The organism is Streptomyces sp. NPDC014889 (genome assembly GCF_043081205.1).
In the GTDB taxonomy this organism is placed as follows: Bacteria; Actinomycetota; Actinomycetes; order Streptomycetales; family Streptomycetaceae; genus Streptomyces.
Map to the genome: position 1 here is coordinate 169,252 of NZ_JBIBWH010000001.1, position 114,689 is coordinate 283,940.

General features: G+C 72.1%; 97 protein-coding genes and 2 pseudogenes (2 of these 99 only partly in view). 39 read left to right on the forward strand and 60 right to left on the reverse strand.

Features of this window, described 5'->3' with window-relative positions; translation table 11 throughout:
• Positions 1-335 carry the 5' end (the start) of a hemin ABC transporter substrate-binding protein gene (locus tag ACF09J_RS00800; protein ID WP_392303212.1) on the reverse strand. The gene continues 682 nt to the left of window position 1, outside the view, so the window shows 335 of its 1,017 coding nt (coding positions 1-335); the start codon lies at positions 333-335; its stop codon lies beyond the left edge, outside the window.
• Positions 336-447: 112 nt separating this feature from the next.
• On the opposite strand from ACF09J_RS00800, the gene ACF09J_RS00805 reads away from it, so the two are divergent.
• The 3 genes from ACF09J_RS00805 (at position 448) to ACF09J_RS00815 (ending at position 4,410) form a co-directional block, all read left to right on the forward strand.
• Entirely contained in the window at positions 448-1,992 is a 1,545-nt protein-coding gene (locus tag ACF09J_RS00805) for an HtaA domain-containing protein (protein ID WP_392303213.1), read from the forward strand.
• Positions 1,993-2,143: 151 nt separating this feature from the next.
• Positions 2,144-3,700, forward strand: coding sequence for an HtaA domain-containing protein (locus ACF09J_RS00810; protein WP_392303214.1), 1,557 nt, complete (start codon positions 2,144-2,146; stop codon positions 3,698-3,700).
• 65 nt (positions 3,701-3,765) lie between these two features.
• Entirely contained in the window at positions 3,766-4,410 is a 645-nt protein-coding gene (locus ACF09J_RS00815) for a PhzF family phenazine biosynthesis protein (protein WP_392303215.1), read from the forward strand.
• Between the two features lie 96 nt (positions 4,411-4,506).
• On the opposite strand, the gene ACF09J_RS00820 is transcribed toward ACF09J_RS00815, so the two are convergent.
• The gene (locus ACF09J_RS00820) at positions 4,507-5,154 is read right to left on the reverse strand and encodes a heme oxygenase (biliverdin-producing) (protein WP_392303216.1); all 648 of its coding nucleotides are present in this window, start codon (positions 5,152-5,154) and stop codon (positions 4,507-4,509) included.
• Between the two features lie 159 nt (positions 5,155-5,313).
• On the reverse strand, positions 5,314-6,171 hold the full coding sequence (gene map / locus ACF09J_RS00825) for a type I methionyl aminopeptidase (RefSeq protein ID WP_392303217.1): 858 nt from the start codon (positions 6,169-6,171) through the stop codon (positions 5,314-5,316).
• A 58-nt stretch (positions 6,172-6,229) separates the two neighbouring features.
• On the opposite strand from map, the gene ACF09J_RS00830 reads away from it, so the two are divergent.
• Positions 6,230-6,460 (forward strand): hypothetical protein, encoded by a 231-nt coding sequence (locus ACF09J_RS00830; RefSeq protein ID WP_392303218.1) that lies wholly within the window; start codon positions 6,230-6,232, stop codon positions 6,458-6,460.
• A 28-nt stretch (positions 6,461-6,488) separates the two neighbouring features.
• Here ACF09J_RS00830 and ACF09J_RS00835 read toward each other — a convergent pair whose 3' ends face one another.
• Both ACF09J_RS00835 and ACF09J_RS00840 read right to left on the reverse strand, forming a co-directional pair.
• Positions 6,489-7,808, reverse strand: a complete 1,320-nt coding sequence (locus ACF09J_RS00835; RefSeq protein WP_392303219.1) for an MFS transporter — start codon at positions 7,806-7,808, stop codon at positions 6,489-6,491.
• Positions 7,809-7,890: 82 nt separating this feature from the next.
• Positions 7,891-8,490, reverse strand: a complete 600-nt coding sequence (locus tag ACF09J_RS00840; protein ID WP_392303220.1) for a hypothetical protein — start codon at positions 8,488-8,490, stop codon at positions 7,891-7,893.
• A gap of 106 nt (positions 8,491-8,596) precedes the next feature.
• Here ACF09J_RS00840 and npdG point away from each other — a divergent pair, with 106 nt between their 5' ends.
• Together npdG and ACF09J_RS00850 are read left to right on the forward strand one after the other, a co-directional pair.
• Positions 8,597-9,301: an NADPH-dependent F420 reductase gene (npdG, locus tag ACF09J_RS00845; protein WP_392303221.1), complete on the forward strand. Its 705-nt coding sequence runs from the start codon at positions 8,597-8,599 to the stop codon at positions 9,299-9,301.
• Positions 9,302-9,305: 4 nt separating this feature from the next.
• Positions 9,306-9,572: a hypothetical protein gene (locus ACF09J_RS00850; protein ID WP_392303222.1), complete on the forward strand. Its 267-nt coding sequence runs from the start codon at positions 9,306-9,308 to the stop codon at positions 9,570-9,572.
• Here the strand turns inward: ACF09J_RS00850 and ACF09J_RS00855 are convergent.
• Positions 9,562-10,371, reverse strand: coding sequence for a site-2 protease family protein (locus ACF09J_RS00855; protein ID WP_392303223.1), 810 nt, complete (start codon positions 10,369-10,371; stop codon positions 9,562-9,564). The two genes, ACF09J_RS00850 and ACF09J_RS00855, sit on opposite strands and share 11 nt — an antisense overlap.
• A 153-nt stretch (positions 10,372-10,524) precedes the next feature.
• Between ACF09J_RS00855 and ACF09J_RS00860 the strand changes: the two genes are divergently transcribed.
• Complete coding sequence (locus ACF09J_RS00860) at positions 10,525-14,175, forward strand: BTAD domain-containing putative transcriptional regulator (protein ID WP_392303630.1); 3,651 nt, start codon at positions 10,525-10,527, stop codon at positions 14,173-14,175.
• A 25-nt stretch (positions 14,176-14,200) separates the two neighbouring features.
• On the opposite strand, the gene ACF09J_RS00865 is transcribed toward ACF09J_RS00860, so the two are convergent.
• The 3 genes from ACF09J_RS00865 to panB form a co-directional block, all read right to left on the reverse strand.
• Entirely contained in the window at positions 14,201-15,085 is an 885-nt protein-coding gene (locus tag ACF09J_RS00865; RefSeq protein WP_392303224.1) for an ABC transporter permease, read from the reverse strand.
• The gene (locus ACF09J_RS00870; RefSeq protein ID WP_392303225.1) at positions 15,082-16,107 is read right to left on the reverse strand and encodes an ATP-binding cassette domain-containing protein; all 1,026 of its coding nucleotides are present in this window, start codon (positions 16,105-16,107) and stop codon (positions 15,082-15,084) included. The genes ACF09J_RS00865 and ACF09J_RS00870 overlap by 4 nt, the downstream gene beginning before the upstream one ends.
• 407 nt (positions 16,108-16,514) lie before the next feature.
• Complete coding sequence (gene panB, locus ACF09J_RS00875) at positions 16,515-17,381, reverse strand: 3-methyl-2-oxobutanoate hydroxymethyltransferase (protein WP_392303226.1); 867 nt, start codon at positions 17,379-17,381, stop codon at positions 16,515-16,517.
• 191 nt (positions 17,382-17,572) lie between these two features.
• Here panB and ACF09J_RS00880 point away from each other — a divergent pair, with 191 nt between their 5' ends.
• The 4 genes from ACF09J_RS00880 (at position 17,573) to ACF09J_RS00895 (ending at position 22,579) form a co-directional block, all read left to right on the forward strand.
• Entirely contained in the window at positions 17,573-19,171 is a 1,599-nt protein-coding gene (locus ACF09J_RS00880; protein WP_392303227.1) for an MFS transporter, read from the forward strand.
• A gap of 122 nt (positions 19,172-19,293) precedes the next feature.
• Positions 19,294-19,920, forward strand: a complete 627-nt coding sequence (locus ACF09J_RS00885; protein WP_392303228.1) for a TetR/AcrR family transcriptional regulator — start codon at positions 19,294-19,296, stop codon at positions 19,918-19,920.
• Positions 19,921-20,096: 176 nt separating this feature from the next.
• Positions 20,097-21,152 (forward strand): endonuclease/exonuclease/phosphatase family protein, encoded by a 1,056-nt coding sequence (locus ACF09J_RS00890; RefSeq protein WP_392303229.1) that lies wholly within the window; start codon positions 20,097-20,099, stop codon positions 21,150-21,152.
• A 110-nt stretch (positions 21,153-21,262) separates the two neighbouring features.
• The gene (locus tag ACF09J_RS00895; protein ID WP_392303230.1) at positions 21,263-22,579 is read left to right on the forward strand and encodes an MFS transporter; all 1,317 of its coding nucleotides are present in this window, start codon (positions 21,263-21,265) and stop codon (positions 22,577-22,579) included.
• A 25-nt stretch (positions 22,580-22,604) separates the two neighbouring features.
• On the opposite strand, the gene ACF09J_RS00900 is transcribed toward ACF09J_RS00895, so the two are convergent.
• The 4 genes from ACF09J_RS00900 to ACF09J_RS00915 all read right to left on the reverse strand — a co-directional run bounded on the left by ACF09J_RS00900 (position 22,605) and on the right by ACF09J_RS00915 (position 28,901).
• The gene (locus tag ACF09J_RS00900) at positions 22,605-24,359 is read right to left on the reverse strand and encodes an NAD+ synthase (RefSeq protein ID WP_392303231.1); all 1,755 of its coding nucleotides are present in this window, start codon (positions 24,357-24,359) and stop codon (positions 22,605-22,607) included.
• 917 nt (positions 24,360-25,276) lie between these two features.
• Positions 25,277-27,214, reverse strand: a complete 1,938-nt coding sequence (locus ACF09J_RS00905; RefSeq protein WP_392303232.1) for a protease pro-enzyme activation domain-containing protein — start codon at positions 27,212-27,214, stop codon at positions 25,277-25,279.
• 371 nt (positions 27,215-27,585) lie between these two features.
• Positions 27,586-28,218: a DUF305 domain-containing protein gene (locus tag ACF09J_RS00910; RefSeq protein ID WP_392303233.1), complete on the reverse strand. Its 633-nt coding sequence runs from the start codon at positions 28,216-28,218 to the stop codon at positions 27,586-27,588.
• Positions 28,215-28,901, reverse strand: a complete 687-nt coding sequence (locus ACF09J_RS00915; protein ID WP_392303234.1) for a DUF3105 domain-containing protein — start codon at positions 28,899-28,901, stop codon at positions 28,215-28,217. Before ACF09J_RS00915 ends, ACF09J_RS00910 begins: the two co-directional genes overlap by 4 nt.
• A gap of 177 nt (positions 28,902-29,078) precedes the next feature.
• On the opposite strand from ACF09J_RS00915, the gene ACF09J_RS00920 reads away from it, so the two are divergent.
• On the forward strand, positions 29,079-29,525 hold the full coding sequence (locus ACF09J_RS00920; RefSeq protein ID WP_392303235.1) for an RrF2 family transcriptional regulator: 447 nt from the start codon (positions 29,079-29,081) through the stop codon (positions 29,523-29,525).
• A gap of 122 nt (positions 29,526-29,647) precedes the next feature.
• On the opposite strand, the gene ACF09J_RS00925 is transcribed toward ACF09J_RS00920, so the two are convergent.
• Positions 29,648-30,838 carry a globin domain-containing protein gene (locus ACF09J_RS00925; protein WP_392303236.1) on the reverse strand — a complete coding sequence of 397 codons (1,191 nt, stop codon included), beginning with the start codon at positions 30,836-30,838 and terminating at the stop codon, positions 29,648-29,650.
• A gap of 329 nt (positions 30,839-31,167) precedes the next feature.
• Here ACF09J_RS00925 and glnA (ACF09J_RS00930) point away from each other — a divergent pair, with 329 nt between their 5' ends.
• Positions 31,168-32,529 carry a type I glutamate--ammonia ligase gene (gene glnA, locus ACF09J_RS00930; RefSeq protein WP_100567106.1) on the forward strand — a complete coding sequence of 454 codons (1,362 nt, stop codon included), beginning with the start codon at positions 31,168-31,170 and terminating at the stop codon, positions 32,527-32,529.
• A gap of 91 nt (positions 32,530-32,620) precedes the next feature.
• On the opposite strand, the gene ACF09J_RS00935 is transcribed toward glnA (ACF09J_RS00930), so the two are convergent.
• The 5 genes from ACF09J_RS00935 to ACF09J_RS00955 all read right to left on the reverse strand — a co-directional run bounded on the left by ACF09J_RS00935 (position 32,621) and on the right by ACF09J_RS00955 (position 34,684).
• Complete coding sequence (locus ACF09J_RS00935; RefSeq protein WP_392303237.1) at positions 32,621-33,067, reverse strand: PIN domain-containing protein; 447 nt, start codon at positions 33,065-33,067, stop codon at positions 32,621-32,623.
• The gene (locus tag ACF09J_RS00940) at positions 33,064-33,306 is read right to left on the reverse strand and encodes a type II toxin-antitoxin system Phd/YefM family antitoxin (protein WP_392303238.1); all 243 of its coding nucleotides are present in this window, start codon (positions 33,304-33,306) and stop codon (positions 33,064-33,066) included. Before ACF09J_RS00940 ends, ACF09J_RS00935 begins: the two co-directional genes overlap by 4 nt.
• Positions 33,307-33,335: 29 nt before the next feature.
• Positions 33,336-33,539 carry a hypothetical protein gene (locus tag ACF09J_RS00945; RefSeq protein ID WP_392303239.1) on the reverse strand — a complete coding sequence of 68 codons (204 nt, stop codon included), beginning with the start codon at positions 33,537-33,539 and terminating at the stop codon, positions 33,336-33,338.
• Entirely contained in the window at positions 33,540-33,689 is a 150-nt protein-coding gene (locus ACF09J_RS00950; RefSeq protein WP_392303240.1) for a hypothetical protein, read from the reverse strand.
• A 68-nt stretch (positions 33,690-33,757) separates the two neighbouring features.
• Positions 33,758-34,684: an SPFH domain-containing protein gene (locus ACF09J_RS00955; RefSeq protein ID WP_392303241.1), complete on the reverse strand. Its 927-nt coding sequence runs from the start codon at positions 34,682-34,684 to the stop codon at positions 33,758-33,760.
• A gap of 365 nt (positions 34,685-35,049) precedes the next feature.
• On the opposite strand from ACF09J_RS00955, the pseudogene ACF09J_RS00960 reads away from it, so the two are divergent.
• A pseudogene (locus tag ACF09J_RS00960) lies at positions 35,050-35,475 on the forward strand (VWA domain-containing protein); the annotation flags it as partial.
• 253 nt (positions 35,476-35,728) lie between these two features.
• A complete protein-coding gene (locus tag ACF09J_RS00965; RefSeq protein WP_365429824.1) occupies positions 35,729-36,337 on the forward strand; it encodes a hypothetical protein in 609 nt (202 codons plus the stop codon).
• Positions 36,338-36,923: 586 nt separating this feature from the next.
• On the opposite strand, the gene ACF09J_RS00970 is transcribed toward ACF09J_RS00965, so the two are convergent.
• Together ACF09J_RS00970 and ACF09J_RS00975 are read right to left on the reverse strand one after the other, a co-directional pair.
• Entirely contained in the window at positions 36,924-37,139 is a 216-nt protein-coding gene (locus ACF09J_RS00970; protein WP_392303242.1) for a DUF397 domain-containing protein, read from the reverse strand.
• Positions 37,136-38,011 (reverse strand): helix-turn-helix domain-containing protein, encoded by an 876-nt coding sequence (locus tag ACF09J_RS00975; protein WP_392303243.1) that lies wholly within the window; start codon positions 38,009-38,011, stop codon positions 37,136-37,138. Before ACF09J_RS00975 ends, ACF09J_RS00970 begins: the two co-directional genes overlap by 4 nt.
• A gap of 508 nt (positions 38,012-38,519) precedes the next feature.
• Between ACF09J_RS00975 and ACF09J_RS00980 the strand changes: the two genes are divergently transcribed.
• Positions 38,520-41,516 (forward strand): bifunctional [glutamine synthetase] adenylyltransferase/[glutamine synthetase]-adenylyl-L-tyrosine phosphorylase, encoded by a 2,997-nt coding sequence (locus ACF09J_RS00980; RefSeq protein ID WP_392303244.1) that lies wholly within the window; start codon positions 38,520-38,522, stop codon positions 41,514-41,516.
• 218 nt (positions 41,517-41,734) lie between these two features.
• Here ACF09J_RS00980 and ACF09J_RS00985 read toward each other — a convergent pair whose 3' ends face one another.
• Entirely contained in the window at positions 41,735-42,577 is an 843-nt protein-coding gene (locus ACF09J_RS00985; RefSeq protein WP_392303245.1) for a phosphatase PAP2 family protein, read from the reverse strand.
• 75 nt (positions 42,578-42,652) lie between these two features.
• On the reverse strand, positions 42,653-43,687 hold the full coding sequence (locus ACF09J_RS00990) for a LacI family DNA-binding transcriptional regulator (protein ID WP_392303246.1): 1,035 nt from the start codon (positions 43,685-43,687) through the stop codon (positions 42,653-42,655).
• A 445-nt stretch (positions 43,688-44,132) separates the two neighbouring features.
• Here ACF09J_RS00990 and ACF09J_RS00995 point away from each other — a divergent pair, with 445 nt between their 5' ends.
• The 7 genes from ACF09J_RS00995 to ACF09J_RS01025 all read left to right on the forward strand — a co-directional run bounded on the left by ACF09J_RS00995 (position 44,133) and on the right by ACF09J_RS01025 (position 56,832).
• Positions 44,133-45,404 carry an extracellular solute-binding protein gene (locus ACF09J_RS00995; RefSeq protein ID WP_392303247.1) on the forward strand — a complete coding sequence of 424 codons (1,272 nt, stop codon included), beginning with the start codon at positions 44,133-44,135 and terminating at the stop codon, positions 45,402-45,404.
• Positions 45,405-45,510: 106 nt separating this feature from the next.
• The gene (locus ACF09J_RS01000; RefSeq protein WP_392303248.1) at positions 45,511-46,515 is read left to right on the forward strand and encodes a carbohydrate ABC transporter permease; all 1,005 of its coding nucleotides are present in this window, start codon (positions 45,511-45,513) and stop codon (positions 46,513-46,515) included.
• Between the two features lie 19 nt (positions 46,516-46,534).
• Positions 46,535-47,440 (forward strand): sugar ABC transporter permease, encoded by a 906-nt coding sequence (locus ACF09J_RS01005; protein ID WP_392303249.1) that lies wholly within the window; start codon positions 46,535-46,537, stop codon positions 47,438-47,440.
• A 185-nt stretch (positions 47,441-47,625) separates the two neighbouring features.
• The gene (locus ACF09J_RS01010) at positions 47,626-49,314 is read left to right on the forward strand and encodes a glycoside hydrolase family 13 protein (RefSeq protein WP_392303631.1); all 1,689 of its coding nucleotides are present in this window, start codon (positions 47,626-47,628) and stop codon (positions 49,312-49,314) included.
• Positions 49,315-49,446: 132 nt separating this feature from the next.
• On the forward strand, positions 49,447-50,823 hold the full coding sequence (locus tag ACF09J_RS01015) for an alpha-amylase family protein (RefSeq protein WP_392303250.1): 1,377 nt from the start codon (positions 49,447-49,449) through the stop codon (positions 50,821-50,823).
• Positions 50,824-51,025: 202 nt separating this feature from the next.
• Entirely contained in the window at positions 51,026-56,440 is a 5,415-nt protein-coding gene (gene pulA / locus ACF09J_RS01020; RefSeq protein ID WP_392303251.1) for a pullulanase-type alpha-1,6-glucosidase, read from the forward strand.
• A gap of 35 nt (positions 56,441-56,475) precedes the next feature.
• Positions 56,476-56,832, forward strand: coding sequence for a 5-carboxymethyl-2-hydroxymuconate Delta-isomerase (locus ACF09J_RS01025; protein WP_392303252.1), 357 nt, complete (start codon positions 56,476-56,478; stop codon positions 56,830-56,832).
• Positions 56,833-56,850: 18 nt separating this feature from the next.
• Here the strand turns inward: ACF09J_RS01025 and ACF09J_RS01030 are convergent, their stop codons facing one another.
• From ACF09J_RS01030 to ACF09J_RS01040, 3 genes are all read right to left on the reverse strand, one after another.
• A complete protein-coding gene (locus ACF09J_RS01030) occupies positions 56,851-57,540 on the reverse strand; it encodes a TetR/AcrR family transcriptional regulator (protein ID WP_392303253.1) in 690 nt (229 codons plus the stop codon).
• A 97-nt stretch (positions 57,541-57,637) separates the two neighbouring features.
• A complete protein-coding gene (locus ACF09J_RS01035; protein ID WP_392303254.1) occupies positions 57,638-59,560 on the reverse strand; it encodes a hypothetical protein in 1,923 nt (640 codons plus the stop codon).
• A 50-nt stretch (positions 59,561-59,610) separates the two neighbouring features.
• Complete coding sequence (locus ACF09J_RS01040) at positions 59,611-60,111, reverse strand: tetratricopeptide repeat protein (RefSeq protein ID WP_392303255.1); 501 nt, start codon at positions 60,109-60,111, stop codon at positions 59,611-59,613.
• A gap of 158 nt (positions 60,112-60,269) precedes the next feature.
• Between ACF09J_RS01040 and ACF09J_RS01045 the strand changes: the two genes are divergently transcribed.
• A complete protein-coding gene (locus ACF09J_RS01045) occupies positions 60,270-60,674 on the forward strand; it encodes a hypothetical protein (RefSeq protein WP_392303256.1) in 405 nt (134 codons plus the stop codon).
• 95 nt (positions 60,675-60,769) lie between these two features.
• On the opposite strand, the gene ACF09J_RS01050 is transcribed toward ACF09J_RS01045, so the two are convergent.
• From ACF09J_RS01050 to ACF09J_RS01070, 5 genes are all read right to left on the reverse strand, one after another.
• Complete coding sequence (locus ACF09J_RS01050; protein WP_392303257.1) at positions 60,770-62,347, reverse strand: DUF1996 domain-containing protein; 1,578 nt, start codon at positions 62,345-62,347, stop codon at positions 60,770-60,772.
• Positions 62,348-62,566: 219 nt separating this feature from the next.
• Positions 62,567-63,559 carry an NAD-dependent epimerase/dehydratase family protein gene (locus ACF09J_RS01055; RefSeq protein ID WP_392303258.1) on the reverse strand — a complete coding sequence of 331 codons (993 nt, stop codon included), beginning with the start codon at positions 63,557-63,559 and terminating at the stop codon, positions 62,567-62,569.
• Positions 63,560-63,618: 59 nt separating this feature from the next.
• Positions 63,619-64,260, reverse strand: coding sequence for a winged helix-turn-helix domain-containing protein (locus ACF09J_RS01060; RefSeq protein WP_392303259.1), 642 nt, complete (start codon positions 64,258-64,260; stop codon positions 63,619-63,621).
• A gap of 449 nt (positions 64,261-64,709) precedes the next feature.
• A complete protein-coding gene (locus ACF09J_RS01065; RefSeq protein WP_392303260.1) occupies positions 64,710-65,402 on the reverse strand; it encodes a hypothetical protein in 693 nt (230 codons plus the stop codon).
• A 160-nt stretch (positions 65,403-65,562) separates the two neighbouring features.
• Entirely contained in the window at positions 65,563-65,925 is a 363-nt protein-coding gene (locus ACF09J_RS01070; RefSeq protein WP_392303261.1) for an arsenate reductase family protein, read from the reverse strand.
• A 235-nt stretch (positions 65,926-66,160) separates the two neighbouring features.
• Between ACF09J_RS01070 and ACF09J_RS01075 the strand changes: the two genes are divergently transcribed.
• Positions 66,161-66,475: a hypothetical protein gene (locus ACF09J_RS01075; protein WP_392303262.1), complete on the forward strand. Its 315-nt coding sequence runs from the start codon at positions 66,161-66,163 to the stop codon at positions 66,473-66,475.
• 44 nt (positions 66,476-66,519) lie between these two features.
• On the opposite strand, the gene ACF09J_RS01080 is transcribed toward ACF09J_RS01075, so the two are convergent.
• The 5 genes from ACF09J_RS01080 to ACF09J_RS01100 all read right to left on the reverse strand — a co-directional run bounded on the left by ACF09J_RS01080 (position 66,520) and on the right by ACF09J_RS01100 (position 70,332).
• On the reverse strand, positions 66,520-67,707 hold the full coding sequence (locus ACF09J_RS01080; protein WP_392303263.1) for a winged helix DNA-binding domain-containing protein: 1,188 nt from the start codon (positions 67,705-67,707) through the stop codon (positions 66,520-66,522).
• An 84-nt stretch (positions 67,708-67,791) separates the two neighbouring features.
• Positions 67,792-68,424: a phosphotransferase family protein gene (locus ACF09J_RS01085; RefSeq protein ID WP_392303264.1), complete on the reverse strand. Its 633-nt coding sequence runs from the start codon at positions 68,422-68,424 to the stop codon at positions 67,792-67,794.
• The gene (locus tag ACF09J_RS01090; protein ID WP_392303265.1) at positions 68,403-68,987 is read right to left on the reverse strand and encodes a hypothetical protein; all 585 of its coding nucleotides are present in this window, start codon (positions 68,985-68,987) and stop codon (positions 68,403-68,405) included. The genes ACF09J_RS01085 and ACF09J_RS01090 overlap by 22 nt, the downstream gene beginning before the upstream one ends.
• Before the next feature lie 2 nt (positions 68,988-68,989).
• Positions 68,990-69,913 carry a zinc metalloprotease HtpX gene (gene htpX, locus ACF09J_RS01095; protein WP_392303266.1) on the reverse strand — a complete coding sequence of 308 codons (924 nt, stop codon included), beginning with the start codon at positions 69,911-69,913 and terminating at the stop codon, positions 68,990-68,992.
• Positions 69,914-70,074: 161 nt separating this feature from the next.
• Complete coding sequence (locus ACF09J_RS01100) at positions 70,075-70,332, reverse strand: hypothetical protein (RefSeq protein ID WP_362347754.1); 258 nt, start codon at positions 70,330-70,332, stop codon at positions 70,075-70,077.
• Between the two features lie 397 nt (positions 70,333-70,729).
• Here ACF09J_RS01100 and ACF09J_RS01105 point away from each other — a divergent pair, with 397 nt between their 5' ends.
• Positions 70,730-70,993 carry a hypothetical protein gene (locus ACF09J_RS01105; RefSeq protein ID WP_392303267.1) on the forward strand — a complete coding sequence of 88 codons (264 nt, stop codon included), beginning with the start codon at positions 70,730-70,732 and terminating at the stop codon, positions 70,991-70,993.
• A gap of 107 nt (positions 70,994-71,100) precedes the next feature.
• On the opposite strand, the gene glnA (ACF09J_RS01110) is transcribed toward ACF09J_RS01105, so the two are convergent.
• Positions 71,101-72,510, reverse strand: coding sequence for a type I glutamate--ammonia ligase (gene glnA, locus ACF09J_RS01110; RefSeq protein WP_392303268.1), 1,410 nt, complete (start codon positions 72,508-72,510; stop codon positions 71,101-71,103).
• Positions 72,511-72,719: 209 nt separating this feature from the next.
• On the opposite strand from glnA (ACF09J_RS01110), the gene ACF09J_RS01115 reads away from it, so the two are divergent.
• On the forward strand, positions 72,720-73,187 hold the full coding sequence (locus ACF09J_RS01115) for an RDD family protein (protein ID WP_392303269.1): 468 nt from the start codon (positions 72,720-72,722) through the stop codon (positions 73,185-73,187).
• A gap of 269 nt (positions 73,188-73,456) precedes the next feature.
• Here ACF09J_RS01115 and ACF09J_RS01120 read toward each other — a convergent pair whose 3' ends face one another.
• The 4 genes from ACF09J_RS01120 to lipB all read right to left on the reverse strand — a co-directional run bounded on the left by ACF09J_RS01120 (position 73,457) and on the right by lipB (position 76,605).
• Complete coding sequence (locus tag ACF09J_RS01120; protein WP_392303270.1) at positions 73,457-74,158, reverse strand: DUF4191 domain-containing protein; 702 nt, start codon at positions 74,156-74,158, stop codon at positions 73,457-73,459.
• Positions 74,159-74,250: 92 nt separating this feature from the next.
• Positions 74,251-74,451 (reverse strand): hypothetical protein, encoded by a 201-nt coding sequence (locus ACF09J_RS01125; protein WP_392303271.1) that lies wholly within the window; start codon positions 74,449-74,451, stop codon positions 74,251-74,253.
• Between the two features lie 271 nt (positions 74,452-74,722).
• On the reverse strand, positions 74,723-75,688 hold the full coding sequence (gene lipA / locus ACF09J_RS01130; protein WP_376395133.1) for a lipoyl synthase: 966 nt from the start codon (positions 75,686-75,688) through the stop codon (positions 74,723-74,725).
• A gap of 119 nt (positions 75,689-75,807) precedes the next feature.
• Entirely contained in the window at positions 75,808-76,605 is a 798-nt protein-coding gene (gene lipB / locus ACF09J_RS01135; RefSeq protein ID WP_392303272.1) for a lipoyl(octanoyl) transferase LipB, read from the reverse strand.
• A 244-nt stretch (positions 76,606-76,849) separates the two neighbouring features.
• Here lipB and ACF09J_RS01140 point away from each other — a divergent pair, with 244 nt between their 5' ends.
• A complete protein-coding gene (locus tag ACF09J_RS01140) occupies positions 76,850-78,340 on the forward strand; it encodes a regulator (protein ID WP_392303273.1) in 1,491 nt (496 codons plus the stop codon).
• Between the two features lie 60 nt (positions 78,341-78,400).
• Here the strand turns inward: ACF09J_RS01140 and ACF09J_RS01145 are convergent, their stop codons facing one another.
• Both ACF09J_RS01145 and ACF09J_RS01150 read right to left on the reverse strand, forming a co-directional pair.
• Positions 78,401-79,798 (reverse strand): NAD(P)/FAD-dependent oxidoreductase, encoded by a 1,398-nt coding sequence (locus ACF09J_RS01145; protein WP_392303274.1) that lies wholly within the window; start codon positions 79,796-79,798, stop codon positions 78,401-78,403.
• Positions 79,799-79,979: 181 nt separating this feature from the next.
• Positions 79,980-80,876, reverse strand: a complete 897-nt coding sequence (locus tag ACF09J_RS01150; RefSeq protein ID WP_392303275.1) for a TIGR01777 family oxidoreductase — start codon at positions 80,874-80,876, stop codon at positions 79,980-79,982.
• 71 nt (positions 80,877-80,947) lie between these two features.
• Between ACF09J_RS01150 and ACF09J_RS01155 the strand changes: the two genes are divergently transcribed.
• Positions 80,948-81,436, forward strand: coding sequence for a GNAT family N-acetyltransferase (locus ACF09J_RS01155; protein ID WP_392303276.1), 489 nt, complete (start codon positions 80,948-80,950; stop codon positions 81,434-81,436).
• 34 nt (positions 81,437-81,470) lie between these two features.
• Here the strand turns inward: ACF09J_RS01155 and ACF09J_RS01160 are convergent, their stop codons facing one another.
• The 8 genes from ACF09J_RS01160 to ACF09J_RS01195 form a co-directional block, all read right to left on the reverse strand.
• Complete coding sequence (locus ACF09J_RS01160) at positions 81,471-82,655, reverse strand: MarP family serine protease (RefSeq protein WP_392303277.1); 1,185 nt, start codon at positions 82,653-82,655, stop codon at positions 81,471-81,473.
• A 257-nt stretch (positions 82,656-82,912) separates the two neighbouring features.
• The gene (locus tag ACF09J_RS01165) at positions 82,913-83,434 is read right to left on the reverse strand and encodes a DUF4240 domain-containing protein (protein WP_392303278.1); all 522 of its coding nucleotides are present in this window, start codon (positions 83,432-83,434) and stop codon (positions 82,913-82,915) included.
• Between the two features lie 54 nt (positions 83,435-83,488).
• Positions 83,489-84,475 carry a helix-turn-helix transcriptional regulator gene (locus ACF09J_RS01170; protein ID WP_392303279.1) on the reverse strand — a complete coding sequence of 329 codons (987 nt, stop codon included), beginning with the start codon at positions 84,473-84,475 and terminating at the stop codon, positions 83,489-83,491.
• 93 nt (positions 84,476-84,568) lie between these two features.
• Entirely contained in the window at positions 84,569-87,271 is a 2,703-nt protein-coding gene (gene aceE, locus ACF09J_RS01175) for a pyruvate dehydrogenase (acetyl-transferring), homodimeric type (protein WP_392303280.1), read from the reverse strand.
• Between the two features lie 259 nt (positions 87,272-87,530).
• Complete coding sequence (locus ACF09J_RS01180; RefSeq protein WP_100567158.1) at positions 87,531-88,154, reverse strand: GntR family transcriptional regulator; 624 nt, start codon at positions 88,152-88,154, stop codon at positions 87,531-87,533.
• A 217-nt stretch (positions 88,155-88,371) separates the two neighbouring features.
• Positions 88,372-90,141: a 2-oxoglutarate dehydrogenase, E2 component, dihydrolipoamide succinyltransferase gene (gene sucB, locus ACF09J_RS01185; protein WP_392303281.1), complete on the reverse strand. Its 1,770-nt coding sequence runs from the start codon at positions 90,139-90,141 to the stop codon at positions 88,372-88,374.
• 62 nt (positions 90,142-90,203) lie between these two features.
• On the reverse strand, positions 90,204-91,592 hold the full coding sequence (gene lpdA / locus ACF09J_RS01190) for a dihydrolipoyl dehydrogenase (protein ID WP_100572276.1): 1,389 nt from the start codon (positions 91,590-91,592) through the stop codon (positions 90,204-90,206).
• Between the two features lie 307 nt (positions 91,593-91,899).
• Positions 91,900-93,438 carry a leucyl aminopeptidase gene (locus ACF09J_RS01195; RefSeq protein WP_392303282.1) on the reverse strand — a complete coding sequence of 513 codons (1,539 nt, stop codon included), beginning with the start codon at positions 93,436-93,438 and terminating at the stop codon, positions 91,900-91,902.
• A 339-nt stretch (positions 93,439-93,777) separates the two neighbouring features.
• On the opposite strand from ACF09J_RS01195, the gene ACF09J_RS01200 reads away from it, so the two are divergent.
• On the forward strand, positions 93,778-94,587 hold the full coding sequence (locus tag ACF09J_RS01200) for an endo alpha-1,4 polygalactosaminidase (RefSeq protein WP_392303283.1): 810 nt from the start codon (positions 93,778-93,780) through the stop codon (positions 94,585-94,587).
• Positions 94,588-94,597: 10 nt separating this feature from the next.
• Here the strand turns inward: ACF09J_RS01200 and ACF09J_RS01205 are convergent, their stop codons facing one another.
• Positions 94,598-95,380, reverse strand: coding sequence for an adenosylcobinamide-GDP ribazoletransferase (locus ACF09J_RS01205; RefSeq protein WP_392303284.1), 783 nt, complete (start codon positions 95,378-95,380; stop codon positions 94,598-94,600).
• Positions 95,381-95,455: 75 nt separating this feature from the next.
• Between ACF09J_RS01205 and ACF09J_RS01210 the strand changes: the two genes are divergently transcribed.
• Positions 95,456-96,223 carry a hypothetical protein gene (locus ACF09J_RS01210; RefSeq protein WP_392303285.1) on the forward strand — a complete coding sequence of 256 codons (768 nt, stop codon included), beginning with the start codon at positions 95,456-95,458 and terminating at the stop codon, positions 96,221-96,223.
• Between the two features lie 15 nt (positions 96,224-96,238).
• Here ACF09J_RS01210 and ACF09J_RS01215 read toward each other — a convergent pair.
• The 3 genes and pseudogenes from ACF09J_RS01215 to cobT form a co-directional block, all read right to left on the reverse strand.
• Positions 96,239-96,928: pseudogene (locus tag ACF09J_RS01215) on the reverse strand (hypothetical protein); the annotation flags it as partial.
• Complete coding sequence (locus ACF09J_RS01220; protein ID WP_392303286.1) at positions 96,925-98,721, reverse strand: phosphatidylglycerol lysyltransferase domain-containing protein; 1,797 nt, start codon at positions 98,719-98,721, stop codon at positions 96,925-96,927. The pseudogene ACF09J_RS01215 and the gene ACF09J_RS01220, both read right to left, overlap by 4 nt.
• A gap of 389 nt (positions 98,722-99,110) precedes the next feature.
• Complete coding sequence (gene cobT / locus ACF09J_RS01225; protein WP_392303287.1) at positions 99,111-100,238, reverse strand: nicotinate-nucleotide--dimethylbenzimidazole phosphoribosyltransferase; 1,128 nt, start codon at positions 100,236-100,238, stop codon at positions 99,111-99,113.
• A 156-nt stretch (positions 100,239-100,394) separates the two neighbouring features.
• Between cobT and ACF09J_RS01230 the strand changes: the two genes are divergently transcribed.
• On the forward strand, positions 100,395-101,477 hold the full coding sequence (locus ACF09J_RS01230; protein ID WP_392303288.1) for a class I SAM-dependent methyltransferase: 1,083 nt from the start codon (positions 100,395-100,397) through the stop codon (positions 101,475-101,477).
• A gap of 21 nt (positions 101,478-101,498) precedes the next feature.
• On the opposite strand, the gene ACF09J_RS01235 is transcribed toward ACF09J_RS01230, so the two are convergent.
• Positions 101,499-102,710 (reverse strand): bifunctional adenosylcobinamide kinase/adenosylcobinamide-phosphate guanylyltransferase, encoded by a 1,212-nt coding sequence (locus tag ACF09J_RS01235; protein ID WP_392303289.1) that lies wholly within the window; start codon positions 102,708-102,710, stop codon positions 101,499-101,501.
• A 235-nt stretch (positions 102,711-102,945) separates the two neighbouring features.
• Between ACF09J_RS01235 and ACF09J_RS01240 the strand changes: the two genes are divergently transcribed.
• Positions 102,946-103,164 (forward strand): hypothetical protein, encoded by a 219-nt coding sequence (locus tag ACF09J_RS01240; RefSeq protein ID WP_100572282.1) that lies wholly within the window; start codon positions 102,946-102,948, stop codon positions 103,162-103,164.
• Positions 103,165-103,227: 63 nt separating this feature from the next.
• Here ACF09J_RS01240 and ACF09J_RS01245 read toward each other — a convergent pair whose 3' ends face one another.
• The 3 genes from ACF09J_RS01245 to ACF09J_RS01255 all read right to left on the reverse strand — a co-directional run bounded on the left by ACF09J_RS01245 (position 103,228) and on the right by ACF09J_RS01255 (position 105,832).
• A complete protein-coding gene (locus tag ACF09J_RS01245; protein WP_392303290.1) occupies positions 103,228-104,346 on the reverse strand; it encodes a S1C family serine protease in 1,119 nt (372 codons plus the stop codon).
• Positions 104,347-104,438: 92 nt separating this feature from the next.
• Positions 104,439-105,149 (reverse strand): class I SAM-dependent methyltransferase, encoded by a 711-nt coding sequence (locus tag ACF09J_RS01250; protein WP_392303291.1) that lies wholly within the window; start codon positions 105,147-105,149, stop codon positions 104,439-104,441.
• An 83-nt stretch (positions 105,150-105,232) separates the two neighbouring features.
• Entirely contained in the window at positions 105,233-105,832 is a 600-nt protein-coding gene (locus ACF09J_RS01255; protein ID WP_392303292.1) for a DUF3043 domain-containing protein, read from the reverse strand.
• Positions 105,833-106,116: 284 nt separating this feature from the next.
• On the opposite strand from ACF09J_RS01255, the gene ACF09J_RS01260 reads away from it, so the two are divergent.
• The 5 genes from ACF09J_RS01260 to ACF09J_RS01280 all read left to right on the forward strand — a co-directional run bounded on the left by ACF09J_RS01260 (position 106,117) and on the right by ACF09J_RS01280 (position 112,960).
• Positions 106,117-106,914, forward strand: coding sequence for a PspA/IM30 family protein (locus tag ACF09J_RS01260; RefSeq protein ID WP_392303293.1), 798 nt, complete (start codon positions 106,117-106,119; stop codon positions 106,912-106,914).
• A gap of 55 nt (positions 106,915-106,969) precedes the next feature.
• Positions 106,970-107,248 carry a hypothetical protein gene (locus ACF09J_RS01265; protein ID WP_392303294.1) on the forward strand — a complete coding sequence of 93 codons (279 nt, stop codon included), beginning with the start codon at positions 106,970-106,972 and terminating at the stop codon, positions 107,246-107,248.
• Positions 107,249-107,754: 506 nt separating this feature from the next.
• Positions 107,755-108,975, forward strand: coding sequence for a sensor histidine kinase (locus tag ACF09J_RS01270; protein ID WP_392303295.1), 1,221 nt, complete (start codon positions 107,755-107,757; stop codon positions 108,973-108,975).
• Positions 108,972-109,655, forward strand: a complete 684-nt coding sequence (locus tag ACF09J_RS01275; protein WP_392303296.1) for a response regulator — start codon at positions 108,972-108,974, stop codon at positions 109,653-109,655. Before ACF09J_RS01270 ends, ACF09J_RS01275 begins: the two co-directional genes overlap by 4 nt.
• Before the next feature lie 191 nt (positions 109,656-109,846).
• On the forward strand, positions 109,847-112,960 hold the full coding sequence (locus ACF09J_RS01280) for an efflux RND transporter permease subunit (protein WP_392303297.1): 3,114 nt from the start codon (positions 109,847-109,849) through the stop codon (positions 112,958-112,960).
• Between the two features lie 89 nt (positions 112,961-113,049).
• On the opposite strand, the gene nadA is transcribed toward ACF09J_RS01280, so the two are convergent.
• The gene (nadA, locus tag ACF09J_RS01285; RefSeq protein ID WP_392303298.1) at positions 113,050-114,243 is read right to left on the reverse strand and encodes a quinolinate synthase NadA; all 1,194 of its coding nucleotides are present in this window, start codon (positions 114,241-114,243) and stop codon (positions 113,050-113,052) included.
• 242 nt (positions 114,244-114,485) lie between these two features.
• On the opposite strand from nadA, the gene ACF09J_RS01290 reads away from it, so the two are divergent.
• Positions 114,486-114,689 carry the 5' portion of an iron-sulfur cluster assembly accessory protein gene (locus tag ACF09J_RS01290; RefSeq protein WP_006135694.1) on the forward strand. The gene runs 153 nt beyond the window's last position, so the window shows 204 of its 357 coding nt (coding positions 1-204); its start codon is at positions 114,486-114,488; its stop codon lies beyond the right edge, outside the window.

The window sequence follows — 114,689 nt, forward strand, 5'->3', positions numbered from 1 at the left end:
GCCGCCTGCTGGAAGGTGGCGGTGATGTCGCGGGCGACGACCCGGTCGCCGAGCCCCAGCGTGAACACGATCTCGCTGAGGCTTCCGGACAGCGGGACGATCCTGCGCGCGTTCTTCACGGTTACCTCCTTGCCGTCGGCGGAGCGGACCGTGACGGGCAGCCGGGGTGAGGGTGTGCCGGCGAGGGGTTCGACACGGGTGTCGACGACGGCGGCGGCCGCCGTCTTCGCGGCGGATCCCCGGTCCGTGCCGGAGGGTCCGGAGCCGGAACAACCGGCAGCGGTCAGGGTGAGGGCGAGCACGGACGCCAGTGCTCCCGCCAGTGTGGTGCGCAAGCGTCGCACGGTTCCGTCCGTTCCTTTTGGGGTGTACTGCCAGCATCCGACCGGCACATCTTAGGTTAGCCTTACCTTCGTTTGCTACCGGCTGTGGATCGGGAGGTTCCCCATGCCCGCGCGTCTTCGCGCTCTGGTCACCGCGTCGTTCACGGCTCTCGCCGTGCTCGCCGCGGCTGTTTCGGCGGTCCTGCTGCCGGCCACCGCCGCGCACGCCGAGAGCCGTACCGTCCAGGGCGGCCGGCTGGACTGGGGCATCAAGTCCTCCTTCCAGAGCTATGTCACCGGGCCCGTGGCCAAGGGGAGTTTCTTCCTGACCGGGGGTGCCGCGACCGTCGGCGGCAGCTCGTTCCGCTTCCACTCGGCGACCGGCTCCTACGACGGCGCCACGGGCGCGTTCCGCGCCTCCTTCTCCGGCGGTGTCCGCTTCGTCGGCCATCAGAAGGCGAACGGCGGGTACCAGTTGGACCTCACCCTCAGCCGGCCCACCGTGAGCGTCAACGGCTCCACCGGCACGCTCTACGTGGACGTCGTCAGCAAGGCGAAGGACACCGGGAGGGTCACGACCTCCGCGCAGGTGCCCTTCGCCACCCTCTCCCTCGGCGGGATCGACATGAGGGGCGGCGGTGACGCCGTCGTCCTCAACAACCTGCCCGCCACCCTCACCCCCCAGGGCGCGCGGTCCTTCGCCGGCTACTACACGGCCGGAACCCCGCTGGACGCGGTGAGCCTCGCGGCGGACGTACGCCCGGCCGCGAAGGCGGCGGCCCCCTCGCCCACGCCCACCCCGACCACGTCCGTGAAGAAGAAGGCGACTTCGCACCAGGCGCTCGTGGACGGCGCCGTCGACTGGGGCGTACGCCGCACCTTCCGCGAGTACGTCACCGGCGACATCGCCCGCGGCAAGTGGACCCTGACCGACGGGGCCCAGGACGGCGGCGCCCTCTTCCGCTTCCCCGCCGGCCGGGGCACGTACGACAAGGGCGCGCTCGACGCCACCTTCAAGGGCACCGTGCGCTTCACCGGCGCGCACGGCCTGGACCTGGAACTGAGCGCCGTCCGCGTCACCGTCGCCAAGGGCACGGGCACGCTCTACGCCGACGTGACGAGCGATCGCCTGACCGGCAGGAAGGTCCCGCTGGTCACCTTCGCGGCCAAGGACCTGACCGCCCGCGACGGCCTGGCGAAGGTGACCGATGCGCCGGCCGAGCTGACCGCCCGCGGCGCCCAGGCGTTCGGCGGGATGTACCCGGCGGGCACCGCGATGGACCCGGTGTCCCTGGCCGTCGCCCTCACCGCCGACGCCGAGTTGCCCGCCCTGCCGGACCTGGGCAGCGCGGTCGCCGACACCGCAGCGCCCGCCCCCACGACGGCCGCCCCCGCACCCTCGGCCGAGCCGGTCGCGGCCACCGCCGACGACGGCACGCCGGTCCTGCCGGTCGCGCTCGGCGCGGGAGGCGTGCTGGTGCTGGCACTCGGCGGGGCGGCGCTGTACCGCCGCAGGAACCGCACGGCCGCCGTCGTGCCGGCCGCGGCTTCCGGCGTCTCCGTGAACTCCGGTGCCGCCGACTCCGGTTCCGGCGCCGATTCCGGCTCGGCCTTCGGTCCCGCGGCTTCCGGCCCCGGCGCCGACGAGGAGCGGTCCGGCGGGTCCTGACCCTTTGCGGCCGTCCGGCCCGCTGAGCACGAGCCCCGCAGGACCCCGGCCGCCACGGCCCCCTGGACCTTCCCTCCCTCCCCAACCCCCACGTCTGATTCCCCTTTCCCGCGCCGCCCCACCGGCGGGCCCCGTAACGAGGAGAACCGTCATGCCCACCACCGCCCCCCGCGCCCGCAGACGGCCCGTGATGTTCGCCGCCGCCCTGGCCACGGCCACCGCGCTGAGCGCCGCCGCCCTGGCCGCGGCCCCCGGTGCCGCCGCGGCCTCCGTGCCCCTGACCGGCTACGAACTGAGCTGGGGCATCAAGGAGTCGTACCGCACCTACGTCACCGGCCCCTACACCAAGGGCACGTTCACCGTCACGGACGGCGCCTCGCAGGCCGACGGCAACGGCGTCTTCACCTTCACCGACGGCCAGGGCACCTACGACAGCACCAACCACACGCTGCACCTGGCCTTCAAGGGCACCCTCGTCTCCGAGTCGCCGGTGCACGGGTTCAAGCGGGTGCTGAGCGACTTCCAGTACGACAGCGCCACGGGCGTCCTCACCGCCGACCTGACCGCCGACGACGGCCCGACCCAGCAGGACGTGCCGTTCGCCACGGTCGCGGCACCGACCGGCGCGGACATGAGCGACCTCGCCACCACCCTCACCGCCGAGGCCGGCACCTTCCTCGGCGGCTCCAACTACGCGGGCGCGGCGGGCGATCCGCTGTCCGTGGTGAAGAAGCAGGGCACGACGTCGCCGAGCCCTTCGCCCAGCGAGTCGGAGACCACCTCGCCCGAACCGACGTCCTCGCCCACCTCGTCGGCCTCGCCGAGCGAGTCGGAGACCGGCAACCCGTCGTCCCCGAAGCCCGGCGACTCGGCATCCCCGAGCGCCAAGCCCACGGCGTCCACCTCGCCGACCGCCTCCACCGCTGCCGCCCCCTCCAGGGGCGACATAGCCGACGGCAGGCTGACCTGGGGTGTGAAGGACTCCTTCCGCAGCTATGTCGTGGGCCCGGTGGCCAAGGGCCGGATCACGGCGTCGGACGGCGCCTCCCAGGCGTCCGGCAACGGCGCGTTCACCTTCGCCGACGCCACCGGCAGCTACGACACCGAGGCCGGCACCCTCTCCGCCGCGTTCAAGGGCGCGGTGAACTTCAAGGGCCACCAGGGCGAGGGCGAGAGCGGCGGCTACGGGCTCGACCTCACCCTCAACCATGTCCGGGCCACCCTCGACGGCGGGTCCGGGAAGCTGACCGCCGATGTCGACAGCCTCGGCGAGAAGTCGGCGAACGTGGTCCTGGCCGACCTGAAGGCCGCCTCCACCAAGCTCACCGCCAAGAACGACGTCATCACCGTGAACGACGTGACGGCGACGCTGACCGAGGCCGGCGCCAAGGCCTTCGGCGGCTTCTACGCCAAGGGCACCGCGCTCGATCCGGTGAACCTGTCCGTCGCCCTCACCAAGGACGCCGAACTCCCCTCCGGCAACGGCACGTCGGGCGGCGGCTCCGGCACGGGCGGCACGGGCTCCTCCGGCGGCACCGATTCGACGACCGGGGGCATCGGCTCCACCACCGGCGGCATCGGCGGCAGCATGGCCGCCACCGGCGCCGGCGTCCCGGTGGGCGCCCTGGGCGCGGCCGCCGCGGCGACCGTGGCGGCGGGCGCGGGCGTGCTCTTCGCGCTGCGCAGGCGGCGCGACACGCAGGCCTGATCCGCGTCGGCGGCGGTACCGTCCCGTTCCGGACGGCACCGCCGCCGCGATGCTTCAATGCCCGGGTGACGGATTACGACGTGCTGCGCGTCTTCTGCGGGCCGCGCGGCGGCTACGGCAACGAACTCGGTGTCGTCCGCGACGGCTCGCGCGTTCCCGACCGGGACGACCGCCAGGAACTGGCCGCCAAACTCGGCTTCAGCGAGACGGTGTTCGTCGACGACCCCGAGCGCGGCCTCATCGACATCTTCACCCCGACCCTGCGCCTGCCGTTCGCGGGCCACCCGTGCGTCGGAGTCGCCTGGCTCCTGGACGTGCCGGAACTGATCACCCCCGCCGGCGTCGTGGGCACCCGCCTGGACGGCGAGTTCACCTGGATCGAGGCCCGCCCGGAGTGGGCCCCGCCCCGCACCCTGCGCCAGTACGCCACCGCGGCCGAGGTCGACGACCTGCCCGTCCCGCCGCCCGGCGACTGGCTCTACGCCTGGTCCTGGGAGGACGAGTCCGCCGGCCGCATCCGCGCCCGCGCCTTCCCCGGCCGCGACGACGGCATCGAGGAGGACGAGGCAACAGGCGCGGCGGCCCTGCTCCTGACGGCCCACCTGGACCGAGCCCTGAACATCACCCAGGGCACGGGCTCACAAATCCTCACGGCTCCCCAACCGGGCGGCTGGATCGAGGTCGGCGGCCGGGTGATCCTGGAACGCTGAGGGGGCGTGTCGAGCGCATTCTGGGGCACGCGGCACGGCCGTCGGCCGTGCGGGCGGGGGAGTGTTCCGGATGAGCCACGGCGACCGCACGGGTGGTCACGCCGACAGGGGGAACTCCTCGCCCAGGGCGTGGAAGACCGCCGTGTTCAGGGAGAACGCCTTCTTGCACTCGGTCACGATCCGCTGCCTCTCCAGGTCGTCCGCCCGGATCGTGTCCAGGAGTTCGCGGTAACCCCGCTTGAACGCGGCCGGGTTGGAGATCTCCTCGAAGACGTAGAAGCGGACTCCGTCGCCCTTCTTCGTGAAGCCCCATGTCCTCTCCGCCTTGTCGCGGATGATCTGGCCGCCGGAGAGGTCGCCGAGGTAGCGGGTGTAGTGGTGGGCGATGTAGCCCGCCGGCCACTGCTCGGCGCACTCGCGCACCCGCTCCGCGTACGCCTCGGTCGCGGGCAGCGCGCTCACCTCCGAGCGCCAGGAGGCGCCGCGCAGATGCTCGAGGTCCCGCTCCAGCGCGGCCAGCCGGAACAGCTCGGGCTGGATGAAGGGGCCCGCCACCGGATCCGACGCCAGCCGTTCGGCGCCGTCCTCCAGTGCCGCGTACACGAACCAGAGCTGCTCGGTGTATCGCGTGTACGCGTCCATGCCGAGCCGGCCGCCGAGCAGATCGCTCATGAAGGTGGAGGTCTCCGCCTCCGTGTGCTGCTCGTGGGAGGCGGTGCGGATGAGTGTCGAGAAGGAATCCATGAGGCCATCCTCTAAGGTAAGGCTTGCCTAAGTCAATGGCTTTACCGACACCATGTCGGGAAAACCTTACCCCGGATTCCGGCCAAACGGGCACGGGTGGACATAAGGGAAGGCCCGCCCCCGGAGGGAGCGGGCCACGTCGGGCGCGGTGCGGCCGTACTACGGCAGCGTCAGGATCTCCGCCCCCGAGTCCGTCACCACCAGCGTGTGCTCGAACTGGGCGGTGCGCCTGCGGTCCTTGGTGACGACCGTCCAGCCGTCGTCCCAGACGTCGTACTCGTAGGTGCCCAGCGTCAGCATCGGCTCGATCGTGAAGGTCATCCCGGTCTGGATGAGCGTCGTGGCGTGCGGGCTGTCGTAGTGCGGGACGATCAGCCCGGAGTGGAACGACGTGTTGATGCCGTGGCCGGTGAAGTCCCGGACCACGCCGTAGCCGAACCGCTTGGCGTACGACTCGATGACCCGGCCGATGATGTTGATCTGCCGCCCGGGGCGAACCGCCTTGATCGCGCGGTCGAGGGCCTCGCGGGTGCGCTCCACCAGCAGGCGGCTCTCCTCGTCCACGTCACCCACGAGGTACGTCGCGTTGTTGTCCCCGTGCACCCCGCCGATGTACGCCGTCACGTCCAGGTTGACGATGTCGCCGTCCCGCAGCACGGTCGAGTCCGGGATGCCGTGGCAGATGACCTCGTTGACCGAGGTGCACAGCGACTTGGGGAAGCCGCGGTAGCCGAGCGTGGACGGGTAGGCGCCGTGGTCGCACATGAACTCGTGCGCCACCCGGTCCAGCTCGTCCGTGGTGACGCCGGGCGCGATGTGCCGGGCCGCCTCCTCCATCGCCCGCGCGGCGATCCGCCCGGCGATCCGCATCGCCTCGACGGTCTCGGGCGTCTGCACCTCCCGACCGGTGTACGGCTTCGGCGCGGGCCTGCCGACGTACTCGGGACGGCGGATGTTTCCGGGCACGGAACGGGTCGGGGACAGCTCCCCGGGGACGAGCAACGACTGGCCAGACATGTCGGCGAGTCTATCCGGGGACGATGGGGGAACATGTCCGTGGCGAGAGGAGCTGGTCATGGCCCTGTTCAAAAAGCGGACCGCCGGTAAGCCGGGCGAGTGGTACTACTGCCTGGAGCACAAGAAGGTCGAGGAGGGGCCGGAGTGCCCCGCGAAGGACCGGTTCGGCCCGTACACCTCCCGCGAGGAGGCCCAGCACGCGATGGACACCGCCCGCGAACGCAACCTCGAGTGGGAGAACGACCCCCGCTGGCACGACGCCCCGACGGGCGGCACCGAGGAGAGCTGACCAGCCCGGTGGGCACCGGTCACGCCGATCACGCGGCCGCGCGCACGGCGCCGGCCGCGCGATCCTCCCGCAGCCGCACCGCGTGCTCGTTCGTCCGCGCGTCGTACCGCATCAGCCCCGGCAGGCACAGCGCGAGCAGCCCCACCGCACCCGCGCACAGCACCCCGCCCGACCACACCGACGCCCGTACGCCCCACCACGCGGCGAACGAGCCCGAGCGGACCTGTCCGAGCTGCGGGCCCACCGAATAGGACAGCAGCTCGATCCCGGCGAGCCGGCCGCGCAGCGCGTCCGGGATCGTCTGGTTCCACATGGCGCCCCGGAAGACCCCGCTGACCATGTCGCAGCCGCCGGCCACGGTCAGGAACACCAGCACCAGCCACACATGGTCCACGGCACCGGCGGCGGCCACCGCAACGCCCCACAGCAGCGCCGCCAGCACCACCATCCGCCCGTGCCGCTGCACCCGTGAGGTCCAGCCGCTGGTCAGGCTCACCAGCAGCGACCCGAGCGGCACGGCGGCGTACATCAGCCCCAGCGCCCAGCGCGCGTCCAACTCGTCCGCGAGGAACGGCAGAACGGCCAGCGGCATCGCCAGGAACATCGCGACCAGGTCGACCACGTACGTCCCCAGGAGTTCCTTGCGGCCCCAGGCGTACCGGGCGCCCTCGGCGATGGCCCGCAGGGACGGCTTCGCGGCCTCGCGGGTGGCCGGCTGGGCGGCGATGCGCACCACCAGGAGCACCGAGACCGCGAACGTCACCGCGTCCGCGGCGTACGCCCAGGACAGGCCCGCGTACGCCACCACCACGCCCGCCGCTGCCGGGCCAGCCACCCCGCCGACCGTCCAGCGCAGGGAGTTGAGCGCGGTCGCCGCCGTGAGGTGCCCGTGGGCCACGATCCGCGGCCACAGCGAGTCCAGCGCGGGCCGCTGAACCGAGGTCAGGGTGGCGCTGAGGGCGGCGATCACGTACAGCGGCCACACGGCGGGGTGCGGCAGCAGCGCGCCGGCCAGCAGTGCCACGCTGAGCAGCCCCTGCCCGACCTCGGTCCACACGATCAGCCGGCGTTTGTCCAGCGCGTCCGCGAGTGCCCCGCCGTACAGCCCGAACACGATCAGCGGGACCAGCTCCACGGCCCCGAGCGCGCCCACCGCCGCGGCCGAACCGGTCAGCTCCTTCATCTGCACCGGCAGCGCGACGAAGGTGAGGAAGCTGCCGAAGTTCGAGATCAGACCCGACACCCACAGCCGCCGGAAGTCGCGCGAGGCGTGCCAGGGGGCGAGGTCGGGGAGCAGGGCCCGCAGGCCGGAGGGCGGAGAGGGAGGAGCGGGGGAGTCGTCGGTCACGAGGGGCCATCGTCGGCAGGCGCGAGGTCGGCGGCAACCGGTTTTCCGTACGTCCCCGCCGCCGGTTTCAGTACGCCCCTTGCTACCAGCGCGGCGGCGGGGGCGCCGTCAGGAGGTCCGTCAGCCGCGCCAGGCGGTCCCGGAAGCGGCCGCGGCCGCGCTGGGCCGGCAGCGCGTTCTCCCCGGCCGCCGCGCTCACCAGGTGCTGCACGGTGTCCAGGTCCAGTTCCGACCCGGGCGGCACCGCCAGCGTCTCGTGCGCCATCGCCTCCAGCTCGCCCCCGCCGGAGCCCAGGGCCAGCACCGTCGCCCCGGCCCGCCGGGCCTCGTGCACGCGCTCCAGGAGCGGGGCGGGCTCCTCGGGTGCCACCACGAGCAGCGTCTCGCCGCGCCGGGCCGCCGCCAGCCGCCCGAGCCCCACGGCCAGATGCGCCCGGTCCGAGGGGCGCGGGGCGTGCCGTACGAGCGTCGGGGCCAGCTCCGGGGTGCCCGACCAGGCGGCCTCGTCCACCAGGTGGGCCGCCAGGTGCCAGGGCTCGTCCTCCGGGGTGCCCACGAGCAGCAGTCCGCCCCCGTGCGACACCACCGACCCCCGCAGCACCCCCGCGAACCGCCGGGTGGCCCCCAGCCACTCGGTCCCGGCGAGCACCTCGCGCAGCAGCGTGACCCGTACGGCGTCCATACGCGCGCATCCTGCCGCAAACGGTCACGGGTGGGGCGGACTTCGGTCCGCGTTCGCCCTCCCGGGGGACCCGGCGGCGGAGGGGCCGCGGACGTAGAGTCGGCGCATGACCTCTAGCGACAGTGCACACAACGCCCCCGCCAAGGACCCCTGGGACCTCCCCGACGTCTCCGGGCTGGTCGTGGGCGTGCTCGGGGGAACCGGCCCGCAGGGCAAGGGCCTGGCCTACCGGCTCGCCCGCGCCGGGCAGAAGGTGATCATCGGCTCGCGCGCGGCCGAACGCGCCCGGGCGGCGGCCGAGGAGACCGGGCACGGCGTCGAGGGCGCCGACAACGCCGAGACCGCGCGCCGCAGCGACATCGTGATCGTCGCCGTTCCGTGGGAGGGCCACGGCAAGACCCTGGAGGCCCTGCGCGGGGAACTGGCCGGCAAGCTCGTCGTGGACTGCGTCAACCCGCTCGGCTTCGACAAGAAGGGCGCCTACGCGCTCAGGCCCGACGAGGGCAGCGCCGCCGAGCAGGCCGCGGCCCTGCTGCCGGACTCACGGGTGACGGCGGCCTTCCACCACCTGTCGGCCGTCCTCCTCCAGGACCCCGGGATCGAGCGGATCGACACCGACGTGATGGTCCTCGGCGAGGAGCGCGCCGACGTGGAGACCGTCCAGGCGCTGGCCGGCCGCATCCCCGGCATGCGGGGCGTCTTCGCGGGCCGGCTGCGCAACGCCCACCAGGTGGAGTCGCTGGTCGCCAACCTGATCTCGGTCAACCGCCGCTACAAGGCGCACGCGGGGCTCCGGATCACGGACGTATGAGCCGATGGGGGACACTGGTGGCCGTAGCAGTGTCCCCCGACAGGAGCCGACCACCATGCAGTCATCGCCCCCGCCCCAGCCGGCCCGGCGACTCGCCCTCTACACCCTGATCGTCTGCCTGCTGTCCGCGGCCGCGGCCGTCGTCTCGTTCGTCCGGGGCAGCTGGCCCCTCGGGGTCGTGTGGGTGCTGCTGGCAGGGCTGTCGTCCAACATGACCTGGTACTACGCCCGCCGCGGCCGGATGCGGCAGGACGGCTCCGTCACCGGCTGACCGCGCAGAACCCGCTGGTGCCCTGCCAGAAGCGGTACAGCTCGTGGCCGCAGTACTGGTCGAGGGGGCCGACGCCGAGGTGACGCAGCAGCGTGTGGATCACGTCGAAGAACGCGATGTTGAGCGAGGGCACCCACAGCAGCGCGAAGACGAAGATCAGGCCGAACGGTGCGAACGGCGCCACCTGGCGCTTGACGTTGTGCGACAGCCAGGGTTCGATCACCCCGTAGCCGTCCAGGCCCGGGACCGGCAGGAAGTTCAGGATCGCGGCCGTCACCTGCAGCAGCGCGAGGAAGGCCAGGGCGAACCGGAACTCGCCGGGCACGCCGTCCAGCGCGTGCAGCCAGAACGGTGCCGTGCACACCACCGCGAACAGCACGTTCGTCAGCGGTCCCGCCGCCGAGACCAGGCTGTGCCGCCAGCGGCCCCGGATCCGGCCGCGCTCGATGAACACCGCGCCGCCGGGCAGCCCGATCCCGCCCATGACCAGGAACAGCAGCGGAAGCAGGATGCTCAGCACGGCATGCGTGTACTTCAGCGGGTTCAGTGTCAGATAGCCCTTGGCGCCGACCGTCACGTCACCGCTGTGCAGCGCGGTGCGCGCGTGCGCGTACTCGTGCAGGCACAGCGAGACGACCCAGGCCGCGGTCACGAACAGGAACACCGCCAGACCCGGGCGGGCCGGAATCGGGCGGAAGCCGGTCCAGGCGGCCCAGCCCCCGACCGCGGTGACGGCCAGGATGCCGAGGAAGACGGGGCTGACCCGGCGGTCGCCGCGGCGGGTGGTGACGGACGTCATGAGGGACGGCTCCTGTGCTCGTACGGTTCGTCCGGGGAGCCCGACCGTACCGGGCACACGGACGGAACGTCCCGCCCGGGACCACGGGTTCCCGGGCCGGCCGCGCGCCGCGCCGCCGAAATCCCGTGACTGTCCGTGAGACCACCGGAGACAATGGACCCCGTGCGCTATCGCATCCTCGGCACCACCCAGGCGCTTCGCCCCGACGGCACCGCCGTTCCGCTCGGCGGGGCGCGGCTGCGTGCCCTGCTGACCGTGCTCGCCCTGCGTCCCGGCCGTACGGTCCCGGTGCGCGCCCTCGTCGACGAGGTGTGGGACGGCGAGCCGCCCGCCGACGCCACGGGCGCGCTCCAGGCCCTGGTCGGGCGGCTGCGCCGGACGCTCGGCGCGGACGCGGTGGCCTCCGCGGAGGGCGGCTACCGGCTCGCCGCCACGACCGACGACGTCGACCTGCACCGCTTCGAGCGGCTGGCCGGGGAGGGCCTGCGCGCGCTGGGCGACGGCGACCCCGCGAAGGCGGCCGCCGTCCTCGACGACGCCCTCGCGCTGTGGCGCGGCCCCGCCCTGGCCGACCTGCCCGACCGCACCGCCGAGGCGGCCCGCTGGGACACCCGCCACCTGGACGCTCGGCGCGCCCGCCTCACCGCGGCCCTCGCCCTCGGGCACGCCGAGCGGAGCCTGCCCGAGCTGACCGCCCTGTGCGACACGCACCCCCTGGACGAACCCCTCCAGACCCTCCGCCTGCGGGCCCTGCGCGACGCGGGCCGCACCGCCGAGGCCCTGGCCGCCTACGAGGACGTACGCCGGCTGCTGGCCGACCGCCTCGGCTCCGACCCCGGCCCGGAACTGCGTGCGCTGCACGCGGAGCTGCTGCGGCCCACCGGCGCGGCGCGGCCGGCGCCCGGCCGGGTCGCGGGCGTCGGGGTCCGGCCCCCGGCGCCCGGTTCCGGCACGGCGCCCGGCCCGGTCGCAGGCGGTGGGGGCTGGGCCGCTGAGCCCGGTTCCGGCGCGGCGTCCGGCCCGGGCGTGGCCCGGACCGCCGAGCCTGGTCCCGGCGCGGTGTCCGGTTCCGGTGCGGCGTCCGGCCCTGCCACGGGCGGCGGGGCCCGGACCGCCGAGGCCGGTTCCGGTGCGGTGGCCGGGCCGCGTGCCGCCGGTCAGGGCGCCGTCCCCTCGGCGGTGCCCTCCCGCGGTGTTCCCTCGGCAGTACCCCACGCCGGGCCCGCCGCCGGCGTCCCGGACGGCGCCGCGGGCGAGGAGGTGGGCCCCGGTACGCCCGATGCCCGCCCCCCGAGCAACCTCCGCGCCCGGATCACGTCCTTCGTGGGCCGCGAGGCCGACATCGGGACGATCCGGGCCGATCTCGGGGCCGCCCGTCTGGTGACGCTGCTCGGGCCGGGCGGGGCCGGGAAGACCCGGCTGTCGCAGGAGGCCGCCGAGGCCGTCCGGCCGGTCCCGCGGGACGGCGTGTGGCTGGCCGAGCTCGCCCCCGTCGACGACGCCGAGGCCGTGCCCGGGGCTGTGCTCACGGCCGTCGGCGCCCGCGAGACCGTGCTGTACGGGGCAGGCGCCGAGGAGATGCGGGCCGCGGTCGCCGACCGGCACAACGACCCCGTCGAGCGGCTGGTCGAGCACTGCGCCCGGCGCCGCATGCTGCTCCTGCTCGACAACTGCGAGCACGTCGTCGACGCGGCGGCCCGCCTCGTCGAGGAACTGCTCGCCCGCTGTCCGCACCTCACCGTCCTCGCCACCAGCCGGGAACCCCTCGGCATACCCGGCGAGGTGCTGCGACCGGTCGAGCCGCTGCCCGAGCCGGTGGCGCTGCGGCTGTTCGCCGAACGCGGGGCCGCCGTACGGCCCGGCTTCCGCACCGACGCAGACCAGGACACCTCGGACGCCTGCGCCGAGATCTGCCGGCGCCTGGACGGTCTGCCGCTGGCCATCGAACTCGCCGCCGCCCGGCTGCGGATGCTCACCCCGCGGCAGATCGCCGACCGGCTCGACGACCGCTTCCGCCTGCTCACCTCGGGCAGCCGAACCGTCCTGCCCCGCCAGCAGACCCTGCGCGCCGTCGTCGACTGGTCCTGGGACCTGCTCGACGCCGACGAACGGGACGTGCTGAGCCGGCTGTCCGTCTTCGCCGGCGGCTGCGACCTCGCCGCCGCCGAGGCCGTGTGCGGCCCCGCCGCGTTCGACGCGCTGGCCTCCCTCGTCGACAAGTCCCTCGTGGTGGCCGCCCCCGCCGCCGACGGCGGGATGCGCTACCGGCTCCTGGAGACCGTCGCCGAGTACGCGCGCGAGCGGCTCGACGAGACCGGTGACCGCACCGCGACCGAGCGCGCCCACCTGACGCATTACCGCGAACTGGCCCGCACTACCGAGCCGTTGCTGCGCGGCTCCAGCCAGCGGGAGGCGATGGCCAGGATCGAGCTGGAGTACGAGAACCTGCGCACGGCGCTGCGCCACGCCGTCGCCGCACGCGACGAGCAGGAGGGACTGTGCCTGATCCTCTCGCTCGCCAACTACTGGCAGATGCGCGACATGCGCATCGAGGCCCGCAACTGGTGCGGCGAGTTCATGGAGCTGGGCCCCGACCCCTTCACCGAGCCGGTCCGGCCCGCCGAATCCGTCTGGCAGCGGTGCACGGACGCCCCGCCGCCGATGACCGGCGAGACGCTCGCCGAGGCCCGCCGGGGTCTGCACCTCGTTCATCTCTCCTGCATGGACACCGAGTTGGAGGCCTGGGAGTCGCCCGAGGCGAAACGGAAACTGCGGCTCATCACCGAGGTCTACCAGCCCGGCCAGCCGCAGATCTGCCGCAGTCCCGGCATGCTCTGGATGTTCGCGGTGATGCTGACCGGCGACGTGAAACGCCTGATCGAGGTGACCGACGCCGCCGTACGCACCTGCCGCGAGACCCCTGGATTCGAGTGGGAGCTGGCCCACGCCCTCCAGTGGCGCGCCAATCTGCGGGCCAACCGCACCGAGTGGGCCCGGGACGCCGGCAGGGACGCCGACGAGTCGCTGGAGATCTTCCGCCGTCTCGACGACGCCTGGGGCACCGCCGAGGCGCTCTCCGCGCGCGCGGAGGCCCACGAGCGCACCGGCGCCTACCTGTCGGCCGCGGCCGACTACCGGTCGGCCATCGACCACGCCGAACGCCTCGGCGCGGCCGCCCAGGTCACCGTCCTCACCGCCCGTCTGGGCAGCGCGCTGATGGAGGCGGGCGACACCGAACAGGGCGAACGGCTGCTGTGGGAGGTCGTCGAGCAGAGCCGGAACAGCCACAACGAGGCCATGCCCCCCGCCCGCCTCTACCTCGCCGGCCGACTGGGCATGACCGGACGCATCCCCGAGGCGCGCGAACAACTGCGGTTGCTGCGCGAGGAGTTCGGCATCTCGCACTTCATCGTCTTCGACGCCTTCATCCTCGGCGCCGAGGCCTGGGTCGACGCGGTCGACGGCCTGTACGAGGACGCCCTGGACAAGGTCCGCCGGGCTCTCCAGCGCGCCCAGGACCCGCTGTCCGAGGCCATCGCGCCCCATATGCGCTCGGCGTACCTGGCCATCGCCGCCCTGGCCCTGGCGGGTGTGGACGGCGGCCGCCGGGCCCGGGACGCCGTCCGCTGCCTCGGCGCCGCCGACGCCCTGCTGCCGCCCCGCCACGTCGCCTCGGCCATGGAGCGCCACGTCCGCGACGGGGTCGTCGCGCGCACCCGGGAACTGCTCGGCGACGAGGCGTACGAGGCCGCGTACGCGGAGGGCGGCGGCCTCTCCTCGCAGGAGGCCGCGGCCCTGGTCTGAGCCGCTCCGGCGCCGGGCCGTACGGTCAGCTCTTGGTGCGGAACTTGTGGATCGCGACCGGTGCCATCACCACCGTGAGCGCCGCCGACCAGGCCAGGCTCACCCACAGGCTGTGCGCCACCGGACCGCCCACCATCAGCCCGCGGGCGGAGTCCGCGAGCGCGGACAGCGGGTTGTACTGGGTGAACGTCCGCAGCCAGCCGGGCATCGTGCCGGGCGGGGCGAAGATGGACGAGCCGAACTGGAGCGGCATCATCACCAGGAAGCCCATCGCCTGCACGGACTGCGCGTTCTTCATCATCACGCCGAGGGTGATGAACACCCACATCAGCGCCGAGCCGAACACCGCCGACAGGCCCACGGCGGCGAACAGGCCGGGCCAGTTCTCGACCTTGAAGCCGACCAGGGCGCCGACGACCAGCAGGATCGTGGTGGCGATCAGCATCCGCAGCAGCTCCACCGCGATCTTGGCGAACAGCACCGAGCCGCGCCCGATCGGCAGGGACCGGAAGCGGTCCATGACACCGGAGTTGAAGTCCTGGTTGAAGCCGGTGCCCACGCTCATGGCCAGGTTCATGCCCATCATGGCCATCAGGCCGGGCACGATGTACTGCACGTACTGCTCCTGCCCGCCGCCCAGCGACTGCCCGATCGAGCCGCCGAAGACGTACACGAACAGCAGTGTGAAGATCACCGGGAACAGGATCGCGTCGAACATCGACTCCGGGTCCTGCCGGATCCACAGCAGGTTGCGGCGGACCAGCGCGCCGGTGTGCCGCAGATGGCTGCGCAGCGGGATCCGGGCGTCGGCCCGGAGGGCGGGGGAGCCGGAGCCCAGGGTCGTGGCATCCAACGGGGCGGCGCGGAGCGCCTCGTTCAGGGTGGTGGTGGGTGACGGGTGGGCGCTCATACGGCGACCTCTTCGCGGGTTTCGGCGGGCACGGTGTCCTGCGGGGCACTGGCGCGGTGGCCGGTGAGGGACAGGAACACCTCGTCCAGGCTGGGCAGTTCGGTGGTGATGGAGGTGATCGTGATACCGCGCGCGGTGACCGCGCCGACCACGGCGGTCAGTTGCTCGTCGCTGAGGATGGGCACGAGCAGGGAGCCGGACGCGGTGTCGACGGTCGTCGCGGCGAGCCCGGTGATGCCCAGATCGTCCAGCATCCTCGCCAGCGGGCGCAGTTCGAGCGCGTCGGCCGGCTTCACCCGCAGGGTGCGCCCGCCGACCTTCGCCTTCAGCTCCTCGATGCGGCCGCCCGCGACGACCTTGCCGCGGTCGACGACGGTCAGTTCGGAGGCGAGCTGCTCGGCCTCCTCCATGTACTGGGTGGTCAGCAGCACGGTGACCCCGTCGCCGACCATCGCCTTGACCTCGCCCCACACCTCGTTGCGAGTACGGGGGTCCAGGCCCGTGGTCGGCTCGTCCAGGAACAGGACGCTCGGCCGCCCGATCATCGAGGCGGCGAGGTCGAGCCGCCGCCGCATGCCGCCGGAGTAGGTGCGGGCCGGCCGCCGCGCGGCCTCGGTGAGCGAGAACCGCTCCAGCAGTTCGTCGGCGCGGGCGCGGGCCTCCTTGCGGGGCAGGTCGAGGAGCCGGCCGATCAGGTACAGGTTCTCCCAGCCGGGGAGCTTCTCGTCCACGGAGGCGTACTGTCCGGTCAGCCCGATCACCCGGCGAAGCTGCCGGGGCTGCCGTGCGACGTCGTAGCCCGCCACGGTGGCCTGACCGGCGTCCGCGGCGAGCAGCGTGGACAGGATGCGTACGAGGGTGGTCTTGCCGGCGCCGTTCGGCCCGAGCACGCCCATCACGGTGCCCTCGCGCACGTCCAGGTCCACGCCGTCCAGTGCCTTGGTCTCGCCGTAGTGCTTGACCAGCCCCCGCACGGTCACGGCGTTCGGCACGCCGCCGGGGTTGTCGTCGATTCGCGTCATGCCCCGAACAGTGCCACCCCCCACCGACAAACCACCGACAGTCCACCGACAGACGGCACCGGGTGCCGACATATCCCCGACGAGCACCGCCACCATCAATTGAGGAACCACGACGGCGAGCACCACCTCCGCGAGAGCGGCGCCGGTTCAGGGGGTGTCTGACACATGCCCGCGGCGTCGCGGCGCCTGTCACGCACGCTCGCCGCGTTGCCGAAACGCCCACGTGGCTCCGCCACGAGGGCGCTCCGGCGCCTTGCGATCGCACGCGCCAGACACCGCTCCTTCTCCCGCGCTCATGTGTCAGACACCCCCTAGGCGCAAAAAAGGGGCAGCCCCGCCGACGGGGGAAGATCGGCGGGGCTGCCCTGTACCGCGATGGCTCGACTACGCGATGGCTCGACCGGAGGTCAGTGCACCGAGTGCTCCTCCAGCGGGAACGTCCCGCCCGTCACGTCCTCGGCGAACGCCTTGGCCGCGTTGCCCATGACCTCCCGCAGATCGGCGTACTTCTTGACGAACTTCGGCACGCGCCCGCCGGTCAGCCCGAGCATGTCGGTCCACACCAGCACCTGCGCGTCCGTCTCGGACCCGGCGCCGATCCCGACGGTCGGGATGTGCAGCACCCGCGTCACCTCGGCGGCCAGTTCGGCCGGCACCAGCTCCAGGACCACCGCGAACGCGCCCGCGTCCTGAACCGCCTTGGCGTCCCGCAGCAGTTGCTGCGCCGCCTCCTCGCCGCGGCCCTGGACGCGGTAGCCCATGGCGTTGACGGACTGCGGGGTCAGGCCGATGTGGGCCATGACCGGGATGCCGGACTCCACCAGGAGCCGGATCTGCTCGTGGGACCGCTCGCCGCCCTCCAGCTTCACCGCGCCGACGCCCGCCTCCTTCACCAGCCGGGTCGCCGAGCGCAGCGCCTGCACCGGGCCCTCCTGGTAGGAGCCGAAGGGGAGGTCGCCGACGATGAGGGCGCGCTTGGTGCCGCGGACGACCGCGGCCGCCATCATCGCCATCTCGTCGAGCGTGACGGGCACGGTCGTCTCGTAGCCGAGGTGGCAGTTGCCCGCGGAGTCGCCGACCAGCATCACGGGGATGCCGGCCTCGTCGAAGACGGACGCGGTCATCGCGTCGTAGGCGGTGAGCATGGGCCACTTCTCGCCGCGTTCCTTGGCGAGGGAGATGTCGCGAACAGTGATGCGGCGGGTGCCCTTTCCCCCGTACAGCGCCTTGCTGCCGTCGGAGGGTTTGTTTTGGGCAGCCGAAAGCTGCGTCATGACAACGGCTCCTTCAGTCATCTCGGGGCGCCCTGACGGCGTCCCCGGATCCCTCCCATGGTGGCACCTCGTGCCGGAGGCGGCCAGAGGAGCCCCATGTGCGCAACGTCTCGGCACACCGGTCGTAAGATATGGGTAAAGGATTGCGATACGAGACGGTCTCGTATCGGAAGTGTCCTAGGCTCGACGGCATGACTACTCCTGCCGACCGTGCCGCCCACGGCCCCCGGGTCCCGGAGGCGGTGCACCGCCGACGCTGGGCGATTCTCGGCGCGTTGATGCTGAGCCTGCTGATAGTGGTGCTCGACAACTCGATCCTGAACGTCGCGATCAAGACCATCTCGACCCCCGCCCCGACGGGCCTGGGCGCCACCCAGAGCGAGCTGGAATGGGCGATCAACGCCTACACGCTCGTCTTCGCGGGCCTGTTGTTCACCGCGGGCCTCGTCGGCGACCGCATCGGGCGCAAGAAGGTCCTGATCGGCGGCCTCATCGTGTTCGGCGTCGGCTCCGCGCTGGCCGCCGAGTCCGGCTCGCCCGCCCAGCTCATCACCTTCCGCGCCGTGATGGCCCTCGGTGCCGCCTTCGTCATGCCGGCCACCCTCGCCGTCCTGATGAACGTCTTCGAGCGCGAGGAGCAGCCCAAGGCCATCGGCATCTGGGCCGGCGGCGTCGGCCTGGCCATCGCCATCGGCCCGATCACCGGCGGCCTGCTCCTGGACCACTTCTGGTGGGGCTCGGTCTTCCTGGTCAACGTTCCGATCGTCATCCTCGCGGTCGCCCTGATGCTGTGGCTGGTGCCCGACTCCCGCGACCCGCGGCCCGGCCGCCTCGACCCGATCGGCGTCGTCCTGTCCGTCGTCGGCCTGGTCCTGCTCGTCTACGGCATCATCAAGGGCGGCGAACTCGCCGACTTCACCGACACGACCGTGCTGTCGACGATCGTGGCCGGCCTGCTCGTCCTCGCGGCCTTCGTGGTGTTCGAAAAGCGCAGCGACCACCCGTCCCTGGACGTCACGTACTTCAAGAACAAGGTCTTCTCGGCCGCCATGACCGCCATCGCGCTGGTCTTCTTCGCGCTGATGGGCGTGACCTTCTTCGGCGTCTTCTACACCCAGAGCGTGCGCGGCTACTCGCCGCTGGAGTCCGGTGTGCTGATGCTGCCGCTGGCCGTCGCGCAGCTGATCTTCGCGCCCCGGGCCCGGCTGGTCGTCGACCGCTTCGGCAACAAGGCCACCACGACGGGCGGGCTGGTCCTGCTCGCGGCGATGCTGGCCGCCTTCGCCGGTTTCGAGGCCGACACGCCGATCTGGCTGCTGGAGGTCGTCTTCTTCCTCATGGGCACCGGCATGGCGCACATCATGACGCCGACCAGCGTCGTCATCATGCAGGCCCTGCCCCGCGAGAAGGCCGGCTCGGCCTCCGCGCTCAGCAACACCTTCCGCCAGGTCGGCGGCGCCCTCGGCATCGCCGTCCTCGGCTCGGTGCTCTCGACGGCGTACCGCAACGACATCGAGGGCAAGCTCGGACTGCTCCCGCCCGGACTGCGCGACAAGGCGGCCGAGTCCATCGAGGCCACCCTCGGCGTCGCGGCCAGGCTCGGCCCGCAGGGCAAGGACCTGGTCGGCCCGGCCAACGACGCCTTCCTGCACGCCATGCACATCACCTCGCTGTGCGGCACCGCGGTCGCGCTCGTCGGCGCGGTCGTGGTGGCCCTGTTCCTGCCCGGCAGGCAGCCGGTCCCGCAGAAGGGTGAGGAAGAGGAGAAGGTGGTGGCAGCGGTGGAGTAGCCGGGATATGACGGGGGCACGCGGCGACGGGGGACTGCCGGCCGGAGGCGGCCGTCGGTGGGTCGGACCCACCGGCGAACCGCCCGATGGACAATCTCCTGTGCGACGAAAGGACGGCCCACGTGAGCCTTGCCGACAGCCACACCGCTGCCGACGCCCCCGTGCGGGGGCGCCCCCGCAGCGAAGCGGTGGAACGCGCCATTCTGGAGGGCGTGATGAAGCTGCTGGAGGACGGTGTGCCGCTGGCCGAACTCTCCATCGAACGCATCGCCCGCACCGCGGGCGTCGGCAAGGCCACCATCTACCGGCGCTGGAGCGGCAAGGAGGAGCTGTTCGTCGACGTCGTACGCGCCGCCGAGCCCCCCGACCCCGAACTGCCGGGCACCTCCATGCGCGACGACCTCGTGGCCATCCTCGAGCAGCTCCGCCGCCGCGGCCTGGTGAGCCGCAGCTCGCTCATCCTGCACAACGTCTACGCGCAGATGAAGAGCAGCCCGAAGATCTGGTGCGCCTACCACGCGACCGTCGTCGAGCCGCGGCGCAGGCTCCAGGTGGAGGTCCTGCGCCGCGGGCAGCGGGCCGGCGAACTGCGCCAGGACATCGACGTCGAGATGCTCGCCGACCTCTTCGTCGGACCCATGCTGGTGCGCAGCGTGATGCGCCCCGACACCGAGCTGCCCGAGGGCCTGTCGGAGCAGATAGTGGACTCGTTGCTCGAAGGGCTACGGCCTGTCAGTTCTCCGCGCTGATGTGCGTGTTTCGTCACAGACCGGGGCGTGGGCGGCGCAGGCGGAACTCCGCGCGCCGACTTCTTCGTCCTCCTGCCCGTACGGCCGTCAAGGACGGCGGGAACGGTGCCGATCATCCCCTAGGGTCGTAGAACACGGGGGTGCTCGGTGTGCACGGCAGGCAGTGAGGCGACGGTATGGCGCGACAGGCGTACGTGACGGAGACGGCGGGCGGTTCGGGTCCCGAGCGCCGGGGAGACCGGCTCCGACGCCTGGCGCACGGCCGCGCCGACGGCCGGCGCGGCGACGCGGGGATCTGGCGCCGGGGCCTCCTCCTCGCCGCGTTCGCGGTCGTCCTCGCCCTCGTGATGCTGGTGCACGCGCAGATCCCCAACCGGATCGGCAACCTCGGCAGCCTGATCGAGACCTTCCTGCCGTGGGCGGGCCTGTTCGTACCGGTGCTGCTGGTCCTTGCCCTGGTCCGCAGGTCGGCGACCGCGCTGATCGCCCTGCTGCTGCCGGTGATCGTCTGGGTCGACCAGTTCGGCGGCCTGCTCACCGACAAGACGGGCACCGGCGGCGAGCTGATGGTCGCCACGCACAACGTCAACGCCGACAACCCCGACCCGTCCGGCACCGCCCGGGAGCTGGCCGCCTCCGGGGCCCAGGTGCTCGCCCTGGAGGAACTGAAGGCGTCCGTGCTCCCCGTCTACGAGCGGACGCTCGCCCCGGAGTACCGGTACCACTCGGTGCAGGGCACGGTCGGGCTGTGGAGCAAGTACCCGATCAGCGGCGTGCACGCCGTCGACATCAAGCTGGGCTGGACGCGCGCCATGCGCGCCACCGTGGGCACGCCCGAGGGGCCCGTCGCGGTGTACGTCGCCCACATGCCCTCGGTGCGGGTGAAGCTGAACGCCGGGTTCACCGCCGCCCAGCGCGACGAGAGCGCGGACGCGCTGGGCGAGGCGATCGCCGGTGAGCAGCTCCCCAGGGTGGTGCTGCTCGGCGATCTGAACGGCACCATGAACGACCGCTCCCTCAACGCCGTCACCTCCCAGATGCGCTCCACCCAGGGCGCCGCGGGCAGCGGGTTCGGGTTCAGCTGGCCGGCGTCGCTGCCGATGGCGCGCATCGACCAGATCATGGTCAGGGGAGTGGATCCGGTGAGTTCCTGGACTTTGCCGCGCACGGGCAGCGACCATCTGCCGATCGCCGCGAGGGTGAACGTCACCCCATCGGAAACCGGGTCGTAACCTGCTGGAATACTGGGCCTGAGAGGCTTTGTTCCGTCTGAGAACATATGCGGGTCACCGTGGTACGGAACTCCTGCCCCGCACGCTTCGTAGCTCTGAGAGGCCCCTTCATGCCCCTGGCTGTGCTCGCCCTCGCCGTGGGCGCCTTCGGCATCGGCACCACCGAGTTCGTCATGATGGGGCTGCTCCCCGACGTCGCCGGTGACCTGCACGTCTCGATCCCCGCCGCCGGGCACCTGGTCTCGGCGTACGCGCTGGGCGTCGTCATCGGCGCCCCGCTGCTGGCCGCCGTCACCGCGCGGCTGCCCCGCCGGCACGTCCTGATCGGCCTCATGGCCCTGTTCGTGGTCGGCAACGCGCTCACCGCGCTCGCCCCCGGCTACCACTGGCTGCTGGCCGCGCGTCTCCTCAGCGGACTGCCGCACGGGGCCTTCTTCGGCGTGGGCGCCGTGGTCGCGACGGCCATGGTGCCGCCGGAGCGCAAGGCGCGCTCGGTGTCCCTGATGGTGCTCGGCCTGACCCTGGCGAACGTCGTCGGCGTCCCGGCCGCCACACTGATGGGCCAGCACCTCGGCTGGCGGGCGACCTTCCTCGCGGTCAGCGCGATCGGGGTCGCCGCGATCGCCTCCCTCGCCGTGCTGGTCCCGCACGACCGCGGCCACGCCCCCGCGGCCGGCCTGCGCCGCGAACTGGCCGCCCTGCGCTCGCTCCCCGTCTGGCTGGCCCTGCTGACGACCGTGGCCGGCTTCGGCGCGCTGTTCTCGGCCTACAGCTACATCACGCCGATGCTCACCGGCTCCGCCGGGTACGCCGAGGCCGGAGTGACGCTCCTGCTGGCCCTGTTCGGCGTCGGCGCGACCGTCGGAAACCTGCTCGGCGGGGGCCTGGCCGACCGGTCGACGCGGGGCACGCTGTTCGGCGGGCTCATCGCGCTGGCGGTCGTACTGGCGCTGTTCCCGCTGATGATGCGGACCGAGTGGAGCGCGGCCCTCGCGGTGGCCCTGCTCGGCACGGCGGCGTTCGCCACCGGCTCGCCGCTCCAGCTCATGGTCATGGAGAAGGCGTCCACGGCCCCGTCCCTGGCCTCCGCGGCCAACCAGGCGGCGTTCAACCTGGCGAACGCGGGCGGCGCCTGGATCGGCGGGCTTGCGCTCGCCGCGGGCCTCGGCGTGACCTCGCCGGCGCTCGCGGGGGCCGCCCTGGCGGTACTGGGCCTCGCGGTCGCCGGTACGGCCCAGCGGGTGGACCTGCGGCGGGCGGGCGCCGGCGCCGTGCGCGGGCGCGAGCGCGTGGTCGCCTCGCACATGCCGGCCGCGGCACGTCCGGGGGTTCCTCCGCGCTCGTCGGGCACGGCGGACCTGCGGGAGGAGACGGTGGGAGCCGAGGGCGGGCCGGGTGGCCCGGGGCCCGGCCCCGGAACCGCCTGACCCTCACACTCGTGGGAACCGGCGCCTACGCCGACTCCCGCCAGCCGTTGGTGATCGGCAGGCGCCGGTCCTTCCCGAAGCCCTTCGCGGAGATCTTCGTGCCCGGCGGGTACTGGCGCCGCTTGTACTCGGCCGTGTCGACCATGCGGAGCGTCTTCGCGACCAGCTCGCCGTCGTACCCGGCCGCGACGATCAGGTCGGCGCCCTTGTCCTGGTCGACGTAGAGCTCGAGGATCGCGTCCAGCACCGGGTAGTCCGGGAGCGAGTCGGTGTCGACCTGGCCGGGGCGCAGCTCCGCGCTCGGCGGCTTGGTGATGGAGTTCTCCGGGATCGGCGGGGTCTCGCCCCGCTCGGCCGCGGCCCGGTTGCGCCACTCGGCCAGCCGGAAGACCGACGTCTTGTACACGTCCTTGATCGGGCCGTACGCGCCCACCGAGTCGCCGTACAGCGTCGAGTAGCCCACCGCCAGCTCCGACTTGTTGCCGGGCGCGAGGACGATGTGGCCCTCCTGGTTGGAGACCGCCATCAGCAGCGTGCCGCGCAGCCGGGACTGGAGGTTCTCCTCGGCCAGACCCGTCAGGCCCAGGGAGCCCATGTAGGCGTCGAACATCGGGGCGATCGGGACGGTGCGGAAGTTCAGGCCGGTGCGACGGGCCAGCTCCGCGGCGTCGTCCTTGGAGTGCTCGGAGGAGTACTTGGACGGCATGGAGACGCCGTACACGTTCTCCGCGCCCACCGCGTCGCAGGCGATCGCCGCGACCAGCGCGGAGTCGATGCCGCCGGACAGGCCGATCAGCACGGAGCGGAAGCCGTTCTTGCGCACGTACGCGCGCAGGCCGACGACCAGGGCCGTGTAGACCTCCTCGTCGTCGTCCATGCGCGCGGCGACCTCGCCGGCCGGCAGCGGCTCGTAGGCGGCCAGCGGCTCCTCGGACAGCACGACGCGGTCGATGCGCAGACCGTCGTCGACCACGCCCGTCGGTGCGTCGGCCGCGGCGGCGGGCAGGTCCAGGTCCAGCACCCCGAGGTCCTCGGCGAACTGGGGCGCCCGCGCGACCACCTCGCCGTCCGGTGAGACCACGATCGAGTCGCCGTCGAAGACCAGCTCGTCCTGCCCGCCGGTCATGGCGAGGTAGGCGAGGGTGCAGCCGGCCTCCTGGGCACGCTTGCGGACCAGGTCGAGGCGGGTGTCGTCCTTCAGGCGCTCGTACGGCGAGGCGTTGATCGAGACGAGCAGCCCCGCGCCCGCGCTGCGCGCGGCAGGCACCCGGCCGCCGTCCTGCCACAGGTCCTCGCAGATGGCGAGCGCGACGTCGACGCCGTGCACACGCAGGACCGGCATGGTGTCGCCGGGGACGAAGTAGCGGAACTCGTCGAAGACGCCGTAGTTGGGCAGGTGGTGCTTGGCGAAGCTCAGCACCACCTCGCCGCGGTGCAGCACCGCCGCCGCGTTCTGCGGCGCGCCGGCCGGCATGCCGTACTTCGGCTGGGCGGTCTCCCCGCGGTCGAGGTAGCCGACGATCACCGGCAGCTCCCCGAGGCCCTCCGCGGCGAGCCGGGCGGCGAGGGCGCGCAGCGCGGCGCGGGACGCCTCCACGAAGGACGACCTGAGGGCCAGGTCCTCGACGGGGTAGCCGGTCAACACCATCTCCGGGAACACCGCGAGGTGCGCTCCGCGCTCGGCGGACTCCCGGGCCCGGCGGACGATCGCCTCGGAGTTCCCGGCGAGGTCTCCGACGCGCGAGTCGATCTGGTTCAGGGCGAGACGTAGTTGAGGCACGCGCCCAGTGTAATCGTCAGAGCGACGCGATAGCCGGTCCCCACCTGTGGCCCACCCCACGCCCGCCCCGGACCACCGTCGCACGTCGGTCCCGAACACCGGGGCCCTCCCACCCCGGACCGGCGCGAGCACCGGCCTGCGCGGGCCGGGCCCCGAGCCGGACGGCTTCCCGGCCTGCGCGGGCCGCGCCGGGCCCCGCGCCTGCGGTGGCGTCCGCACCCCGCGCCTGCGGGGCGATCGGGCTCCGCTCCCGCGGGGTGGCCGTGCCCCGAGCCAGGCGGTGCTACGAGCCCAGCCGTGTCACCCGCCTGCGAGGTGGCCGTGCCCCTCCCGCGCAGGTGCCATACACGCGTGTGCCCGCCCCCGGACGGAGGGGCGGGCGGGGCCACGAGCCCGGCTGTGCCCCGTGCCTGCGGGGCGGTCCGCACCCCGTGCCTGCGGGGCGTCCGCACACCGCGCCCGCGAGGTGGCCGTGCGCCGCGCGGCCGTGCCCCGCCGGGCGGGGCCACGAGCCCGGCTGTGCCCCGCGCCTGCGGGGCGGTCCGCACCCCGTGCCTGCGGGGCGTCCGCACACCGCCCCCGCGAGGCGGCCGTGCGCCGCGCGGCCGTGCCCCGCCGGGCGGGGCCACGAGCCCGGCTGTGCCCCGCGCCTGCGGGGCGGTCCGCACCCCGGGCCTGCGGGGCGTCCGCGCCCCGCTCCCGCGAGGTGGCCGTGCCCCGCCCGGCCGTGCCCCCGGCCGGGCGGGGCCACGAGCCCGGCTGTGCCCCGCGCCTGCGGGGCGGTCCGCACCCCGCGCCTGCGGGGCGGTCCGCACCCCGCTCCCGCGAGGTGGCCGGGCCCCCTTCCGCGCAGGCGCCCGTACACGCGTGTGCCCGCCCCCGGATGGAGGGGCGGGCACACGCGCGTAGGGCCGGGGTCAGCGGCGGGGGTAGGACTCGACGTAGCCGGCGGCGGGGGAGCCGACGCCGGTGACGGTGTCGTAGCCCTTGACCGCCTGGAGCGAGCTGTCCTTGCCGAGGCTGCGGACGGAGTAGCTCAGGCCGTCCGCGGCGTCGACTCCGTTGACGTAGTCGACGCGCGCGACCGCGAGGTCCTTGCCGGTCGGCCGGTCCACCACGTCGTGGTAGACCTTCGAGCCGTACTTGGAGTAGATCGCCGGGTTGGCGAAGCCGATCGCCTTGCCGCCGCGGGCCTCCTGGGCGAGGGCCTGGACGCCGGCGATGACCGGCGCGGCCAGCGAGGTGCCGCCGATGCGGTACTCGCTGTACTTCTCCGAGCCGTTCGGGAAGGTCTGCGTCTGGCCCACCAGGAACCCGGTGTTCGGGTCGGCGATCGCCGCGATGTCCGGGACGACGCGGTTGCCGGCCTTGTTGTTGGCCGTCGCCAGCGCCTTCGGCACCACGTTCCTCTGGTACGACGGCTGCGGAACCGTGCGGCTGGTGCCGCCGCCCGCGCCCGAGGTGAACGCGCCCGGGAAGCCCGCCCAGCTCTTGCCGTCCTTGGACAGCGAGGCCTTCTGGGTGCCCCAGCCGGTCTCCCACAGGTACTTGTGGCCCTTGCCGACGGCCAGCGAGGTGCCGCCGACGGCGGTCACCCACGCCGAGTTGGCCGGGGTGTCGACCTGCTTCGTGCCGGTGTTCGCGACCTCGTCGCCGTCGTCGCCGGAGGAGAAGTAGAAGCCGATGCCCTCGACCGCGCCGAACTGGAACACCTGGTCGTAGGCCGCCGCGACGTCCGGCGTCTCGTTGGCCTCGATGTCGCCCCAGGAGTTGGAGACGATGTCGGCCAGGTGGTTGTCGACGATCTTGCTCAGCGAGTCGAGCAGGTCGTCGTCGTAGCAGGACGCGGCGCCCACGTAGACGACGTTCGCGTCCGGCGCGACCGCGTGCACGGCCTCGACGTCGAGGGTCTCCTCGCCGTACCAGCCGGCCGCTCCGCACTCCTCGGTGTCCGTGTAGCCGGCCGGGAGCACCTGGCGCAACTGGCCCGTCTTCCAGGGCTTGTCGCCGTTCTTCTGCGCGTAGGTCGCGGCGTCGTAGGCGATGGTCGGCGAGGCGTAGGCGTCGGTGATGGCGACGCGGACGCCCTTGCCGGTGTACTTGCCGGCGCCGTAGGCGGACCGCAGCTCCTTGCCGGTGTAGCCCTTGACGGCGTACGGGACCTTCTGGCCGTACGCGGAGGGCAGCGTGCTCGCCACGTTCGAGCCGTGGTACGTGGAGAACGGCCCGGCGTTCTTGAACACGTCGTCCGGCGGCGGCAGCTGGTCCTTGTGCTTCGCCTTGTGCGGGGCGTTGTCCAGGCCGGTGACGGTCAGGACGGCGCCGTTCAGGGAGGACGGCACCGACGCCGTCTGCGCCGGGGCGCGGTAGGTCCTCGAACCCTTGGCGAAGTTGTGCAGCTGGGTGCCGAACGCCTTCTCGGCGGCGGCGACGTCACCGGAGACGGCGACGTAGTGCGGGGTCACGGAGGTGACCTTCAGCCCCGCCGACGCCAGCCATGACTTCACGGCGTCCACCTGGGCCTGCGTCGCGCCGAAGCGGGCCTGCGCCTCCTCGGCGCTCAGGTGCTTGCCGTACGAGGCCGACGACGGGTCGGAGACCGCCGCGGCGTACTGGGCGAGGCCGGCGGCGTCCCGTCCGGCCAGGTAGACCCGGGCGTGGACCTGGGCGCTGTCCGAGGTGGCACCCTTGTCCGCCGTGGCCGTAGCCCAGACGGGCTTGGTGCCCGCGAGCGCGCTGCGGCTCGGGTGGTCCGCTGCGTGCGCGGGTATGCCGAGCGCCAGTGCGCCGGCGAGCAGCGGCAGGGTCGCCGCCAAGCTCATTCCGGCGCGCGCTGTGGCACGGTTGGATCTCATAGAACCCCCTGCGATGCGTTCGCATGTGACGCAATGAGTGGTTGGCCCTCGCGCGATCCGCGCGCAGCCGGCGGCGGTTCGGCCTCGAATGGATCACACGAACGGGGTCACTCTTCCTGATGAACCGTTCATGTCAGGGGAATGAGGAGACCAAGAGAAGCCCAAAGAACCGGCCGGACAGGGGGAATTGCGGCTTTCGTCCCCACGTCGCACGTCGGAAGACGCGTGGCGAAAGGGACGACCGGACCACGAACGGGCGTCCGGGCCGGGAACGGGACGTCCGGGTCAGGAGAAGCGTGGTGGCCGGGGCAGGAGCGCGGAGGCCGGGTCAGGAGCAGCGTGGTGGCCGGGTCAGGAACGGGGCGGCCGCCTCACGAACGGGGCGCCGCGCCACGCTCCTTGAGCATGTCGGCCATCAACCGCAGCTCCGACCGCTGCGAGGCGACCATGCCCCGCGCGAGCCGCTTCTCCACGCCGACCGTGCAACGGGCGACGCAGCCCTCGGCCATGTGCACACCGCCCTTGTGGTGGTCGGTCATCAACTGGAGGTAGAACACCTCGGCCTGCCTGCCGTCGAGTGCGCCCAGCTCGCGCATCTCGGTGTTGGTCGCCATGCCGGGCATCAGCGCGCCGTCCGCACCGGCCGGCATGCCGCCCATGCCCATCCACGCCATCGGCGGCTTCGCGGACACCTTCGGCAGCTCCCACAGGTCGAGCCAGCCCAGCAGCATGCCCCGCTGGTTGGCCTGCGTCTGCGCGATGTCGTAGGCGAGGCGGCGCACTTCGGTGTCCGTGGTGCGGTCGCGCACGATGAACGACATCTCGACGGCCTGCTGATGGTGGACCGCCATGTCCCGGGCGAAACCGGCGTCCGCCGAGTCGGCGGCGGGCGCCGTCGCGGCGGAGCGCGCCCCGCCGCTGTCCTCGGCGACCGCGTACGTGATCGCGCCCGTCGCCACCAGCGCCGCCGCCGCGGCCCCGGCGATCAGCCCGACGTGCCTCACCGGTCGAGACCCCCCGTGCAGGTGGCACCCGGCTCCGGCGTCTGCGCGCCCTGGACGAACTCGGCGAGGAACTTGTCCACTTGCGGGTCGTTCGCGCCCGTCACCGTACGCTGGTGCGCCCAGGCGGACAGCATGAGGGGATCCTTCTGGTCCTCGACCGGGCTCATCAGCGTGTACGGCGTCTTCCTCACCTTCGCCGCGAGCGCGGCCACGTCCGCCTTGGACGCCTTGCTGTTGTACGTCACCCAAACGGCGCCGTGCTCCAGCGCGTGCACGGCGGCCTCGTTCTTCACCGGTTCGGCGTAGACGTCGCCGTTGCAGTTCTGCCAGACGGGGTTGTGGTCGCCGCCGACCGGGGGCTCCATCGGATAGGTCACCGGGGCGGTGGTGTGGTTGCGGTCCAGCGTGCCCTGCCACGTCCGTACGCCGTCTCCACGGGTGACGAAGTGCCCCGTGCCACTGCCCTTCCCGCCGCCCTTCCCGTCGCTCGCCGCGGCCGGTGCGGCGTTCGACGACCCGGAGTTCAGCAGCACCACGCCGCCGGTGGCCAGCCCGGCCACGACGACCACGCCCGCGGCCACCGCGAGCCACCGGTTGCGCCGCTCACGGACGCGCTGTGCCCGGCGCATCTCCTCCATACGGGCCTTGTGCTGTTCGGTACCGGTCCGGTGCGCGGCATCCATGGCGGAGTCCTTCGTGGGGGAGGGCGGTCGCATGTGGAGGTCGGGTGCGGCTTGCGGGTGTGGCGTGAGAGGTCTGCGTGCCAAAACGGGGCCCGCTGATCGTAAGGGGACGGAAGCGTCCGCAGGGAGACCGCAGATAAGTTGAACGGCGGATGCGCATTATCTACCCTGGCTCCCATGCGGCTGCTGCGCTCCACCGACATGGCGCTGCGCGTCCTGATGAGGCTCGCGGTCGCCGGCGAGTCCAGTCCCACGACCCGGGAGGTCGCGGGCGACATGGGCGTGCCGTACACGCACACCGCGAAGATCGTCGCCGAGCTCCAGCACCGCGGTCTGCTCGCGGCCCGCCGTGGCCGCGGCGGCGGACTGACCCTCACCGAAGCGGGCCGCAACGCCTCCGTCGGCGCCCTGGTGCGCTCCCTGGAGGGCGAGGGCGACGTGGCCGACTGCGAGGGCAGCAGCATTCCCTGCCCGCTCAGCTCCGACTGCCGCCTGCGCGGAGCCCTGCGCACGGCCCAGGAGGCCTTCTACGCGGCGCTCGACCCTCTCACGGTCGCCGACATGGTCGCGGCCCCGACGGGACCCCTGCTGCTGGGCCTGCCCACCATGCGGTCGGCGACCTGAGCGCGCAGGGACGCGCGCGGCCGGATCGGGGGCCCCGAGACTTCTCATACGGGCACACGAAAGGCCGACCGGGACGGTGTGAGCCGCCTCGGCCGGCCTTCGGGGCACGTCGGCCGGATCGGTCAGGCCGCCGGCTGGGCCAGCCAGAGGTCGGGGCCGAAGACCTCGTAGTGGATGTCGGCCGGGGACACACCCTTGCCTATGAGCTGCTCGCGCACCGCCCGCATGAAGGGCAGCGGGCCGCACAGGTACGCGCGCGTACCGGCCGGGACGTCGACGTCGCCGAGATCGACCAGGCCGGACCGCCCGGCCCCCTCGGCGTCCTGCTCGTAGAAGAAGACCGGCCGCGCGTCCGTCAGCTTGGACGCGTACGCCAGGTGGTCGGAGCGGAGCGCGTGCGCGGCGGGGGAGCGGTCGGCGTGGACCACGGTCACCGGGGCGCGGTGGCCGACGAGGGCGAGCTGCTCCAGCATGGCGATCATCGGGGTGACGCCGATGCCCGCGGAGGCGAGCAGCAGCGGAGCCTCGGTCTCCTCCAGGACGAGGTCGCCGTACGGGGCGGACAACTGGAGGACGTCACCCACGCGCACCTGTGCGTGCAGGTGGTTCGAGACCTCGCCGTCGGGCGTCGTGGCGTCGCCGCTCACCCGCTTGACGGCGAACTGCCGCACCGGCGAACCGGGGGCCGCGGTCAGGCTGTACTGGCGGATCTGGCGGGCCCCGTCCGGCAGCTCGACGCCGACCGAGACGTACTGGCCGGCCCGGTAGCCGGGCACCGGGGCGTCGTCGACGGGGCGCAGCCTGAAGGTGGCCACGTCCCCGGTCTCCTCCGTCCGCTCGACGACCTCCCACTCGCGCCAGCCCTGCTGCGCGCTCTGCTCGTACAGGCGCTTCTCGATGGCGATGAGGGCGTTGGCCATCAGCCAGTAGACCTCGGTCCAGGCGTCGGCGACCTCGGGGGTCACCGCGTCGCCGAGCACCTCGGCGATGGCCGCGAACAGGTGCTCGTGGACGATCGGGTACTGCTCCGGAGTCACCCCGAGTGAGGCGTGCTTGTGGGCGATGCGCTGGAGCATCAGGTCGGGGCGCTGGTCCGGGTTCTCCACGAGGTAGGTGGCGAAGCTTGCGATGGAGCCGGCCAGGGCCTGCCGCTGGGTGCCGGCGGCCTGGTTGCCGCGGTTGAACAGGTCGCGCAGCAGCTCGGGGTGGGCGTCGAACAGTCTGGCGTAGAAGCGCTCGGTGATCCGGCCGATGGTCGCTCCGACGGCGGGAAGGGTGGCGCGGACGGTGGCTGCTGACTGCTCGGACAGCATGGTGACTCCTCGATGACTCGATCGGACGGGCTCGATCGCTCGACTGACCGAAACGGTATTGAAACTTGCATTTGAGATGCAAATTTAAGAGGCGTGGTTTCGGTCACTTGGGTGACGGATCGGCCATTACGGATGACGGTGCGAGCGGGCAAGATGGGCGGCAGAGCGGTACACCTGCCGTACACAGGGCGATCGCCCCGTGTGGCGGCCGGACGACAGGGCTCCGCAACACGTGCGAAACGCGGCCGTGGTGGGATGCTCAGGTGCCCGACGGTCACCCGTGACAGCGCACACAGGCGGCCTGACCAGCAAGGATGGGGAAGCGGAAGATGGACAAGCAGCAGGAGTTCGTGCTCCGGACGTTGGAGGAGCGCGACATCCGGTTCGTACGCCTGTGGTTCACGGACGTGCTCGGCTTCCTCAAGTCCGTGGCCGTCGCGCCCGCCGAGCTGGAACAGGCCTTCGACGAGGGGATCGGCTTCGACGGCTCGGCCATCGAGGGCTTCGCCCGGGTCTACGAGTCCGACATGATCGCCAAGCCCGACCCGTCCACCTTCCAGATCCTGCCCTGGCGTGCCGAGGCCCCCGGTACGGCGCGCATGTTCTGCGACATCCTCATGCCGGACGGCTCGCCCTCCTTCGCCGACCCGCGCTACGTCCTCAAGCGCGCCCTGGCCCGGACCTCCGACCTCGGGTTCACCTTCTACACCCACCCCGAGATCGAGTTCTTCCTGCTCAAGAACCGCCCGCTGGACGGCTCCCGGCCCACGCCCGCGGACAACTCCGGCTACTTCGACCACACTCCGCAGGCCATCGGCATGGACTTCCGCCGCCAGGCGATCACCATGCTGGAGTCGATGGGCATCTCGGTGGAGTTCTCCCACCACGAGGGCGCCCCGGGCCAGCAGGAGATCGACCTGCGCTACGCCGACGCCCTGTCCACCGCGGACAACATCATGACGTTCCGCCTGGTCATGAAGCAGGTGGCACTGGAGCAGGGCCTCCAGGCCACGTTCATGCCCAAGCCGTTCTCGGAGTTCCCCGGCTCCGGCATGCACTCGCACCTGTCACTGTTCGAGGGCGACCGGAACGCGTTCTACGAGTCCGGCGCGGAGTACCAGCTCTCGAAGGTGGGCCGCTCCTTCATCGCGGGCCTCCTCCGCCACGCCGCCGAGATCTCCGCGGTCACCAACCAGTGGGTGAACTCCTACAAGCGCATCTGGGGCGGCTCCGAGCGCACCGCGGGCGCCGGCGGCGAGGCCCCCTCGTACATCTGCTGGGGCCACAACAACCGCTCGGCCCTGGTCCGCGTCCCGATGTACAAGCCCGGCAAGACCGGCTCCGCGCGCGTGGAGGTCCGCTCCATCGACTCCGGCGCGAACCCGTACCTGGCCTACGCCGTCCTCCTGGCCGCCGGCCTGAAGGGCATCGAGGAGGGCTACGAGCTCCCGCCGGGCGCCGAGGACGACGTCTGGGCCCTGTCCAACGCCGAACGCCGCGCGATGGGCATCGAACCCCTCCCGCAGAACCTCGGCGAGGCCCTGACCCTGATGGAGAACAGCGACCTGGTCGCCGACACCCTGGGCGAACACGTCTTCGACTTCTTCCTCCGCAACAAGCGCGCCGAGTGGCACGAGTACCGCTCGGAGGTCACGGCGTTCGAGCTGAAGAAGCATCTGCCGGTGCTGTAGCGCTCGGCTGGACGGGCGACGCCTGTTCAGCGTGATGCCCCTGCCCCGTACCCCTACGGGGTAGGAGACGCCGGGCCGGGGCGTTGGGGGGCTACAGCTCTTCGGGCAGCAGCCGGAACGCCTTGTGTCCGGTCAGCGGGCGGATCATGCGGAAGTGCAGGTCCGAGGTGAACATCGCTTCGGTGCGGTAGGCCGCGGCCAGTGCGACGTTCATCGCATCCGTCAGCCCGATGCCCTTGCCCCCATCGGCGTCCTTGTAGCTTTCCGCGACGGCGACTGCGGCACTCAGATGATCGCTCACAGACGGCACTTCGAACCGTCGGGTGGCCACATTGCGTTCTACGAACCGCGCAGCCACGACGGCCTTCCCCGCTCCGGCTCTGGTGGCGATGAGGTAGTCCAGCTCAGCCAGGACCATGGGAGAGATGACGAGGTGACTGATGGAGGTCAGGGCCTTCCTGTGCATTTCGTGTCCGGTCAGCTTCGGGTCCAGCAGCCGGTACAGCGCGTTGGTGTCGGCGATGGCGATGAGACTCAAGAGCCCATCCCCCTCAGGGCGTCCTCGATTTCGTCGTTGTCGAGGTCGGGCAGCCCGAGGTCGGGGAGGTCGAGTTCGCCCATCGGATCCGTGGGATACGGGGGGACGTCATCCGCGGTTATCGGCACGACGCGTGCGACGGCGACGCCGTTCTTGGTGACCGTGACGGTCTCCCCGCGCGCAGCCGCAGCAAGGATCTGCGAGGATTTCTGATTGAATTCGCGAGCAGTGGCCTCCATGTACTACATCGTACTACATGCCCTCTCGGTCATCGTAGGGGGCGACATGCCCTGGTGCTCCGACGGGCACCGGCCTCGCCTTTTCGCTTGAGCTGCCAGTCGAGTGCCGCGCTGAGAAGGCTGTAGAGCTTCACCAAGGCCGGGTCGTCCAGCTGCTCGTACTTCCTGGCGATCTCGGCGTCGATCAGGTGCGGCACCTGGGTGGCGACCATGATCCAGGCATCCCGCTCCATCTAGATGTAGCGCTCCTCGACGCCGAGACCGCGTAGCCGGTCGAGGTAGTCCACGACGCTCTGCGGGAGCGCCAGGTGCTCTCCGACGGCGAGCCGGGCGAGCTGTTTGCGGGTGTCCTGCAGCCGCGTTTTGCGGGGCAGCCCGACCACAGAACCGTCGCAGTGCCCCGTAGGGCGCTGCGACGGCACTCACGGCACGGAACAACTGCCTTCGGTGACTACGCCTTATCAACCTGAGTCAGGCCCTGGAGGCGACGCAGCGAGCTCTGCATACCCTCGACACTCCCGTCGAGGAAGATCACGTTGCCGTCGCCCTCCTTCGCGGACTCGCGAATCGTCTCCGTCCACATCGTGAAGGCCAGCAGGCCAGGGTCGACCCCGTGATCCGTCAGGGTCTGCGCGGACTCGGACAGGCCCTTAGCCAACTCCATACGGAACTGCGCCAGACCCTCACCGCGCAGTCGTGCGGCCTCCGCCTCGTTCTGCGCCGCGATCCGGATCGCGGCACCGTTCGCCTCCGCCTCCTTCGTCCGCGTGATCAGCAGCGCCTGACCCTCGAACTCAGCGGCCGACTGCGCGTTCTTCGCCGCCACCACACGAGACATCGACGCCATGACCTCGGCGTCGAAGGTGATGTCGTTCACCGTCAGGTCGACCAGGGTGTAACCCCACGAAGCGAGCTGCTCATCCAGAGTCGACTTCGCGTGCGAGACGATTTCCGACCTCAGGCCCAGAACCTCAGCCTGCTTCTTCGTCGAAACGAACTCCCGCACACTCGCCTCGACGGCGCTGGTCATCGCCATATGGAACGAATTGTCGTTAATGAACTTGAAGGCCACGAGCTGCACGGTCTCCGGGGAATGGTCGGACACCGTGAAGATGATCGTCGACGTGAAGTGGACCGCGGCCTGGTCGCCCGTGATGGCGGAGAACTGCAGACGGGAGGTCTGGTTCTGAACAGGCACCTTGCGGTGGACGCGTTCGAGAATCGGGATGATGAGGTTCAGGCCAGGGTTCAGGACCCGGCGGTACTTCCCGAACAGGGTGACGACTGCGACATGCGCCTGGTCGACAGTGCGTATGGAAGTGAAGAGCAGTACGAGCACTATGACGCCAACGGCGACCAGCGCGACAAGAAGAGACACAAGAAGACCTTTGGATCGGGCGAAACTGACGAAGTGCGCGGTGCACCCCACACGAAGGGCGGCAGTAGAGCGCATACCTGAGCAGCGATGGAGACCTCGGAAGACAGGCCGCCCTGCCGCTTTCCGGGAACACGACCCCCAGCGGCCTGCACCAACACTGCCTTCTCATACCGGGAAGGGGCCGGTGCTGTCCAGCCGAGACGGACGTCGCCATCAGGCTGGTCGACAGCATCGACCTGGCAACACGACCAACCGCGGGCGGCCGGTGCCCGGCGTCGCGCGCCCTCGCCGCGTCAAGGACCCTCTGATGCCGATGAACTTCGACAAGCTCCCCGCCGGCCTGGTCAACCTCACCAAGACCAGCGACATCCCTGGAGAAGAACAACCTGACGGGGCAGCGGGCGGCCGTCTACCTGGACCTCGACCGGTCCCGCAGTATGAGTCGCTACTACCGCGATGGCAGCGTGCAGCACCTCGCAGAGCAGGCATTGGGGCTGTCCGCCAATCTCGACGACGACGGCATCGTCCCCGCCTTCGTCATCTTCCAGACCGATGGCGGGCCCGACTCACGGCGGGCAGCCGAACAGATGCTGTGCAAGGCGGCCCGGCTGCCCCTTTTCTGGCAGTTCATCGGCTTCGGCCCCGACCGGTTCGACTTCCTCCGCAAGCTCGACGGAGTCTCCGTTGTTGCGTTGTCGGACCATCCGGTTGGTTTCCGCTGCGCTCTTCGAGATGCACGACGAATGGATCACCTTACCGCGCCGCCACCTCCCCGAAGCCGATATGGGTGATATCCACCGTAAACTCTCTTTTGGTTCCTCCGCGCTACCCAACGCACCGAAATGCAACCGCCAGTTGATCCCCAACACCATGACGAGGGACACTGCCTGGCGGATGCGCGTTCCCGACCGAGTGGCACTCGCTTCGGTATCCTCCCGTGCAGGTCATCGGAGGCCATTTACCCAAAGATTGCTGGGCAGTTGACCTCAGGGTTTCGTGGTAGCGTCCTTGTTCGGAGGGACAGTGCAACCTGAAAGGGAAATCGTGAACACGGAGAAGATCGCCGCTCGCCGCCTCTCGCTGGAAGAGGTGACGAAGCTCGGCGTGAAGGACAGGCTCTTCGTTTCCGCCGACACGGCAGAACTCAAGCTTCCCGACTGCTATGTCCCTGCTTTTCTGACCAAGTCCGGTGAGAATTTCGAGGGCGGCTCGATCACGGCGAGAACCGTATTCCAGGAAGAGGTCTCCTGCCTTCCCGACGACGAGAATGAAGCCGGAATCTACTTGGCCGACGAGAACGGCTCGGTGACCATCGAGGTCCTCCAGTCCGCCGGTGTCGTGCTGGACCTGGCACTCTTCGTCCCTGGTGGGGACAAGGGGGCCCTCACGGCCCTTTACGCTGCGGCCCGGCAGGCGTTCGGCGCCGACATCGTGCAGATCTGGCGCCAGGGCCTCAAGGAGGTTCCCGACGTGAAGGTCGACATCTTCGAGGAGCAGATTCCCCGGGGGCGCAAGGGGAGCGACAGCCCCAAGCGTGACCGTCGCGCGATCGACACCTACCCCACCCGTGCGGACTTCATCGAGTTCTCCGCGGGGTGGAAGCCGGTCGTTGAGATTCACAGGCCGATTGTTGACAACACCCCGACCATCTGAGGCGGCGTTACCTCTCGGCGTTCTCGGCCTCAGAGAACGCCGAGAACGCATGCGCGGGACCCGGTCGACCCCTTAGCGGCCCAGGGGTCGTCGGAATATAACTCACGAACGCCGAACGCCGTTCCACTCGATGACCTCGCGAGACAGCCCGCCTGACCAAGATCAAAGCCTGAAGTTATTCTGCGACAGCCCTCAGGGCTTCGACGTAGTCGAGTGACGTCCACTTCGTGCTCAGGCGAGGCCGAGGAGCGTGAGGGGTCGGCGGGCGTCACGCGCATTGGTGCGCTGTCGGTCCGCCACCGCGCGTGGTCAGGTCGAGGACTACGGCCAGCGCGCGCCGCACTCCTCGCAGCCGGATCATCTGCTATCAGCCCGAACGCCCAGCCCAGCCGCTCATCCCATGCGCGAGCGTCGTCCGCATCTGCACCGTCTCTTCAGCCACGCAGGGGGCATCCCCCGGCACCGTCGGCTGGCTCCGCCCGACGGTGCGCGGAGACGCAGGCCACCGAGGCGCAATGGACATGAGACAGGAACCGTCCGCTCGCGCTCCCTTCACCGCAAGTGGTCCGAAACGGACGCCCGCCGACTACGCCGAAGCCCTGCCCGCGAAGGTCACGAAGTCCGTCCAGGCGGCCGGTGCGAGGGTGAGGCGGGGGCCTCGGGGGTTTTTGGAGTCCCGGACGTGGACGGTGGCGGGGGTCGTGGCGACTTCGACGCAGTCGCTGGGGTTGCTGCTGTCGCTGTAGCTGCTCTTGAACCAGGCCAGATCGACGACGTTTCTCGCCGCTTCGTTGCCGTTCATGTCTCCCCCAGCAGTTGTTCGACGAAGGTGAGCGACTCGCGTGTGGTCAGAGCCTCGGCGCGGATGATGCCATAGCGCAGCTCAAGGATCCGCAACTGCTGCGGGATGGAGACCGGCCGACTGCCGAACTCGTCGTCGGCACGGCCCATCGCTGTGCCGTCCGGGAACTTCAGCACCTGGATCCGGCCTCCCGTTCCCGGATGGTCTCCACGAGACGTGGGCATTACCTGGACGTCGACGTGCCGCAAGTGCGCCACCTCCAGCAGGTGTTCGAGTTGCCTGCGCAACACCATCTTGCCCCCGACGGGGCGGCGGAGGGTCACCTCTTCCTGGACGAAACTGAGTTCCGGAGCGGGGACCCGCTCGAAAATCGACTTGCGGGCCATTCGGGCGGCGAGTGCTCGCTCAAGTTCGTCATCCGACAGCGCGGGTCGCCGGGTGCTCAGAAGGGCCCGCGCGTACTCCTCGGTCTGCAGGAGCCCGTGCAGGTTGTGGCTGCCGTACGACAGAAGCTCGACCGCCTGGGACTCCAGCTTCGCCAGATCCCGGACCTTCTTCGGGTACCGGACCCGCTTCACGTCCTCCTTCATCGCCGAGAGCAGCCCACCCGCGCCGAGCACCTCGTCCGCCTTGTCCAGATACTCGGGCCGGGGGATCCGCTTCCCGCTCTCGATCTTGTAGACCAGATCGTCGCCGTACCCGACCGCCGCCGCGAAATCGCCGACCCGCATCCCCGCAGCCTCCCGCCGCAGCCTCAGCTGCCGCCCCACGGTGGCGACGACCGCGATGCCCCAGTCGTCGTCCGGGTCCACCTCCCACCCAGGCTCGTCCGCCTCGCTCCTGACCCGTACCGCTTCACCGTCCACCGACATCCGAACCCTCCGTCGTACGCGTCGTATCGCGATCTGCCCGACGGTAGGCATGGCGGCCACTCTGAGTGACGGGAACGGCTGGCCGACACACCTACGGGTGACACGGCCTCCGCCGCGGCCAGGCGCGCTCTGCACCATGTCCCTATGGGGCTGAAACGCATCCATGTCCGCGTCGACGACAGCGACCTGCTCCTGATCAGGGAGGCCGCCGCCCGTCTGGGCGTGTCGGAGGAGGAGATGATCCGCGAGGGAATCCACCGCGTCGCGCTGGCGCACCGTGGCTGGGACGCCCCCTTCGTGTCCGATGAGGAGACCTACGATCTCGGCGCTCCCGCGGAGAAGGACGAGACCAGCGCCAGTCGTCGGCTCGTTCCGCGAAGGCGGGGAGCCCTTGAGGCTCGTCCCACACCCGACGGTGATCGCGGAAAGCCGGGGCCGCCACCAGGGCCCCCGCCCCCGAGTCCGGATAGGCTCTGGCCAGGACGGGCTGATCCGACGGGAGGCCGGGATGACGGCGCCGGGGCGCAGGAGCAGTACCTTCACGCGGCTGCTGCGGCACGGCTTCATCCATGCCTCCGACGCCGAGCGGCTGCTGGACGGCCCGGACCTCGCGCCGCTCAGGGACGATCCGGTGCTGCTGGAGGCGCTGGGCGCCACCGCCGACCCCGACCTCGCGCTGGCAGGGCTGGTCCGGCTGCTGGAGGCGCAGCCGGACTCCAAGGCCCGCCGCGAGCTGCTCGACACCCTGATAGCGGCCAAGCCGCTGCGCGACCGGCTGCTCGGGGTGCTCGGCGCCTCCGCCGCCCTAGGCGACCACCTCGCCCGGCACGCGAGTGACTGGCGGGCGCTGGTCACCTACGAGCCGCGCGACCTGCACCCGGGGGTCGAGGAGTTCGAGCAGGGCCTCGCCGGGGCCGGCGACCCGGTCGCGCTGCGCGTCGCCTACCGGCGCTGCCTGCTGTCCATCGCCGCCCGCGACGTGTGCGGCACGACCGACGTCGCCGAGACCGCCGCCGAGCTCGCCGACCTCGCCACCGCCACCCTGCGCGCCGCGCTGCGGATCGCGCGGGCCGCCGCGCCCGGGGACGACGCGCTGTGCCGGCTCGCGGTGATCGCGATGGGCAAGTGCGGCGGCCACGAGCTCAACTACGTCTCCGACGTCGACGTGATCTTCGTCGGTGAGGCCGTGGACGGCGCCGACGAGGTCAAGGCCCTGCGCGCCGCGACCGCGCTCGCCTCGCACATGATGCGGATCTGCTCCGAGACGACCGTGGAGGGCTCGATCTGGCCGGTCGACGCCAACCTGCGGCCCGAGGGCCGCAACGGCCCGCTGGTGCGCACCCTCAGCAGCCATGTCGCCTACTACCAGCGGTGGGCCAAGACCTGGGAGTTCCAGGCGCTGCTGAAGGCCCGCCCGGTGGCCGGCGACCCGGAACTGGGCGGGCAGTACATCGCCGCGCTCGCCCCGCTGGTCTGGCAGGCCGCCGAGCGCGACAATTTCGTCACCGACGTGCAGAAGATGCGCCGCCGCGTGGTCGAGACCATCCCCGTGGCCGAGGTCGAGCGCGAGCTGAAGCTCGGTCCCGGCGGCCTCAGGGACGTCGAATTCGCCGTGCAGCTCCTTCAGTTGGTGCACGGACGGACCGACCCGTCGCTGCGCAGCGGCTCCACCCTGGACGCGTTGCAGGCGCTGGCCGCCGGCGGCTACGTCGGCCGCGTGGACGCCGTGCAACTCGACGACGCCTACCGGTTCCTGCGCTCGCTGGAGCACCGCATCCAGCTCTTCCGGCTGCGGCGCACCCACCTCGTCCCCGAGGACGAGGCCGACCTGCGCCGGCTCGGACGGTCGCTCGGCCTGCGCAGCGACCCGATCACCGAGCTGACCCGCGAGTGGAAACGGCACACCAGCGTCGTACGCCGGCTGCACGAGAAGCTGTTCTACCGGCCGTTGCTCGACGCCGTCGCCCAACTCGCGCCCGGTGAGGCACGGTTGAGGCCCGACGCGGCGCGGGAACGGCTGGTCGCGCTCGGGTACGCCGACCCGGCCGCCGCGCTGCGGCATCTGGAGGCGCTGGCCTCCGGCGTCACCAGGAAGTCGGCCATCCAGCGCACCCTGCTGCCCGTCCTGCTGGGCTGGTTCGCGGACTCCGCCGACCCGGACGCCGGGCTGCTGAACTTCCGCAAGGTGTCGGACGCGCTCGGCAAGACCCCCTGGTACCTGCGGCTGCTGCGCGACGAGGGGGCCGCCGCCGAGAACCTGGCCCGGGTGCTGTCGGCCGGGCGGCTCGCGCCCGACCTGCTGATGCGCGCGCCCGAGGCGGTGGCCCTGCTGGGCAACGGCGACGCGGGCGGCCTCGAACCCCGCGGGGGCACCCAGCTGGAGCAGGAGGTCCTCGCCGCCGTCCGCCGCGCCGAGACCGCCGAGCAGGGCGTCACGGCGGCCCGCGGTGTACGGCGGCGGGAGCTGTTCCGTACGGCCGCCGCCGACATCGTCGGCTCCTACGGCACCGAGACCCGGCCCGCCGAGGCCGACCAGGGCGCGCTCGTCGACCAGGTGGGCGGCGCGGTGTCCGACCTGACGGCGGCGACACTGGCCGGCACCCTGCGGGCGGTGGTGCGCAAGGGCTGGGGCGACACCCTGCCGACCCGGTTCGCGATCATCGGCATGGGGCGGTTCGGCGGGCACGAGCTGGGCTACGGCTCGGACGCGGACGTGCTGTTCGTGCACGAGCCGTGGGAGGGCGCGGACGAGCGCGAGGCCGCCGAGGCCGCGGCCAAGGTGGTCGCCGAGATGCGCCGGCTGCTCCAGGTTCCGAGCGCGGACCCGCCGCTGCTGGTCGACGCGGATCTGCGCCCCGAGGGGAAGTCCGGCCCGCTGGTGCGCACGCTCAAGTCGTACGAGGCGTACTACCGGCGGTGGTCGCTGGTGTGGGAGTCGCAGGCGCTGCTGCGGGCCGAGCCGGTGGCCGGGGACGAGGACCTGGGGCGGCGGTTCGTCGAGCTGATCGATCCGCTGCGGTATCCGCGCGGCGGTCTGCGCGAGGACGCGGTGCGGGAGATCCGGCGGCTGAAGGCCCGGATGGAGTCCGAGCGGCTGCCGCGCGGCGCCGACCCCAAGCTGCACACCAAACTGGGTCCGGGCGGGCTGTCCGACGTGGAGTGGACCGTGCAGCTCATCCAGATGCGGCACGCGGCCGGGGAGGCGTCGCTGCGGACCACACGCACGCGTGAGGCGCTGGCGGCGGCGCGGGAGGCGGGGCTGGTGTCCCCGGAGGACGCCTCGACGCTCGACGAGGCGTGGGTGCTGGCCACCCGGGTGCGCAACGCGGTGATGCTGGTGCGGGGACGGGCCGGGGACACGTTCCCCACCGAACCGCGGGAGCTGGCCGCGGTGGGGCGGTACCTGGGCTACGGGCCGGGGCACGCGGGCGACATGCTCGACGCGTACCGGCGGACCGCCCGACGGGCCCGTGCGGTCATGGAGGAGCTGTTCTACGACGCGTGAGACGGCCGTGCGGCGACACGGCCGTCCGGTGGTGAAAAGGCCGTTCAGCAGGACCGCTGCACCGCCGCCGCGCCCCTAGGTCCTGTCGTCAAATTCCCGTCGTCGCCCGAAGGGCGGTCCTGCGGCGTCTGGTGCGTGCTCTGGGGGTCCCCCCTGCTCGAAGAGCTTGGGGGAGTGTGCCAGGCGTCGCGGGGCAGACGGGAATTTGACGACAGGGCCTAGGCCCCCGTCGGACGCAGCGCCGGCGTCAGCCGTGGCAGGGCGTGCGGCAGCGCGCCGTACCAGACGCGGGCCACCGTGAAGCCGAAGGAGAGGCACAGGACGCCGCCCACCGCGTCGAGCCAGAAGTGGTTGGCGGTGGCGACGATGACGACCAGCGTGGCCACCGGGTAGAGCAGCCCGAGGACGCGCAGCCACGGAACCGCGGACAGCGCGAAGACGGTCAGACCGCACCACAGGGACCAGCCGATGTGCATGGACGGCATCGCGGCGTACTGGTTGGACATGTTCTTGAGGTCGCCGGAGGCCATGGAGCCCCAGGTGTGGTGCACCTGGACCGTGTCGACGAAGCGGCCGCCGGTCATCAGGCGCGGGGGCGCCAGCGGGTACAGGTAGTAGCCGAGCAGGGCCACGCCCGTCGTCACGAACAGGGTGAGCCGGGCCGCCGCGTAGCGGCCGGGGTGCGTGCGGTAGAGCCATACCAGGACGCCGATGGTGACCACGAAGTGCAGCGTCGCGTAGTAGTAGTTCATACTGATGATCAGCCAAGTCGCCGAGTTCACGGCGTGGTTGACCGAGTGTTCGACGGCGATGCCGAGGCGGTGCTCGGCGCTCCAGACCCAGTCCGCGTTGCGCAGCGCCTGGGCCTTCTGCTCCGGGACCGCGTTGCGGATCAGTGAGTACGTCCAGTAACTCACCCCGATCAGCAGGATCTCGAACCACAGCCGCGGGCGGCGGGGGGTGCGCAGCCGCTCCAGGGCGGTGGGGCGCTGTTCATCCGTGACGAGGTGTGGAACGGCCTTTTCCCGGCCTTCCCGTCGTGTCACGGTCGAATCACCCATAGGCACAGAGTCTGCCAGAAAAGCGTTCGTCCACCGATCATCCCCCGGTCGGGTTCCGTTCGCATGTTCTCCGTCTCAGGGACGATGGCGGTCCCCGGGGGCCGAAGCGGTCGAACCACGCACCACCAGCTCCGGCATGAACACGAACTCGCTGTGCGGCGCGGGCGTCCCGCCGATCTCCTCCAGCAGTGTGCGCACCGCGGCCTGGCCCATCGCCGGCACCGGCTTGCGTATCGTCGTCAGGGGCGGGTCGGTGAAGGCGATCAAGGGGGAGTCGTCGAAGCCGACGACGGAGACGTCCCGCGGAACCTCGAGTCCGCGCTGCCGGGCCGCCCGGATCGCGCCGAGCGCCATCATGTCGCTGGCGCAGACGATCGCCGTGCAGTCCCGTTCGATGAGCGCGGTGGCCGCGGCCTGGCCGCCCTCCAGGGTGTAGAGGGAGTGCTGGATCAGCTCCGACTCGACGACGTCCGCGGCCAGGCCGAGCTGGTCCCGCATGGCGCGGACGAAGCCCTCGATCTTGCGCTGGACCGGGACGAAGCGCTTCGGGCCGAGGGCCAGGCCGATGCGGGTGTGCCCCAGGGAGGCGAGGTGGGTGACCGCCAGGGTCATCGCGGCCCGGTCGTCGGGGGAGATGAACGGCGCCTGCACCTTGGGGGAGAAGCCGTCCACGAGGACGTAGGGCACGCCCTGGGCGCGCAGGCGCTCGTAGCGCTCCATGTCGGCCGTCGTGTCCGCGTGCAGTCCGGAGACGTAGATGATCCCGGCGACCCCGCGGTCCACCAGCATCTCGGTCAGCTCGTCCTCCGTGGACCCGCCGGGGGTCTGGGTGGCGAGCACCGGGGTGTATCCCTGCCGGGTCAGCGCCTGGCCGATGACCTGCGCCAGCGCCGGGAAGATCGGGTTCTCCAGCTCCGGGGTGATCAGTCCCACCAGGCCCTCGCTGCGCTGCCGCAGCCGCACCGGGCGCTCGTAGCCGAGGACGTCGAGGGCTGCCAGCACGGACTGGCGGGTGGTGGCGGCGACGCCCGGCTTCCCGTTGAGGACGCGGCTGACGGTCGCTTCGCTCACCCCCGCCTGGAGAGCGATGTCGGCAAGCCGTGTGGTCACATGACCGGACTGTACCGGTCGTCCCCCGCCCTGCCCACCGATGGGGCGCCTGGTGCGAGCCGTTGAACGGCCCGCTGCGGGCTGCTGCGTCATCGCGATCCCTCGTGTTCGGTCGGCGTCCGGTCGACGTCCGGGTCTCGGCGTCCGGTCCGCAACGGGATGATTCCTTCCCCGCCACGGTCTGGCAAGGGCTTGCAGAGTCTTGCACAAGTGTCCGATCGGCCGCCTGTCCGCGTGAAATCAGGTGCGTAGGCGCTTCAGGCGTGGGTCACGAAGCGGTAACTCGTCCGGTGCCTTGCACTTTTTTTCTGCAAGGTCTTTCGCGGAGCTTGCAACGCTGTTACGTTCTGCGTCGCCCGGCGGCGGCAACGGCGCGGCCGGCAAGGCGGCAGGGCGGCGGACGGGGCCGTTCCCTGTTCACGGGCTTAACCCTCAAGGAGAACTCATGCGGCGTGGCATAGCGGCCACCGCGCTGGTGGCGTCCCTCGCCCTCACGGCGACGGCGTGCGGCGGGAGCGACAACGGCGACAAGTCGGACGGTCCGGTGACCATCACCTGGTGGGACACCTCCAACGCCACCAACGAGGCGCCGACGTACGAGGCCCTGGTCAAGGAGTTCGAAGCGGCCAACAAGGGCATCAAGGTCAAGTACGTCGACGTCCAGTTCGACCAGGCGCAGAACAAGTTCGACACGGCCGCCGGCTCCAAGGGCGCCCCGGACGTGCTGCGCTCCGAGGTCGGCTGGACCCCGGCCTTCGCCAAGAAGGGCTACTTCGTGCCGCTGGACGGCACCGAGGCCCTCGCCGACCAGGACAAGTTCCAGCCCAGCCTGATCAAGCAGGCCCAGTACGAGGGCAAGACCTACGGCGTCCCGCTGGTCACCGACACCCTGGCCCTGGTCTACAACAAGGCCCTGTTCAAGAAGGCCGGCATCACCGAGGCGCCGAAGACCTGGGACGAGCTGAGGTCCGCCGCCGCGAAGATCAAGGACAAGACCGGCGTCGACGGCTACTGGGGCTCCACCCAGGCCTACTACGCCCAGAACTTCCTCTACGGCGAGGGCACCGACACCGTCGACGCCGGCGCCAAGAAGATCACCATGAACTCGGCGCCCGCCAAGAAGGGCTACGGCACCTGGCTCAGCCTGTTCGACGGCAAGGGCCTGCACAAGGCGGACACCACCGCCGAGGCCTACCAGCACATCCAGGACGCGTTCGTCAACGGCAAGGTCGCCGCGATCGTCCAGGGCCCCTGGGAGATCACGAACTTCTACAAGGGCCCCGCGTTCACGGACAAGTCCAACCTGGGCATCGCCACCGTCCCGGCCGGCTCCTCCGGCAAGGCGGGCGCCCCGACCGGCGGCCACAACCTCTCCGTCTACGCCGGCTCGGACAAGGCCCACCAGGACGCGGCCCTGAAGTTCGTGAACTGGATGACCTCGGCGAAGACGCAGGAGACCATCGCCCTGAAGAACGCCACGCTGCCCACCCGCGACGACGCCTACACCGCCGAGGTCAAGGCCGACCCGGGCATCGCCGGCTACCAGGGCGTCCTGTCCGCCGCCCAGCCGCGCCCGGCGCTGCCCGAGTACAGCTCCCTGTGGGGCCCGCTCGACACCGAGCTGGCCAAGGTGGCCGCCGGCAAGGAGTCCCTGGACAAGGGCCTGGACAACGCCGAGCTCGCGATCTCCAAGCTGGTCCCCGACTTCGCCAAGTGAGCCGGCGTGGCCGCCGGAGTGCCCCGCCGACGCGGAAGGGGAGCACTCCGGCGGCCACCGGCCTGCGCCCGGCCCCATTCCCTGATCTTGCAAAAGGTGTCGAACCATGACAGTCGCCATCGACCGCGCGACCGGCAGACGCAGCGGTGACCGCGCGCCTCGGCCCGGGCCGGCGCAGCGCCTGAGGAACGCGTTCCAGAAGCACTGGTACGCCTACGCGATGATCGCGCCGGTGCTGTTCGTGCTCGGCGGCATCGTCGGCTACCCCCTGATCCGCGGCTTCTACCTGACCCTCACCGACGCCAACAGCCTGAACTCGGCGCGCACCATCGGCGTCAACCACATCGAGGCCACCTACAAGTTCATCGGGCTGGACAACTACCAGGACATCCTGTTCGGCCCGACCTCGTACGACCGGTTCTGGTCGCACTTCCTGTGGACCGTCTTCTGGACGGCCGCCTGTGTGTTCCTGCACTACAGCATCGGTCTCGGCCTCGCGCTCATGCTCAACCAGAAGCTGCGCGGGCGCACCTTCTACCGGCTGCTGCTGGTCCTGCCCTGGGCCGTGCCCGCCTTCGTCACGGTCTTCTCCTGGCGGATCATGCTCGCCGACTCCGGTGTGCTCAACCAGATGCTCGGAACTCTGCACCTGCCCCAGCCGCAATGGCTGGAGGACGCCTTCTGGCAGCGGTTCGCCGCGATCATGGTCAACACCTGGTGCGGTGTGCCGTTCATGATGCTCTCGCTGCTCGGCGGGCTCCAGTCCATCGACTCCACGCTCTACGAGGCAGCGGAGATGGACGGCGCGAACGCCTGGCAGCGGTTCCGGTACGTCACCCTGCCCGGACTGCGCTCGGTCAGCTCCACCGTGGTGCTGCTCGGCGTGATCTGGACCTTCAACCAGTTCGCCATCATCTTCCTGCTGTTCGGCCCCACCAGCGCGCCCGACGCCCAGATCCTCGTCACCTGGGCCTACTACCTGGGCTTCGGACAGCAGCCCCGCGACTTCGCCCAGTCCGCCGCGTACGGCGTACTGCTGCTGTCGATCCTCACCGTCTTCACCTCCTTCTACTTCCGCTGGCTGAAGCGCAATGACCAGCTCGCCGTCTGACGCCGCAGGAGCCGCCCCCATGAGCACCACGACCCTCGCGAAGACACCGGCAGGCCAGGCCCCCGCCGCGGCGCCTCCGGGCGGCACCCGCCGGCGGGGCGAGCGCGGCCGGCTCGGCGGCGCCCTGCTGCACGGCGGCCTCGCCCTGGCGAGTCTGATCGCGCTGGCCCCGGTGGCCTGGCTGTTCTTCCTGTCCCTCGGCCCGGACAAGGACGACTACCTGCACCCGGGCAAGATCCTCGGCAAGCTCACCTTCTCCAACTACGGCTTCGTGCTGCAGCACACCGCCTTCTTCGACTGGTTCAAGTCGACGATGATCGTGGCCCTCGGCACCACCCTGATCGGTGTCTTCGTCGCCGCCACCACCGGCTACGCGGTCTCGCGCATGCGGTTCCCCGGCTACAAGCAGCTGATGTGGGTGCTGCTGCTCACCCAGGCCTTCCCGATCGCCATCCTGATCGTGCCGATGTACGAGATCTTCAGCCGGTTCGGTCTCATCGACACCTACTGGGCCCTGATCGTCATCAACTGCACCACGGCCGTGCCCTACAGCGCCTGGCTGCTCAAGGGATACTTCGACACCATCCCGTTCGAGATCGACGAGGCCGGACGCGTGGACGGGCTCAGCCCCTTCGGCACCTTCGCGCGGCTGATCCTGCCGCTGGCCCGCCCGGGACTGGCCGTCGCGGCCTTCTACAACTTCATCACCGCCGTCGGCGAGGTCGCCTTCGCGACCACCTTCATGCTGGACGACTCCAAGTACACCTTCGCGGTCGGCCTGCAGAGCTTCGTCAGCGAGCACGACGCCCAGTGGAACTACATGGCCGCCACCGCGGTGTTGATCGCCGTTCCGGTGTCGGTCTTCTTCTACCTTGTCCAGAAAAACCTCGTCACCGGCCTCACCGCGGGCGGCACCAAGGGCTGACCGCCCCCCACGCCCGACAACGGCTCCCGCGCGCCTGACCCGCGCGGGTGGCGGCCGCGGTGAACGACCCGACCCCGCTGTCACCGCGGCCGCCTCGTCACCCCGGCGCCGTCCCCGCACCCATGACAAGCAAGCGCCCCGAGCTCTCGCCCCCGCCCGAGCACACCCGACGCACCAAGGACGCCATGAGCAAGCAGCACTTCCCGGCCGAATCCCCCCTCTCCGAAGCGGCTGCCACCACCGTCGCCACGCGCCGCGACTGGTGGCGGGACGCGGTGATCTACCAGGTCTATCCGCGCAGCTTCGCCGACAGCGACGGCGACGGCATGGGCGACCTGGAGGGCGTACGCTCCCGCCTGCCGTACCTGCGCGACCTCGGCGTGGATGCCGTCTGGCTCAGCCCGTTCTACGCCTCCCCGCAGGCCGACGGCGGCTACGACGTCGCCGACTACCGTGCCGTCGACCCCATGTTCGGCAGCCTGCTGGACGCCGACGCGATGATCCGCGACGCCCATGCGCTGGGCCTGCGGATCATCGTCGACATCGTGCCCAACCACTCCTCCGACCAGCACGAATGGTTCAAGCGCGCGCTCGCGGAGGGCCCCGGCTCCCCGCTGCGGGACCGCTACCACTTCCGCCCCGGCAAGGGCGCGGACGGCGAACTCCCGCCCAACGACTGGGAGTCCATCTTCGGCGGCCCCGCCTGGACCCGGGTCACCGAGCCGGACGGCACCCCGGGCGAGTGGTACCTGCACCTGTTCGCGCCCGAGCAGCCCGACTTCAACTGGGACCACCCGGCCGTCGGCGACGAGTTCCGCTCGATCCTGCGGTTCTGGCTCGACATGGGCGTCGACGGCTTCCGCATCGACGTGGCCCACGGCCTGGTCAAGGCCGAAGGGCTGCCCGACCTCGGCAGCCACGACCAGCTGAAGCTGCTGGGCAACGATGTCATGCCGTTCTTCGACCAGGACGGCGTGCACGCGATCTACCGCCAGTGGCGGCACATCCTCGACGAGTACTCGGGCGACCGGATCTTCGTCGCGGAGGCGTGGACCCCGACCGTCGAGCGGACCGCGAACTACGTGCGCCCCGACGAGCTGCACCAGGCGTTCAACTTCCAGTACCTGGGCACCGAGTGGGACGCCGACGAGCTGCGCGAGGTCATCGACCGCACCCTGGAGGCGATGCGGCCGGTGGGCGCCCCGGCCACCTGGGTGCTGTCCAACCACGACGTCACCCGGCACGCCACCCGGTTCGCCAACCCGCCCGGCCTCGGCACCCAGATCCGCAGCGCGGGCGACCGCGATCTCGGCCTGCGCCGGGCACGCGCGGCCACGCTGCTGATGCTGGCGCTGCCCGGTTCGGCGTACGTCTACCAGGGCGAGGAACTGGGCCTGCCGGACGTCGTGGACCTGCCGGACGAGGTGCGCCAGGACCCGGCGTACTTCCGCGGTGCGGGCCAGGACGGGTTCCGCGACGGGTGCCGGGTGCCGATCCCGTGGACCCGCGAGGGCTCCTCGTACGGCTTCGGCGGCGGGGGGAGCTGGCTTCCGCAGCCCGCGCACTGGGGCCGGCTGAGCGTTCAGGCCCAGCAGGGCGTGCCGGGCACCACCCTGGAGCTGTACCGCTCGGCCCTCGCCGCCCGCCGTGCCCACCCCGACCTGGGCGCCGGTGACGCGGTGGAGTGGCTGCGCGCCCCCGAGGGCGTCCTCGCCTTCCGGCGCGGCGAGTTCGTCTGCGTGGCCAACACGACCGGCGAGTCGGTGACCACCCCGGCGTACGGCCGTGTGCTGCTCGCGAGCGGCGAGGTCACGGAGGCGGACGGCGAGGCGAAGGTGCCCTCCGACACGACGGTGTGGTGGACCACGGCCTGACCCGGCAGGTCACAGTTTCACATCAACTCCCCACGGCCCGCTGCCCGTTGAGGCGGCGGGCCTTCTACCATCCGGGGTCAACGACTTGCTGAACCTTTCAGCAAGAGCCTTCAACGACGAAGGAACCCCCACATGACCATCCGCAGACCCCTTTCATGCGCGGCCGCCCTCGCCGTGGCCGCCTCGGTGGCCCTCGCTGCGCCCGCCGCCGCCTCCCCGCCCGGCACCAAGGACGTCACCGCGGTCCTCTTCGAGTGGAACTACGCCTCGGTCGCCAAGGAGTGCGCGAACACCCTCGGCCCGGCCGGCTACGGCTACGTCCAGGTCTCCCCGCCCGCCGAGCACATCCAGGGCCCGCAGTGGTGGACCTCGTACCAGCCGGTGAGCTACAGGATCGCCGGCCGGCTGGGTGACCGCGCGGCGTTCCAGAACATGGTCAACACGTGCCACACGGCCGGGGTGAAGGTCGTCGTCGACACGGTCATCAACCACATGTCGGCGGGCAGCGGCACCGGCACCGGCGGCTCCTCGTACACGAAGTACGGCTACCCGGGCCTGTACTCGAACAACGACTTCAACGACTGCAGGACCGACATCACCAACTACCAGGACCGCTACAACGTCCAGTACTGCGAACTGGTGGGCCTCGCCGACCTCAGGACCGGGTCGGACTACGTCCGCCAGGCCATCGCGGGCTACATGAACGACCTGCTCTCCCTGGGCGTCGACGGCTTCCGAGTCGACGCGGCCAAGCACATCCCGGCCGCCGACCTCGCCACCGTCAAGTCGCGGCTGAAGAACCCTTCCGCCTACTGGAAGCAGGAGGTCATCTCCGGCGCGGGGGAGGCGGTCCAGCCGACCGAGTACACGGGCAACGGCGACGTCCAGGAGTTCCGCTACGCCTACGACCTCAAGCGGGTCTTCACCAACGAGAAGCTCGCCTACCTCAAGAACTACGGCGAGGGCTGGGGCTACATGAACAGCTCGGTGGCCGGCGTCTTCGTCGACAACCACGACACCGAGCGCAACGGCTCGACCCTCAGCTACAAGAACGGCGCGAACTACACGCTGGCCAACGTCTTCATGCTGGCCTGGCCCTACGGCGCCCCCGACATCAACTCCGCCTACGAGTGGTCCGACGCGGACGCCGGTCCCCCCAACAGCGGCAAGGTCAACGCCTGCTGGCAGGACGGCTGGAAGTGCCAGCACGCCTGGCCGGAGATCAAGTCCATGGTCGCCTTCCGCAACGCCACCCGCGGCCAGGCGGTCACCAACTGGTGGGACAACGGCAACAACCTCATCGTGTTCGGCCGCGGCGCCAAGGGCTACGTGGTGATCAACCACGAGAACACGACGGCCGATCGCTCGTACCAGACCTCGCTCCCCGCGGGCACCTACTGCGATGTGCAGAGCAACAGGACCGTCACGGTGGACGGCAGCGGCTGGTTCAAGGCATCGGTCGCCCCGAACACCGCCCTCGCCATCTACGCGGGCAAGTCGAGCTGCTGACGACCCCGCGCCTGCTCCTGCGGCCGGTCGAGCCGGCCGACGTACCGGCTCGCCGTCCGTTGAAAATGCTTGCTGTGACTTTCAGGGGTATTGCAGTAAGCCTTTCGCGGGCGATACGGTCGCGGCCGCGCCCGGTGGTGTGGTTGAACGCCGGGGCGAGGGGGCGCAGTCAAGTGAGCCGTACCGCCAAGGAGTTCACCCCGTGATACCGAGATGGCCGGCGCCCTCGCGGCGCCGCACCCCGTCAGGCAGACGCGTCGCCGCCGTCACCGCGGCCGCGATTGCCGCAGCACTCCTCCCGCCGCTGACGGCGCGGGCCGCCGAAAAGCCGCCCGCGCCGCCCTCGGACGCGAAGCTGGCCGCCGAGCCCGCCCGGCACGACAGCACCCGGGAGCAGTTCTACTTCGTCCTGCCGGACCGTTTCGCCAACGGGGACACCGCCAACGACCGGGGCGGGCTGACCGGTTCACGGCTCGTCACCGGCTACGACCCCACCGACAAGGGCTTCTACCAGGGCGGCGACCTCAAGGGCCTGACCAGCCGGCTGGACTACATCAAGGGTCTGGGCACCACGGCCATCTGGCTGGCGCCGATCTTCAAGAACCAGCCCGTGCAGGGGACGGGGAAGGACGCCTCGGCCGGCTACCACGGCTACTGGATCACCGACTTCACCCGGGTCGACCCGCACTTCGGCACCAACAAGGACCTCACGACCCTCATCTCCAAGGCGCACGCCAAGGGCATGAAGGTCTTCTTCGACGTCATCACCAACCACACCGCCGACGTCGTCGACTACGAGGGCGGCGCCCACGAGTACCTGTCCAAGGGCGCGTTCCCGTACCTGACGAAGGACGGCCGGCCCTTCGACGACGCCACCTATGCGGACGGCACGGGGAAGTTCCCCGCCGTCGACACGTCCTCCTTCCCGCGCACGCCGGTCGTCCCGGCCGCGAAGAAGAACGCCAAGGTCCCGTCGTGGCTCAACGACCCCACGATGTACCACAACCGCGGCGACTCCACCTACGCCGGCGAGAACGCCACGTACGGCGACTTCTCCGGCCTCGACGACCTGTGGACCGAGCGCCCCGAGGTCGTCAGCGGCATGGAGAGGATCTACCAGCGCTGGGTGAAGGACTTCGGCGTCGACGGCTTCCGCATCGACACCGTCAAGCACGTCAACATGCAGTTCTGGACCCAGTGGGCCACGGCGCTCGACGCGTACGCCGCCGCCCACGGCCGCAAGGACTTCTTCATGTTCGGCGAGGTCTACTCCGCCGACACCTCCGTGAACGCCCCGTACGTCACCGAGGGCCGCCTCGACGCCACGCTCGACTTCCCGTTCCAGGACGCGGCCCGCGCCTACGTCTCCCAGGGCGGCAGCGCGAAGAGGCTCGCGGGGGTCTTCGGCGACGACTACAGGTACACGACCGACAAGGCCAACGCCTACGAGCAGGTCACCTTCCTCGGCAACCACGACATGGGCCGCTTCGGCTACTTCCTGAAGCAGGACGACCCGAAGGCCACCGACGCCGAGATCCTGCGCAAGGACATGCTCGCCAACGAGCTGATGTTCCTCAGCCGCGGCAACCCCGTCGTCTACTACGGCGACGAGCAGGGCTTCACCGGCTCCGGCGGCGACAAGGACGCCCGCCAGACCATGTTCGCCTCCAAGGTCGCCGACTACCTCGACGACGACCGGATCGGCACGGGCCGCGGCCACGCGAGCGACGCCTACGACACCTCCTCGCCCCTCTACCGGCAGATCGCCGCCCTCGCGAAGCTCCGCAAGGACAACCCGGCCCTCGCCGACGGGGTCCAGACCGAGCGGTACGCGGCGGACGGGCCCGGCGTCTACGCCTTCACCCGCACCGACGCCCGGACCGGGGCCGAGTACGTCGTCGCCGTCAACAACGCGGGCGAGGCGCGGACGGCCACGTTCGCCACCGGCTCGGCGCGCATGACGTACCGCGGGATCCACGGCACCGAAGCCGCCGTGACCTCCGGCGCCGACCGCAGGGTCACCGTCACCGTCCCGGCCGGATCGGCCGTCGTGCTCAAGGCCGCGGGCACCCTCGACCGGCCCGCCACCGAGCCGGCCGTCACCCTCACGCCCCCCGCCGCGGGCGCCACCGGCACCGTCGAGCTGAACGCCGACGTCACCGGCGGGCAGCTCGACCGGGTCGTCTTCGCCGCGCAGACCGGCAACGGCCCCTGGAAGGTGCTCGGCTCCGCCGACCACGCCCCCTACCGGGTCACCCAGACCCTGCCCCGTACCGTCCCGGCCGGCACCGCCCTGCGCTACAAGGCCGTCGTCGTCGACTCCGCTGGGCGCACGGCGGGCGCCACCGCGGCCTCCACCACCGGCACCCCGCCGGCCCCCGAGGTCCCCACCGCCGCCTCCCGCGACTACGCCGTCGTCCACTACAAGCGCGCCGACGGCGACTACGCGGACTGGGGCCTGTACGCCTGGGGCGACCTCGCCGACGGGGAGTCGACCACCTGGCCGGACAGCCACCCGTTCACCGGCCGCGACGCCTACGGAGCCTTCGCGTACGTCAAGCTGAAGCCGGGCGCCTCCGACGTCGGCTTCCTGGTCATCGACAAGGACGGCACCAAGGACGTCTCCGCCGACCGGACCATCGACGTCACCCGGACGGGCGAGGTCTGGATCGAGCAGGGCAAGGAGGACGTACGGACCACGCGCCCCGGGTATCCGGCGCAGGACCCGGCCAAGGCCGTCCTCCACTACCACCGTGCCGACGGGAACTACGACGGCTGGGGTCTGCACGTGTGGACCGGCGCCGCGAACCCCACCGACTGGTCGAAACCCCTCCAGCCGGTCAAGACTGACTCCTATGGCGCGGTCTTCGAGGTACCGCTCACCGACGGTGCCACCAGTCTCGGCTACATCATCCACAAGGGCGACGAGAAGGACCTGCCCGCGGACCAGTCCCTGGACCTCACGGCGGCCGACGGCCACGAGGTGTGGCTGATGAGCGGCCAGGACAAGCCCCTGCTGCCGCAGCCCGCCGGCGGCGCGGGCGCCCTCGACCTCACCACCTCGAAGGCGGTCTGGATCGACCGGGACACCGTGGCCCTCAAGGGCGTGGAAGGCGCCGCCTCCACCCAGCTGCTCTACTCCCACGACGGCTCGATCACCGTCCAGGACGGAACGCTGACCAGCGACGACGAGCGCTGGCTGCGCCTGGCGAGGACCACGCTCACCGACGCCCAGCAGGCGAGGTTCCCGCACCTGAAGGACTACACCGCCTGGTCCGTGGACCCGCGCGACCGCGCCCGCGTCCGCGAGGCCCTGCGCGGCCAGGTCGTCGCCTCCCAGCGAGCCGCCAACGGCGCCGTAATCGCGGCGACGGGCGTCCAGCTCGCGGGCGTGCTCGACGACGTGTACGGCACCCCTGCCGCCAAGGCGCAACTCGGCCCCTTTTTCCACCAGGGCAGGCCCACACTCAGCGTGTGGGCGCCGACCGCGCGGAACGTGGCCCTGGAACTGGACGGCAGGACGGTCGCCATGCACCGCGACGACACCACCGGCGTCTGGTCCGTCACCGGCCCGGCGTCCTGGAAGGACAAGCCCTACCGGTACGTCGTGACCGTCTGGGCGCCCACCGTCCGCAAGGTGGTCACCAACAAGGTCACCGACCCCTACTCGGTCGCCCTCACCGCGAACTCCGAGCGCAGCCTCGTCGTCGACCTCGACGACCGGGCGCTCACCCCGAGCGGCTGGCCGGGCCTGGCCAAGCCCAAGGCCGTACCGCTCAGGGACGCCCAGATCCAGGAGCTGCACATCCGCGACTTCTCCGTCGCGGACCGGACGGTCCCGGCCAAGGACCAGGGCACCTACCTGGCCTTCACCGACAAGAACAGCGACGGCTCCCGCCACCTGCGCGAACTGGCGAAGGCGGGCACGTCGTACGTGCACCTGCTGCCCGCCTTCGACATCGCCACCATCCCGGAGAGGAGGGCCGACCAGGCGGTCCCGGACTGCGACCCGGCCTCCTACCCGGCCGACTCCGAGCGGCAGCAGGCGTGCGTGGCGGCGACCGCCGCGAAGGACGCCTACAACTGGGGCTACGACCCCTACCACTACACGGTCCCCGAGGGCTCCTACGCCACCGACCCGGACGGCACGGCCCGTACCGTCGAGTTCCGGCGGATGGTCCAGGCGCTCAACCAGGACGGGCTGCGCGTCGTCATGGACGTCGTCTACAACCACACGGCCGCCGCCGGCCAGGCGGACACCTCCGTGCTCGACCGGATCGTGCCCGGCTACTACCAGCGGCTTCTCGCCGACGGCTCGGTGGCCGACAGCACCTGCTGCGCGAACACCGCGCCCGAGAACGCCATGATGGGCAAGCTGGTCGTCGACTCGGTCGTCACCTGGGCCAAGGAGTACAAGGTCGACGGCTTCCGCTTCGACCTCATGGGCCACCACCCCAAGGCGAACATGCTCGCGGTCCGCAAGGCACTCGACGCCCTCACGCTCAAGAATGACGGCGTCGACGGCAGGAGCATCATCCTGTACGGAGAGGGCTGGAACTTCGGCGAGGTCGCCGACGACGCGCGGTTCGTCCAGGCCACGCAGAAGAACATGGCGGGCACCGGCATCGCCACCTTCTCCGACCGGGCCCGTGACGCGGTCCGCGGTGGCGGCCCCTTCGACGACGACCCCGGAGTCCAGGGCTTCGCCTCCGGCCTCTACACCGACCCCAACTCCTCGCCGGCCAACGGCGGCAGCTCCGAGCAGAAGGCCCGCCTGCTGCACTACCAGGACCTGATCAAGGTCGGCCTGAGCGGCAACCTCGCCGCGTACCGCTTCACCGACACCGGCGGCAGGGAGGTCACCGGCGCCGAGGTCGACTACAACGGCGCGCCCGCCGGGTACGCGGACGCCCCCGGCGACGCCCTCGCCTACGCCGACGCCCACGACAACGAGTCGCTGTTCGACGCCCTCGCCTACAAACTGCCGTCCTCCACGAGCGCGGACGACCGGGCCCGGATGCAGGTCCTCGCCATGGCGACGGCCGCGCTGTCCCAGGGGCCCGCGCTGTCCCAGGCCGGGACCGACCTGCTGCGCTCCAAGTCCCTCGACCGCAACTCCTACGACAGCGGCGACTGGTTCAACGCCATCCACTGGAACTGCGCCGACGGCAACGGCTTCGGCCGCGGGCTGCCCATGGCGGCCGACAACCGGGACAAGTGGCCGTACGCCAAGCCGCTGCTCACCTCCGTCGCGGTGGGCTGCCCGCAGATCCAGGGCGCCTCGGCCGCGTACCGGGACCTGCTGCGCATCCGTACGACGGAGCAGGTGTTCTCCCTGGCCACGGCGGCGCAGGTGCAGCGGGAGCTGTCCTTCCCGCTGTCGGGCGGCGACGAGACGCCCGGCGTGATCACCATGAGGCTCGGCGATCTCGTCGTGGTGTTCAACGCCACGCCCGAACGGCAGCGGCAGCGCGTCGCGGAGCTGGCGGGCACCGGGTACCGGCTGCACCCGGTGCAGACGGCGGGCGCCGATCCGGTGGTCAGGACCTCGTCGTACGAGAGGGCGACCGGGACGTTCACGGTCCCGGCGCGTACGGTCGCGGTGTTCAGGAACTAGCGCGGGTCCCCGGTCGGCCCGGAACAGGAGAGCTCATGCCGCAGATCACCGTCGACTACTCCGAGCGGCTGGCCGACGCCTTCGACCGGCGTGCCTTCGCGCGGGAGCTGCACGCCCGCACGGTCGAGATCGCGGCCGCCAAGCCCCCGGCGTGCAAGACGCAGTTCCGCCGGACCGAGGACACCGTCGTCGGTCCGGACACCGAGGGGCACGCGATCGTGCACGTCACCGTCGGCCTGCTGACCGGGCGCACCGACGAGACGAAGGCACGCCTCACGGAGGCGGTCCTGGAGGCGCTGCGGCAGCATGTGAAGCCGGCCGAGGGCCTGGCGCTGCACGCGTCGGCCGAGGTCCGCGACCTCGACGCCTCGTACCGGAAGTTCGACGCCTAGCGAGGCTGGAGAGCAGCGTCAGGAGGCGAGGGCGACGAGCCGGCCGACCAGGTCCAGGAAGGGGCCGTCGGCCGGCTCGTCCTTGAAGGCCCCGCGCATGAGTGCGCCCATCTCCTCGTCGTGGGCGGCGCCGACGGCGACCAGCGCGCCGAAGTCGTGCACGAGCTGGACCTCCAGCTCGGCACGCGGGATGCGCCGGCCGTCCAGCCAGATCAGCGCCGTCGACTCCGCGAGGGAGATCCACGAGCGGACGACCAGTTCCAGCCGCGCGGGCGGCTGATCGATCCCGAGATGCGAAAGGATCTGGTCGTACGCGGCCTGCCGGACGGAGTCGATGAGCGCGTTGGTCGTCGAAGAGCCAACCGCCGGGCCGCCGCGCATCAGCGCCGAGAAACCGGGCCCGTGCTCGTCCACGAAGTCGAAGAACCGGCGCATCACCCGCAGCAGCCGCGCTCCCAGCGGGCCCTCGTGCGGCTCCGCGAACCGGCCCGCCAGATCCTCCGAGGCGCGCTTCAACGCGGCCTCGTACAGGCTGAGTTTGCCGGGGAAGTAGTGGTAGACCAGCGGGCGCGAGATGCCCGCGGCCGACGCTATCTCGTCGATGGAGACCTCGTCGGGCGAGCGGCGGCTGAACAGTTCGAGGGCGACGCCGATCAACTGCTGCCGTCGTTCGTCGACTCCCATCCTGCGGCGAACCCCGGTAGTCATACGAACACCTTACCGATCGATTCCGGCCCCGAACGGACCGGCAAGGACCGACCGCGGTGTTCGACCGCGGCTCGTCACACCCCGCCGCGCCGGCCGGTCACTTCCCGCGCAGCACGGTGACGGACCTGCCGTCGTCCAGCGTCCCCTTCAGGTCGGCCTGTGCGCCCTGCCGGGTCCGTACAGCGAGCAAGTGGCCCTGGGCGGAGGCGCTGACCCCTCCGGTGGCGCTGACCGAGGCGGTGTCCCGGCTGCCGGCGGCCAGCAGGTACCAGGCGCCCTCCTGCGACTTCCACAGCACCCCGGCCAGGACGTGCGGATCGCGCGCGCCGCACGCGGGCACGTTCTCGGCCTGGGCCGCGACCGCCGCGTACTTCCCGCCGGGCGTGTGGAACTGGGCCTGCACCAGGGGTCCGTCGCCGCGCCAGGTGTCGGCGCGGGTGCACACCCACGCGGCCGAGCCGGTCGCGTCGGGCAGCGGCTGCTCGGCGTACTCCCAGGCGTTGACCGACCGGACGCCCTGCGCGCGCACGGAAGCCAGCGAGCAGGCCAGCGGCGCCCAGGCACGCAGCCCCGCCGCACCCGACGCCTCCTGCGGGGCGTCGGGGCGGCCCGTGGTGAGGTGGGCGGGGGCCAGTTCGCCGAGGTCGGCCAGGAGAGGCGTGCCGGGCTCACCGGTGAGCTGGAGCACGTTCCACGAGGTGCAGCCGTTGGTCTGCTGGACCGGGCTGGCCAGCGGCGCGGTGACGCCGCCCGTGAGGCCGAGGTCCATCGCCCCGGCGTCCGGCTTGAGCAGGTCCCGCTCGGCCGCCGCCTTCACCCAGGGCGCCGTCAGATAGCGGACGTTGCCGTCGGCGCGGCCCAGCACCACCGCGCTCGCCTCGGCGCCGGCGGCGCCGTCGACCCGGGCGAAGTCGAGGGCCGCCCCGGCCGCGGAGTCCTTCGGCTCGGCGTAGCGGGCGATGCGCAGTCCGTCGTGGAAGAGCACCACGCGCGCGTTGTCGACCTCGCCGGCGTAGAGCAGTTGCGGCGGTCCCGCGGGGCCGCCCGTGGCGGTGCCGGGGGTGGCCGAGACCCGTACGGTGTCGCCGGGGCGGGCCCAGACGGCGAGGGCGCGGCGCAGCAGGGCCGTGTCGCCTGCCAGGTTCCCGCGGGCCGGCCACACGGAGAGGTCGAGCCGCGCGGAGGTCCGCCAGGCGGTGGGGGCGATCCTGGTCAGCCTGCCCGGGTCGAGGGCGGCCTCCGCGGACGGGTTGTGCGCGTAGGCGGGCGCGGCGGCGCCGTCGGGGCCCCAGCCGCCGCCCGGCAGCGCGACCAGCGCACCGCACACGGCGAGGGCCGCCGCCGCGGCGAGCGCGGCCCTGGTGTGCTGCCGGCGCCGCTTCAGATCGGTGGGCCGGGCCTGCAACGAGCAGGGGTCGAACTCCGGGGAGTCGAGGAGCGCGTACTGGGCGGGCAGGCGGTCGGCCTGGCGCAGCGCGGCGACCGGGTCGGCGACGCCCGCGGCCGTCAGCACCTCCCGCACGGCGGGGTCGGGGAGCCTTTCCAGACCGCGCAGGACGTAGGCGGCACGGGCCGGCCCGGACAGGGTCGCCAGCTTCTGGTCCAGGGCGAGTTCGTCGGCGCCGCCCGAGCGCGGGAACAGGCGCAGCCCCCACACCAGGGGCAGCAGCGGCCGCAGGCGGGCGCGTCCGGGCCGGATCCCGCGCCGCGGCGGGCGGCCCGCCCCCAGCGCCGTGCGGATCACCTGGAGGCGGACGAAGGCGTAGCCCGGGTCGGACTCGCGGCCGGCCGACTGGGCCGGGATCACGGTCGCCGACGTCCTGCCCCGCGGCAGCGCCCGCTGGGCCAGCGCGTGCGCCGTCAGCACCCGGCGGCCCCGCCCGAGCCCGGGCGGCAGCACCAGATAGGCGAGCCGGACCAGACGCGGATAGTGCTCGACGAGCGCGGCCTCGGCCCGCTCGGCATCGACGACCGGCCCGGGGGAGGACTTGTGACGCGGGGCGACATCCTGTGACTGCACGTCCAGGCAAACGAGCGAGCCGGTCCTTGGTCACACCGTGGCCCGCGGTCTCAGTCCTCCGGCTCCACCAGCAGCCGGGCGTAGTTCGCCATCGAGCGCTGGTAGCGCGGCAGATGGGGCGCGAGGGCGCCGAGGACGAGGGACAGGCCCTCGCGGTCACGGCCGAGACCGGACAGGCACAGCGCCAGGCACGCCCGTACGGCGTCGTCCAACTCGTCGGAGGGACCGTCGAGTTCGGGGGTGAGCAGCTTGACGCCCTCCTCCGGCCGGCCGAGGTTCCGCAGCGAGCTGGCCAGTTGGATCCTGGCCCGGCGGCCCCGGTAGCCGCTCAGCCCGCGCTCCAGGGCCTCCTGGTAGAGCGGCACCGCCTGGTCCGAGCGGCCGGTGGAGTCCCAGGCGCAGGCCTGCTCGAACGGGCCGAGCGGGCTGCCGTCCGGCAGTTCGGCGACGAGCGCGTCGATCCCGGCCCGGAACGCGGGCGCCTCGTCCTCGGAAAAGTCGTCGATGCGGGCCCAGGCGGCGGCCACGCGGTCTTCCCAGTCCTGGTTCACCGGCTCACGTTCGCACGCGTGTGCAGGCGGCGTCCACCCGATTGAGCGCTGTGCGCGCCGGAGCCGTATCGAAGGGCGGCCCCCTGCCGGGGCCCGGCGCGGCATGCTTGTGGCGCGTGCCGCCGGGAACGGAGTGCCGGAAGCTACCGGAGGAACAGATGAGGGTGACCCGACCGATGCTCGCGGTGGCCGGTGCCGCGGCGGCACTGGCGCTGACGGGGTGCGGCTCCGGCGACCGCGCGGCGGCGAAGGTGCCGCCGACGGCGACCGGCAGCCTGGAGAGCCTGGCCGCCGAGGTCGAGTGCGAGCCGGACATGCAGACCGACGCCGACACCATCCGGCAGGCGATCTGCACCGTCTCCTCCGGCAAGTTCGTCCTCGCCACCTTCGCCACCGACCGCGGCCAGCGGGAGTGGATCGACGACGCCAAGGACTACGGCGGCTCCTACCTCGTCGGCCGCAAGTGGGTCGCCGTCGGCGACAGCGGCGTGGTCACCGCGCTGCGCGCCACCCTCGGCGGCGACGTGGAGACCGGCACCGACCACAGCGCCCACGGCGGCTGAGTCACTCGGGCACACGGCGAAGGCCGGCGGCGGGATCTCTCCCGCCGCCGGCCTTCTTCACGAGGTCACCGGACCGGTGTCACCGGATCAGGGCGTCACTTGCAGTTCCGGCCCGTGTTGAGGCAGTTGGCGATCTTGTTCGCCAGGCCGCCGGTCGTGATGTTGATGAAGTCGTCGTGGTCGGTGTGCGCCTTGTGCAGCTGCTCGGGGAAGCCGTCGACCGCGTAGGCGTTCTTGACCACGCCGTTCTCGACGGTCGGCCGCGGCACGTCGTAGACCAGGCGCATGGTGAGCTGCGGGATGGCCTTGAAGCCGCTGGGGCAGTTGCCGCGATCGTCGGCGAAGGCGATGTGCGTACGGTGGTTGGCGCTGTCGGTGTTCTGCCCGTCCCAGCAGCTCTGGAAGGCGAACGTGCGGACCATCTTGCTGCCCTCGGGGCAGATCGGGTACTGCTCCGTCAGCTGGACCTTGTTCTCGAAGCCGGTGCAGCTCCAGTGCGCGTTGGCGTTGGCCAGACCGTTGGTCGTGGTCTTGGCGTCACCGGTGATGATGCGCAGGAACTGCGGCATGGCGACGACCTTGCCGGTCGGGCTGCCGACGTACTTGATCTCCGCCTGGAGCGGCTTGAGGATCCGGCCGACGTTGCCCTCCTTGCCGCCGCCGTCCGCGTCCTGGTCGAAGTCCTGCGAGCCGTCCTGGACCCGGATCACCGGCCAGTAGTACGCCGACAGGTCGTTCTTGTTCTGGCAGCTCGTGCCGCCCTGGAGGAACGTGTCGTTGCTCGCGAACGCGTCGATCTTCTGGTTGCCGACGTAGTCGTGCAGGTGGTGGGCGCCGTTGGCCACGCCGGGCGCCACGATCACGTTGTCGGTGTTGTGGTTGCCGTTGGCGTTCACACCGCAGCGTGTGGTGAAGGTGCCGTTCGAGGCGCCCCGGCTCTTGCGCGGCTTGGCCTTGACGTTGGCCTGGACCGTGGTGATGTCCACGAAGTCCGCCGCGACCGGGCCGTTTCCGGCCTGACCGCCGGTGCCCTGCTGCCCGTCGTCTCCGCCCTGCTGCCCGCCGTCGTTCTGACCGCCGTTGTCCTGGCCGCCGTTGTCGCCCTGCTGCCCGTTGTCCTGCCCGTTGTCCTGGCCGTCGTTCTGGCCGTTGTCCTGACCGCCTTCGCCGTTGCCCGCGTCCGTCTGGTTCTGCTCGACGGGGGTGCCGGTGCAGGGCGCCATGTCGTCCAGGTTGCCCGGCGTCCTGCCGCCGGCCCGGTTGATCTCCAGCCTGATCCGGTCGAGGATCGCCTTCCGCCGGTCCTTCAGCGGGCCCAGGATGGAGTTCTGGACGAAGCTCGCGTCCCTGGCCTGCGCGTCGCGCGTGGTGGCCAGCCGCTGGTAGGCCTCGGTGATCTGCTGGTCGAGCGTGGCGAGTTCGCCGTCGACCTCTCCACGGGCCTGCTCCGGCACGGCGGTGAGCTGCTGACCGATGTCCGGGCACTTGATCGTCGCGACCTGCGCGTTGACGGCCTTCGTCCGGTTGCCTCCCCACGCGTCGTTCTTCGACTCGTGCGCGGATGCGTAGTAGTTCGCCCAGACAAGCCCGCCCCCACCGAGCGCTAGGGCCGCCGCCCCGGCTATGGCCTTGGTGGCCAGCGGCATTCGGCGTTTGCGTGTGTTGCGTCCCATGGAACTCCTCTGACTTCCTTGCGGGGCAGCATCGAGGCGCCCGACAGGAGTGAAGCGGCTCCCATGGATACGGACGTGGTCCCGGGCGTGTTCAGCCGACCCACGAATTGATGCGCGATTCTCGGGTCACTCAGGCCGCAACTGCCGTGTCTGCCCTGGCAGTTGCGGCAGCACCAACTGAAACTCAAGGCCGCCTCGAGTCCGGGAATTCTCTTCGCTCTAGAGCCCGAGCACCTTCGCCTCCACGGCCGGATCCAGGCCCAGCGGAGGCCGGCCCGGGCGCTGCGGGGCCGCACCACCCAGGGCTTGGAGCCAGGTCCAGGTGTCCGCGACCGTCTCGGTCACGGGGCGGCAGCGCAGGCCGGTCGCGAGGGCACGGCCGACGTCGGCGCCGCCCAGCGCCCGGTGGGCCTCGCTGCCCGGAGGCGTCCAGACCGGCAGCTCCGTCCAGGGCTCGATGCCCGCCGCGAGCACGGTCTCCGGATCGGTCCAGCGCAGCTCGGCGTCGGCGCCGGTGGCCCGCACGCACGCCTCAAGGAGCTCGCCCATCGTCGCGTGCCCCGCCGGGCTCACCATGTTGTACGGCCCGCTCAGCTCCCGCTCCAGCGCCCCGAGGATCCACGCGGCGAGGTCGCGGACGTCGATGTACTGGAGGGGCAGGTCCCGCGGACCGGGCGCCAGCACGGGGCCGCCCCGCGCGATCCGGTTCAGCCACCAGGGCAGCCGCCCGATGTTCTCGTGCGGCCCGAGGATGAGCCCGGCCCGTACGAGCACCGAGCGGTCCGCCCCGAAGGCCTCCACCGCGGCCAGCTCGCCGCCCCGCTTGTCCTGCGGGTACTCCGTCTGCCCTGCGCCTGCCTCGGCGCCCTCGACCAGCGGCGCCTCCTCGGTGTAGCCGGCGGGCGGGGCCCAGGCGTACACCGAGCAGGTCGACACGTACACGTACCGGCCGGCGCGGTCCCGCAGCAGCCGCGCCGCGTCCCGGACCGCGCGGGGCGCGGCCGACCAGGTGTCGACGACCGCGTCCCACGCGCCGTCCGTCAGGGCTTCGAGCCCGTCCGGCGTGGTGCGGTCGCCGCGCAACGACCGCACTCCGGGAACGGGCGCGTGCCGCCCCCGGTTCAGGACCGTCACATCCCAGCCGCGCCCGGCCGCCGCCTCGGCGACGGCCCGCCCCGCGAACTCCGTACCACCCAGCACCAGAAGTCTCATACCGGTGACTGTGCCCGTCCGGGCCGTGGCAGGGAACCGGATTCTGCCCTCGGCAGAGATCAACGTCCGGCCGGCGGAGCGTACTTGTAGCCTACGCGGCGTACGGTCTGGATCGCCCGGCGGTGCTCGGTGCCCAGTTTGCGGCGCAGCCGGGCGATGTGGACGTCGACGGTGCGACCGTCGCCCACATGGCCGTAGCCCCAGACCGTGGAGACGAGCTGGTCGCGGGTGTGCACGCGGTGCGGGTGCGCCACGAGATGGGCCAGAAGCTCGAACTCCAGGTAGGTGAGGTCGAGTTCGTGCCCGTCCACCTCCGCGATCCGCCGTGCGGTGTCGACGCGGACGAGCGGGTCGCCGGCAGCGGGCGCGGTGTCGCCGTCCGCCCCGGCCTCCGGGCGGCCCGGATGGCCGGGCACCGCCACCGGCAGATGCGGCTGCTGCTGGTCGGCGGGCACGAGCACCAGGTATCCGACCATCGGCGGCCGGCCCGGCAGCCTGGGCAGGGCGTGCGGCGGAGCCGGCAGCCAGGTGGCGCCGGGCGGCAGGAGATCGGCGATCCCCACGACGTCGTCCCGGCCCACGGCCCGCAGCCGGTGCCGTGCGGAGACGGAGGCAGGGGCAGAGGCGGAGAAGGGCGAGGGGGAGCGGGAGGAGACGGGGGCGGGAAGGGAGGCGTCGGTCAGAGAACGGGTGGTCGCCATGACAGGTCAGCTCTTTTCGCGGGAGAGGTTCGCCGGAGGGCCGACGGCCGCGAGTTCGTGGTCGGGCGCGTCGGGACGTACGTCGTTCCGCGCGGGCCGGAGACCGGTGGGTTACGGCTTCACCGGGTCCGCGCGTGCGGCGCGCGGCAACAGAGCCGGTCGAAGTCGTGGTGCTGACGGGAGGGCCAGAACGGCTCCAGATCGTCGCGGCTCGTCGCGACGCACTCCCGGAAACCGACCATGCCCCCATTGAAGCAGACCCCGTGTTTGGACAGGACCCTCTTCTCACTGCGCGGACACCTCCCGCCGGGCAGCCGGCGCCCGGCGGTCGCGCCACCCGTCCGGAAGTGCGGGCCGGTGAGGCGGTCGTCGATCCCGGCGCCGCGCACGGCGAGGGCCCGCCGCTCCCGGTTGGGAACAGCGGGCCCCTTCCCGTCGTGGGGTGGGTGTCAGCCCACCTTCTCGATCAGCGCGCGCCGGATCAGGAACTTGCCCGGCTCGCGGACCTCCTCGAAGGCCGCGTCGTTGAGCAGGACGCAACTGCCGGAGACGGACGTGACCTTCACCGTGATGGCCTTGTCGTTGTCCAGGTTGGTGACCTTCAGGGTGGTGCCCGCCGGGAACTGGTTGCTGGACGCGGCCGGTGCGCCGCCCTCGCCGGAGAGCGTCACGGTGGAGCCCTCGCACACCTGCCGGCCGGACGCGGCGACATCGCCGCCGGCGTTCCCGGCGGCACCGGCCTGCTGTCCGTTCTCCTGTCCGGCCTGCTGTCCGGCTTCCTGGCCGTTCTGCGCCTCCTGCTGCCCGGCCTGGGAGTCCTGAGCCGACTCCCCAACCGTGCATCCGGACGCGGCCTGCTTGCGCTTGATCTCCTCGATGACCTCCTGCCGGTTGGCGATCCGCGCCTCGGACAGCGCGTCCGGGTCGGCCCGCTGGCCGTCGATGAACTTCTGGTTGTTGCCGAGGGCGGTGGCGAGCCCCTGACAGGCCGTCGAGTCCGCGGCGGACAGGGTCCGCGGGGTCTCCGGCTGCGCGGCGTTGGACGTGGCGGCGAGGGCGAAGGCCCCGCCGCCGGCCACCGCCGCGGCCGTGACCAGCAGCGCGACCTTCTTCTTGGTGCTGACAGTGCGCCTACGCGACATGCGCGCCTCCTGAAGAGGTGGGGGAGCGTACGCCGCTAGGTACGAGATGCCGCACGAGGTTACTCAGCGGTTGCGATGTCAGTTGAAGTGACCTGCGTCATAGGAGAGTTGGCGACACGTCACGCCGCTTCGGCGACGCCGCACGCCGTCGCGCCGGCGCTCACCCGCGCCCCAGCGCGTCCCGCACCGCCTCCTCGCTCCGCGCCACGACCGCCGTGCCGTCGTCGGCCGTGATGATCGGACGCTGGATCAGCTTCGGATGCTCCGCCAGCGCCGCGATCCACCGCTCGCGCGCCCCGGAGTCCCGGGGCCAGTCCTTGACACCGAGCTCCTTCGCGGCGGCCTCCTGCGTCCGCGTGACGTCCCACGGCTCCAGCCCCAGCCGCCCGAGCACCTCCCGGATCTCCTCCGCGGTCGGCACGTCCTCCAGATAGCGGCGCACGGTGTACTCGGCCCCCTCGGCATCGAGCAGCCCGATGGCGCTGCGGCACTTGGAACAGGCCGGATTGATCCAGATCTCCATACGGCCCACGGTACTTCAGGGGCCGGGACCGGCAAATCCGTCTGTTCGAATTTCTGCCGCACCCTGCGTCCCGTGCGAAACATTGGTGACAGGGCGTCAATTATGGTGTTTCACCTGCGCAGATTCATGAACTTCGCAGGCCCCGGTTGTCAGTGCCGGGCGGTAGAATTGACCCAGTGTTCGAGAGCGTCGCCGGAGTTTTCCGCGGCGCTCCCACCGCGACAGGAGGATGCCTGTGGCCGCTGCCGCACTGAAGCCGAAGCCGTTGCCGACCCAGTCCACCGTGAAGCGTCCCGTCCTGCTCGACCTGCCCTACGAACCCGTGGCGAAGCGGCCGTTGCCGCCGGGGCGGCCGCGGGAGTGGTACGTCATCCACAACCGCCGTCTGAAGGCGATGCGGCTCGCCATCGCGCTGCTCGACTCGGGCGTCCACCTGCCGCACCAGGCCCGCGACGAGACGATCCGCGGCATCGCCGAACTCATCGGCGTGCACCGGCCGTCGGGCACGACCTGTCACATGGTGCGGGCGCTGATGCGCTACTCGCGCTGAGCCCGGACGCCGGGCGCCCCGTGGACGCGGGCGCCCGGCCCGGCCTACGACGCCGCCAGTTCCTTCTCCAGCGGTGTGCGGAAGCGCGGTGTGACCCGGGTGGGGCCGAGCCGGCTCTCCAGCTCCCGCGCCAGCCGGTCGATCGCCGCCTCCGCCTCCGCGCCCAGCCCCTCCCGGTCCAGGATCCGCCAGGCGATCCCGCCGTCGGCTCGCTGGGCCCAGGCCCCGACGACCCGGCCGTTCCACCACACCGTCGGGCCGACGTTGCCGCTGCCGTCGAACAGGGCCGGCCGCAGCCGGGGCGCGAGGTACCAGTCCCGCTGCTGCCAGCCCATCGCCGTGGGGTCGAGGCCGGGCAGCAGGGCCGCCCACGGTTCCTCCGGACCGGTCACCGGGGCGACGTCGTCCCCGGTGACGTACGCCGTGCCCTCGTCCACCCTCACCTCCCGCGCCCCCACCGCGGCCAGCGCCCGCCGCACGTCCGTCACACGCCACCCCGTCCACCACTTCAGGTCGGCCTCGGTCGCCGGGCCGCAGGCCGCCAGCCAGCGGCGCAGCAGATCGCTCTGCGCGCCGGCGACGTCCAGCTCGGGATGCTCGGGCGCGAGGGCCCAGCGGAACTGGGTGGACGTCCAGGAGCCGAGCGGCCGGCCCCTGACCACCTTGCCCTCCACGCCGAGGACGCGCAGGAGCCGCGAGGAGACCGTGTGCACGCCCTCGTAGCTCTTCCCGGCCGCGTACGCGAACTGCTCCCGCAGCCGCGGCTCGTCCTGGGCCAGCTCGGCGGCCGTGGCCTGCCCACGCCGGGCCAGCGCGGCCAGCGCCGACTCCTCGACCTCCGTCAGCCAGGCCGCGTCCGGCGCGCCCGCCTTCGCCATGTCCTTGATCAGGGCGGCGCGGGCACGGGCGGCGACGGCGATGCCGGTCGAGGCGTGGACGACGGCGGTCAGCTCCGCCGGGAAGACGAAGACCGTGTGCCGCATGCCGTGCATCCGCACCAGCGTGCGGTCCTCGTACAGCGCGTGCTCCGTGCGCGGCACCGTTCCGGCCGGGTCCGCCAGGCGGGCGCCCACGCCCAGGTACACCGTCGCCGGGTCCGTCCCGTGCAGTGCGACCAGCGCCCGGGCGACCTCCTCCGGTGTGCTCGCCCGCGTGCCGGTGGCCAGCCGGTGCCGCAGGGCGAGCCTGGCCCGCCGCTCCGCCACGTCGATGTACCGCGGTTCCTCGCCCACGAGACCTCCGCCCCCAGTAGTGCCTGACCGCATCCTCCCCGACGCCACTGACACCGGCCCCGTCCCGCCGTCGCCGAACCGGCCTCAGCCGTACCGTTCCATCAGCCCGAGCACGTACGCCCGCAGCCGGTCCTCCAGTACCTCCGGGGTGAGGTCGGTCCGCCCGAGTTCGCGCCACGGGCCGGCGAGTGCGGCGGCGTCCGGGGCGTAATGGAGGGCGTTGAGCAGCCGCCAGTACAGGTGGGCCGGGCCGTCGGCGAGCGGACGTCCCCCGTGGGCCTGGTAGCGGTCCCGGAAACCCAGGCCGTGCTCGGGGCCGTGCAGCAGCGCGAGAGCCGTCGAGCAGTGCGCCACGTCGAGGTCGGCGGGACCCCACGAGGTCTCCACCCAGTCGACGACACCGCTGATCCGCGCATCGTCGCCCGCACCGGTGAACAGCACGTTCCCGGGGTGGAAGTCACGGTGCAGGAAGCAGCCCTCGTACTCCGGAGGCTCACGGCGGAGCACGTCCACCGCACGCTCCCACGGCGCACCAGGCCGGGCACGCACCCGCTCCGGTGACGTCCACGCCTCGTACCGCCGGGGGCGCTCGTCCGGCACGACACCGTGGATCCGTACGAGCTGCGCCGCCAGCAGGTCCAGACGCGCGGCGCACACATCGCGGCGGCCGGCCCGGCTCGTGCGCCGGGGCCCGGTCACAGGCCGGGGGCGCCCCACACCGGGAACCAGCGGGTCAGGTCCTGCTCGATGCGCAGATCGTCGGCCAGGGCCGCCTTCACCCGGAGTTCCAGGGAGTTGTCGCGCCGCTGTGCCCGGCCGGCCAGTGGCGCGAACGGGTAGAAGGTGCCCCGCTTGTAGAGGTACACCAGCGCCAGCCGCCGGTCGGCGTCGTCGTGGAAGCCGGCCAGGGAGCACAGGAGCTGGGGGCCGAAGCCGTTGACCTCCATGGCGCTGTTGACCGCGTGCAGGTCGTTGACCAGCTCGGGCAGTTGGTCCGGGCCACGGCGGGAGACCAGCCACGAGTAGCCGTAGGCGTCCTGGGACAGCTCCACGGGCGGCCCCTCGCGGTCGGCGTCCGCGTCCAGCAGGGCCTGGACCTCGCGGTGCGTCTGCTCGAAGGCGGCGCCCTCGACCGTGGCGAAGCACACCGCGCCCTGCCCGGTCGGGGTGAAGCCGGCCGCCGCCTCCAGGGTCACGGCCGCCGACGGCAGCGCGAACAACTGGTCGAGGTCGGGCAGGGCGGGTTTGGTACGGCCGAGGAGAATGTCCAGGAGCCCCATCCTCAGCCCGCCTTCCCGGGCGTCGCGGCCTCGCCCAGCTCGGCGGAGATCCGCGCCAGCTCCTCCAGCCGCCGCTCCAGGGTCGGGTGGGTGGAGAACAGCCGGGAGATACCGGGCTCGGCGCCCAGTGCCGGAGTGAAGTAGAACGCGTTGAAGGCCTGTGCGGTACGCAGGTCCTCGGACGGGATCCGGCCGATGTCACCGGTCACCTTGGTGAGCGCGGAGGCCAGCGCCGAGGGCCGTCCGGTCAGCAGCGCCGCCGCCCGGTCGGCGGCCAGCTCCCGGTACCGGGACAGTGCCCGGATCAGCAGGAAGCTGATCGCGTACACGGCCGCGGAGACGCCCATCACCATGGCGAACAGGGCCAGGGTGTTCTGGTCCTTGCGTCCGCGCCCGCCGAACAGCTCCGAATAGAAGGCGAACCGTACGACCAGGCCCGCGACTACCCCGAGGAAGGAGGCCACCGTGATCACGGCGACGTCCTTGTGCGCCACGTGCGACAGCTCGTGCGCGAGCACGCCCTCCAGCTCGGCCGGTTCCAGCCGCCGCAGCAGCCCCGTGGTCACGCATACCACGGCGTTGTCCGGGTTCCGCCCGGTCGCGAACGCGTTCGGCATGTCCATGCTGGACACGGCGACGGTCGGCTTGGGCATGTCCGCCATGGCGCACAGCCGGTCGACCACCGCGTGGAGCTGGGGGTACTCCTCACGCTCCACCACCTGTCCGTGCATCGCGAACAGGGCGATCCGGTCGGAGAACCAGTACTGGGCGCCGAGCATGCCGGCCGCGATCACCACGACCAGCACCCAGGACTTCAGCAGCACGATCAGCACGGCCACGAACGCCACGTAGAGCAACCCGAGCAGGAACAGCGTGACCCCCATGCGCACGGTCAGCCGTCGGTCGCTCCGGAAGCGGCTCTGCATCTTCCATCACCCCGCAGTCAGGCACTCGTCCCGCCATCCAGTGTGCACCTGCGGATGCCCATGAAGCGGTCCCGATCAGCTCCAGGAGGGGCAAAAGCCGCCTGTGAGCCCGCGTGCGCGGGGGGTGAGCGCCCGGGGGCCCCGGAACTCGGCGAAAGGCCTCAGAGGTAGCCGTGCGTCCGGCCGTAGCCGAGCAGCACGATCACCGCGGCGACGCAGCCGAGCACCAGGACCGTGGATATCCACGAGGAACGGCGCGGAGCGACCGGGTCGGGGTCGGCGCGGAACGGGACCGGCCCCGGCGGGTTGTGCTTCCAGCGCGCGGCGAGCATCCGGGCACGGGCCGACGGCTCCTTGTGCTCGGCGGCACGCGCCCACCGGTGATCGAACTCCCGCTCAAGGTCGTCGTGCTCGGTCATCCCCGTTACCTCTCCGGTCCTTATCCGTCCTTGATGCCGACGAGGAATCATCCCCTGACCACGGGAGTGCTGTGAAGCGATCGTTGCTGTGAAGCGATCGCTCGAGATGCTGCGCGCCCGCAGGGAAGCTAGCCTCTATGGGTGAGGGCGGCGGTCCGGGAACAGGCCCGGCGTCGGCCGAAGACCCTGCTCACGGGGGCTGACAGCGCGTCCGCGCGGGCCCTGCCGCCTGTACCCACGCGGCAACACCTACGACCGCGCCGCCGAACCCTTTCCGGCTGCGGCCGCGGCCATTCTTCTCGTGCCCGAACCCGCACGAGGGGGTGGAAAGGAAGGTATTCCCATGAAAGCACAGCGTGCAAGGCGTCTCCTCGCAACGTCCGCAGTCGGTGTTCTGATGGCGGCCGGCACCGCCCTCGGTGCGGCGGGCACGGCCTCGGCAGCGACCCCGGCCACGGCTCCCGCCCACGTCTCCGCCGTCTCCACCAACCTCACCCACGGTGGCGGCTGCGGTTGGTGGTCCCGCTGGTGCGGCGGCTTCGGCCGCGGCGGCTTCTTCGGCCCCGGCTACGGCTTCGGCCCGGGCTACGGCTTCGGCCCCGGCTACGGGGGCTACGGGTACGGCTTCGGCGGCGGCCCGGTGGTGGTCGTGGTCCGCTGACCCGCCCCACGAGCCGTGCTCCGCTGACCCCACCACGGCCGAGGGCCGCCCCCCGGAAACGGGGGGCGGCCCTCACCGTGAGGCCTGCGCCATGAGATCTTCGCCGATCACACGTCGAAGTACAGCTCGAACTCGTGCGGGTGCGGGCGGAGCTGGAGTGGTGCGATCTCGTTCGTGCGCTTGAAGTCGACCCACGTCTCGATCAGGTCGGACGTGAACACGTCGCCCTGGAGCAGGAACTCGTGGTCGTCCTCCAGCGCCTGGAGGACGGCCTCCAGCGAGGTCGGGACCTGGGCGACGTTGGCGTGCTCCTCGGGTGCCAGCTCGTACAGGTCCTTGTCGATCGGCTCGGCCGGCTCGATCTTGTTCTTGATGCCGTCGAGGCCCGCGAGCAGCAGCGCCGAGAAGGCCAGGTACGGGTTGCCGGAGGAGTCGGGCGCGCGGAACTCCACGCGCTTGGCCTTCGGGTTGGAGCCGGTGATCGGGATGCGCATCGCGGCGGAGCGGTTGCGCTGCGAGTACACGAGGTTCACCGGGGCCTCGAAGCCCGGCACCAGGCGGTGGTACGAGTTCACCGTCGGGTTGGTGAAGGCGAGCAGCGCCGGGGCGTGCCTGAGGATGCCGCCGATGTAGTAGCGGGCGGTGTCCGACAGGCCCGCGTAGCCGGCCTCGTCGTAGAACAGCGGCTCGCCGTTGCTCCACAGCGACTGGTGGACGTGCATGCCCGAGCCGTTGTCGCCGAAGATCGGCTTCGGCATGAAGGTCGCCGTCTTGCCGTTGCGCCAGGCGACGTTCTTCACGATGTACTTGAAGAGCTGGAGGTCGTCCGCGGCGGCGAGCAGCGTGTTGAACTTGTAGTTGATCTCGGCCTGGCCGGCGGTGCCCACCTCGTGGTGCTGGCGCTCCACCTTCAGGCCGTTCTTCGCCAGCTCCAGGGAGATCTCCGCGCGCAGGTCGGCGAAGTGGTCGACCGGCGGGACGGGGAAGTAGCCGCCCTTGTAGCGGACCTTGTAGCCGCGGTTGTCCTCCAGCGCGCCGGTGTTCCAGGCGCCCGCCTCGGAGTCGATGTGGTAGAAGGACTCGTTCTCGGCGGTCCGGAACCGGACGTTGTCGAAGACGTAGAACTCCGCCTCGGGGCCGAAGAACGCGGTGTCGGCGATCCCGGTGGACGCCAGGTACGCCTCGGCCTTCTTCGCCACGTTGCGCGGGTCACGGGAGTACTGCTCGCCGGTGATCGGGTCGTGGATGAAGAAGTTGATGTTGAGAGTCTTGTCCCGGCGGAACGGGTCCACCCGCGCGGTGGACAGGTCGGCGCGCAGGGCCATGTCGGACTCGTGGATGGCCTGGAAGCCGCGGATCGAGGACCCGTCGAACGCCTGCTCCTCGTCGGGGTCGAACGCCTCGGCGGGCAACGTGAAGTGCTGCATGACGCCCGGCAGGTCGCAGAACCGGACGTCGATGAACTTGACGTCCTCGTCCGCGATGTACTTCTTGGCCTCGTCGGCGTTCTGGAACATCCAGCTCCTCCTACTCCCGACCGTCCCGCCGGGGTGGTAGATCGTTGGTGCGGCCGGTGCGGTGGCACACGCTGTGCTCGACCCTAGGGACGGGTGATTTCCCGGGCGTGACTCATTTGTTTCGCTGAAGTTAACCGGCTCGGGTGGCGGTCACGGTCGCGGACACCCCGCCGACCCCCCTGATTCCAGCGTCGCAGTACGGTGGTCGGGTGGACAACAGGCAAGCAATGGGATCATGGCTGTCCGGCCCGCGCGCGGCCATGGAGGACGCCGGCGCGGACTTCGGCTACCGGGGTCGGCAACTGGGGCTGCCGGAGGAGGGACCCGGTTCGATCGCGGGTCCGGGCCGGCGGCTCGGCGCGCTGGCCGTCGACTGGGCGCTGTGCCTGTGGATCGCCTACGGCCTGATCACGCACGGCTACCACCAGGCCACCAGCAACTGGGCGCTGCTCATCTTCCTGGCGCTGGGCGTCCTCACCGTCGGCACGATCGGCTTCACGCCCGGCAAGCGCCTGTTCGGCCTGCGCGTGGTCGCCCTCGCCACCGGCCGCGTCCAGCCGCTGCGCGCCCTGCTGCGCACGGTCCTGCTGTGCCTGGCCGTCCCCGCCCTGATCTGGGACCGCGACGGCCGCGGCCTGCACGACCGGCTGGCGGGCACCGTGGAGGTCCGGATCTAGGGCCTGTTGCGAAAGTCCCGTCGTCCGCCCGGAGGGCGGGCCTCGCGGCGTCAGGTGCGTGCTCTCGGCGTGCCGGGCCCTGGCCCTCGTACTGGATGTACTTGGGTCAGGGCCCGGTGCGGCGAGAGGGCGTGCATGGCGTCGCGAGGCAGGCGGGACTTTCGCAACAGGCCCTAGCGGTATCCGTAAGCAGAAGCGTTCCTACGACGACGGGGCGCCCGGAGAGTGGTCTCCGGGCGCCCCGTCGTCGTAGAGGTGTCTGTGCGGGATCAGCGGGTCTTCGGGCCGCCCTTCGGCATCCGCATGCCCTTGGGCATCGGACCCTTCGGCACCGGCATGTTGCTCATCAGGTCGCCGAGGGCGCGCAGCCGGTCGTTGGTGGCGGTGACCTGCGGGCCGGTCAGCACGCGCGGGAACTTCAGCAGGGTCGTGCGCAGCTTCTTCAGCGGGACCTGGCCCTCGCCGTTGCCCACCATCACGTCGTGCACCGGGACGTCCGCGACGATCCGGTTCATCTTCTTCTTCTCGGCGGCGAGCAGGGACTTCACCCGGTTCGGGTTGCCCTCGGCGACCAGCACGATGCCGGCCTTGCCGACCGCTCGGTGCACCACGTCCTGGCTGCGGTTCATGGCCACCGCCGGAGTGGTGGTCCAGCCGCGGCCCACGTTGTCCAGGACCGCCGCGGCGGCGCCCGGCTGGCCCTCCATCTGCCCGAACGCGGCGCGCTCGGCCCGGCGTCCGAAGATGATCGCCGTCGCGAGGAAGGCGAGCAGCAGGCCCAGGATGCCGAGGTAGACGGGGTGGCCGATCGCGAAGCCGATCCCGAGAAGGACACCGAAGGTGATGATGAAGACACCCGCGAGTACCAGACCGATCTTGTTGTCGGCCTTGCGGGTCATCTTGTAGGTCAGAGCGATCTGCTTCAGTCGCCCGGGGTTGGCAGCCTCGGCTGCGTTGTCCTTCCTCGCCATGCCACGAAGTCTACGTGGCTCCCGGAGCGGCCCTCGACGGCAGTGCCCGTGCGGGCCTTGGGCAGCAGGTGGGAAGGGGTGGGGAGGAGCGATCAGGGGCCGACGGCGGGGAACTGGTCGAGGACGCGCTGCGCCTCGACGCGGTCCTTGGCCCGGCGGCGGTCCTCCAGGACGGAGGTCCAGGCGTTGCGGCGGGCGGTGCGCTGGCCGCTGCTCATGAGCAGGGACTCGACCGCACGCAGTGCGACGGTGAAGGACGGGATCGCGGTGGCGCGAACGTGCGCGGCCTGCATGGGAGGTCCCCCTCGTGGCGGCTCTTGGTGTACGGGGCGTGAGTCCAGGGTCACTGCTTGGTGTTACCAGGACGTGACCGGCCGGTCAAACACCGATGAAGCCTCGCGGCCGCGGTCCGAAAGGCTGACGCGGCCCTGCCGAGGCGCTCATCTGCGGCGACGGTCAGGACCGCGTCGTATCGGCCACTACCGGGCAGTAGGTTCTTGTGCCCGATTTCACACACTCTCCGCCCGCCGGTGGGGCGGGAGTGGTGACGGCTGGTCAGCCGGGTCAGACCGCCTGGGCGGCGATGTACGTGCCCCGCTTCTCGACGGCCATCCGGTACAGCCGCCCGGCGCGGTAGGAGGACCGTACCAGCGGACCCGACATCACGCCCGAGAAGCCGATCTGCTCGGCCTCCTCCTTCAGCTCCACGAACTCCTGCGGCTTGACCCACCGCTCCACCGGGTGGTGGCGCACGGAGGGGCGCAGGTACTGGGTGATGGTGACCAGCTCGCAGCCCGCGTCGTGCAGCTGCTTGAGCGCCTCGACGACCTCCTCGCGGGTCTCGCCCATGCCGAGGATGAGGTTGGACTTGGTCACCAGGCCGAAGTCGCGGGCCTCGGTGATGACCTTCAGGGAACGCTCGTAGCGGAAGCCGGGGCGGATCCGCTTGAAGATCCGGGGCACCGTCTCGACGTTGTGGGCGAAGACCTCGGGGCGGGAGTCGAAGACCTCCGCGAGCTGCTCGGGGACGGCGTTGAAGTCCGGGGCGAGCAGTTCGACCTTCGTACGGCCGCTCTCGCGGTCCGCCGTCTGCTGGTGGATCTGGCGCACGGTCTCGGCGTACAGCCAGGCGCCGCCGTCCTCCAGGTCGTCGCGGGCGACGCCGGTGATGGTGGCGTAGTTGAGGTCCATGGTGACCACGGACTCGCCCACGCGGCGCGGCTCGTCGCGGTCCAGGGCCTCCGGCTTGCCGGTGTCGATCTGGCAGAAGTCGCAGCGCCGGGTGCACTGGTCGCCGCCGATGAGGAAGGTCGCCTCGCGGTCCTCCCAGCACTCGTAGATGTTCGGGCAGCCGGCTTCCTGGCAGACCGTGTGCAGGCCCTCGCTCTTCACGAGGTTCTGCATCTTGGTGTACTCGGGGCCCATTTTCGCCCGGGTCTTGATCCACTCGGGCTTGCGCTCGATGGGGGTCTGGCTGTTGCGGACCTCCAGGCGCAGCATCTTGCGTCCGTCGGGTGCGACTGCGGACACGACCGGCTCCCTGTAGCTTCGATTCTTCGGCGTACACCAGGGTACGCCCGTGCTTGTTGCGCCCCGTGGGGGAGGCCAACCTGCGGGCCTGGGGGATCATTCCCCCCGGCGGTCCCCGGTCAGGCGGTGGCCTTCTCGATCTCCCGCGGCTTCAGGTCCGCGTTCTCCAGGACGTCCCGCAGGTGCCGTTCGACGACCGGCAGCACCTCCTCGATCGTGACGTCCCGGCCGAGCTCGCCCGCCAGCGAGGCCACGCCCGCGTCCCGGATCCCGCACGGGATGATCTTGTCGAACCACTTGTTGTCCGGGTTCACGTTCAGCGCGAAGCCGTGCATGGTGACGCCCTTGGCGACCCGGATCCCGATCGCCGCGATCTTGCGGTCCTCGCGGCGCTGGCCGGCGTTGGAGGGCGCGTACTCCGGACCGTTCAGACGGGGGTCGAACTCGTCGTCGGCCAGGCGCGGGTCGAAGTCCAGGGACAGTCCGCCCAGGGTGGGCCGCTGCTCCACCGGGTCGCCCAGCACCCACACGCCGCTGCGCCCCTCGACCCGCGTGGTCTCCAGGCCGAACTCCGCGCAGGCGCGGATCAGCGCCTCCTCGAGGCGGCGCACGTGGGCCACCACGTCCACCGGGCGGGGCAGCTTCTGGATCGGGTAGCCGACAAGCTGGCCGGGGCCGTGCCAGGTGATCTTGCCGCCGCGGTCCACGTCGATGACGGGCGTGCCGTCGAGCGGGCGCTCGCTGTCCTCGGTCCGCCGGCCGGCCGTGTAGACCGGGGGGTGCTCGAGCAGCAGCACGGTGTCGGGGACCTCGTCCGCGAACCGGGCGGCGTGCACCCGGCGCTGCTCGTCCCAGGCCTGGACGTAGTCCACGGCCTCGGCACCGAATCCCATGCGGACGAACCGCAGCTCACTCACGGCGAACGCCTCCCTGGAAGGTCGTAAGGCACGAAACGTGCCCACGTCACTGTACGTCCGGCCGGAACGCGTCAGCTCCGCGGGCAATCCTCACACGATCGGATGAATGGTGGTCGAACTCTGCGGTCAGCTGCTCACTCTCCGCTACATTCGCGCCGTTCATGAGGCCATAAGGGCTGCTCACAGGCAATCCGGACACCACGCGGCCGCGTGGCTGCCCGAGAGGCAGGAGACCGCACCGCAGATGACGGAACGACCCGCGCAGCGCACTCCCAACCGCCAGCTCGCCGCGCTCATCGCAGAAGCGGGATTCTCCAACGCGGGTCTGGCCCGTCGTGTCGACCAGCTCGGTCTCGAACACGGGCTCGACCTCAGATACGACAAGACGTCGGTCACCCGCTGGCTGCGCGGCCAGCAGCCGCGCGGGACCACGCCCGCCCTCATCGCGGAGGTCTTCACCCGGCGCCTGGGCCGCCGTCTGACCGCCCAGGACCTCGGTCTGGACGCCTGCGCCCCGGTCTACGCGGGACTGGAGTTCGCCGCCACCCCGGAGGAGGCCGTCGACATCGTCGGCGGGCTGTGGCGCAAGGACTGCGGCAGCCACGCCGAACTGCGCAGGATCGCCTTCACCCCGGCGGGGCTCGTCGTGCCCAGCCGGGACTGGCTGATCGGCCGGGCCGACGACCGGGTCGCCCGCGCGGAGGCACCGGCCGCCCGGGTCCCCGTCCAGGGACGCCCGGACCGGCCCGCCCTCGTCGTGCCCGACCCCTCGGTGCCCGGCGTGCCCCGGCAGCGGGTCCGGGCCGACCGGGTCCCGGCCGGACGGGAGCCGGGCCTGAAGGTCACCGGCGGCGACATCGCCGCCCTGCGCTCGGTCGGCGAGCTGTTCCGCACCCTCGACGACCTGTACGGCGGCGGCCACGCCCGCCAGGCCCTGGTGCGCTATCTGGAGCACGAGTGCGAGCCGATGCTGCGCGGCACCTACGGCGAGCAGACCGGCCGCCGGCTCTTCGGGGCCGCCGCCGACCTGACCCGGCTCGCCGGCTGGACGTCGTACGACATCGCCGCGCACGGGCTCGCCCAGCGCTACTTCGTGCAGGCACTGCGGCTCGCCCAGGCCGCCGGGGACCGGCCCTACGGCGCCTATGTGCTGGTCACCATGAGCCGGCAGGCCGTCTACCTCGGACACGGGCGGGAGGCCGTGCAGCTCGCGCGGGTGGCCCAGCAGGGGCTCGGCGGCTCGGCCCCGCCCGCGATGCAGGCGCTGCTGCACGCCGCCGAGGCGCGCGGGCACGGCGTGCTGGGCGAAGTGCGCGCCTGCACCGCGTCCCTGGTGCGCGCGGAGCGCTCCCTGGAGGCGGCCAGGCCCGGGGACGAGGTGCCCTCCTGGGCCCGCTTCGACGAGGGCCGGCTGGCCGACGAGTCCGGGCACTGCCACCGGGACCTCCAGCAGTACCGCGCCGCCGCCCAGCACGCCGAGCGCGCCCTCCAGCTCCGCGCACCGGCGCACGCCCGCAGCCGGCTGTTCTGCCGGGTGGTCCTGGCCACCGCCCGTCTCGGCCTCGGCGACCTGGACCAGGCCTGCCGCCTGGCCGCCGAGGCGGCGGCCCAGGCCGCCGACATGCGCTCGGTACGGGCGGTGGAGTACGTCAAGGACTTCGAACGCCGCCTGGAGCCGTACAGGGACGCGACCCCCGTACGCGGCTACCGGGACAGGGTGGCGGCCTTGGGCTGAGGCCCGGGCAGAGGCCCGGTGGTGGTGCCGGGCCTCTGCCCCAGGTGCCGGGGCCGGGTCTCAGGCGGCCGCTCGTGCCGTCGGGTCCGCGCGGTGCATCGGGCGGCCGGCGCCCAGGTCGCCCAGGATCGCCGCAGCGGCCCGGTGGGCCGAGTGCAGCGCCCCCTGGACGGTGCTGGTGTCCCGGTGGTCGCCGCACACGTACAGGCCCGCCAGCAGCCGTACCGGGCGCCTCATGTCGTGCGGCGGGCGCATGGCGGGAACGGCCTCCGCGGTGTGGTGCACGGCGAGCGTCTCCCAGCGGGCCGTGGAGGTGCCGTAGAGGCGGGACAGATGGCGGCGTACGGCCGTGTCGGTGTCGGCCGGGGGCACGCCCAGGACCGTCGACGACACCAGGGCCCGGCCGGCGGGCGCGCGGGCGGGGTCGACGCGGCTGACCACCGCCGTGTGCGCCACCGGGCCGCCGCGGTCGGCGTCGAGCAGCAGGTACCCGCCCGTCTCCGGGGGCTCGTCGGTCGTGTGGTGGACCACCGTCACCGGGTGGAAGTCCGGTACCCGGAGGCCGGGCAGCAGCTCCGCGGCGGCGCGCGCGTCGGTGGCGACCAGCACGGCCCGGCAGCGGATCTCGCCGTGCTCGGCGGTGGTGACCGCGGTCGTGGAGACCGAGGTGACCCGTACGCCGGTGTGCACGGTGCCGGGCGGCAGGGTGCGCGCGAGTATTTCCGGCAGGACCTCGGCGCCGCCCTCCGGCAGGCACAGCCGGCCGCTGGCGAAGGAGTGCAGGGCGAGGTCCGCGCAGCGGCTGGACGTGGTGAGCTCCGGGTCGCACAACAGGGCGGCGAGCAGCGGACGCAGGAACCCGTCGACGGTGCGGGCGGGCAGGCCGCGGGCGGCCAGCGCCTCCCGGGCGGTCAGCTCGGGGCGCGACAGCAGCCGTTCGACCGGTGTGGCGGCGATCCGGCCGAGCGCGGAGCGCAGCCGCAGCGGCGCGCCGATCCCGCGGCGCCCGGCAGGCACACCGTCGAAGAAGGGCGCGGCGGACGAACGGGGGACGGACGAGCCGGGAGCGGAGGGCCGGGGGACCGGCGGGCGGGGGGCGCTCGCCAGGGCGCGCACTACGTGAAGTGCGCTCCTTGCGCTCCCGCCGTGCGCCGGAGCGCCCGCGCGGAAATGCCGTCCGTCGTTGTGCAGCAGGACCCCGGCCGCGAAGGGACGCAACACGAGCGCGTCGAGCCCCGGGCTCAGGGCCAGTTGGGGATACGACGTGTTCAGCAGCTGTCCGATCCGGTCGAGCCGGAACCCGTCGACCTTCTCGGTCGACATGCGGCCGCCGACGTAAGGGGCGGCTTCCAGTACCGCGGTCGTCACTCCTGCGCTGGTCAGTCGATGCGCTGCCGCGAGTCCGGCGACCCCGGCCCCCACGACGACGACGTCCGCCTGATACGCGGGCTCAAGCACGTGCCCCTCCTCGAGGTTGCGCGGCCGGTGGAGCGGTGATGCCCGCGACCGGCGTCAGGAATACCCGAGTTCGCGTCGAGATTAGGGCCGTGTGCGGTCAGGGACAGTCGCGCATCGACAGGGCACGGTCGCACGGCGGTCGCACACGGTCGCAAGGTGGCACGGCGAGATGTCACAGGCGTCACAGCGCGGCACGGACGGCGTCCTCGATCCCCGGAAACGCGAACGAGAACCCCGACTCCAGCAGCCGCTTCGGCACCACCCGCGCACTGCCCAGCACATCGCCCGCCATCTCCCCGAGCACCGCGCGCAGCACCGGCGCCGGCACGGGGAACGGCGTCGGCCGCCGCAGCACCCGGCCCATGGCCGCGGTGATCTCACGGTTCGTCAGCGGCTGCGGCGCGGTCAGGTTGACCGGCCCGGACAGGCTCTCGGTGTCCAGCAGATGGCGCAGCGCCGCCACCTCGTCGTGCAGCGCGATGAACGACCAGAACTGCCGCCCGTCTCCCATCCGCCCGCCCAACCCGGCCTTGAACAGCGGGAACAGCCGCCCCCACGCCCCGCCCTCACGGGCCACCACCAGCCCGGTGCGGGCGAACACCGTCCGCACGCCCGCATCCCGTGCCGGAGCCGCGGCCCGCTCCCACTCCACGCACAGCTCCGGCAGGAAACCCTCCCCGGGCGGCGCGTCCTCGTCGACGGCGCGCTCGCCGGTGTCGCCGTAGTAGCCGATCGCGCTGCCGCCGACGAACACCCGCGGGGGCGTGTCCAGGGCGGCCACGGCCTCGGCGAGCGCCGCCGTGCCGAGCACCCGGCTGTCCCGGATCGCCTTCTTGTACTCCCGCGTCCACCGGTGGTCGCCCACGCCCGCGCCCGCCAGGTTGACGACCGCGTCGCACCCGGCGAGCCCCGCCGCGTCCACGTACCCGCCGGCGGGATCCCAGCAGACCTCGTCCTCGGCACGGGCCGAACGGCGCACCAGGCGCACCACCTCGTGCCCGTCGGCGGCCAGGGACCGCGCCAGGGCACTGCCGATCAGACCGGACGCGCCGGCCACCGCGATTCGCGCACGTTCCATGCGCTCATCCTGCCCGCCGCGCCACAGAAATCCCGGCGGCCCGGTCAGATCCGCGCCGTAGAGTGACCGCCATGCCGGTTCCCCTCATACGCAACGCCACCCCCGACGACGAGGACGGCCTCGGCCGGCTCGACCGCGAGACCTGGTCCACGACGCACGCGGTGGCCCCGGCCCCGTGCCGCCCCTACGAGCCCTTCTTCACCCACCGGTCGGGGCCGCGCGACCACCTGGTCGCCGAACTCGACGGCCGGCTGGTCGGATACATCCGCCTCGGCTTCCCCACCGGCCTGGCGTCGAACGCGCACGTCCGGCAGATCCGCGGCCTCGCCGTGGCCGAGGAGGCCCGCGGCGCCGGGGTGGGGCGCGCCCTGCTGCGCGCCGCCGTCGAGGAGGCCCGCCGCCAGGGCGCCCGCCGCATCACCCTCCGGGTGCTGGGCCACAACACCCCCGCCCGCAAACTGTACGAGTCCGAGGGCTTCGTGGTGGAGGGCGTCCAGCCGGAGGAGTTCCACCTGGACGGCGCCTACGTCGACGACGTCCTCATGGGCCGCTTCCTGTGAGCCGGCAGACCCGAGCAGCCGGCAGGCCCCGGGGTCACGAGGTCACCAGGCGGCCCGTGCCCACCGGCGCGGTCGCGTGTGCCGCGCTCCGCGCGTCCGGGGCGACCTCGGCCGCGGTCAGGACGTACCCCGTCTCGTTGTCGGAGGTGGAGCGGGCGAACACCACGCCGAACACCCGGCCGTCCGTGGTGAGCAGCGGACCGCCGGAGTTGCCGGGGCGGACCGTGGAGCGGATGGAGTAGATCTCCCGGGTGACTGTGCCGCTGTTGTAGATGTTCTGGCCCGTCGCCCGGATCCGGTTGGCGACCGTCGCCGCCTGGAGGTTCAGGTCGCCGTCCTGCGGATAGCCGGCGACCACCGCCGAGTCCCCGCGCGCGGCGGTGTCGTCGAACCGCAGCACGGGGGCTTTCAGCCCGGGGACGTAGAGCACGGCGACGTCCCGGTGCGGGTCGAACAGCACCACCCGCGCCTGGTAGGACCGCCCGACGCCGCCGATCCGTACGGCCGGGTCGTCGATGCCCGCCACCACGTGGGCGTTGGTCATCACACGCTCCGGCGCGTACACGAAGCCGCTGCCCTCGCGGCCCTGGTTGCCCGCGGCGCCCTCGATCTTGACCGTGCTGAACCGGGCGGCGTTCGTCGCGTTCTCCGTGACGCTGTCCCCGGTGGGCCGGGCGACGCCCGCCGCCGGCTCGTTCTCGAACGGGTTGAAGACCTGCGGGAAGCCCGCCTCGGTCAGCGCGGAGGTGGCGCGCGAGAACCAGGCCGGGGTGGTGTCCGGCATCGCGTTCTGCACGGCGCCCAGAAGCCGGGAGTCGCGTATCGCCGTCGTCACCACCGGGGTCGAGGAGGCGGCCAGGACGCTCGCGGCCACCCAGGCCACGATCAGCACCGCCACCGTGTTGGCGGCGGCCCCGCCGATGCCGTCGGCCACGCGCAGCGGTCCCCGGTCCAGCTCGCGCCGCAGCCGCAGCGCCAGACGGCCCGCCAGCTCGTGCCCCACCACGGCCGGCACCAGCACCGTGAGCACGGCGGTGACCGTCGCCGTGGTCGTCCCGCGCGTGACGAAGTCCATCACCCACGGCAGGATCCACACGCCGACGACGGCGCCGCCGACGAAACCGGCCAGCGACACACAGCCGGCCACCAGCCCCCGCCGATAGCCGGACGCGGCGTAGACGAGGATCACCAGCACCAACAGCAGGTCGAGCAGGTCCACTCGGGCCGCCTTTCTCCTCGGATCCCCACATACGCACGGGACGGTCCCAGTGATCAGCCACGTGCACGTGGATCCGGGGACCGGCCACGTGTACGTGTACCCACAGAAACGTCCTGGACCAGGACGATGGTTCCACCAGGTGGCAGAACGTACATCGCGGACGGACCGGAGCCGCCCGGCAGTGGGCCCATGCCCGTTGTGCCGAGTCTTTCGCGGGACGTCACGGGGAGCCCGCGGGCCCGCCGTGACGCCCGGCACTAGTCACGGAACCGGTCCCACAGCTTCGGATAGCGCAGCGCCAGCGCCCGGTCGTCCTCGAAGTCGACCGGGGTGCCCTCCGGCTCCGCCGGGGCGGCGGGGATGCCGAGGTCGGGGGCGACCGTGCCGGTGAGCTGCTCGTAGGCCTCGTCGGCCGCGTAGCCGAGATCCTCGGCGTCGCCGTCGACCTCCTCGTCGAAGTCGTCCAGCAGCTCGGCGAGCGAGTCCGGGTCGTGCAGGGCGCCCTCGAAGACCTCCCGGCCCTGGCCGATCAGCCAGCACCGGAAGAAGTCGAAGGCGTCGTCGCTGGCGCCGTCCAGGAGCACCCAGGCGGCGCCCCACAGATCCCAGCGGTAGGCCCGGTTGTACCGGGACTCGAAGTGACGGGCGAAGTCCAGGACCACCTCGGGGTCGCAGCCCAGCAGCCGTTCGACGAGCAGGTCGGCCTGCTCCTCCGGATCGCCCTCGGCGGCCTCGCGGCTGCCGTCGATCAGCTCCCAGAACTCCGTCTCGTCCATCACGGCTTCAAGCATCGGCCCTCGCGCCGGGGGGCGCACGCGGAGTGCGCCGGGCCGTCAGGGGCGGTACAGCGCGGCCAGCCGCTCGGCGTCACGCGCGAAACGCTCCCGCAGCGCCTCGGGGGCCAGCACCTCGGCCTCCGGCCCGAGCGCCGTGAGCTGCTGGTGGGCGACCTCTTCGGACTCCACCGGCAGGGTCACCGTCACCCACCCGCGCCCGTCGCGGCCGGCCGCCGCCCCGACGGCCTCCAGCGCCGCCCGGGCCGGCACCGGACCCACGGCGTGCGGCAGCCGCCGTACGCCCTCCTCGGACAGCCGCACCACCACCTCGGCGCGCAGCACGGACCGCGCGAACTGCGCGGCCCGCTCCTCCCAGAAGGCGGGCAGGTCGAAGCCGCCGTCCCGTTCGAAACGCTTCCCCGCGCCCGCGTCGACGGCCGCGAAACGGTCCACGCGGTACACCCGGAAGGAGCCGGGGCCGACGACCCGGGCGCACACGTACCACACGCCCGCCTTGAGCACGAGCCCGTACGGCTCCAGCTCCCGTACGACCTCCTCCTCACCGCGCCGGTAGCGCGCGGTGATCCGCCGGTCGTCCCACACCGCCTCCGCGACCGCCGGCAGCAGCTCGGGCGTCTTCGGCTCACGGAACCAGTCGGGCGCGTCCAGGTGGAAGCGCTGCGCCGCCGTACGGGAGGCGTCGCGCAGGGAGGGGAGCAGGGCCGCGGACACCTTCAGCCGGGCGGCCGAGGCGGCGTCCTCGAGCCCCATCTCCCGCAGCGCTCCCGGCACACCGCTGAGGAACAGCGCCTCCGCCTCACCGCGGTCGAGGCCGGTCAGCCGGGTGCGGTAACCGCCGACCAGCCGGTAGCCCCCGGCCCGCCCCCGGTCGGCGTACACCGGCACGCCCGCCTCCGACAGCGCCTGCGCGTCCCGCGTGACGGTACGCTCCGACACCTCCAGTTCCCGGGCGAGCTCGGCGGCGGTCATGACGGGCCGCGACTGGAGCAGCAGCACCATTTTGATCAGACGGGCGGCACGCATACGGCCATCATGCCGGGCCGGCGGCGGTGGACACCGGAACGACGAAGGGGTACGGCCGCGGGCCGTACCCCTTCGTCGTTCACGCGATGCGCCTCACAGGCCGTACTTCTCCCGGGCCTCCTTGACCGCCGAGGCCTTCACCTCGCCGCGCCGGGCGAGCTGGGCCAGGGCCGCGACGGCGATCGACTGGGCGTCGACGCCGAAGTGGCGGCGGGCGGCGTCCCGGGTGTCCGACAGACCGAAGCCGTCGGTGCCCAGCGAGGTGTAGTCCTGCTCCACCCACTGCGCGATCTGGTCCGGGACCTGGCGCATGTAGTCGGAGACCGCGAGGACCGGGCCGTCGGCGCCCTGGAGCGCCCGGCGGACGAACGGCACCCGCTCCTCGCCGCGCAGCAGCGCCGCGTCGGCCTCCATGGCGTCCCGGCGCAGCTCGCCCCAGGAGGTCGCGGACCACACGTCGGCGGCCACGCCCCACTCCTCGGCCAGCATCCGCTGGGCGGCCAGCGCCCAGTGGATCGCCGTGCCGGAGCCGAGCAGCTGGATCCGCGGCGCGTTCGCCGGGACCGTCAGGCCCGCGGACTCCGCCGTGTTGAAGCGGTACAGACCCTTGACGATGCCCTCGTCGATGCCGGGGGCGGACGGCTTGGCGGGCTGCGGCAGCGGCTCGTTGTAGACCGTCAGGTAGTAGAAGACGTCCTGGTCCTCGCCGGGCTCGGCCTGGCCGTACATCCGGCGCAGACCGTCCTTGACGATGGCCGCGACCTCGTAGGCGAACGCCGGGTCGTAGGTCAGCGCGGCCGGGTTGGTCGCCGCGATGACCGGCGAGTGGCCGTCGGCGTGCTGCAGACCCTCACCCGTGAGGGTGGTGCGGCCCGCGGTGGCGCCGACCAGGAAGCCGCGGCCGAGCTGGTCGCCGAGCTGCCACATCTGGTCGGCCGTGCGCTGCCAGCCGAACATCGAGTAGAAGATGTAGAACGGGATCATCGCCTCGCCGTGCGTCGAGTACGACGACGATGCGGCGATGAAGTCGGCCATCGAGCCGGCCTCGGTGATCCCCTCGTTGAGGATCTGGCCGTTCTTGGCCTCCTTGTAGTACATCAGCTGGTCGCGGTCGACCGGCTCGTACGTCTGGCCCTTGGGCGAGTAGATGCCGAGCGAGGGGAACAGCGACTCCATGCCGAAGGTGCGCGCCTCGTCGGGGACGATCGGCACCCAGCGCTTGCCGGTCTCCTTGTCGCGGACCAGGTCCTTGACCAGGCGGACGAACGCCATGGTGGTGGCCACGCTCTGCGAACCGGAGCCCTTGTCGAAGGCGGCGAACGCCTTGTCGGCGGGGGCGGGCAGCGGGGCGACCGGGTGGACGCGGCGGGCCGGGGCGGGGCCGCCGAGGGCCGCGCGGCGCTCCTGGAGGTAGCGCACCTCGGGGGAGTCGGCGCCGGGGTGGCCGTAGGGGACCTGGCCGTCGGCGAAGGCGCTGTCCGGGATGGGCAGCTCCAGCAGGTCGCGCATCTGCTTGAACTCGTCCACCGAGAGCTTCTTCATCTGGTGGTTGGCGTTCTTCGACGCGAAGCCCGTGCCGAGGGTGTGGCCCTTGACCGTCTGGGCCAGGATCACCGTCGGCGCGCCCTTGTGCGCCAGGGCGGCCTTGTAGGCGGCGAAGACCTTGCGCGCCTCGTGACCGCCGCGCGAGAAGTGGAAGCACTCGGTGATCTTGTCGTCGCTCAGCAGCTTCGCCATCTCGGCCAGCGCCGGGTCGGCCCCGAAGAAGTCCTGGCGGATGTAGGCGGCGTCGCGGGTCTGGTACGTCTGGATCTGCGCGTCCGGTACCTCGCGCAGCCGGCGTACCAGCGCGCCCGTGGTGTCCAGGGCGAACAGCTCGTCCCAGGCGGAACCCCACAGCGTCTTGATCACGTGCCAGCCGGCGCCGCGGAAGAGGGCCTCCAGCTCCTGCACGATCTTGAAGTTGGCGCGGACCGGGCCGTCCAGGCGCTGGAGGTTGCAGTTGATGACGAAGGTCAGGTTGTCCAGGCCTTCGCGGGAGGCGAGCGTCAGCGCCGTGGTGGACTCCGGCTCGTCCATCTCGCCGTCGCCGAGGAACGCCCAGACGTGGGAGTCGGAGACGTCCTTGATGCCGCGGCTGGTCAGGTAGCGGTTGAACCGGGCCTGGTAGATGGCGGAGATCGGGCCGAGGCCCATCGACACCGTCGGGAACTCCCACAGCCAGGGCAGACGGCGCGGGTGCGGGTAGGAGGGCAGACCGTTGCCGCCGGCCTCCTGGCGGAAGTTGTCCAGGTGCTGCTCGGTCAGCCGGCCGTCCAGGAAGGCGCGGGCGTAGATGCCCGGGGAGGCGTGGCCCTGGATGTACAGCTGGTCGCCGGAACCGTCGCCCTCCTTGCCGTGGAAGAAGTGGTTGAAGCCGGTCTCGTACAGCCAGGCCGCGGAGGCGAAGGTGGCGATGTGGCCGCCGACGCCGTACTTGCTGCCGCGGGTCACCATCGCCGCCGCGTTCCAGCGGTTCCACGCGGTGATCCGGGCCTCCATGGCCTCGTCACCGGTGACGGCCGGCTCGGCGGCGGTCGGGATGGAGTTGACGTAGTCCGTCTCGAGAAGCTTCGGCAGGACGACGCCGGCGCCCTCGGCGCGCTCCAGCGTGCGGCGCATCAGATACGCGGCACGGTGCGGCCCGGCCGCCTGGGCGACGGCGTCCAGGGAGGCCTGCCATTCGGCGGTCTCCTCGGGGTCGCGGTCCGGGAGCTGGTCGAGCTCGCTCGGCTGGATGGCGTTGGGGTCGGTCATGTCGCCGCCTTCCTCAGTCGAAGGGGGTTCCCTCATCGGTAAGGGTTCGGGGGTGCCCTAGGTCTTTGGCAGGACAGGGCGTGAGGCTCTGGTGGAAGCCCAGCGGTGACTGTAACTCCCTGATCGATGATCGATCAAAGATTTCCCGGGTAAAACCCTTCGATTTCGAGAAAGTCGGCACCCGGTGCCTGGGAAACGGGCACGCGGTGCCGCATTTTCGAACGATTCTCCCAGGTGAGCGTACAGGTGCTCGACTGCCTCACGGTCGCGGCGCGCAGCCGAGAACGTGCGACTTGACCAGGTCGGCGATCCGCGGATCCCGCCGCTTGAACGCCTGCACCAGCTCCTCGTGCTCCTCCGCGTACGACTGCTGGACGGTCCCCAGCCAGCGGATCGACAGCGCGGTGAACACCTCGATGCCCAGGCCCTCCCAGGTGTGCAGCAGCACCGAGTTCCCGGCCGCGCGGACCAGCTCGCGGTGGAAGGCCACCGTGTGCCGCACCTGGCCGGTGCCGTCGGACCTGAGGTCGGCCTCGTACAGCGCCGCGACATGCGGCTCCAGGGCCGAGCAGTCGGCGGCCAGCCGCTCGGCCGCCAGCTCCGCCGCGATGGCCTCCAGACCGGCCCGGACCGGGTAACTCTCCTCCAGGTCGGCGGCCGTCAGATTGCGCACCCGTACGCCCTTGTTCGGTGCCGACTCGATCAGCCGCAGCGACTCCAGCTCGCGCAGCGCCTCCCGCACCGGCGTCTGGCTGACCTCCAGCTCGGTGGCGATCCGCCGCTCCACGATCCGCTCGCCCGGCTTCCAGCGCCCGCTGACGATCCCCTCCACGATGTGCTCGCGGATCTGTTCGCGCAGCGAGTGGACGACGGGCGCGGTCATGGAGGGCTCCTTCAAGGGGGGACCCACGGGCCCCCGGGGGGCGTTCGACCTTTAGACAATACGGCCGTCGGCGCCTCGCGGTAGGGCGCATACGGGCGCTTTGATGCAGGTGAGACGAGACTTACACCCCGTCATGGCCAAGAAACGGCAAACGCGACGCCCCCGCCCGGAAGGTTCCGGACGGGGGCGCCGTACTGCTGGGTCCCTGGTGGCGGGGTCAGAGTCCGAGCTCGACCTCGAACTCGCCGGCCTCCAGGATCGCCTTGACCGCCGTCAGGTAGCGGGCGGCGTCGGCGCCGTCCACCAGGCGGTGGTCGTAGGAGAGGGTCAGGTACGTCATGTCGCGGACGCCGATGACCGTGCCCTCCTCGGTCTCGATGACGGCCGGACGCTTGACGGTGGCGCCGATGCCGAGGATCGCGACCTGACCCGGCGGCACGATGATCGTGTCGAACAGCGCGCCGCGCGAACCGGTGTTGCTGATGGTGAAGGTCGCCCCGGACAGCTCGTCCGGAGTGATCTTGCTGGCCCGGACCTTGCCCGCCAGGTCGGCGGTGGCCTTGGCGATACCGGCGATGTTGAGGTCACCGGCGTTCTTGATGACCGGGGTCATCAGGCCCTTCTCGGAGTCCACCGCGATACCGACGTTCTCGGTGTCGAAGTAGGTGATGGTCCCCTCTGCCTCGTTGATCTTGGCGTTGATGACCGGGTGGGCCTTCAGCGCCTGGGCGGCGGCCTTGACGAAGAACGGCATCGGGGAGAGCTTGACGCCCTCGCGCGCCGCGAACGAGTCCTTGGCCTGGGCGCGCAGGCGCATCAGGCGGGTCACGTCGACCTCGACCACCGAGGAGAGCTGGGCCTGCTCGTGCAGCGCCTTGACCATGTTGTCGCCGATGACCTTGCGGATCCGCGGCATCTTCACGGTCTGGCCGCGCAGCGGGGAGACCTCCAGGACGGGGGCCTTCTTCGCGGGGGCGGCGGCCGGGGCGGCCGCGGCGGGGGCGGCGGCCTTCGCGGCCTCGGCCGCGGCGAGCACGTCCTGCTTGCGGATACGGCCGCCGACGCCCGTGCCCTTGACGGTGGCCAGGTCGACGCCGTTCTCGGCGGCGAGCTTGCGCACCAGCGGGGTCACGTACGCGCCCTCGTCGGTCGGCTGGGCGGCGGCCGGAACGGCAGCCGGGGCCGGGGTGACCGGGGCGGGCGCGGCCGGCGGGGGAGCCGGAGCCGCGGGCTGGGCGGCGGCCGGGGCGGCCGGAGCCGGAGCGGCCGGGGCAGCGGGGGCAGCGGGGGCTGCCGGAGCCGCGGGGGCCGGAGCCGGAGCGGCGGCCGGGGCCGGGGCGGCCGGGGCGGCGGCGGGAGCCGGAGCGGCACCGGGTGCGCCGATGACGGCGAGCTTGGCGCCGACCTCGGCGGTCTCGTCCTCACCGACGACGATCTCCAGCAGCACACCGGAGGTGGGCGCCGGGATCTCGGTGTCGACCTTGTCCGTGGAGACCTCGAGCAGCGGCTCGTCGGCCTCGACGGAGTCGCCGACCGACTTCAGCCAGCGGGTGACGGTGCCCTCGGTGACGGACTCGCCGAGCGCGGGCAGGACCACGTCCGTGCCGGAGGCGCCGGCGCCCGCGGGGGCTGCCGGAGCGGCGGGTGCGGGGGCGGCCGGGGCCTCGGCGACCGGGGCCGGGGCGGGCTCGGCGGCGGGGGCCGGAGCCTCGGCCGCGGCCGGGGCGGGGGCCGCCACGGGGGCGCCGGAGCCGTCGTCGATGACGGCCAGCTCGGCGCCGACCTCGACGGTCTCGTCCTCGGCGACCTTGATGGAGGCCAGCACACCGGCGGCGGGCGAGGGGATCTCGGTGTCGACCTTGTCGGTCGAGACCTCGAGCAGCGGCTCGTCGGCCTCGACGCGCTCGCCCTCGGCCTTCAGCCAGCGGGTGACAGTGCCCTCGGTGACGCTCTCGCCGAGCGCCGGAAGGGTTACGGAAACCGCCATGGTTTCGGTTGCTCCTAACGAATTACGGAAGTCTGTGTCGTCGCGCCCGATGACGTGAGGCGTCAGTCGTGGGAGTGCAGCGGCTTGCCGGCCAGGGCCAGGTGGGCCTCGCCGAGCGCCTCGTTCTGGGTCGGGTGGGCGTGGATGAGCTGGGCCACCTCGGCCGGCAGCGCCTCCCAGTTGTAGATCAGCTGGGCCTCGCCGACCTGCTCGCCCATGCGGTCGCCGACCATGTGGACGCCGACCACGGCACCGTCCTTGACCTGGACGAGCTTGATCTCGCCCGCGGTCTTGAGGATCTTGCTCTTGCCGTTGCCCGCCAGGTTGTACTTCAGGGCGACGACCTTGTCGGCGCCGTAGATCTCCTTGGCCTTGGCCTCGGTGATGCCGACGGAGGCGACCTCCGGGTGGCAGTACGTCACCCGCGGAACACCGTCGTAGTCGATCGGAACGGTCTTCAGACCGGCCAGACGCTCCGCCACCAGGATGCCCTCGGCGAAGCCGACGTGCGCCAGCTGGAGCGTCGGGACCAGGTCACCGACGGCGGAGATGGTCGGGACGTTGGTGCGCATGTACTCGTCGACGAGGACGTAGCCGCGGTCCATGGCGACCCCGGCCTCCTCGTAGCCCAGGCCCTGGGAGACCGGGCCGCGGCCGATGGCGACGAGCAGGACCTCGGCCTCGAACTCCTTGCCGTCGGCCAGGGTGACCTTGACCCCGTCCTGGGTGTACTCGGCCTTCTGGAAGAAGGTGCCCAGGTTGAACTTGATCCCGCGCTTGCGGAAGGCGCGCTCCAGCAGCTTCGAGGAGTTCTCGTCCTCGACCGGGACGAGGTGCTTCAGGCCCTCGACGATCGTGACGTCGGTGCCGAAGGACTTCCATGCGGACGCGAACTCGACGCCGATGACACCGCCGCCCAGGATGATCGCGGACTTCGGCACGCGGTCCAGGACGAGGGCGTGGTCGGAGGAGATGATGCGGTTGCCGTCGATCTGCAGGCCCGGCAGGGACTTCGGCACGGAACCGGTCGCCAGGAGGACGTGGCGGCCCTGGACCCGCTGCCCGTTGACGTCGACGGAGGTCGGGGAGGACAGCCGCCCCTCACCCTCGATGTAGGTCACCTTGCGGGAGGCGATGAGCCCCTGCAGGCCCTTGTACAGGCCCGAGATGACGTCGTCCTTGTACTTGTGGACGGCGGGCACGTCGATGCCCTCGAAGCTGGCCTTCACACCGAACTGCTCGCTCTCGCGGGCCTGGTCGGCGATCTCGCCCGCGTGCAGCAGGGCCTTGGTGGGGATGCAACCCCGGTGCAGGCAGGTACCGCCGACCTTGTCCTTCTCGATCAGGGCGACGTCCAGGCCCAGCTGCGCCCCGCGCAGGGCCGCGGCGTAACCACCGCTGCCACCGCCGAGGATCACTAGGTCGAAAACGGTGCTGGCGTCGTTCGCCACGTCACGTCCTCCATGCATGTGCGCCGCCGGTCGTCGGTGACCGGCAGGCGGCTGGTGTCCGGCCGCTTGAGTTTCGGCCCTTCGATGGGGGCCCTGTCCTGCCGACGCCCATCTTCGCACTTGTCGGGAGTGAACGAGACGCGGGGCTGGAGTGTGATACAGCCCACGTCCACGAGCCCCGGGAGGACCGCCGGCCGAGGAGGAGCGGCGCGGACCTCGCCGGGTGCGGCCGCGCCGCGTGGGCGCGGGCGGCGCCCACGCGGCACGGCCGTCGTCCGGCGGACCGGACGACGGCCGTGAGGCGTACTCAGCCGAGGTCGCCGGCGGCGGCGAGCTCGGCGAGACGCACCAGCGTCCGGACCGCCGACCCGGTGCCGCCCTTCGGCGTGTAGCCGAACGGACCGCTCTCGTTGAAGGCCGGGCCCGCGATGTCGAGGTGCGCCCACGTGATGCCCTCGCCCACGAACTCGCGCAGGAACAGACCGGCGACCAGACCGCCGCCCATGCGCTCGCCCATGTTGGCCAGGTCGGCGGTGGGGGAGTCCATCCCCTTGCGCAGGTGGTCCGGCAGCGGCATGGGCCACGCCTCCTCGCCGACCTCCTCCGCGGCCTCGTGGATGGCGGAGCGGAACGCGTCGTCGTTCGCCATGATCCCGAAGGTGCGGCTGCCCAGCGCCAGCACCATCGCGCCGGTCAGCGTGGCCACGTCGATGATCGCGTCCGGGTTCTCCTGCGAGGCGGCCCACAGCGCGTCCGCGAGGACGAGCCGGCCCTCGGCGTCGGTGTTGAGCACCTCCACCGTCTTGCCGCTGTACATGCGCAGCACGTCGCCGGGGCGGGTGGCGGAGCCGGAGGGCATGTTCTCGGCCAGCGCCAGCCAGCCGGTGACGTTGACGTCCAGGCCGAGCCGCGCGGCGGCGACGACGGCGGCGAACACGGCGGCGGCACCGCTCATGTCGCACTTCATCGTCTCGTTGTGGCCGGCCGGCTTGAGCGAGATGCCGCCCGAGTCGTAGGTGATGCCCTTGCCGACCAGGGCCAGGTGCTTCTTCGCCTTGGGGCTGGTGTACGACAGCTTGACCAGCCGCGGGGCCGACGCCGAGCCGGAGCCGACGCCCAGGATGCCGCCGTAGCCGCCCTTGGCGAGCGCCTTCTCGTCGAGCACCTGCACCTTCAGGCCGTGCTCCTTGGCCGCCTCCTCGGCGACGGCGGCGAAGGCGGCCGGGTTCAGGTCGTTCGGCGGGGTGTTGATCAGGTCGCGGGCGCGGTTGAGCTCCTCGGCCACGGTGGTGGCACGCTCGACGGCCGCCTCGAGCTCCTTGTCGCGGGACGCGCCGCCGAGCAGCACGGCCTCGCCGAGCGGCGCCTTGCCGTTGCGGGCCCCGGCGTCCTTGCCGTTCTCCTTGTAGGCGTCGAAGGAGTACGCGCCGAGCAGCGCGCCCTCGCCGACCGCGGCGGCACCGGCGACGTCCGCCACCGGCAGCGCGAAGCCGGCCTTCTCCGTCCCGGCGAGCGCGCGGGCGGCGGCGCCGGCGGCCCGGCGCAGCGTCTCGGCGTCGTAGCCGGAGTCCTTCTCGGGCCGCGGGCCGAGGCCCACCGCGAGGACGAGCGGGGCCTTGAAGCCGGACGGCGCGGGCAGCTTGGTCACCTCGCCCTCGGCACCGGAGGCGCCGAGGGTCCCGAGGACGTCGGCGAGCTTGCCGTCGTAGGCCTCGTCGACGGCCTCGGCGCCCGGTGCTACGACCAGGTCCCCGGACTGTGAACCGGAGTCCTTGGCGACACCGACGACGATCGCGTCGGCCTGCAGGCCGGGCGCCGCGGTGGTGCTGAGAGTGAGAGCAGTCACGGTGGTGAAATCTCGCTTCCCTGTGAAAGGTGGTTGGCCGAATTCGGGTGGGTCGACCGGGCCCGACCATAATTCCTTCATACGGTGCGGTCTTCACCCGGGCAGGCAAACACCCGGCACGAGCCTACGCGCGGTACGGCATCGCACACTCCCGCGGGTGTTCACCCGGGGGAGGCGCCGCCGTCACGTGCCGGTTCCGGCGCCGTGGCCGGAACCGGCACATGACGGCCGCGGCGCGAGGCGCGCACCGCCCACCGGCCGGGCAACTCGCGTGCCGGCCAACGGAATCGGAGAGGATCGTCGGACGTACCTCCGTCACGGCACCCAGGAGCCCGCCCGTTGAGAGCACTGATCCTGCGCGTCCTCGCGCCGACCGCCGCACTCCTGCTGCTCGCGGGCTGCGCCGCCCACCCGGACGACGACGGCCGCGACGACGGCCGCCCCGCCGCCGCGCGCTGGCAGCCGCGTCCGGGCACGAGCTGGCAGTGGCAGCTCAGCGGCCGCCTCGACACGTCCGTACAGGCCGCGGTCTACGACATTGACGGCTTCGACCACCCGGCGGCCACGGTCGCCCGGCTGCACCGCGAGGGCCGCAAGGTGATCTGCTACGTCTCGACCGGCGCCTGGGAGGAGTTCCGCCCGGACGCGAAGAAGTTCCCGGCCTCCGTCCTCGGCCGGGGCAACGGCTGGAAGGGCGAGCGCTGGCTCGACATCCGCCGTACCGACGTCCTCGAACCCCTGATGGCGGCCCGCCTCGACATGTGCCGCGAGAAGGGCTTCGACGCCGTCGAGCCGGACAACATGGACGGCTACAGGAACCGCACCGGCTTCCCGCTGACCGCCGCCGACCAGCTTCGCTACAACCGCCTGGTGGCGAAGCTGGCCCACGACAGGGGCATGGCGGTCGGCCTGAAGAACGACCTGGACCAGATCCCGGAGCTGGTCGCGGACTTCGACTTCGCGGTCAACGAACAGTGCGCCCAGTACGGCGAATGCGCCGCACTGAAGCCGTTCGTCGCGGCGGGCAAGGCGGTGTTCCACGCCGAGTACGAGCTGCCGACCAGCAGCTTCTGCGCGCAGTCCGGCCGGCTGGGGCTCAGCTCGCTGCTGAAGAAGTACGAACTCGGCGTGTGGCGCCGCACCTGCTGAGCCGCGCCGCTCAGCGCAGGGCCAGGACGACCAGCGCGGTGGTGGCGGCCGTCTCGGCGAGCGCGCCGAAGACGTCGCCCGTCACTCCGCCGAAGCGGCGCGTGCAGTGGCGCAGGAGGAGTTCGGCGGCGGCCGGGGCGGCGACCACGGCAAGCGCCGTGAGCGCCCAGCCGTGGGTGCCGAGGAACGCGCCCGCCGCCGTCGCGGCCGCCGCGACCACGAGGGCCGCGCCGATCGCGCCCCGCAACGGGACCACCCCCGCGACCGCGGCCCCCAGCCCCTCCGGGCGGGCGGCAGGCACCCCGGTGCGGGCGGCCAGCGTCAGGACCAGCCGGGCGACCGTCGCCGAGACGACGGCGGCGAACGCGCCGCGGGCCCAGGAGCCGTCGTAGGCCCGGGTCAGGGCGGCCACCTGGGCCAGCAGCACGAACACGAGCGTGATCACCCCGAAGGGGCCGATGTCCGACTGCTTCATGATCCGCAGCGCGTCCTCGGCGGGCTTGCCGCTGCCGAGCCCGTCCGCGGTGTCGGCGAGCCCGTCCAGATGCAGGCCGCGGGTCAGCGCGGCCGGCACGGCGACGGTGCCGACGGCCGCCAGCGGGGCGCCCGCGCCGGCCAGGAGCAGCAGCAGTCCCACGGCCGCCGCCGCGACCCCGACCACGAGTCCGGCGAGCGGCGCGCAGAGCATCCCGCCGCGTGCCGCCCCGCGGTCCCAGCGGGTCACCCTGACCGGCAGGACGGTGAGGGTGCCGAAGGCGAACCGCGGCCCGTGCGGCGAGGGGATCTGGAACACGCGGGCAGACTACGGGACCTGCGCGGGCCCCTCGGCGGCCGGGCGGGCGACCGGCGGAGGCGGCACACTGCATACATGGGCCACTGGCTGGAGCGGAACATCGTCGAACCCGGCAAGCTGCCCCTGCTCCTGGCCCTGGCCGGCTTCGTCCTCACCTTCGTGGTCACCCGGGTGATCACCCGGCAGATCCGCGCCGGCAAGGGCCCCTTCCGCAACGTCAAGGCCGGCGGGCTGCACATCCACCACGCCGTGCCCGGTGTCGTGCTGACCATTCTCGGCGGTTTCGGCGTGGTGGCCGGCAGCGGCCGGCACGAGGCCGCCACGGCGGCCTTCGCGGTCGTCTTCGGCGTCGGCGCGGGCCTCGTGCTGGACGAGTTCGCGCTGATCCTGCACCTGGACGACGTCTACTGGACCGAGTCGGGCCGCAAGAGCGTCGAGGTCGTGGTGCTCACGGCCGCGCTGGTCGCGCTGGTGCTCGCCGGTTTCTCCCCGTTCGGCGTCAACAACCTGACCCAGGCCGAGTTGCAGGACCGCGGGGCGGTCATCACCAGCGTGGTCGTGAACTTCCTCTTCTCCCTCGTGGCCCTGAGCAAGGGCAAGGGCCGTATCGCCCTGTTCGGCGTGATCATTCCGTTCGTCGCGCTGTTCGGCGCGATCCGCCTGGCCCGCCCCGACTCCTACTGGGCCAGGCGCTTCTACCGCCACCGCCCGCGCGCCCTGGCCCGGGCCGGCCGGCGCGCCGACCGGCACGACCGCCGCTGGTCGCGCCCCCGCCGGGCGTTCCAGGACTGGATCGCGGGCAAACCGGACCAGCAGCCGACCCGCCTCACCGGGCGCAGATGACGCCGCCCCGGGCGCGGGCGGCGCCGTCCCGGGCTCGCGCGGCGCCGCGGCGCACCGCGCCCGGCCCCGGGCCGCCGACAGCGCGCACAGCAGCAGCGCCCCCGCGATGGCCGCCAGATGCTCCTTGCCGGCCAGGTTCTGCTTCAGGCCGACCTCCAGCGCCATGGCCGCGGCCACCGCGCCCGCCGTGACGTACGCCCCGTAGCGGCAGCCGACGTAGACCGCGAGACCCACCACGGCCGCCGACGGGCCGGTGTCCACCACGTGCGCGTCCGTGCCGGGCAGACCGAGCGGGTGGTGCGGGCCGAGAGCGATGCCCAGGCGCGCGTAGAGGGTGCCGGAGAGGGTGGCGACGTAGGCGACGGCGAGGGTACGCGGCCGGCCCAGGCAGATCTCGGCGATGCCGAACACGCACAGGACCTGCGCCAGCGCGCCCCACACCGGCAGGTCGAGGGCCGGCACGAACAGCGACAGGGGAGTGCGCAGCAGCGCGAGCCACAGCGGCTCCGCGGCCCGTACGGCCCCGATGTACTGCACCGGGCCGTAGCCCCAGGACTGGTTCTGCACCCACTGGAGCACCGCCGTCAGGCCGACCGCTGTGACGGTCAGCGGGACGGCCCGCAGGCGCCGCCCCAGCAGCGGCTCCCGCACGCCGGCGTACAGCGGCCCCCATTCGGCCCGGGCCCGGTGGGCGAGCGCGGTCATCCGCGCGTCTCCAGGTGCCCTCGGCGCAGCCACTTCGGCGGTCGCGGCCCCTCCAGGAACCCCTCCGCGCGGGCCGCCGCGAGGCCGATGCGCAGCAGGTCCGCGCTCTTCTCGAACAGCAGGAACCGCGGCTCCCAGATGGGCCGGTACTTGGCGTTCGCGCGGTACAGCGACTCGATCTGCCACCAGCGGGAGAACAGCCCGAGCAGCGATCGCCACAGCCTCAGCACCGGTCCCGCGCCGAGGCGCGCCCCCCGTTCGAAGACCGAGCGGAACACGGCGAAGTTGAGCGAGACCTGGGTGATCCCGAACTCCCGGGCCCGGCGCAGCAGGTCGAGCACCATGAACTCCATGAGCCCGTTGCCCGCGTGCCGGTCGCGCCGCATCACGTCCAGGGACAGCCCGTGCGGCCCCCACGGCACGAAGGACAGCAGTGCCCTGAGCTCACCGCGGGCGTCATGGCACTCCAGCATCACGCACTGCCCGTCCCGCGGGTCGCCGAGCCGGCCGAGGGCCATGCTGAAACCACGTTCGGTGGGCCCGTCCCGCCAGTCGTCCGCCCGGTCGGTCAGGTACGCCATCTCGTCCGCGGGGATGTCCTGGTGCCGCCGCACGCGCACCGAGTACCCGGCCCGCCCGACCCGGTTGTAGGCCTGCCGCACGGTGCGCATGGCCCGCCCGTCCAGGGTGAAGCCGTCGACCTCGACCACGGCCTCGTCACCCAGCTCCAGGGCGTCGAGGCCGTGCCGCGCGTACACCGTGCCGGCCTCCTCGCTCGCGCCCATCACGGCCGGGATCCAGCCGTGCGCCCGTGCCGCGGCCAGCCAGCCCTCGATGGCGCCGGGCCAGGCCTCCGGGTCACCGAGCGGGTCGCCGGAAGCCAGGGACACCCCGCCGAGGACGCGGTAGGCGACGGCAGCCTTGCCGGTCGGCGACCAGATCACGCTCTTGTCCTGGCGCAGCGCGAAGTAGCCGAGCGAGTCGCGCTCGCCGTGCCGCGCGAGCAGTTCCCGCAGCCGTCTCTCGTCGTCGGCGGTGAGCGGGTCGACGGCGCGGCGGGAGCGGAAGGCCGCGTACAGGACGGCGAGGACCAGGAGCGTGGACAGCACGTTGATCGACACGTTCACCCAGTTCGGGGTGTCGATGCCGGGGAAGCGTGCCTCGGAGACGGCGACCGACACCAGCCGCAGCGTGCCGTAGTGCCAGCGCTGGAGGTACGTCGAACGGGCCGCGTCCGGCGCCTGGTTGGTGACCGTCACCAGCAGCGTGGCGAGCAGCGAGGAGAGCAGCAGCCCGCCGAGGCCGACGGCGGCGGCGAGCCGCGGGTTGGCGCGGTCGCCCTTGGCGTAGAACTCGCGGCGGCCGAGCAGCAGCGCGGCGACGAACGCGGCGGTGAGGGCCAGGGAGATCCAGTTCTGGGGGGAGCGGCGGATCTCCGGGAAGGTCATGGTGAACGCGAACAGCACCAGAAATGGCCCGGACAGCGCCAGGTTCAGGATCCAGGCGGCCCGCTTGCGCCGCCGCATCGTGATGGCCAGGAAGGCGGCGAGCACGCCGGAGGCGAAGCCGGCGGTCAGCAGGTACGGCGTGAAGAGGTCCTCCTGGTTGTGCCGCCGCACGTCCCGCTCCAGAGAGACCCACACCGCGCTGAGGAAGTTGACGAACGCCACCGCCCGCAGGTACCAGACGGCGAACGCGGCCGCCCGGCGCGAGGCCCCGCCGCCAGGCCGCCCCGCCTCGGCCACGCGGACCGGCGCCCGCTCCTCACGCACGGCAATTCGGGCATCTCCCATGAACAGTGATCATATGGGCGCCTCCTCGGCGACCCTCCCTTTTCACCCGCCGTCCGTGCGCGACGGACCGCGCCCGCCGGAGGCTGTCCGATTCAGGCGCGGCTGACCGCCGCGCTCCCGCGCCGGTCGGTGCGGCTTGGCCACGGCGCGCCGGGCATCCGTTCGCTGCGACGGGGACGCCCGGCCGTGCGACGCGGGGGCCGCCGGTCGGTACCGGGTTCCGGGTGGGCGATTGCAGCCCGCCGGGCGGTGTCGGGGGCACGGTGCTGTGGGGCCGGGCCCATGCCTGGACCGCCGGCCGGTGACGGCCGCGGGCGACAGCCCGTCCCCGGCCGTGGCGGTTGTCGGTTCGGCCGGGCGGGTTCCGTTGTGGGGAGGGCGGCGGTTGGTTACTCCTCCGTCGACTTTTCCTCGGCCTCGTCGGCCTCGTCGGCCTCGGTCGGTCCGGGCTCCGGGGTGGCCGAGGTCTCCTGCGGGCGTTCGGGGAGTTCCGCGGCCAGGGCGGCGGCGTTCTGGACCAGGGGAAGGGCCAGCAGCGCGCCCGCACCCTCGCCGACGCGAACGCCGTGGTTCACGAGTGGTTCCAGGGCCATCCGGTCCAGGGCCTTGGCCTGGCCCGGCTCGCCGCTGTCGTGGCCGGCCAGCCACCAGTCCGGCGCCCGGAACGCCACCCGCTGCCCCACCAGCGCGCAGGCCGCCGACACCACGCCGTCCAGGATCACCGGCAGCTTCCGCACCGCGCACTGCAGCAGGAAACCCGTCATCGCGGCGAGGTCGGCGCCGCCCACCGTGGCCAGCAACTGCAACTGGTCGCCCAGGACGGGCCGGGCCCGGCGCAGCGCGTCCCGGATCGCCGCGCACTTGCGCATCCACGCGAGGTCGTCGATCGGCTCGCCACCGCGGCCCGTCACCACCGACGCGTCCGTCCCGCACAGCGCGGCGATCAGCACGGCGGCCGACGTCGTCCCGCCGACGCTGATGTCGCCCAGCACCACGAGGTCCGTACCGGAGTCGGCCTCCTCGTCGGCCACCGCCACACCCGCCCGGAAGGCCGCCTCCGCCTCCTCCAGGGTCAGCGCGTCCTCGATGTCGACGCGCCCGCTGCCGCGCCGCACCCGGTGCCGTACGACGGCCTCGGGCAGCGACTCGGGCGCGCAGTCCAGCGCCATGTCGACCACCCGCACCGGCACGCCGAGCCGCCGGGCCAGCACGGACACCGGCCGGCCGCCGTCGAGGACGGCCCGTACCAACTGCTCGGCACTGCCCGCCGGACGGACCGACACGCCCAGTTCCGCGACCCCGTGGTCGCCGGCGAACAGCACCGCCTTCGGCCGATCGACCGGCCGCACCGCTACGGCGGACTGCGCCGAGGCCAGCCACTCACCCAGGTCGTCGAGGCGGCCCAGTGCGCCGGGCGGCACGATCTGACGCTCCCGGCGCGCCTCGGCGTCACGGCGAACGCCGCCGTCCGGGCGCTCGATCAGATCGGTGAAGTCGTCGAGATTCAGCGAGCTCATTCGCCGAACAGTACCGGCCCGGATTCCACCGGGCGGCGCCACATCGCCACCACACCCGTACGGCGTCTTTCCGGCCAAGATCCGGATCCCATACGTTCCCTTTGCAGTGACTTGTTCTCACGACGTGTTCTCACAGTGACCCACCGGGAGCCGCCCATGCCGCCCCTGCCGTACGCCCCGGGGTTCTACGACCCGCGCCGCCTCGCCTACGCCGCCGAACTCGCCCGGGGCACCGGCCGTTTCCAGGAGCCGCCCCGCGCGGACTGCCCCTGGTGCGGCTCCGGGCGGCTGCGCACCCGGCTGCGCGCGCCGGACCTGCTCCAGCACAAGCCGGGCACGTTCGCGGTCGACGAGTGCCGGGACTGCGGCCACGCCTTCCAGAACCCCCGGCTCACGGCCGCCGGACTGGCCTTCTACCACCGGGACTTCGACGAGGACGACCCGGAGGGCCTCGCGGACCCGGTGCTCGCGGCCCGCCGCAGCCGCCGCCGGCACCGCTCCGACGCGCGCCTGATGAACCGTCTGGGCGAGCCGGAGAGCTGGCTGGACGTCGGCACGGGCCACGGCGCCTTCCCCGGGGCGGCGCGGGAGGTGTTCCCGTACACCGCCTTCGACGGCCTGGACCCCACTCAGCGCGTGGAGCGGGCCCGCGAGCGGGGACGGGTCGACGAGGCCCACGTCGGGCACCTGGCCGACCCGCACATCGCCGAGCGGCTGCGCGGACGCTACGACGTGGTCAGCGTCTTCCACCATCTGGCCCATGTGCCGGACCCCCGCGCGGAACTGCGGGGCGCCCTCGGCGCGCTGCGCCCCGGCGGGCACCTGCTGGTCGAACTGCCCGACCCGCACTGCCTGCCCGCCCGGCTGCTGGGCCGGTGGTGGCTGCCGCACGGCCAGCCGCGCCATCTGCACCTCCTGCCGCTGGACAACCTCCGCGCGGAACTGGAGGCCCAGGGCTGCACCGTCCTCGTCACCGACCGCCGCACCCCGCACCGGCCCAACGACCTCTCGGCGGCCGCCGCCCTGCTCCTCGCCCATCTGCTGCCCGCCGCCGACGCCCCCTGGCGCGACCACCCGCCCACCAGTCTCCAGCAGACCCTGCGCACCGCCCTGACCGCCCTCACCGGCCCCCTGGTGGAGGCGGTGGCGCTCCTGGACCTGCTCCTCTCGCCCCTCCTCCGCCGAGCCCCCGGCCTCTCCAACACCTACCGCCTCGTCGCCCGCCGTCCCCCGGGCTGACGCCGGCCGGCCCGCGCCGGGTCAGCCGCGCAGCACGAGTGCCTGGCCGGCCACCACCAGCAGGACCTGCTCGCACTCCGCGGCGAACGCGGCGTTCAGGCGGCCGAGTTCGTCGCGGTAGCGGCGGCCGGAGGCGGTGGCGGGGACGATGCCGGAGCCGACCTCGTTGGAGACCGCCACCACGGTGCGCCGGGTGGTGCGGAGGGCGCCGGTCAGGGCGGTCACCCGTTCGCGCAGGGCGCGTTCGCCGCCGCCCGTCCACTCGGCGTCGTCCCAGGCGCGGACGGAGTCCATCGCGTCCGTCAGCCACAGCGACAGGCAGTCGACGAGCAGCGGCGGGCCGTCCTGTTCGAGGAGCGGCACCAGGTCGCACGTCTCGGTCGTCCGCCACGAGCCCGGCCGCCGCTCCCGGTGCGCCGCCACCCGGGCCTCCCACTCGGTGTCCCCGCCGCGGGTGCCGCCGGTGGCCACGTACAGCACACCGGGGAAGGTCTCCAGCCGCCGCTCGGCCTCCACCGACTTGCCCGACCGTGCCCCGCCGAGCACGAGCGTGCGCCGGGGCACCTCCGGAACATCCGGGCCGCCCCCGTATGCCCCGACCGTCAGCGTCGTTCCGTCCGGCACGGCCCGCGCCCCCGCCGCCGCGAGCCGCCGCCGCAGCTCGGGTCCCGGCGGCACGTCGTGGTCCAGATGGACCGCGACGACGTCCGTTCCCGGCCCCACCGCGCCGACCGCCCGCAGCTTGGCCGGCGCGTCGGGGCGCCCCAGCACGTCCGCCAGGACCATGTCGTACGTCTCGGCGGAGCCCTCCTCCAGACCGGCCGGCGCGCCGCCCGGCGGCAGGTACAGCAGCCGCCGCCCGTCCGGGCCGGTCACCGCGTACCCGGTGCCGGGGGCGTCCAGCGCCACCGCCCGCACCCGGTGCCCCGTCCGCAGCGTCAGCTCCCGCCCGTCCGGGGCCCGCCCCGGCTGCGGCAGCCCGGCCGGCACCTCGACCGCGGGACCGTCGTGCGGGTGCGACAGGAGCACGTGCCCCACGCCGCCCAGCGAGAGCCCCGCCCGCGCCGCCGCGAACGCCGCGCCGGGGGTCAGGTCCAGCAGCAGCACCCCGTCCACGAGCAGCGCGGTCGCCGCCCGCGCGTCCGCGCCGAGCGCGGTCGCGCAGGCCGCGCAGGGACAGTCGGGGCGGGGCAGTCCCGCGGGGGCACCGGTGCCGAGCAGAGTCACGTCCACGAACCCGATTTTCGCCTGCAGCCGTGGGTCCCGCGCACCCGGCCGGGGTCTGTCCGGCGGACCGGGGCGGGGAGGCCGACGCGTGCCGCCGGCCCGGGAAGGCGTGCAGGACCCCGCGTCCGGGGCATGATCCACCGCACGGGCGGGAAGCTCCCGAGAGGCCCTAGGCTGCGGGCAGGAGGCCGGACCGGGTCCGGCCCGAGCTGTGCAGTGTGCTCATACCAGGGAGGCGTACATGGCGGCATGGACGTGGCGGTTCGAGACGACCGACGGGACGGAGGTCCAGCCCGCGGTGCAGCCCGAGGAGTTCACCACGCAGGGCGACGCCGAGTCCTGGATCGGGGAGAACTGGAAGGCCCTGGCCGACGGCGGCGCGGACCAGGTCCGGCTGTTCGAGGACGCCAAGGAGATCTACGGCCCGATGAGCCTGCACGCGGACGAGGCATCGGCCTAGGCCCTGTCGTCAGGGACGATCGGCCCTGGGGGCGGGCGGCCGCCGGTGGCCGCCCGCCCCCGCTCACTGCTCGCCCAGCGTCACGTCCACCGTCTTCCGGCTGTTGTCGCGCGAGAACGTCACCGTCGTCCGCTGTCCCGGCCGGTCGGCGGCGAGCACCTCCGACAGCGAGGTGACGGTGGTGATGTCCTTGCCGCCGACCTTGGTGATGATGTCCCCGGACCGGATGCCCGCGCGCGCCGCGGCCCCGCCCGACTTCACGTCCACAACCGCGACCCCGGCGGGCTCGTAGTTCACGTCGACGACGGTGCGCCCGGTGATGCCGAGCGCGGCACGGCCGGAGTCGACGACCTTGCCGTACCGCACGATCTGCCCGGCGATCGTCTTCACCGTGGACGCCGGGATCGCGAAGCCGATGCCGGGCGCCGCGCTGCCGCCGAGCTGCGGGTCGGCGGCAGCGAGCGTCGGGATGCCGATGACCTGGCCGTTCAGGTTCACCAGCGCGCCCCCGCTGTTGCCCGGGTTGATCGCGGCCGACGTCTGCACCATGCCGGCGATCGTGGCCCCCGTGCCGCTGTCGCTCTGCCCCTCGCTGACGGTGCGCCCGGTCGCAGACACGATCCCCTGGGTCACGCTCGACGACAGCCCGAGCGGCGAGCCCATGGCCAGCACGATCTGCCCCACCTCGACCTTCCCCGACTCGCCGAAGGCGGCCGCCCGCAGCCCGTGGGGCACCTTGTCCAGCTTGACGACGGCGAGGTCCTGGTCCGGGTACGAGGAGACCAGCGTGGCGGTGAGCGACGCCTCGCTGTTCGCCGTGGTCACGCGGAACGTCTTCCCCGTCCCGACGACGTGCGCGTTGGTGACGACGTGCCCCTTGTCGTCGTACACGACCCCGGACCCCAGCTGGTTGCCGGACTGGATCTGCACGACCGACGGCAGCACCGTCTTGATCACCCGCAGGTAGGCGTTCTGCAGATCGTTCGCCGAGTTCGAAACGGCCGGCCGGCGGACACCGGCGGGATCCGGCCCACCGGAGGCGTCCCGCGACCCGCTGGCCGCCGCCTGCGGGTCGGCCGCCGGGTGACATCCGGACAGCAGCGCGGCACAGCAGACGAGCACGATGACCGCGGCGACCGGCCGCGAAGCACGGGCAAGGGCACGCACGGGAAGGACGTCCATGCCCCGAGTCTCTCCACGCCCCGCACCCCCGGCTCCCGGTACGCACCCGAACGAGCGGCGGCCACGGGTGGCCGGCGGCGGGGCCCGGAGCGTCAGCCGCGCACCCCGCACAGATGCAGCAGCGCCGCCACCGCGCGGTAGGGGTCCGTGCGGCCGGCCCGTTCCTCGGCCGCCAGGAGGGTCTCCAGCGTTTCGGTGTCGGCCGGCGGCTCCGCGTCGTCCGCCGCCGTGTCCGTGAAGATGCGTACGCCGTACCAGGTGCGCAGCGGCGCCCCGATCCCGGCGAGGGTCGCCGTCAGGTGGGCGAGCCGGTCCGCCCGTACTTCGAGCCCCAGCCGGTTGCGGTACGCCGTCGTGTCGAACGCCGCCAGCGCCGTCGGCCACTCGCCGGACAGCCCCGGGCGCAGCGCCAGCGCGTCGCCGTTGCGCACCAGCAGCGACAGCAGACCGCCCGGCGCGAGCATCCGGGCCAGCCCCGCGAGCAGCGGGTCCGGCTCCTCGACGTACATCAGCACCCCGTGGCACAGCACCACGTCGAAACTGCCCGGCAGGAAGTGCACGCCGGTGTCCTGGCCGTCGCCCTCGACGATCCGCATCCGCGCCCGGATGCCTTCCGGCTCGGCGGCCAGCGCGGCACGCGCCACGGAGATCATCGTCTGGTCCCGTTCGAGACCGGTGACCTGGTGCCCGGCCCGGGCCAGCCGCAGCGCCTGAGTGCCCTGGCCCATGCCCACGTCGAGCACCCGCAGCCGCTGTCCGACCGGGAACCGCCCGGCTATCTGCTCGTCGAGCTGCCGGGCCACCAGTTCCTGTCGTACGACGTCACGCAGACAGCCCAGCTTGTTCAGCCAGGCGTCCGCGGCACTCCCGGAGAAAGCGGTCGCGCTCAGGGCCGCTCCCCGCGCTTGACCTGCGGCTTGGGCAGCCGGAGCCGGCGCATCTGGAGGGAGCGCATCAGGCCGTAGGCGACCGCGCCGCGCTTGTTCTGGTCCGGGAAGCGCTCGTTCAGGCGCTTCTTCAGCCGGAAACCGCTGAGCGCCGAGTCCAGCACGATCAGGACGATCACGACGAGCCACAGCAGCAGCGCGATGTTCTGCAGCGCGGGCAGCCGGATCATGCTCAGCACCAGGATGACCACGGCCATCGGCAGGAAGAACTCCGCGATGTTGAACCGCGAGTCGACGAAGTCCCGCGCGAACCGGCGCACCGGGCCCTTGTCGCGGGCCGGCAGATAGCGCTCGTCACCGCTCGCCAGCGCCTGGCGCTGCCGCTCCAACTGGACTCGGCGCTCCTCGCGCTGCCGCTTGGCGGCATCCTTGCGCGTCGTCGGCGTGTTGGCGACACTGCGGCGCTGGGAGCGCGCCTCACTCCGCTTGGGCGTGGGGCGGCCCTTGGGGGCCTGCGGGTCGCGGGACTGCTTGGAGATGCTCACCGGTGCCTTGTCGGCGACCGGGGCCTTCTCTTCCTTGGCACGGCTACGGAACACAAAACCCAAGGGTAAGGGCTTGACCCGCATGGACCCCAGTCCCGCGGGGAACGATCCGGCAACACCGATCGTCTGTAGGGGGACAGAGGGGACGTCGCGACCACTGTCGCCCGGCGGTCAGGGGGGCCACCTCCTCCCTGCGCCGGAGCGGAGGCGGACGCAGTCGTCCTTGGGGATGACCGTATCCGCTCCCGAACAGTGCGGTAATGGTCACAGGGCCCGTACTGTGGGTTCTGTCGCAGAGCTGTGAGCTGGAGTCCGTCAGAAGGGGGCGCGCGAAGCCCATGAGCGGTGTCATGAAGCGTATGGGGATGATCTTCCGCGCGAAGGCGAACAAGGCCCTTGACCGGGCCGAGGACCCGCGCGAGACCCTCGATTACTCGTACCAGAAGCAGTTGGAGCTGCTCCAGAAGGTGCGGCGCGGTGTCGCGGACGTGGCGACCAGCCGCAAGCGACTGGAGCTCCAGCTGAACCAGCTGCAGCAGCAGTCCGGCAAGCTGGAGGACCAGGGCCGCAAGGCGCTCGCCCTGGGCCGCGAGGACCTGGCCCGCGAGGCGCTCTCGCGTCGTGCCGCGCTCCAGCAGCAGGTGACGGACCTCGAGACGCAGCACGCCACGCTCCAGGGCGAGGAGGAGAAGCTCACTCTGGCGGCCCAGCGCCTGCAGGCCAAGGTCGACGCCTTCCGTACGAAGAAGGAGACCATCAAGGCGACCTACACGGCGGCCCAGGCGCAGACCCGGATCGGCGAGGCGTTCTCCGGCATCTCCGAGGAGATGGGCGACGTCGGCCTGGCCATCCAGCGGGCCGAGGACAAGACCGCGCAGCTCCAGGCCAGGGCCGGCGCGATCGACGAGCTGCTCGCCTCCGGCGCCCTGGACGACCCCTCCGGCCTGGCCAAGGACGACATCCAGACCGAGCTGGACCGGCTCTCCGGTGGTACGGATGTGGAGCTGGAGCTCCAGCGCATGAAGGCGGAGCTGGCCGGAGGCTCGTCCGCGGACCGGCAGGCGATCGAGGGCGGCGCGGGCGAGGGCCGGAACCAGCAGCAGCCGCAGGACACCCCCCGCTTCGACAAGCAGTAGCCGCGTCGAGGCAGCCATGTCACCGGACCGCCGGGGCCACGCCGAGGAGGGCGACATGATCGTACGGATCATGGGAGAGGGACAGGTGAGGCTGGCCGACGGCCACCTCGCCGACCTGAACGAACTGGACGACGATCTCCTGGCCGAGATGGAGAAGGGCGACGGCCCTGGCTTCCGTCGCACCCTCGAGGCCCTGCTGTCCAGGGTCCGCGAACTGGGCGAGCCCGTGCCGGACGACTCCCTGGAGCCGTCCGACCTGATCCTCCCCTCCGCGGACGCCACCCTGGAGGAGGTCCGGGACCTGCTGAGCGACGACGGCCTCATTCCCGGCTGACGCCGGCTGAGGTCCGGCGGGGGCCGGGCGAGATTCGGGGTGAGGCCCCCGGTGGGGCCCCAGTGACGAGCGACGGCCCGTCCGGGGAGCACGGCACCCCCCGTGCAGGGCCCGCGCCAGAACGCGCCCCGGCTGTTCCCGTGCCGGTCGTCGCCGTCCCGGCCCCGGTTGTCGCCGTTCCCGTGCCGGGCAGCGGCGTTCTCGTGCCGGACACTGCGGGTCCCATGCTGGGCAGCGGCGTCCTGTGCCGGTTGTCGCCGTTTTCGCGCCGGGCAGCGCCGTCCCTACGCCTGGACGCTGCCGTTCCCGTGCCGGACAGCGCCTCCCTGGGCCGGATGCCGCCGTCTCGCTCCGGTTGTCGCCGACCCCGTGCCGGGCAGCGCCGTTCCTGTGCCCAGACGCTGCCGTTCCCGTGCCGGACACCGCCGCTCCCGCGCCCCAGGCTGTCGTCCCCGCCCCGGACGCCCCCGTCCCCCCGCCGCCCGGACCCCGTACCGTAGGCAGGCGTGACCACCCTGGACCGCGCTCGATGCCGGCTGAAGGCGCATCCCCTCGCACTGGACGCGGCCCTCGCGGCCGGCGTCCTCGTGTGCATGGTGGTCGGCTCCTTCGTGGGTCCGCGCGGCGACCACGTCGTGAGCTGGGGCGTGCGCCGGCCGGATCTGCTCAGCCTGCTCCTCATGGTCCTCGGCGCCGCCGCGCTCGTACTCCGCCGCCGCGCCCCCCGCACCGTCCTCGCTGTCACCGGCACCATGTCCGTCGTCGAGTTCGTCACCGGGGACCCCCGCGCCCCCGTCGCGATGTCCGCCGTGGTCGCCCTCTTCACCGTCGCGGCCGTCACCGACCGTCTCACCACCCTGCGCCTGGGCCTGACCACCATGACCGTGCTGACCGGCGCCGCCATGCTCGCCGGGCCGATGCCCTGGTACGCGCAGGAGAACCTGGCGATCTTCGCCTGGACCGGCATGGCAGCCGCCGGCGGTGACGCCGTGCGCAGCCGCCGGGCCTTCGTGCACGCCATCCGGGAACGCGCCGAGCGCGCCGAGCGCACCCGCGAGGAGGAGGCCCGCCGCCGGGTCGCCGAGGAGCGCCTGCGCATCGCCCGCGACCTGCACGATGTCGTCGCCCACCACATCGCCCTGGTCAATGTGCAGGCCGGCGTGGCGGCCCACGTCATGGACAAGCGGCCCGACCAGGCCAAGGAGGCCCTCGGCCACGTCCGGGAGGCCAGCCGCTCCGCGCTCGACGAACTGCGCGCCACCGTGGGCCTGCTCCGGCAGTCCGGCGACCCGGAGGCCCCCACGGAACCGGCCCCAGGACTCGACCGCCTCGACGAGCTCGTCGGCACCTTCCGCAGCGCCGGACTGCACGTCGAGGTCGCCCGCGCCGACCACGGCACCACCCTGCCGGCCGCCGTCGACCTGGCCGCGTTCCGGGTCATCCAGGAGGCCCTCACCAATGTGCAGAAGCACGCGGGCACGCAGGCGAAGGCCGAGGTCAGTGTCGTACGCGTCGGACCGCACATCGAGATCACGGTCCTGGACGACGGCGCCGGCCGGACCGTGGGAGCACAGCCGGGCGGCGGACACGGGCTGCTGGGCATGCGCGAGCGGGTCACCGCCCTGGTCGGCACCCTCACCACCGGCCCCCGCTACGGCGGCGGCTTCCGCGTCCATGCGATCCTGCCGGTCGAGACCCGCACGCGCGCCCCGGGGGACCCCGTATGACGATCCGTGTCCTGCTCGCCGACGACCAGGCGCTGCTGCGCAGTGCCTTCCGGGTGCTCGTCGACTCCGAGCCGGACATGGAGGTGGTGGGGGAGGCGTCCGACGGCGCCGAGGCCGTACGGCTCGCCAAGGAACAGCGGGCCGACGTGGTGCTGATGGACATCCGCATGCCCGGCACCGACGGCCTCGCGGCCACCCGCATGATCAGCGCCGACCCCTCCCTCGCCCAGGTGCACGTGGTCATCCTGACCACCTTCGAGGTGGACGACTACGTGGTGCGCTCGCTGCGCGCGGGCGCCAGCGGCTTCCTCGGCAAGGGCAGCGAGCCCGAGGAGCTGCTGAACGCCATCCGGATCGCGGCGCAGGGGGACGCGCTGCTGTCCCCCGTGGCCACCAAGGGCCTGATCGCCCGCTTCCTCGCCCAGGGCGACGCGTCGGACGACGGCCGCGACCGGGCCCGCCCCAGCCGGCTGGACGCGCTGACCGTGCGGGAGCGCGAGGTGCTCGTCCAGGTCGCCGGCGGCTACTCCAACGACGAGATCGCCGAGCGCCTGGAGGTCAGCCCGCTGACTGTGAAGACCCACGTCAACCGGGCCATGGCCAAGCTCGGCGCCCGCGACCGGGCACAGCTCGTGGTCATCGCCTACGAGTCCGGACTGGTGCGTCCCAGGCCGCAGTGAGCGGCCCGGGCGGCGGTACGTCCAGGGGTGGAGCGCCGCGCACCCGCGCGTACTGCGCAGGGAGTAGGTGCCGCCGCGGAAATGGACCAGGGGGCTACGGATCCGCGTCCGCGCGTGCCCGAAGGTGTAGGGGTGGCGCTCCCTGTGTGCGCCCGTGCCGCCTGCCGCTCACAGAATAGAGACCCTGACCCATGTCCTGGCTGTCCAGATTCAGCCTCGCGCAACGGGCCCTGATCGGGCTGATGTCGATCGTCGCACTCGTCTTCGGGGCGATCGCGATACCCCAGCTCAAGCAGCAGCTCCTGCCCAGCATCGAGCTTCCCATCGTGTCCGTCCTGGCGCCCTACCAGGGCGCGTCCCCGGACGTCGTGGAGAAGCAGGTCGTCGAGCCGCTCGAGAACAGCCTCAAGGCCGTCGACGGCATCACTGGCGTCACCTCCACGGCCAGCGAGGGCAACGCCGTGCTCATGGCGTCCTTCGACTACGGCAACAACACCAAGCAGCTCGTCGCCGACGTCCAGCAGGCCGTCAACCGGGCCCGCGCCCAGCTCCCGAGCGACGTCGACCCGCAGGTGGTGGCCGGTTCCACCGACGACATGCCCACCGTCGTCCTCGCCGTCACCTCCGACAAGGACCAGCAGGCCCTGGCCGACCAGCTCGACAAGGCGGTCGTGCCGGAGCTGAAGAACATCGACGGCGTGGGCCAGGTCACCGTCGACGGCGTACGGGACCTCCAGGTCACCGTCACCCCCGACGACAAGAAGCTCGCCGCGGCCGGCCTCAGCTCCGCCGCCCTGAGCCAGGCCCTCCAGGCGGGCGGCGCCACCCTCCCGGCCGGTTCCTTCGACGAGGACGGCGCCAACCGCACCGTCCAGGTCGGCGGCGGCTTCACCTCGCTGAAGCAGATCCAGGACCTGATGGTCGCCGGCGAGGCCGCGGGCGCGGGCGCGAAGAAGCCGGTCCGGCTCGGCGACGTCGCCACCGTCAAGCAGGAGCCGGCCAAGGCCGACTCCATCACCCGTACCGACGGAAAGCCCAGCCTCTCCGTCGTCGTCACCATGGACCACGACGGCAGCGCGGTCGCCATCTCGAACGCCGTCGAGGACAAGCTGCCCGCGCTGCGCGACGCGCTCGGCTCCGGGGCGAAGATCACTGTCGTCAGCGACCAGGGTCCGGCCGTGGCCAAGGCCATCGACGGCCTGACCACCGAGGGCGCGCTCGGCCTGCTCTTCGCGGTCCTGGTCATCCTGGCCTTCCTGGCCTCGGTCCGCTCCACGCTCGTGACGGCGGTGTCGATCCCGCTCTCCGTGGTCCTCGCGCTGATCGTGCTGTGGACCCGCGACCTGTCGCTGAACATGCTGACGCTGGGCGCGCTCACCATCGCCATCGGCCGGGTCGTCGACGACTCGATCGTGGTCCTGGAGAACATCAAGCGCCACCTCGGCTACGGCGAGGAGCGCCGCGAGGCCATCCTCACCGCGGTGCGCGAGGTGGCCGGCGCGGTGACCTCCTCCACGCTCACCACCGTCGCCGTGTTCCTGCCGATCGGCCTGGTCGGCGGCATGGTGGGCGAGCTGTTCGGCCCGTTCAGCCTCACCGTCACCGCGGCCCTGCTGGCCTCGCTGCTGGTGTCGCTGACGGTCGTGCCGGTGCTCTCGTACTGGTTCCTGCGCGCGCCGAAGGGCACGCCCGCCGAGGCCGAGGAGGCCCGCCGCCGGGCGGAGGAGAAGGAGGCCGCCAGCCGCCTCCAGCGCCTCTACGTCCCCGTCCTGCGCTTCGCCACCCGGCGCCGGCTGACCAGCGTGCTGATCGCGGTCGTCGTCCTGTTCGTCACCTTCGGCATGACCCCGCTGCTGAAGACGAACTTCTTCGACCCCGGCGACCAGAAGGTCCTCAGCGTCAAGCAGCAGCTCATGCCGGGCACCAGCCTGGCGGCGACGGACGCCGCGGCCCGCAAGGTCGAGCGCGAGCTCGCCGAGGTCGACGGGGTCAAGGACTACCAGGTCACGATCGGCTCTTCCGGCTTCATGGCGGCCTTCGGCGGCGGCACGGACACCAACCGGGCCTCCTACCAGGTGATGATCGAGGACTCCGCGTCCGCCGACGACGTGCGCACCCGTATCGAGGACCGCCTGCACAAGCTGTCCGGCATCGGCACCACCACGGTCGCGGCCGGCAGCGGCTTCGGCGACCAGGATCTGAAGGTGGTCGTCAAGGCGGGTGACTCCGACGCGCTGCGCCGGGCCGCCGAGCAGGTCCGCACGGCGGTCGCCAAGCTGGACGACGTCACCGACGTCACCAGCGACCTGTCGCAGAGCGTGCCGCGCATCTCGGTGCGGGCCAACGACAAGGCGGCGGCGGCCGGCTTCACCGACCAGAGCCTCGGCATGGCCGTCACCCAGGCGGTCAAGGGCACCAACGCGGCCAAGGCGATGCTGGACGACACCGAGCGGAACGTCGTCATCCGGTCGGCGAAGCCCGCGACGACCCTGGACGAGCTGAAGAACCTGCGGCTCGGCCCGGTGAAGCTCGGCGACATCGCGACCGTCAAGCTGGTCGACGGGCCGGTGTCGATGACCCGGATCGACGGTCAGCGTGCCGCCACGATCACGGCCAAGCCGACCGGTGACAACACCGGCGCGGTCAGCGCGGACCTCCAGTCCAAGATCGACGCGCTGAAGCTGCCCGCGGGCGCGACGGCCGAGATCGGGGGCGTCACCTCCGACCAGGACGACGCCTTCAAGAACCTGGGCCTGGCCATGCTGGCGGCGATTGCGATCGTCTTCATGCTGCTGGTCGCGACCTTCCGCTCGCTGGCCCAGCCGCTGATCCTGCTGGTCTCCATCCCGTTCGCGGCCACCGGCGCGCTGGGTCTGCTGATCGTCACCGGCACGCCGATGGGTGTCCCGGCGATGATCGGCATGCTGATGCTGATCGGCATCGTGGTGACCAACGCGATCGTGCTGATCGACCTCGTCAACCAGTACCGCGAGCGCGGTTACGGGATCGTCGAGGCTGTGGTGGAAGGCGGCCGTCACCGTCTGCGCCCGATCCTCATGACGGCCCTGGCCACGATCTTCGCCCTGCTTCCGATGGCCCTGGGCGTCACCGGCGAGGGCGGCTTCATCGCCCAGCCGCTGGCCGTGGTCGTGATCGGCGGCCTGATCACCTCCACCCTGCTGACCCTGCTCCTGGTCCCGACGCTCTACGCCATGCTGGAACTCCGCAAGGAGCGCCGCGCGAAGAAGCGCGCGGCGAGGCGGGCGGCGACGGAGGAGAAGGTGCTGGAAACCGCCGGCGTGTAGGCACACCGTGTGAGCAACGCGAAGGCCCGGTCCACGCTCGTGGACCGGGCCTTTCCCGTCGGAACCGCGGCGCGGGGGCCGCGGAGCCGCTACGGCAGCGCCAGCATGCGTTCCAGGGCGAGCTTGGCGTGGTCCTCCGTCTCCTTGTCCACCTGGATGCGGTTGACCAGGTTGCCCTCGGCGAGGGACTCCAGGGCCCAGACCAGGTGGGGCAGGTCGATGCGGTTCATCGTGGAGCAGAAGCAGACCGTCTTGTCGAGGAAGACGATCTCCTTGTCCTCGGAGGCGTAACGGTTCGCCAGCCGGCGTACCAGGTTCAGCTCCGTGCCGATGGCCCACTTGGAGCCGGCGGGCGCGGCGTCGAGCTTGTTGATGATGTACTCGGTCGAACCGACGTGGTCCGCCGCGGCCACGACCTCGTGCCGGCACTCGGGGTGCACCAGCACGTTCACCCCGGGGATCCGCCCGCGGACGTCGTTCACCGAGTCCAGGCTGAAGCGGCCGTGCACCGAGCAGTGGCCCCGCCACAGGATCATCTTCGCCGCTCGCAGCTCCTCGGCGGTCAGGCCGCCGTTCGGCTTGTGCGGGTTGTAGACGACGCAGTCGTCCAGCGACATGCCCATGTCCCGTACGGCCGTGTTCCGGCCCAGGTGCTGGTCGGGCAGGAACAGGACCTTCTCGCCCTGCTCGAAGGCCCACTCCAGCGCCCTCTTCGCGTTCGACGACGTACAGATCGTGCCACCGTGCTTGCCCGTGAAGGCCTTGATGTCGGCGGAGGAGTTCATGTACGACACCGGCACGACCTGGTCGGCGATCCCGGCCTCGGTGAGCACGTCCCAGCACTCGGCGACCTGCTCGGCCGTGGCCATGTCGGCCATGGAGCAGCCGGCCGCCAGGTCCGGCAGGACCACCTTCTGCTCGTCGGACGTCAGGATGTCCGCGGACTCGGCCATGAAGTGCACACCGCAGAACACGATGTACTCGGCCTCCGGGCGCGCGGCCGCCTCCCGGGCCAGCTTGAAGGAGTCGCCCGTGACGTCGGCGAACTGGATGACCTCGTCGCGCTGGTAGTGGTGGCCGAGCACGAAGACCTTGCTGCCGAGCTTCTCCTTGGCCGCGCGGGCCCGTGCCACCAGGTCCGGGTCGGACGGGGCGGGCAGGTCACCGGGGCACTCGACGCCGCGCTCGCTCTTCGGGTCGGCCTCGCGGCCGAGCAGCAGGAGGGCGAGCGGCGTCGGCTGGACGTCGAGGTCCTGGGTCTGGGCGGTGGTCACGACACGCACCCTTTCTACTTTTCGTCGAATTGACGCTATCTATGATAGCTGCTTCACGTCACTTTGACGATCGCCATAGTGTCCATGTGACGTGAATCCCGGCGTCGGAGCCGCATTCCCACTCGTGTGCGAGCATGAAGTGGACGAGCCTGGAGAAGAGAAAAAGCACGCGCCCGGCCCGGAATGATTCCGCGGCCTTGCCGGTTGCACTCGTCGGCAAGCAGTCTCCGTACAACCCGGGAGAGATGTAGATGTCCGTATCGGACGAGACCACCACCGTCACCGACGGCATCATCCTGACCGACGCCGCCGCGTCCAAGGTCAAGGCCCTGCTCGACCAGGAAGGCCGTGACGATCTCGCCCTGCGCGTCGCCGTCCAGCCCGGTGGCTGCTCCGGCCTGCGCTACCAGCTCTTCTTCGACGAGCGTTCCCTCGACGGCGACGTGGAGAAGGAC

Bases quoted from the DNA above. Each gene is read 5' to 3' on its own strand.
- ACF09J_RS00805 (WP_392303213.1), top strand. From the start codon at position 448: ATGCCCGCGCGTCTTCGCGCTCTGGTCACCGCGTCGTTCACGGCTCTC.
- ACF09J_RS00810 (WP_392303214.1), top strand. From the start codon at position 2,144: ATGCCCACCACCGCCCCCCGCGCCCGCAGACGGCCCGTGATGTTCGCC.
- ACF09J_RS00820 (WP_392303216.1), bottom strand. From the start codon at position 5,154: ATGGATTCCTTCTCGACACTCATCCGCACCGCCTCCCACGAGCAGCAC.
- map (WP_392303217.1), bottom strand. From the start codon at position 6,171: ATGTCTGGCCAGTCGTTGCTCGTCCCCGGGGAGCTGTCCCCGACCCGT.
- ACF09J_RS00830 (WP_392303218.1), top strand. From the start codon at position 6,230: ATGGCCCTGTTCAAAAAGCGGACCGCCGGTAAGCCGGGCGAGTGGTAC.
- ACF09J_RS00840 (WP_392303220.1), bottom strand. From the start codon at position 8,490: ATGGACGCCGTACGGGTCACGCTGCTGCGCGAGGTGCTCGCCGGGACC.
- npdG (WP_392303221.1), top strand. From the start codon at position 8,597: ATGACCTCTAGCGACAGTGCACACAACGCCCCCGCCAAGGACCCCTGG.
- ACF09J_RS00850 (WP_392303222.1), top strand. From the start codon at position 9,306: ATGGGGGACACTGGTGGCCGTAGCAGTGTCCCCCGACAGGAGCCGACC.
- ACF09J_RS00855 (WP_392303223.1), bottom strand. From the start codon at position 10,371: ATGACGTCCGTCACCACCCGCCGCGGCGACCGCCGGGTCAGCCCCGTC.
- ACF09J_RS00860 (WP_392303630.1), top strand. From the start codon at position 10,525: ATGGACCCCGTGCGCTATCGCATCCTCGGCACCACCCAGGCGCTTCGC.
- ACF09J_RS00865 (WP_392303224.1), bottom strand. From the start codon at position 15,085: ATGAGCGCCCACCCGTCACCCACCACCACCCTGAACGAGGCGCTCCGC.
- ACF09J_RS00870 (WP_392303225.1), bottom strand. From the start codon at position 16,107: ATGACGCGAATCGACGACAACCCCGGCGGCGTGCCGAACGCCGTGACC.
- panB (WP_392303226.1), bottom strand. From the start codon at position 17,381: ATGACGCAGCTTTCGGCTGCCCAAAACAAACCCTCCGACGGCAGCAAG.
- ACF09J_RS00880 (WP_392303227.1), top strand. From the start codon at position 17,573: ATGACTACTCCTGCCGACCGTGCCGCCCACGGCCCCCGGGTCCCGGAG.
- ACF09J_RS00890 (WP_392303229.1), top strand. From the start codon at position 20,097: ATGGCGCGACAGGCGTACGTGACGGAGACGGCGGGCGGTTCGGGTCCC.
- ACF09J_RS00895 (WP_392303230.1), top strand. From the start codon at position 21,263: ATGCCCCTGGCTGTGCTCGCCCTCGCCGTGGGCGCCTTCGGCATCGGC.
- ACF09J_RS00905 (WP_392303232.1), bottom strand. From the start codon at position 27,214: ATGAGATCCAACCGTGCCACAGCGCGCGCCGGAATGAGCTTGGCGGCG.
- ACF09J_RS00915 (WP_392303234.1), bottom strand. From the start codon at position 28,901: ATGGATGCCGCGCACCGGACCGGTACCGAACAGCACAAGGCCCGTATG.
- ACF09J_RS00920 (WP_392303235.1), top strand. From the start codon at position 29,079: ATGCGGCTGCTGCGCTCCACCGACATGGCGCTGCGCGTCCTGATGAGG.
- ACF09J_RS00925 (WP_392303236.1), bottom strand. From the start codon at position 30,838: ATGCTGTCCGAGCAGTCAGCAGCCACCGTCCGCGCCACCCTTCCCGCC.
- glnA (WP_100567106.1), top strand. From the start codon at position 31,168: ATGGACAAGCAGCAGGAGTTCGTGCTCCGGACGTTGGAGGAGCGCGAC.
- ACF09J_RS00940 (WP_392303238.1), bottom strand. From the start codon at position 33,306: ATGGAGGCCACTGCTCGCGAATTCAATCAGAAATCCTCGCAGATCCTT.
- ACF09J_RS00945 (WP_392303239.1), bottom strand. From the start codon at position 33,539: ATGGAGCGGGATGCCTGGATCATGGTCGCCACCCAGGTGCCGCACCTG.
- ACF09J_RS00970 (WP_392303242.1), bottom strand. From the start codon at position 37,139: ATGAACGGCAACGAAGCGGCGAGAAACGTCGTCGATCTGGCCTGGTTC.
- ACF09J_RS00975 (WP_392303243.1), bottom strand. From the start codon at position 38,011: ATGTCGGTGGACGGTGAAGCGGTACGGGTCAGGAGCGAGGCGGACGAG.
- ACF09J_RS00980 (WP_392303244.1), top strand. From the start codon at position 38,520: ATGACGGCGCCGGGGCGCAGGAGCAGTACCTTCACGCGGCTGCTGCGG.
- ACF09J_RS00985 (WP_392303245.1), bottom strand. From the start codon at position 42,577: ATGGGTGATTCGACCGTGACACGACGGGAAGGCCGGGAAAAGGCCGTT.
- ACF09J_RS00995 (WP_392303247.1), top strand. From the start codon at position 44,133: ATGCGGCGTGGCATAGCGGCCACCGCGCTGGTGGCGTCCCTCGCCCTC.
- ACF09J_RS01000 (WP_392303248.1), top strand. From the start codon at position 45,511: ATGACAGTCGCCATCGACCGCGCGACCGGCAGACGCAGCGGTGACCGC.
- ACF09J_RS01005 (WP_392303249.1), top strand. From the start codon at position 46,535: ATGAGCACCACGACCCTCGCGAAGACACCGGCAGGCCAGGCCCCCGCC.
- ACF09J_RS01010 (WP_392303631.1), top strand. From the start codon at position 47,626: ATGAGCAAGCAGCACTTCCCGGCCGAATCCCCCCTCTCCGAAGCGGCT.
- ACF09J_RS01015 (WP_392303250.1), top strand. From the start codon at position 49,447: ATGACCATCCGCAGACCCCTTTCATGCGCGGCCGCCCTCGCCGTGGCC.
- ACF09J_RS01025 (WP_392303252.1), top strand. From the start codon at position 56,476: ATGCCGCAGATCACCGTCGACTACTCCGAGCGGCTGGCCGACGCCTTC.
- ACF09J_RS01030 (WP_392303253.1), bottom strand. From the start codon at position 57,540: ATGACTACCGGGGTTCGCCGCAGGATGGGAGTCGACGAACGACGGCAG.
- ACF09J_RS01045 (WP_392303256.1), top strand. From the start codon at position 60,270: ATGAGGGTGACCCGACCGATGCTCGCGGTGGCCGGTGCCGCGGCGGCA.
- ACF09J_RS01050 (WP_392303257.1), bottom strand. From the start codon at position 62,347: ATGGGACGCAACACACGCAAACGCCGAATGCCGCTGGCCACCAAGGCC.
- ACF09J_RS01055 (WP_392303258.1), bottom strand. From the start codon at position 63,559: ATGAGACTTCTGGTGCTGGGTGGTACGGAGTTCGCGGGGCGGGCCGTC.
- ACF09J_RS01060 (WP_392303259.1), bottom strand. From the start codon at position 64,260: ATGGCGACCACCCGTTCTCTGACCGACGCCTCCCTTCCCGCCCCCGTC.
- ACF09J_RS01065 (WP_392303260.1), bottom strand. From the start codon at position 65,402: ATGTCGCGTAGGCGCACTGTCAGCACCAAGAAGAAGGTCGCGCTGCTG.
- ACF09J_RS01070 (WP_392303261.1), bottom strand. From the start codon at position 65,925: ATGGAGATCTGGATCAATCCGGCCTGTTCCAAGTGCCGCAGCGCCATC.
- ACF09J_RS01090 (WP_392303265.1), bottom strand. From the start codon at position 68,987: ATGGGGCTCCTGGACATTCTCCTCGGCCGTACCAAACCCGCCCTGCCC.
- htpX (WP_392303266.1), bottom strand. From the start codon at position 69,913: ATGCAGAGCCGCTTCCGGAGCGACCGACGGCTGACCGTGCGCATGGGG.
- ACF09J_RS01100 (WP_362347754.1), bottom strand. From the start codon at position 70,332: ATGACCGAGCACGACGACCTTGAGCGGGAGTTCGATCACCGGTGGGCG.
- ACF09J_RS01105 (WP_392303267.1), top strand. From the start codon at position 70,730: ATGGCGGCCGGCACCGCCCTCGGTGCGGCGGGCACGGCCTCGGCAGCG.
- glnA (WP_392303268.1), bottom strand. From the start codon at position 72,510: ATGTTCCAGAACGCCGACGAGGCCAAGAAGTACATCGCGGACGAGGAC.
- ACF09J_RS01120 (WP_392303270.1), bottom strand. From the start codon at position 74,158: ATGGCGAGGAAGGACAACGCAGCCGAGGCTGCCAACCCCGGGCGACTG.
- ACF09J_RS01125 (WP_392303271.1), bottom strand. From the start codon at position 74,451: ATGCAGGCCGCGCACGTTCGCGCCACCGCGATCCCGTCCTTCACCGTC.
- ACF09J_RS01140 (WP_392303273.1), top strand. From the start codon at position 76,850: ATGACGGAACGACCCGCGCAGCGCACTCCCAACCGCCAGCTCGCCGCG.
- ACF09J_RS01150 (WP_392303275.1), bottom strand. From the start codon at position 80,876: ATGGAACGTGCGCGAATCGCGGTGGCCGGCGCGTCCGGTCTGATCGGC.
- ACF09J_RS01155 (WP_392303276.1), top strand. From the start codon at position 80,948: ATGCCGGTTCCCCTCATACGCAACGCCACCCCCGACGACGAGGACGGC.
- ACF09J_RS01170 (WP_392303279.1), bottom strand. From the start codon at position 84,475: ATGCGTGCCGCCCGTCTGATCAAAATGGTGCTGCTGCTCCAGTCGCGG.
- aceE (WP_392303280.1), bottom strand. From the start codon at position 87,271: ATGACCGACCCCAACGCCATCCAGCCGAGCGAGCTCGACCAGCTCCCG.
- ACF09J_RS01180 (WP_100567158.1), bottom strand. From the start codon at position 88,154: ATGACCGCGCCCGTCGTCCACTCGCTGCGCGAACAGATCCGCGAGCAC.
- sucB (WP_392303281.1), bottom strand. From the start codon at position 90,141: ATGGCGGTTTCCGTAACCCTTCCGGCGCTCGGCGAGAGCGTCACCGAG.
- ACF09J_RS01210 (WP_392303285.1), top strand. From the start codon at position 95,456: ATGGGCCACTGGCTGGAGCGGAACATCGTCGAACCCGGCAAGCTGCCC.
- ACF09J_RS01220 (WP_392303286.1), bottom strand. From the start codon at position 98,721: ATGGGAGATGCCCGAATTGCCGTGCGTGAGGAGCGGGCGCCGGTCCGC.
- cobT (WP_392303287.1), bottom strand. From the start codon at position 100,238: ATGAGCTCGCTGAATCTCGACGACTTCACCGATCTGATCGAGCGCCCG.
- ACF09J_RS01230 (WP_392303288.1), top strand. From the start codon at position 100,395: ATGCCGCCCCTGCCGTACGCCCCGGGGTTCTACGACCCGCGCCGCCTC.
- ACF09J_RS01240 (WP_100572282.1), top strand. From the start codon at position 102,946: ATGGCGGCATGGACGTGGCGGTTCGAGACGACCGACGGGACGGAGGTC.
- ACF09J_RS01245 (WP_392303290.1), bottom strand. From the start codon at position 104,346: ATGGACGTCCTTCCCGTGCGTGCCCTTGCCCGTGCTTCGCGGCCGGTC.
- ACF09J_RS01260 (WP_392303293.1), top strand. From the start codon at position 106,117: ATGAGCGGTGTCATGAAGCGTATGGGGATGATCTTCCGCGCGAAGGCG.
- ACF09J_RS01265 (WP_392303294.1), top strand. From the start codon at position 106,970: ATGATCGTACGGATCATGGGAGAGGGACAGGTGAGGCTGGCCGACGGC.
- ACF09J_RS01275 (WP_392303296.1), top strand. From the start codon at position 108,972: ATGACGATCCGTGTCCTGCTCGCCGACGACCAGGCGCTGCTGCGCAGT.
- ACF09J_RS01280 (WP_392303297.1), top strand. From the start codon at position 109,847: ATGTCCTGGCTGTCCAGATTCAGCCTCGCGCAACGGGCCCTGATCGGG.